The organism is Sphingobacterium sp. xlx-96 (genome assembly GCF_011007365.1).
Taxonomy (GTDB): Bacteria; Bacteroidota; Bacteroidia; order Sphingobacteriales; family Sphingobacteriaceae; genus Sphingobacterium; species Sphingobacterium luzhongxinii.
The window spans coordinates 1-80871 of record NZ_WFKM01000017.1; the positions used below are offsets into that span (position 1 = coordinate 1).

74 protein-coding genes, 1 tRNA gene and 1 pseudogene are annotated in these 80871 nt (G+C 39.5%); 41 read left to right on the forward strand and 35 right to left on the reverse strand.

What is annotated here, in order from left to right:
- On the forward strand, nt 1–234 hold a 234-nt coding region (locus G7B20_RS18870), incomplete at its 5' end, for a hypothetical protein (protein ID WP_164112979.1).
- A 30-nt stretch (nt 235–264) separates the two neighbouring features.
- Nucleotides 265–438 carry a hypothetical protein gene (locus tag G7B20_RS18875; RefSeq protein WP_164112980.1) on the forward strand — a complete coding sequence of 58 codons (174 nt, stop codon included), beginning with the start codon at nt 265–267 and terminating at the stop codon, nt 436–438.
- Nucleotides 439–1153: 715 nt separating this feature from the next.
- Here the strand turns inward: G7B20_RS18875 and G7B20_RS18880 are convergent.
- From G7B20_RS18880 to G7B20_RS18890, 3 genes are all read right to left on the reverse strand, one after another.
- A complete protein-coding gene (locus tag G7B20_RS18880; protein WP_164112981.1) occupies nt 1154–1804 on the reverse strand; it encodes a hypothetical protein in 651 nt (216 codons plus the stop codon).
- Between the two features lie 5 nt (nt 1805–1809).
- Nucleotides 1810–2517 carry a hypothetical protein gene (locus tag G7B20_RS18885; RefSeq protein WP_164112982.1) on the reverse strand — a complete coding sequence of 236 codons (708 nt, stop codon included), beginning with the start codon at nt 2515–2517 and terminating at the stop codon, nt 1810–1812.
- 113 nt (nt 2518–2630) lie between these two features.
- Nucleotides 2631–3473, reverse strand: coding sequence for an AraC family transcriptional regulator (locus G7B20_RS18890; protein ID WP_164112983.1), 843 nt, complete (start codon nt 3471–3473; stop codon nt 2631–2633).
- A 131-nt stretch (nt 3474–3604) separates the two neighbouring features.
- Here G7B20_RS18890 and map point away from each other — a divergent pair, with 131 nt between their 5' ends.
- The gene (gene map / locus G7B20_RS18895) at nt 3605–4369 is read left to right on the forward strand and encodes a type I methionyl aminopeptidase (RefSeq protein WP_164112984.1); all 765 of its coding nucleotides are present in this window, start codon (nt 3605–3607) and stop codon (nt 4367–4369) included.
- Between the two features lie 152 nt (nt 4370–4521).
- On the opposite strand, the gene G7B20_RS18900 is transcribed toward map, so the two are convergent.
- Nucleotides 4522–4947: a nuclear transport factor 2 family protein gene (locus tag G7B20_RS18900; RefSeq protein WP_164112985.1), complete on the reverse strand. Its 426-nt coding sequence runs from the start codon at nt 4945–4947 to the stop codon at nt 4522–4524.
- A 478-nt stretch (nt 4948–5425) separates the two neighbouring features.
- On the opposite strand from G7B20_RS18900, the gene G7B20_RS18905 reads away from it, so the two are divergent.
- Complete coding sequence (locus G7B20_RS18905) at nt 5426–5629, forward strand: hypothetical protein (protein ID WP_164112986.1); 204 nt, start codon at nt 5426–5428, stop codon at nt 5627–5629.
- A 96-nt stretch (nt 5630–5725) separates the two neighbouring features.
- Here G7B20_RS18905 and G7B20_RS18910 read toward each other — a convergent pair whose 3' ends face one another.
- Nucleotides 5726–7303, reverse strand: a complete 1578-nt coding sequence (locus tag G7B20_RS18910; RefSeq protein ID WP_164112987.1) for a RagB/SusD family nutrient uptake outer membrane protein — start codon at nt 7301–7303, stop codon at nt 5726–5728.
- 11 nt (nt 7304–7314) lie between these two features.
- A pseudogene (locus G7B20_RS18915) lies at nt 7315–10443 on the reverse strand (SusC/RagA family TonB-linked outer membrane protein).
- Between the two features lie 428 nt (nt 10444–10871).
- Here G7B20_RS18915 and G7B20_RS18920 point away from each other — a divergent pair.
- The 4 genes from G7B20_RS18920 (at nt 10872) to punC (ending at nt 15189) form a co-directional block, all read left to right on the forward strand.
- Complete coding sequence (locus tag G7B20_RS18920; protein ID WP_164112988.1) at nt 10872–11912, forward strand: linear amide C-N hydrolase; 1041 nt, start codon at nt 10872–10874, stop codon at nt 11910–11912.
- A 47-nt stretch (nt 11913–11959) separates the two neighbouring features.
- Nucleotides 11960–13108, forward strand: a complete 1149-nt coding sequence (locus G7B20_RS18925) for a PCMD domain-containing protein (protein ID WP_164112989.1) — start codon at nt 11960–11962, stop codon at nt 13106–13108.
- Nucleotides 13105–13878 carry a porin family protein gene (locus tag G7B20_RS18930; RefSeq protein ID WP_164112990.1) on the forward strand — a complete coding sequence of 258 codons (774 nt, stop codon included), beginning with the start codon at nt 13105–13107 and terminating at the stop codon, nt 13876–13878. Before G7B20_RS18925 ends, G7B20_RS18930 begins: the two co-directional genes overlap by 4 nt.
- Nucleotides 13879–14013: 135 nt before the next feature.
- Nucleotides 14014–15189 (forward strand): purine nucleoside transporter PunC, encoded by a 1176-nt coding sequence (gene punC, locus G7B20_RS18935; RefSeq protein ID WP_205600288.1) that lies wholly within the window; start codon nt 14014–14016, stop codon nt 15187–15189.
- Nucleotides 15190–15245: 56 nt separating this feature from the next.
- On the opposite strand, the gene G7B20_RS18940 is transcribed toward punC, so the two are convergent.
- The 5 genes from G7B20_RS18940 to G7B20_RS18960 all read right to left on the reverse strand — a co-directional run bounded on the left by G7B20_RS18940 (nt 15246) and on the right by G7B20_RS18960 (nt 21052).
- Nucleotides 15246–16046: a class I SAM-dependent methyltransferase gene (locus tag G7B20_RS18940; protein WP_164112991.1), complete on the reverse strand. Its 801-nt coding sequence runs from the start codon at nt 16044–16046 to the stop codon at nt 15246–15248.
- Between the two features lie 106 nt (nt 16047–16152).
- Nucleotides 16153–17187, reverse strand: coding sequence for a cytochrome-c peroxidase (locus G7B20_RS18945; RefSeq protein WP_164112992.1), 1035 nt, complete (start codon nt 17185–17187; stop codon nt 16153–16155).
- A gap of 63 nt (nt 17188–17250) precedes the next feature.
- Nucleotides 17251–18105, reverse strand: a complete 855-nt coding sequence (locus G7B20_RS18950) for an MbnP family protein (protein WP_164112993.1) — start codon at nt 18103–18105, stop codon at nt 17251–17253.
- A 26-nt stretch (nt 18106–18131) separates the two neighbouring features.
- Nucleotides 18132–20120: a TonB-dependent receptor gene (locus tag G7B20_RS18955; RefSeq protein ID WP_164112994.1), complete on the reverse strand. Its 1989-nt coding sequence runs from the start codon at nt 20118–20120 to the stop codon at nt 18132–18134.
- Nucleotides 20121–20125: 5 nt separating this feature from the next.
- On the reverse strand, nt 20126–21052 hold the full coding sequence (locus G7B20_RS18960) for a hypothetical protein (RefSeq protein WP_164112995.1): 927 nt from the start codon (nt 21050–21052) through the stop codon (nt 20126–20128).
- A gap of 744 nt (nt 21053–21796) precedes the next feature.
- On the opposite strand from G7B20_RS18960, the gene G7B20_RS18965 reads away from it, so the two are divergent.
- The 3 genes from G7B20_RS18965 to G7B20_RS18975 all read left to right on the forward strand — a co-directional run bounded on the left by G7B20_RS18965 (nt 21797) and on the right by G7B20_RS18975 (nt 23602).
- Complete coding sequence (locus G7B20_RS18965; RefSeq protein ID WP_205600287.1) at nt 21797–22279, forward strand: GNAT family N-acetyltransferase; 483 nt, start codon at nt 21797–21799, stop codon at nt 22277–22279.
- 304 nt (nt 22280–22583) lie between these two features.
- The gene (locus tag G7B20_RS18970) at nt 22584–23342 is read left to right on the forward strand and encodes an NYN domain-containing protein (protein WP_164112996.1); all 759 of its coding nucleotides are present in this window, start codon (nt 22584–22586) and stop codon (nt 23340–23342) included.
- A 32-nt stretch (nt 23343–23374) separates the two neighbouring features.
- Entirely contained in the window at nt 23375–23602 is a 228-nt protein-coding gene (locus G7B20_RS18975) for a VF530 family DNA-binding protein (protein WP_164112997.1), read from the forward strand.
- Nucleotides 23603–24027: 425 nt separating this feature from the next.
- Here the strand turns inward: G7B20_RS18975 and G7B20_RS18980 are convergent.
- Nucleotides 24028–24114, reverse strand: a tRNA-Ser gene (locus G7B20_RS18980).
- Nucleotides 24115–24223: 109 nt separating this feature from the next.
- On the reverse strand, nt 24224–26362 hold the full coding sequence (locus G7B20_RS18985) for an HD family phosphohydrolase (protein ID WP_370626399.1): 2139 nt from the start codon (nt 26360–26362) through the stop codon (nt 24224–24226).
- A gap of 174 nt (nt 26363–26536) precedes the next feature.
- Here G7B20_RS18985 and rpe point away from each other — a divergent pair, with 174 nt between their 5' ends.
- From rpe to G7B20_RS19010, 5 genes are all read left to right on the forward strand, one after another.
- Complete coding sequence (gene rpe / locus G7B20_RS18990; protein WP_164112998.1) at nt 26537–27217, forward strand: ribulose-phosphate 3-epimerase; 681 nt, start codon at nt 26537–26539, stop codon at nt 27215–27217.
- A 321-nt stretch (nt 27218–27538) separates the two neighbouring features.
- Complete coding sequence (locus G7B20_RS18995; protein ID WP_164112999.1) at nt 27539–30301, forward strand: bifunctional aconitate hydratase 2/2-methylisocitrate dehydratase; 2763 nt, start codon at nt 27539–27541, stop codon at nt 30299–30301.
- A 209-nt stretch (nt 30302–30510) separates the two neighbouring features.
- On the forward strand, nt 30511–32778 hold the full coding sequence (locus G7B20_RS19000) for an aconitate hydratase (RefSeq protein WP_164113000.1): 2268 nt from the start codon (nt 30511–30513) through the stop codon (nt 32776–32778).
- 137 nt (nt 32779–32915) lie between these two features.
- On the forward strand, nt 32916–33389 hold the full coding sequence (locus tag G7B20_RS19005; RefSeq protein WP_164113001.1) for a DinB family protein: 474 nt from the start codon (nt 32916–32918) through the stop codon (nt 33387–33389).
- A 110-nt stretch (nt 33390–33499) separates the two neighbouring features.
- Nucleotides 33500–34675 carry an MFS transporter gene (locus G7B20_RS19010; protein ID WP_164113002.1) on the forward strand — a complete coding sequence of 392 codons (1176 nt, stop codon included), beginning with the start codon at nt 33500–33502 and terminating at the stop codon, nt 34673–34675.
- A gap of 5 nt (nt 34676–34680) precedes the next feature.
- Here G7B20_RS19010 and G7B20_RS19015 read toward each other — a convergent pair whose 3' ends face one another.
- The 3 genes from G7B20_RS19015 to G7B20_RS19025 form a co-directional block, all read right to left on the reverse strand.
- Nucleotides 34681–35418 carry a class I SAM-dependent methyltransferase gene (locus G7B20_RS19015; RefSeq protein WP_164113003.1) on the reverse strand — a complete coding sequence of 246 codons (738 nt, stop codon included), beginning with the start codon at nt 35416–35418 and terminating at the stop codon, nt 34681–34683.
- 140 nt (nt 35419–35558) lie between these two features.
- Entirely contained in the window at nt 35559–36122 is a 564-nt protein-coding gene (locus G7B20_RS19020) for a GNAT family N-acetyltransferase (RefSeq protein ID WP_164113004.1), read from the reverse strand.
- 54 nt (nt 36123–36176) lie between these two features.
- Nucleotides 36177–37148, reverse strand: a complete 972-nt coding sequence (locus G7B20_RS19025; protein WP_164113005.1) for a helix-turn-helix transcriptional regulator — start codon at nt 37146–37148, stop codon at nt 36177–36179.
- 137 nt (nt 37149–37285) lie between these two features.
- Between G7B20_RS19025 and G7B20_RS19030 the strand changes: the two genes are divergently transcribed.
- Nucleotides 37286–37624, forward strand: a complete 339-nt coding sequence (locus G7B20_RS19030; RefSeq protein WP_164113006.1) for a Rieske (2Fe-2S) protein — start codon at nt 37286–37288, stop codon at nt 37622–37624.
- 52 nt (nt 37625–37676) lie between these two features.
- Here the strand turns inward: G7B20_RS19030 and ygiD are convergent, their stop codons facing one another.
- Both ygiD and G7B20_RS19040 read right to left on the reverse strand, forming a co-directional pair.
- Nucleotides 37677–38561 carry a 4,5-DOPA dioxygenase extradiol gene (gene ygiD, locus G7B20_RS19035; protein ID WP_164113007.1) on the reverse strand — a complete coding sequence of 295 codons (885 nt, stop codon included), beginning with the start codon at nt 38559–38561 and terminating at the stop codon, nt 37677–37679.
- A gap of 96 nt (nt 38562–38657) precedes the next feature.
- Nucleotides 38658–39488 (reverse strand): AraC family transcriptional regulator, encoded by an 831-nt coding sequence (locus G7B20_RS19040; protein ID WP_164113008.1) that lies wholly within the window; start codon nt 39486–39488, stop codon nt 38658–38660.
- Between the two features lie 116 nt (nt 39489–39604).
- On the opposite strand from G7B20_RS19040, the gene G7B20_RS19045 reads away from it, so the two are divergent.
- Nucleotides 39605–41515, forward strand: coding sequence for a class II glutamine amidotransferase (locus tag G7B20_RS19045; protein ID WP_164113009.1), 1911 nt, complete (start codon nt 39605–39607; stop codon nt 41513–41515).
- 302 nt (nt 41516–41817) lie between these two features.
- Here G7B20_RS19045 and G7B20_RS19050 read toward each other — a convergent pair whose 3' ends face one another.
- On the reverse strand, nt 41818–42195 hold the full coding sequence (locus G7B20_RS19050; RefSeq protein WP_164113010.1) for a YchJ family protein: 378 nt from the start codon (nt 42193–42195) through the stop codon (nt 41818–41820).
- An 11-nt stretch (nt 42196–42206) separates the two neighbouring features.
- Nucleotides 42207–43079, reverse strand: coding sequence for a cupin-like domain-containing protein (locus G7B20_RS19055; RefSeq protein ID WP_164113011.1), 873 nt, complete (start codon nt 43077–43079; stop codon nt 42207–42209).
- 120 nt (nt 43080–43199) lie between these two features.
- Here G7B20_RS19055 and G7B20_RS19060 point away from each other — a divergent pair, with 120 nt between their 5' ends.
- On the forward strand, nt 43200–43700 hold the full coding sequence (locus G7B20_RS19060) for a lipocalin-like domain-containing protein (protein WP_164113012.1): 501 nt from the start codon (nt 43200–43202) through the stop codon (nt 43698–43700).
- Between the two features lie 96 nt (nt 43701–43796).
- Here G7B20_RS19060 and G7B20_RS19065 read toward each other — a convergent pair whose 3' ends face one another.
- From G7B20_RS19065 to G7B20_RS19080, 4 genes are all read right to left on the reverse strand, one after another.
- Entirely contained in the window at nt 43797–44135 is a 339-nt protein-coding gene (locus tag G7B20_RS19065) for a DUF2853 family protein (protein ID WP_164113013.1), read from the reverse strand.
- Nucleotides 44136–44244: 109 nt separating this feature from the next.
- Entirely contained in the window at nt 44245–45426 is a 1182-nt protein-coding gene (nhaA, locus tag G7B20_RS19070) for a Na+/H+ antiporter NhaA (protein WP_164113014.1), read from the reverse strand.
- 33 nt (nt 45427–45459) lie between these two features.
- The gene (locus G7B20_RS19075; protein WP_164113015.1) at nt 45460–46764 is read right to left on the reverse strand and encodes an ABC transporter permease; all 1305 of its coding nucleotides are present in this window, start codon (nt 46762–46764) and stop codon (nt 45460–45462) included.
- Nucleotides 46757–47683 (reverse strand): ABC transporter ATP-binding protein, encoded by a 927-nt coding sequence (locus G7B20_RS19080; RefSeq protein ID WP_164113016.1) that lies wholly within the window; start codon nt 47681–47683, stop codon nt 46757–46759. Before G7B20_RS19080 ends, G7B20_RS19075 begins: the two co-directional genes overlap by 8 nt.
- 100 nt (nt 47684–47783) lie before the next feature.
- Here G7B20_RS19080 and yihA point away from each other — a divergent pair, with 100 nt between their 5' ends.
- The 8 genes from yihA (at nt 47784) to G7B20_RS19120 (ending at nt 56685) form a co-directional block, all read left to right on the forward strand.
- On the forward strand, nt 47784–48398 hold the full coding sequence (gene yihA / locus G7B20_RS19085; RefSeq protein ID WP_164113017.1) for a ribosome biogenesis GTP-binding protein YihA/YsxC: 615 nt from the start codon (nt 47784–47786) through the stop codon (nt 48396–48398).
- Between the two features lie 161 nt (nt 48399–48559).
- On the forward strand, nt 48560–49423 hold the full coding sequence (locus tag G7B20_RS19090) for a UbiA-like polyprenyltransferase (protein ID WP_164113018.1): 864 nt from the start codon (nt 48560–48562) through the stop codon (nt 49421–49423).
- 81 nt (nt 49424–49504) lie between these two features.
- Complete coding sequence (topA, locus tag G7B20_RS19095; protein WP_164113019.1) at nt 49505–51871, forward strand: type I DNA topoisomerase; 2367 nt, start codon at nt 49505–49507, stop codon at nt 51869–51871.
- A 3-nt stretch (nt 51872–51874) separates the two neighbouring features.
- Nucleotides 51875–52288, forward strand: a complete 414-nt coding sequence (locus G7B20_RS19100) for a hypothetical protein (RefSeq protein WP_164113020.1) — start codon at nt 51875–51877, stop codon at nt 52286–52288.
- Nucleotides 52289–52295: 7 nt separating this feature from the next.
- Nucleotides 52296–52976: a (d)CMP kinase gene (gene cmk / locus G7B20_RS19105; RefSeq protein ID WP_205600286.1), complete on the forward strand. Its 681-nt coding sequence runs from the start codon at nt 52296–52298 to the stop codon at nt 52974–52976.
- Between the two features lie 88 nt (nt 52977–53064).
- Entirely contained in the window at nt 53065–54627 is a 1563-nt protein-coding gene (locus tag G7B20_RS19110) for a calcineurin-like phosphoesterase C-terminal domain-containing protein (protein WP_164113021.1), read from the forward strand.
- A gap of 375 nt (nt 54628–55002) precedes the next feature.
- Nucleotides 55003–56217, forward strand: a complete 1215-nt coding sequence (locus G7B20_RS19115) for a winged helix-turn-helix domain-containing protein (protein WP_164113022.1) — start codon at nt 55003–55005, stop codon at nt 56215–56217.
- A 177-nt stretch (nt 56218–56394) separates the two neighbouring features.
- Nucleotides 56395–56685 carry a hypothetical protein gene (locus G7B20_RS19120; protein WP_164113023.1) on the forward strand — a complete coding sequence of 97 codons (291 nt, stop codon included), beginning with the start codon at nt 56395–56397 and terminating at the stop codon, nt 56683–56685.
- A 233-nt stretch (nt 56686–56918) separates the two neighbouring features.
- Here the strand turns inward: G7B20_RS19120 and G7B20_RS19125 are convergent, their stop codons facing one another.
- On the reverse strand, nt 56919–57554 hold the full coding sequence (locus G7B20_RS19125) for a hypothetical protein (protein ID WP_164113024.1): 636 nt from the start codon (nt 57552–57554) through the stop codon (nt 56919–56921).
- 387 nt (nt 57555–57941) lie between these two features.
- Between G7B20_RS19125 and G7B20_RS19640 the strand changes: the two genes are divergently transcribed.
- From G7B20_RS19640 to G7B20_RS19140, 4 genes are all read left to right on the forward strand, one after another.
- Entirely contained in the window at nt 57942–58175 is a 234-nt protein-coding gene (locus G7B20_RS19640; protein WP_262886574.1) for a GNAT family N-acetyltransferase, read from the forward strand.
- 7 nt (nt 58176–58182) lie between these two features.
- Complete coding sequence (locus G7B20_RS19645) at nt 58183–58362, forward strand: GNAT family N-acetyltransferase (protein WP_262886670.1); 180 nt, start codon at nt 58183–58185, stop codon at nt 58360–58362.
- 42 nt (nt 58363–58404) lie between these two features.
- The gene (locus G7B20_RS19135) at nt 58405–58905 is read left to right on the forward strand and encodes a GNAT family N-acetyltransferase (RefSeq protein WP_164113025.1); all 501 of its coding nucleotides are present in this window, start codon (nt 58405–58407) and stop codon (nt 58903–58905) included.
- A gap of 115 nt (nt 58906–59020) precedes the next feature.
- Nucleotides 59021–59509: a thioredoxin family protein gene (locus G7B20_RS19140; RefSeq protein WP_164113026.1), complete on the forward strand. Its 489-nt coding sequence runs from the start codon at nt 59021–59023 to the stop codon at nt 59507–59509.
- A 115-nt stretch (nt 59510–59624) separates the two neighbouring features.
- On the opposite strand, the gene G7B20_RS19145 is transcribed toward G7B20_RS19140, so the two are convergent.
- The 7 genes from G7B20_RS19145 to G7B20_RS19175 form a co-directional block, all read right to left on the reverse strand.
- Nucleotides 59625–60797, reverse strand: a complete 1173-nt coding sequence (locus tag G7B20_RS19145; RefSeq protein ID WP_164113027.1) for an NRAMP family divalent metal transporter — start codon at nt 60795–60797, stop codon at nt 59625–59627.
- Entirely contained in the window at nt 60794–61552 is a 759-nt protein-coding gene (locus tag G7B20_RS19150) for a LamB/YcsF family protein (protein ID WP_164113028.1), read from the reverse strand. The genes G7B20_RS19145 and G7B20_RS19150 overlap by 4 nt, the downstream gene beginning before the upstream one ends.
- A complete protein-coding gene (locus G7B20_RS19155) occupies nt 61542–62501 on the reverse strand; it encodes a biotin-dependent carboxyltransferase family protein (protein ID WP_164113029.1) in 960 nt (319 codons plus the stop codon). The genes G7B20_RS19150 and G7B20_RS19155 overlap by 11 nt, the downstream gene beginning before the upstream one ends.
- Nucleotides 62491–63177 (reverse strand): 5-oxoprolinase subunit PxpB, encoded by a 687-nt coding sequence (gene pxpB, locus G7B20_RS19160; protein ID WP_164113030.1) that lies wholly within the window; start codon nt 63175–63177, stop codon nt 62491–62493. The genes G7B20_RS19155 and pxpB overlap by 11 nt, the downstream gene beginning before the upstream one ends.
- A 103-nt stretch (nt 63178–63280) precedes the next feature.
- Nucleotides 63281–63532 carry a hypothetical protein gene (locus G7B20_RS19165; protein ID WP_164113031.1) on the reverse strand — a complete coding sequence of 84 codons (252 nt, stop codon included), beginning with the start codon at nt 63530–63532 and terminating at the stop codon, nt 63281–63283.
- Between the two features lie 136 nt (nt 63533–63668).
- Complete coding sequence (locus tag G7B20_RS19170; RefSeq protein WP_164113032.1) at nt 63669–64304, reverse strand: gluconate 2-dehydrogenase subunit 3 family protein; 636 nt, start codon at nt 64302–64304, stop codon at nt 63669–63671.
- Nucleotides 64305–64308: 4 nt separating this feature from the next.
- Nucleotides 64309–66045: a GMC oxidoreductase gene (locus G7B20_RS19175; protein WP_164113033.1), complete on the reverse strand. Its 1737-nt coding sequence runs from the start codon at nt 66043–66045 to the stop codon at nt 64309–64311.
- 203 nt (nt 66046–66248) lie between these two features.
- Here G7B20_RS19175 and G7B20_RS19180 point away from each other — a divergent pair, with 203 nt between their 5' ends.
- The 8 genes from G7B20_RS19180 to G7B20_RS19215 all read left to right on the forward strand — a co-directional run bounded on the left by G7B20_RS19180 (nt 66249) and on the right by G7B20_RS19215 (nt 77011).
- Nucleotides 66249–66725: a hypothetical protein gene (locus G7B20_RS19180; RefSeq protein ID WP_164113034.1), complete on the forward strand. Its 477-nt coding sequence runs from the start codon at nt 66249–66251 to the stop codon at nt 66723–66725.
- A gap of 264 nt (nt 66726–66989) precedes the next feature.
- Entirely contained in the window at nt 66990–67679 is a 690-nt protein-coding gene (locus tag G7B20_RS19185; protein WP_164113035.1) for a sensor histidine kinase, read from the forward strand.
- A gap of 8 nt (nt 67680–67687) precedes the next feature.
- Nucleotides 67688–68371 (forward strand): response regulator transcription factor, encoded by a 684-nt coding sequence (locus G7B20_RS19190; protein WP_164113036.1) that lies wholly within the window; start codon nt 67688–67690, stop codon nt 68369–68371.
- Between the two features lie 450 nt (nt 68372–68821).
- On the forward strand, nt 68822–71842 hold the full coding sequence (locus G7B20_RS19195) for a SusC/RagA family TonB-linked outer membrane protein (RefSeq protein ID WP_164113037.1): 3021 nt from the start codon (nt 68822–68824) through the stop codon (nt 71840–71842).
- Nucleotides 71843–71859: 17 nt separating this feature from the next.
- The gene (locus G7B20_RS19200) at nt 71860–73491 is read left to right on the forward strand and encodes a RagB/SusD family nutrient uptake outer membrane protein (RefSeq protein ID WP_164113038.1); all 1632 of its coding nucleotides are present in this window, start codon (nt 71860–71862) and stop codon (nt 73489–73491) included.
- 84 nt (nt 73492–73575) lie between these two features.
- The gene (locus tag G7B20_RS19205) at nt 73576–73965 is read left to right on the forward strand and encodes an IS66 family transposase (protein WP_240466038.1); all 390 of its coding nucleotides are present in this window, start codon (nt 73576–73578) and stop codon (nt 73963–73965) included.
- Nucleotides 73966–74468: 503 nt separating this feature from the next.
- Nucleotides 74469–75842 carry a TlpA family protein disulfide reductase gene (locus tag G7B20_RS19210; protein WP_164113039.1) on the forward strand — a complete coding sequence of 458 codons (1374 nt, stop codon included), beginning with the start codon at nt 74469–74471 and terminating at the stop codon, nt 75840–75842.
- A gap of 92 nt (nt 75843–75934) precedes the next feature.
- Entirely contained in the window at nt 75935–77011 is a 1077-nt protein-coding gene (locus G7B20_RS19215; RefSeq protein WP_164113040.1) for a peptide-N-glycosidase F-related protein, read from the forward strand.
- A gap of 535 nt (nt 77012–77546) precedes the next feature.
- Here the strand turns inward: G7B20_RS19215 and G7B20_RS19220 are convergent.
- From G7B20_RS19220 to G7B20_RS19230, 3 genes are all read right to left on the reverse strand, one after another.
- Complete coding sequence (locus G7B20_RS19220) at nt 77547–77813, reverse strand: IS110 family transposase (RefSeq protein WP_317164284.1); 267 nt, start codon at nt 77811–77813, stop codon at nt 77547–77549.
- A 400-nt stretch (nt 77814–78213) separates the two neighbouring features.
- A complete protein-coding gene (locus G7B20_RS19225; RefSeq protein WP_164113042.1) occupies nt 78214–79131 on the reverse strand; it encodes a hypothetical protein in 918 nt (305 codons plus the stop codon).
- Nucleotides 79132–79150: 19 nt separating this feature from the next.
- Nucleotides 79151–79669 (reverse strand): hypothetical protein, encoded by a 519-nt coding sequence (locus G7B20_RS19230; RefSeq protein ID WP_164113043.1) that lies wholly within the window; start codon nt 79667–79669, stop codon nt 79151–79153.
- A gap of 664 nt (nt 79670–80333) precedes the next feature.
- On the opposite strand from G7B20_RS19230, the gene G7B20_RS19235 reads away from it, so the two are divergent.
- Together G7B20_RS19235 and G7B20_RS19240 are read left to right on the forward strand one after the other, a co-directional pair.
- Nucleotides 80334–80564 (forward strand): hypothetical protein, encoded by a 231-nt coding sequence (locus G7B20_RS19235; RefSeq protein ID WP_164113044.1) that lies wholly within the window; start codon nt 80334–80336, stop codon nt 80562–80564.
- A gap of 37 nt (nt 80565–80601) precedes the next feature.
- Nucleotides 80602–80871, forward strand: a 270-nt coding sequence (locus tag G7B20_RS19240) for a hypothetical protein (protein WP_164113045.1), incomplete at its 3' end; no start/stop codon positions are given.

The window sequence follows — 80871 nt, forward strand, 5'->3', positions numbered from 1 at the left end:
GAGGGTGCGCGAACGAAGGTTGAACGAGGGATGATACCAGAACGACCTGCTGGAAGAGAGATCGGTTGCTTCGTTGTCGTTCCTCCGACCCGCACGGACATCAACCCCGCAGATGACCTATATGTCGTTCGATTGATCTCAAGAGGTTTTCGGGCGCGCTGTAGAGCTTTCAGGAACAAAGTGGAGTCTATGGTCGTCGGTAGTAAAATAATGTGGGAGAGGAGCTTAAAATAGCTTAAACAAAGAGCGTATGGCAGAGGGTCTATGGCAAGCGGGGCGGTCGCTCAGACGCAGCCGGGGTCGGTACTCCAAGGTGAGGTACGCTCGGCTGCCGATGGGTCGATCATCGAAGGGGCATCCGTATCCAACGGGATCAAGCATACGCGTACAGATAAAAATGGCAGGTTTAGCATCGCTGTAGATAAAACATATGGATGATTATTAATCAAGTATATAGGCTATAAAGAGCAAAGTGTTGCCTATGAGAATACATCTACAATACTAAATATCGCCCTGCACGCTGGTGAAAAACAGATCGAAGAAGTCGAGGTGGTCTCGACAGGCTATCAGAAGATACCCGAAGAACGATTTGTAGGCACCGCCTCCCAATTGGACAGTACCGCCTTTCACAATCAGGTCGGAAAGGGAATCACTGAAAGGCTAAAAGTGAATGTAACCGGTCCGTAGAGATCTCGAGCGCTATGTCTACCGAAATGATACACAGCAGTAGCATTACTTGGGCTTGAATGGGGGATCGGCTAATGCCAATTATGCACTGTCTTTTGGTTACAATCACAAGAAATCAAATATACAACATGCGGAAGCTGGGACAAAGCTTCGTATAATCCGTTAGGCATTATTTAATGCAATTTTGATTCTTTATAAAATATTTTGGTTAAAAAACACATATCAACACAATAATATAGAATACGATACGTTAATAAACCAGAGAATAATATTAAAAAGTAACGTCCTGCAATAGGGGGTTATATTATAAAATAAACGCTTGATTACAATATCCGAAAAGAAAAGTCGGACGACTGATTCGAAAAAAGAAACATAGACACGGAAAAAAAGGAAATTGTTAAAAAAGTTAGAAGGGGTTCGGATTTTTCTGAACCCCTTTGCCTTTTATGTCATTGAAAGAAGTCTCCTAAAATTGATAGGATAGACCGATAGAGCAGTTTTGCCAGATGTTTTCAAACACCCGGAATTCGGAATCTTTAGTGTCATTACCTTTTACTTTGGCCTGCTGATATTGGATCAGCTTGTTGAGTCGGAACTCGGCACCTAAGCCTTTATAGAAAGTATAACGACCGCCTGCATGTAAGCCCGTGGAGAATTTCTCATATTTAATGTCTTCAGGAACAATAGCCCCATCTGGCGGTATCGATTTGGCCGTTGTTCTTCCTTTGACACCGTCTACCTCTAGAAAAGCTGCAAATTTACCATTATCATATAAATACGACTGAACAAATAATGCAAATTGATTAGTTGTACTGCGCTGCTCATGTCTGAGCATATAATAGTAATCTGGTATATCAACGGCAACTGTGGTATAACTTTTATTGAATCCGTAATGATAACCAGCACCTATGGCCCACACCTTGTTCAATCTGTAGGATAGGCTCGGAATCAAATTGAAATCTCGATAGTTATCATTCGAATTATAAAAGGGGCCTGAGCCATAAGCGGATCTGCTTAGATTGGTATGCGCAGACAGGGTTACCTTTTTGTATTGGGCATAGCCGCAGTTCAAAAATAGAAGGGTGATAAACAGGGCAAATAAACGGTATTTTGTCATGGGAGCTATATTTTTAAAAGAATAGAAAGATATGTATTTGATAAAGGTGATTTAAAAAACTCGTATGTTGTCTTCTTTTCCAGTTCCGAGTTCCAGGAATCTTTTAAGCTATGATTGATACTTCCAACGGAGTGAAGAGATAGTTGAATAAGAAAGTTTTGAGAAATGCGATAGGAGCCTCCTATTCGTAGATCGGTATCCCAAGCACTGACTTCTCGCTCACTTGAAAGATAATTTTCATAATCTATTTCATAATCCCGTAAAGATGTGACGTATGTTGATGATAAATAACTTCGATTTTGATATTGTAAACTGGTAGCCAATTCTGCAAAGCCGTTCCATCGACTCACATCTATGGGTAATAAGTAATGACGATAAAAAATACCATAAGAGCCGATTTTTACCTTCTCCTGTGAGTAGGAATGACTAAAATAATCACTATTAACGAAGAATTCCGTTGCCTGTAATATAGTTCCTTTGCTATGTTGATAGCTCAATCCTAAATAGGAGTTTGAAGTTACTTGATAACCCAGTTGGATATTAAAATGTGCGTACTTGGAGTCCGACAAAGAGCTTGTTTTATTGCGATCGACATACGGAGCCATCTTTCGTTTACTGAATGTACCTCCTAGCTCTAGGAGTAATTTGGTGTCCTGTGCATAAACACTACTATAGATTGTCGCTATAGCAAGGAAAGCAAATATTCTTTTCATAAATTAGATTAATATCGGGCGAATATACTTTTTTAAATTATTAATTTATAATAAAACCATCTTGAAAAAGAAAGTGTCTTTTCCTTATTGACTAACTTAGTAACTGTAATTTACTAAGTCCAAGAATAGCGAGTCGGTGCTATACCTATATATTGCTTGAAATCCTTAAGAAAATGATTGTAGTCGTAATATCCTGCTGATAGGGCTACATCGGATAAATCTTTTGATTTGCTGGATTTATAGGCTTGATAGGTAAAAATAAATCGCTGTAGAGAGATGTATTTTTTTGGTGCTATTCCCAGGTATTTGACAAAGTTTCGGTGTAACCACTTTGCGTTTACGCCTACACCTAAATGTTGGAGTACATCTACAACATTGGTGTTTCCTCGTTGAGCTTGGATATATTCGGTAGCAATGCTTAACATCGGAGAGAGGTTATCTTCTGTACCTGGTAAAGATAGCCTGTCACGCAAAAAAGAAATTTTATCGGACAGTGTTTTCTTTTCATACATCTGGTCAAACATATGAAGCCATTTGTCATGTAGGACGTCCTCCAAACGACGTATCGGATTTGCCAGAAAGACGGATGGTGATACATTGAAAAACGAGTAAAAATAAGCAGGGGCGAAACGCAATACCAGAATGTACTCGAGTGCTGAAGCGATCTCCCAGTAAGTGTTTTTTATGACTCCACAACATAACCAAGCTGTTCCAATGGATATTTTCTTTCCATGTACGTTTAGACGTGCAGTGTCCAATTTGTTTGGGAGGAGGATCAGGGATGGGGTGCCATCGTTAAAAAGCGGTTGTTGCGGGGGTAGATCTTTACAAGAGAAAACATATGCTTTTATTCGGTGATCTATCGCTATTTGTTTACAAAACGGGTTCTGTCCCTCGGTGGAGATAGTTTCTAAAAGAAACGATGACTTGATATTCTGTAAAAAATTTATTGGCATATCAAGGTGCAATAATACGGAATAATGTATTATAAATTTTCTAATGTCCGATTTTTACTTTTAGAAGCCTATACTAGCCCCTACCTTTGTAAAGTAGAGAAGGGATCTCTAGGACAAACGGATAGGATGCGATGTTAATAACGAAAGAAGAAGATTTAATCGGAATGCAACAAGTGAGTGATGCTGTGGCATATACCTTAAAGAAAATGAAGAGCTACGCCAAAGTGGGGATGACGACCAAAGAGCTGGACGATTTTGGCGCAAATATTCTTGCTGGGTTTAGTGCTCAATCAGCCCCACGATTGACCTATGATTTTCCGGGGTGGACTTGTATAAGTATAGATAAAGAGTTTTGTCATGGGGTACCATCAGACCGGCGAATATTACAGGAGGGGGATCTAATAAATATTGATGTTTCTGCAGAACTCCGTGGTTTCTGGGCAGATAATGGGGCTTCGTTTATTCTGGGGAATGATATACATAAACATCAGCAGTTGGTCAATGCCTCTGTCGAAGTATTGCGAAAAGCCATCGGTATGATCAGAGGGGGAGTGAAGATCGCAGAAGTAGGACAGCTCATGGAGGTAGAAGCCAAGAAAAGAGGTTTTAGAGTCATCAAAAATCTAGGGGGACATGGTGTCGGAAGGAGCCTTCACGAAGAACCGGATGAACTGCTCAATTATAAGAATCGATTTGACCAGAGACGATTTAAAAAGAATACGGTGGTCGCGATAGAGACTTTCATTTCTACAGATTCTTCGTATGCCGTAGTAGGCGACGATGGGTGGACAATGGTAGGTGATAAAGGCGGGTACATGGCACAGCATGAACACACCATTGTCGTTACGGATGATAAGCCTATTATCTTAACGCAAAAGAATGGTGTTTGGGACTAAAGGTTAGGGCTATATCTGTTCGGTGCAAAAAAAGACCCGCACTCCTGCGGGTCTATGTTGAAACAAAAACCTTCAGTTTATTGAAGGTTCCTGAATACCTATTAAAATAAACTCGTTATGAAGACTTCCTCAGTTTGAGGATTCCTAAATGCCTATGGGTATGTCGTTACCACTTTGCTGACTTTCCATCCATCTACGGTCTGTATCATGGTGATGTAGTCTACACGCGTGAATTTTTCAAACTTCATAATAGCCTTTGCTACGGAAGTTGTACCTGCTTGATCCAATATTTCGTATGTAGTCTTACAGTTGTATTTTAAACCTTTGTTAGCTTTTAAGAAAGCAAGATATTCTGACCTACTGGATACGAGTTCGTTCGCTGCGTTGCGGTATTCGAAATCGGAAGTGAACAGATGCTTATTGAATTCGGTATTGCCTAGTGTGATGGCCTCTACGTAGGTAAGGGCGATTTTCTTAGCGTTGACATCTTTTAATGGGTTGGCAGTTTCTGCAGCAGAAGCATTAAAACCGAATAGTAAGGTGAATAGGGTTGCGATGGTTGCGATAATCTTTTTCATCTGAGTAATTTGTTTTTTAGTTGAAGATGAGAGCTCGAATAAATGATGCTTCAAATGGTTTAGCATTATTTATGTCTCGGTTCATGTTGTTGAGGTGTTGATTTTTTAATTGTTGTTTCTTTTATCTTTTATTCATAAGACGCTAATTCTTTTCCCAAGGTTGCGTCTGCTGTTTGTTTTAATTGTTGATTCAAAAGTAGGCTAGAAAGTGGAGGTAGGAAATGGGTTTTCGACCAAATGTTTTTACTTTTCGGTGAAATCGCTGATTGTTTCGGTGAAAATTGTAGATGGGGCCGTGTCTAAAGCTTTTTAATTGCCATAAGAATTGGTCTTTGCGAGGAGGGACGATGGAGCAATCTGCCGTTTGTAGAGAATTAGACGTACACGACATAGTTCCTCAGGTTCGCAATGACGACAACTCCTTGCTTTTTAGATACCCTCTTCTTAATTCATGGAGTAATACCTCTTTTAACTTTTTATGCAGGGCTTAGGTGAATTTATGCGCGGAATCTTGAAGGGAGAGTCGATCTATGCTATTTACTACTACTACTACTACTACTACTACTACTACTACTACTACTACTACTACAATTATTGGCTATTTATAGGTTGGATTAGCTGTATGTCAATACGCCCCTCCGAAGGACATAAAATATCGATTTTTCGTTGGTATGAGCCTTAGCTTTTGTAGACGAAAGAGCCGTGTGCTGTAGAAGCCACGGCTCTTTACTGTTTAAGTAGGTTTAGCTATTGTCTTAATGTGTACATCGGCATACCGCTAATAATTAGGGTTTTGTTTCAAACTACCTTTGCCAGCATCGATAACACTTTGAGGAATAGGCCATAGCTCATTTTTATTCGCCGTAAAAGTTCTGTTTTCTACAAAAAACCTATCTGTGAGATTGCTAAATGTTACTTGCCCTGTTGCTAAATCCACCGAACCTTTAGACAAACAACCGTAAACTGGACCATTCATCACTTCTTTTGCAATACCCCAGCGTATAATATCAAATCTTCTTCTTCCTTCTCCTGCCAGTTCAACTCGAAATTCACGCCGCACAAGCTCTCTCAATTTTTCTTGCGAAGCAAATAGTGTTCGGTTTATTTTCGGTAAACCGGCCCTCTCCCTAACCAAATCAATAGATTCGTAGACAGCATCATTAATTTGATTCAATTCGATTGCAGCTTCGGCATTTAACAGGAGTATTTCTGCGTATCGTTGTACGATGATATTGACTCCTACGTTCCAAACATTGGCGTAGGAGGAAGGATTTTTTAGGTATTTTCTGTAATTATAACCCGAATTCGAAGCATTATCAGCACTATTAGGGTGATCAGTCGTATTGCCCAATGGATTAAAATATTTGCCGTTGTATAGCGCTCCAGGATATACTATTGTTGCAGCTAGTCTCGGATCTCTGTTTGCATAGGGTTTCGCTGGATTATAAGATGCTGATGTTGTTATTGTCTCTCCATCTTTGGTCTCATAAGAATCTACTAAACTTTGCAAAGGGACAATTGAACTCCATCCTCCAATGGAATTCGGCAACATGATTCCTAGACTGGTATAACCAAACGTATTTTCAATATATTGAATGTCTGTAATGACTTCCGAATTACCTTCGTTTGCTATTTCGAATAAATCTTCATAATTATCAAATAGTTTGTAAGTTTTTAAATCGATAATCTCTTGGGTCGTTTTTAGTACTTCTGCGTGTTTCTTTTGAAATGCGTAAGCCCTAGCTAAAAGTCCTAAAGCAGAACCTTTGGTCATCCGTCCTTGGCCATTTTGTACTGCAGGTAGGTCTCTCGATGCACTTATTAACTCCTCTTCTATGAACTTAAAAACATCTGCCCGATCGTTAGCTGGAACAGCAGACTCTTCTATTGAGAGGGTTGTTGTAATTAATGGAACATTGCCGAATAAAATGGCCATATCAAGGTATCTGTAGGCTCTGATGGTTTTAACTTCGGCTTTTAATCTGTTCTTTAATTGTTCACCGATAGGTGCTTTGTCTATATTTTCTAGGATCCAGTTTGCTCTTCTAATGTGTGTATAGCTAAAACGTGATAGTGCATTTCCTGAATTGGTAGGGTTAAAGGTGCCATTTCCAATCTGTTGAAACCCTTCATGAGAAAAATCATTATTGGAATTGTCCGAAGCACAGTCCATGTAGAAAATCTGGCTTCCCGATTCCCAACCATTGTATAACCCTGTGACTGCAAAAAGTGTTTCTTTTTCTGTTGTCCAAAAATTAGCTTCTCCCAATCTATCCAAAGGATTTTGATCCAAAGATTCACAGGATGAAAAACCTAAGACACAAGCTAAGAGTATATATTTATATTTATGTAACATTGTCTTCTATTTTAAAAATTAATATTTAAACCAAAAATATTGGTCTTTACTTGCGGATAAAAATTACCTCTGGAATCTGCTGGTGTTTCGGGGTCAAAACCTTTAGCAAAGCCAGTAAATGTCAGCAAATTCTGTCCGCTATAGTATATTTTAGCTCCTTTTATTCCTATCCTGTTTGTGATCGCTTGGGGTATATTGTATCCAAGTGTTATATTTTTTAGTCTTACGTAACTAGCATTTTGAATCCAGAAGTCTGAAGGATTACTTTCCGCTTTATTCTGTGTCCAAGATGTCAATGCGCGAGGCATGGAGCCGTTGGGATTATTTGTGATGTGAAATCTATCTGAAAATATTTCAGTTGGTTTGTCCGCTCCTGAAATGTTTCCTAGAGCTTCTCCCCATAAATAACCCTGTACATCCGCAGCTCCCTGCCAAAACATATTCAGATCAAAATTTTTGTAAGAAAGGTTTGTTGTTAACCCAAAAATGTATTTTGGATCAGGTGAACCTAGATAGACTCGATCTTGACCGTCAATCTTACCATCTCCGTTTTGATCTTTGTAAATTAGATCACCAGCGCCGACAGTATTATTAACACCTTTTACATTCGAATTTTTATATTCTTCATCCGAGCGATAAATACCCATGTTCTCATATCCATAGAACGAACGAAGAGGTAGTCCTGCGTCACGTACGTAGAATGTGCTATGTGGCTCTGCTGCGTTTGACTTCCATTGTAGGATTTGATTGTCGATATAGGAGGCATTGGCGCTGAGGTCGAATTTAAGTTCGCCGATATTATTTGAATAGTTGACTTGGACTTCTACGCCTCTATTTCTTATTATTCCTGCGTTTTGAGTTGGAGCTGGAAGACCGAATTGGATAGGCACTACCAAAGCCGTATAAAGTTGTTCGGTACTTCTGTTAAAATAATCAACGACGAAGCTCCAATTGTTTTTTAAGTTCAGATCTAGACCAATATTTGAACTGATTGATCTTTCCCAAAGCAGAGCTGGGTTTGGAGCGACAGAAACAGTACCTCCGGAAGAAAGTTCATTGCCGAAGGGATAGTTAAATCCAGAGTTTATGGTGTATATGCCCGGATACCAGTCATCATTTGTTGGATACGCGTTTTCTCCGACTCCAGCAGTTGTCTGATTACCCAATACACCCCAACCTCCCCTTAGCTTCAATTCGGAGAAGATGTTTGCTAAGCTAGAGTTTTGAAAGAAGCTCTCTTGAGCAATTCTCCAACCTGCTGAAAAGGAAGGAAAAGTATTCCACTTGTTTTTGCCAACAAAGCGGGATGTACCATCTCGTCTTACATTTGCTTCAAACAGGTATTTGTTAGCAAATGCGTAATTGAATCTTCCAAACCAAGATCGAAGAATCAGTTTTTTTGCTCCACCTGTAGCGACTTGACCTGAAGCATCTCCTAATACCAACTCTTCATATTCCGTGCCTAAGAAATTTTGCCGATATGCACTGGTAAAATCTGCCCGCCTAGTCTCATCCATGAACCCGCCCAAAATATTAAAGTCGTGATCACCTATAGACTTGTCATAAGTAAGCAAAGATTGTAGCGTCAGTAATTCCTCCTGATTATTGTAAACGGTAAGATTATTTATTCCTTGCTTTTGACTAGGTAAACCCGTATTGTTGTCGTAGTATTGGATTTCTTTTACAAATTTTGAAGACATATTATCTCGGGGTTGGAAGCTGACCACTTATTTGAATTTTAGTCCGTCCATGATCTGGTACTCTCCAGACAAATTAATATTCGTATGCTTATAGATCATTCTGTCTGTAGATCCCATGTCGACCCAAGCAATCGGATTACCGTCACCATAGTATCCATAACGACCACTGGTATATTTATAGGGTATAAATGAGGGGATACGATTGACCTGTCTAAAAATCTGAGCCATGTCACCGGTATAGGGGTTGATCGGTTCGTTTATTCGTTGGTAATTATATGCTAACCCTAGATTGAGCGAGAGTTTTGAACTGACTTTAGTGCCTAGGTTTGTCCTAAAATTATATCGATCAGATTTTGCTATATCGATTACACCTTTTTGGCCCATAAATCCTAATGAAGCCATGTAGTTAATTCGATCGGTAGCGCCAGAAACTTGTAAGTTATGCGATTGTTGTAGCCCACTACCTGTATATAATAGCCCTAACCAGTCCGTGTCTGGATATTTATCTGGGTTTGTTTGGTTTTTAAAACCTTCTAAATCCGAGTCTGTAAAACGTAATGATAAGCCCTGATTTGCTAATGCTTCGTTCAGGATTACGGCATGGTCGTAAGACCGCATGTATTCAGGGAGACGGGTTGGATCTTGCCAACCTGCATAGCCAGAGTAGTTCAGCTGAGGCGCGCCAATTTTACCCTTTTTAGTTGTGATGAGAATAACACCATTGGCAGCTTTAGACCCATAGATAGCTGCGCTGGGGCCGTCCTTTAGTACAGAAATGTTTTCAATATCATTAGGGTTGATATTGTTCATGGAACTTTCTACACCATCGACCAATACTAATGGGTTTGCATTATTTGTCGTGCCCAATCCCCTGATGCGGATAGATCCACTATCTTTGCCCGGCTGGCCTGAGTTTTGTATAATGGTGACCCCAGCGAATTTACCCTGTAAAGCTGTAGATACATTCGTTACCGGCCTATCCTCTAGGTCTTTACTCCCTATGGCCTGTACAGCACCGGTAAGGTTTACCTTCTTTTGAGTGCCAAATCCGACAACGACAACTTCTTCTAGTGCTTCATTTAACGCAATCAATTGAACATTAATGACGTTTGAATCGACGACTTTCTCTAGAGGTTGGTATCCAATCAGTGAGAATATTAAGGTTTCTCCCTTAGTGGCCTTAATCGTGAACTCTCCGTTTGGACCGCTGGATGTCGCAATTTTTGGGTTTTCTTTTACAGTAACGGTAACCCCAATAAGTGGAGTTGAATTCGACTGAATCGTACCAGTGACAGCGTTCTGATTTTGAATTTCTGTTAAGCTATCGAATCGATCTATCTTATCTGCTAAGACATGACTTGGCAGAGCAAGAGCTAGCATGAGAGCAGAGCTGATTGGATAAAAGTTCGTAGCGAAAAAGGGTTTAGTTTTTTCTTTCATAGATTTAAAAAAAGTGTTTACTAGGTTTAGATCTTATTCCAATGGAATAATGCTCCCAAAGTAGGGTTATTTTAGTCTATTTAGAAGTTTGTTGGCAACGAAATCGATTGCGTGAAATAGTAACGTACGCTATTTGTTGAAAAAATGGTTATAGTATCGTTTTTTATGATGTAATTAATAGTGAAATACATTCATAAAAATATAATATAATGCGTTTGCTCTGTGGAATTAAAATGTTTATTTTAGCCGTTTGTTTAATATAAATACCCTAGTGTGCTGGTTGAGTTTGTGTTTAACTTATATGAAATATCTAGGGAACACAATATAGATTTCAATAATTGAAGCACATCTGTGATTGCTAATGTTGGAGTTAACCATTGAAAAGCAAACCAATCCGCCAGCTGGCGGATCATGAAATAATTATTTATATGAAAAAAGTATTTTCCTTATTATTAGCCGGTATCACTTTGTTGACGGCACCTGCATTGGCATGTACACGTGTTGTCTACAAAGGTCCTAATGGAAATATCATTACCGCACGTAGCATGGATTGGAAAGATGATATCGCGGCCAATTTATGGGTATTCCCACGTGGCATAGCGCGTAATGGCGAAGTGGGTACACAATCTATCAAATGGAAATCCAAATATGGATCTGTTATCGCTTCTGCTTGGGATATCGCAACGACAGATGGTTTGAATGAAAAAGGACTTGTAGCAAACGTGCTTTGGTTGGTCGAATCTAACTATCCGAAATTTGATCCGGTAGGTTCGAAGCAAGGGTTGACCATATCGGCTTGGGCACAGTACGCTTTGGATAATTATGCTACAGTACAGGAAGCTGTGATAGACCTAAGTAAGGAATCTTTTGTGGTCGTCAGTGATTATATTCCAGGTACACAAAAGTTTACTACACTGCATTTATCTCTTTCGGATGCAACGGGTGATAATGCGATCTTGGAATATATCAATGGTAAATTGATCATTCACCACAGCCCTAAATATACGGTAATGACGAATTCTCCTGTGTTCGAAGAACAGTTAGCACTGAATAAGTATTGGCAAGGTATACCGGGTACTGTAATGTTGCCAGGTACTAATCGGGCAGCAGACCGTTTTGTACGTGCATCTTACTACATCAATGCAATACCACAGACTGAAGATACGCGTATATCTGTAGCAAGTGTGTTCTCTGTAATACGTAATTGTTCAGTTCCATTTGGTATAAGTTCTGAAACAGAACCTAATATATCATCTACCCGTTGGAGATCCGTAGCTGATCAAAAGAATAAAGTATACTACTTCGAAACAGTACTTACTCCAAATACTTTTTGGGTCGATTTAAATAAGTTTAATCTGGCCGAGGGTGCTAAGACAATGATGCTTGATCTAAAGGCATTTTCGACATTTAATGGTTTATCAAATGCTAACTTTAAGGAAGCTAAACCATTTAAGTTTATGGGCATTTAACAGTTAACATTTCATTTATAAAATTTTAAAATTAGTAGATTCAAACGATGGGAAGTCGACGTTTACGTTCGGTTAGCTCCTTATTTTGCTTGTTTTTATGGGGTACAGTATTGATGTTCTCAAGCTGTATCAAGAAAGCTTTGCCAAATATTGAAGCCGATATATTATCTATAGTGCATAAAGAGGATGATTTTTTTGCGGATCCGGTTGTTACAAATGATGAGGTGAAGCTCTTTGTAGACGATCAAAAGATTAACGTAAAAGCCTATGCGTTCGCGTTTAAGCTGAGTCGGGGAGCCAGCAGTGTACCGGTTAGTGGTTCTATTCAGGACTTTACAGATCCCGTCATCTATACGGTGACTTCCGAAAATGGGGAGTTTAGTAAAAAGTATACGGTGACACTGACTAACGAGCGAGTGACTTTCATGCCGTTGGAATATGACTTTGAGGACTATAGTATTCACGATAGAAACAAGTATACTGAATTCTTTAGCTTACGCGATGAGCGTAAACTGGATACCTGGGATTCAGGTAATGCAGGATTTGTTTTCAGTATCTCACCGATCGTGAAGAAGCAAGCCGAACTGTATCCTATGCAATATAGCACAGTAGCACATGGTGGAAAGGTCGCTGTAAAATTGGAAACTAAATCTACCGGGAGCTTTGGTGCTGGGGCGAAAAAGCCAATTGCTGCAGGAAATATATTCATGGGGGAATTTGATTCAGGTAATGTGATGGGAGATCCGTTGCAATCTACGCATTTTGGACGTCCTATCGAAGCAGCTCCTGTTTCGTTCGCTGGTTTTTACCACTATACGCCGGGCAAGCAGGTGATCGATCATAATAGCAAGCCTATGCCTAATGTTAAGGATACCTGCTCTATAGTCGCGGTACTTTTTGATGCCGATGAACTAAAGGCCCGTACGAAGGTCGATTATCTGGATGGCACAAACTTATTGACAGATAAAAGTATCGTTGCGACAGCGTTGCTGTATGATGAGCTGGCTACAGTGTCTAAAGACTTTAAGTCTTTTAAAGTTGATTTTGACTATCGCAAAGTTCCCCAGTTGGATGGATTTGCAGGTGGTAAGTACCGTTTAGCAATTGTAATGAGCGCCAGTAAGAATGGTGATATATTTCAAGGTGCTATAGGTAGTGTATTATTAGTGGATGATATTAAGATTACGGTCAAATGATAAGATGTATTTTTTTGCTGTTAGTTACCGGTGTGACTAGTTTAGGGGCGTCTGCACAGGTAGCGATTGATCGGGTAATTATCCATTCAGGTGTACATATCGGTGGTGTGACGCCGGCATCCATTCCTCAAGAGATTCGTGAAGTAGAAAGTTATCATCCGGTGAATCCGATTTCGGTTGGTGTAGAGGTGCCTTTTTACAAGATAAATAATAAATTGACTATTTCTTCGGGATTGAATCTAGTAAATAAAGGGATGAAAACAAGGGCTTTCGCTGAAAATTTTAAAGCGATGATTGAGTTTGAGGATCAACCTATACCTAGCTTTATAGGTTATTTTACAGGATCTGTAGGTTCTTCCTTTAATAACTTATACCTGGAACTCCCAGTGTCTGCTCATTATGAGTTGAGTCCCAAATGGTCGCTGCTCGGTGGTTTTTCGGTCGCTCGTGCAGTATATCGTTCGTTTGAAGGTAGTGTACATAATGCTTACGTACGATTAGGAGATCCTACAACACCGAAGATAGAGATTTCGAGTGCTACATTTGATGTTTCTAAACTTGTGAATAAGACCGATATAGGTTTGCACGTGGGGGGAGTCTATGCGTTGAGTCCGGTATGGCAGATAAGGGCTGTGTTTAATTATGGTGTAAACAATGTTATCGATGCTCCTACGGATCATCTTCCGATCAAGCTACATAATACTTTTTTTACTATCGCGGCGGGGTATGTTCTACCATTTAAAAAAACTATAATGAGGACGGCAAAATAGAAAATCGCCATCTTGTTTTCAGGATGGCGATTTTTTTAGGATCAGCGGGACTCTATTTGGTAGTTTCTAAGTCAAGATCATCGAAAATGGATGTATGGGAGTCTGTATTATATTAACTTTGCGACTTGATCAAAAATGAAAGTATATATGGGGAATAAAAAGAGAAGTAATTTCTTTTTTCTGGTCTATCTGGCAGGATTGAGTGTCATTGGTTTTTTGGCGACAGATATGTACTTGCCAGCATTTGATAAAATGCGTATAGATCTTGACACGAGTAAAAATAATATAAGTGCGAGTCTTACGTTATTTCTTGCAGGATATGCGATAGCACAATTGCTGTGGGGACCCTTCGCTGATAAGATCGGTAAGCCGCGTTCTATTTTGGTGGGACTGGGGATATTTACAGTGGCTTCGCTTTCGATTTTCTTTACTTATGATGTCACGGTATTGCTGGTGTTGCGTTTGTTACAGGCGATAGGTGTCTGTGCGGCGGCAGTAAGTTGGCAGGCACTGGTGATCGAGCGTTATCCGGCGGATAAGACGAATAAGGTGTTTGCTACTATTATGCCACTTGTGGCTTTGTCTCCAGCATTGGCTCCACTGCTTGGCGTATTTCTATTGGACTATTTTGGCTGGAGATCTATATTTATCGTTTTGGCTATTATTGCTCTATTAATGATGTTCTATACACTTACTTTAAGGGAGGAAGCAGCAAGAGGTAACCAGGCTATACCGAAAAAAGGAGCGTCGTATATACAGTTGCTGCAATCTAAAACATATGTTGGTAATGTGATGATCTATGCAGTTTGTTCGGGAGCATTCTTTGCTTGGTTGACCGGTTCGCCATTTTTTTTAAAAGAACTAGGATATGATGAGGCGCAAATAGGTTTCAGCTTTGTGCCGCAGACGGTAGCGTTCATGCTGGGCGGATATGGTTACAGGGCGCTTTCGGATCGGATGCAAGGAAGACGTATTCTGCCTTTTTTGCTGGTTCTTTATTCGGTGGCGGTAATAGGTGTGTTGGCTATTACACTGATTACACCCCCCACATTGGTTATGCTCTTGATTCCGTTTTGCTTGATGGCCCTTGCAAATGGTGCTTGTTACCCAATTGTTGTGGCTCAGGCCATGAAGCTATTTCCGGGTAGTCTTGGTAAAGCTTCTGCATTGCAGAATGCGCTACAGTTAGGGACTTGTTTTTTAGCCAGTGGTATCGTGTCGTTGTTTTCAAATACTGCATTATTGACTACAGCATTGGTTATGGTAGGCACGATTCCTTTTGTAATCATTGGGTTTAGAATGTCAAAATAGCTGTATATTGCATACAGAACCCGAGATATTCCTCGGATCCTGTATGCTTCTCGGTGTTATATTTTCTCCGCAACCAGCGCATACACCATAGGTATTCTGTCTGCTAGATGCGCTATTCTATATTTCTTAGGTTCGAATTCAATAGTTTTATTGAAACAGTTGTAAGGAGAGTAATCAAACTCGTCAAAGGATTTGAGCTGGAGTCCGTTTTCCAATAAACTATTTAGAACTTCTCCAAGTCCATGGTTCCAACAGATGTAGTCTTGGCTGATAGGTGCTTCCTTATCGGCATATGTACCGGTTTCGGATTCGATAATAGCCCCTGAGTTGAAGTAGCTGTAGCCTATTCCTTCAAAATTATCATCAAACATCCATACTACGGGATGAAACTCTACAAAGACGAGTTTCCCTCCTGGTTTTAAGAATGTGGAAATCACCTGAGCCCATTTGTCCAGATCAGGAAGCCAGCCTATAACACCATAGCTGGTGTATACGATGTCGAATGTCTCGTGGAGATGGTTTGGGAGATCGTAGATATCACAACAGATAAATTGGGTGTCAGTGTGAAGTTTTTGTGCAATCTGACGGGCACTATCTATGGCCTTGTCGGAAAGATCGGCGCCGGTAACGGTGGCGCCCAATCGGCTCAGCGAGATACTGTCCTGACCGAAATGACATTGTAGATGGAGTATGGATTTGCCCCGTATGTCGCCAAGTAGCTTTAACTCGATGTCGTTGAGAGAGGTGTTTCCATTAAGGAAACCTTCCATGTTGTAAAAATCGGAATTTAAGTGTGTTTCTGTTCTGTTGTTCCAAGACTCGCGGTTTACCGCTAAATAGTTGTGTTCCGTGCTCATTTTACCCTTTTTTATGTTTCTAATTGTCGCCCAATGCGACAACAGCTGTACAATTTACACTTTATCGGGAAATAATATGTAACCAGAAGGAGAAAAAGAATATAGGCTATTGTTGATTATCAATAAATTGTTCGTCACTGAGGGTATGCAGAAAGGAGATAATAGCCGACTTTTCCTGGGAAGTCATTGGGATTCTGTTTTTGTTTTTCTTTAAAATAGGGTCGAGATTGTCACTGTCGAGTACGCCCTTGTCAAAATAGTCTAATACCGCTCGAAGGGTTTTAAATTGACCAAAACTGCCGTAAGGAGCTGTGTAGGCGATGTTACGTAGACTGGGGACACGAAAACTCATATAGTCGGCAGGTATGCCTGTTACCCGAGCGCGGCCCGCTTCATCGGTGTTGGGATTTAAGGGAAAACCTACATTTCGAAAGCTCTCATCTGTGAATAACTCTCCTTGGTGACAACTGGCACATTTGGTGTTAAACAATCGGTAACCCCAAGCTTCGCTTTCGCTAAACTGTTCGCCCAGGTTTTGTCGTATCCTGTCATACTTGCTATTGGCTGATATGAGCGAGTATTCGTATTGGGCGATACTTTTATAGATTCTTTCGGGGCTAATCTCTTGATCTCCAAATGTTTTATGGAATAGTATGGGGTAATCTTTGTCAGCCTGAAGCTTGCTCATTACCTCCATGATGGAGGAGTTCATCTCTTCATGGGTGATAATGGGTACTAAGGACTGTTTTTCCAGTTCGCGCTTGCTGCCATCCCAATTGTAGTGCTTGATAAAAGCTAGATTCTGTATAGCAGGGGTGTTACGCAGGCCTATTCGGTCATAAATCCCTATAGCCTGTGCATGATTGTCTGCAAAAGCTTTTGCCTGTTGGTGACAACTGCCACAGGATATGGTATTGTTGCTGCTTAGCTTTTTTTCATGAAAGAGCTTTTTGCCCAATTCTACACCGTATTTGGTAGGAGGATTTCGGTATACAGCCTCATTTAAAGCAGGAAAACCTTTAGGGGTAGCGAGCTGTATCTTTGGGTTGTCGATAATTGCTTTTTTATCTGAGTTTTCGCGACTACAGGCTACAGTTAGTACTAGTAGTGACGAAATGAGAATGCCAATTAACTTTTTCATGATTTGTAAAGTAAAAGGGGAGTGCACTATAGACGATAGGACGCTCCCGCTTGTAGGTGTGATTTATTTTTTTACACTGATGATAGAGAATATTCCTGATTGGTCTGAATCCCCGTTGCCACCGAGATTGTTTACAAATTCGACCATTCCATCGGCACTGTGAATGCTAGGTGTAGCATTTCCAGCACCTAATTTGATTGCTTTAGTTTTTCCGCTCAATAGTTTGTCAAAATCAGCACGGATGTTGATGATCGGTGATCCTTTGCCGACAAAAGCTGTTTCGGGTAGGGAGAGATTAATATCCCTATAGGCATTTACACCGGGTATGTAGGTTGAAGGATCTTCTTGTTTGCCATTCAAAGTACTGCCTGTGTGAATAGAAAGTGTTTTTTTGTCTGTATCATAGAATCCTTCGATTTTGGTGAAACGGTACCCCGTACCCCATTCCCACATCATCTCCGTATCGTTGGCGCCCGCTGCTGCATAAAACTGAGGAAAGCGTACTTGATCAAGGGTGTTTAATTCCGGTTTGACACCAAGTCCGAATTTTAGTCCTTTGTAATCTCCAGAAGGGATGTTGGACAGTACATATTCTAAGCTGGCTGCTTTGGAGTGATCGATCACCCTAGCGCCATTGTCCAGGTCATTTATGTTATACGGTACCTCTTGGTCATCGGTTTTGATTAATCTTATATTGCTGATGACATACTTTAATTCGGAAAACTGATGTGTTTGGTTTTCAGATGATATATTGACTGTAGCGGTGGAGGAGTTCTTGTCACCAAGTACAATAGCTTTCTCTTTAAATGTATTCTCAAAGCGCAAAGTTAGATTGTTCGAGGAAGGCTCATTCTTGTTGCACGAAATCAATGCTACCGAAATTAAAGATGCAAATAAGAGGTTTGTTAAATTTTTCATTGTCATTTGTTTTTTAATAGTTTTTTTTAAAAATTGATTTTTGCGGAGGTGAAGATATTTCTTCCCATCCGTGGGATATTGCCCCAGTCGGCATATGTACTGTAATACGCGTTTAAGAGATTTTCGGCGCCAACCTGTAATGTGATTTTGAGGTTTCGGATGGGTAGAATGTAATCGGCCGACATATTCCAAATGCAGTATGCCGGAGTTTTGTCCTCACCATATTCAGGGCTATAATCACGTTGTACGGCGTCTCCTTGAAGTGAGGTTTGTATTCCAAATCGTTTGTACATGTAATGTAGACTGCTCTGATAAGTCAATGGACGGATAAAAGGTAGATTGCCTCCCTGACCATCAGTGGCCCGGGCATAGGTCAGGTTTCCTTTCCAGTGCAGATGAGCTAGAATGTCATAGTGTCCGCTTATAGCTGCATTGAATATATTCGCTTGATCCAGAGCTGTATATCCTTTAACGCCTACCGACTGATAGTTCATGGGGCTTCCCATATTCAATATCTTACCGACGATATAATTCTGAATGTAGAAATAATTAACCTTGGCCTGTACGCCCATTCGGTCTGTTTTATATGCTATGCTGGCATTGGTCTCGTACGATATTTCGTTTTTCAGGTTGGGGTTGCCAATGTAATCGTATCGGTCAAAGCTGTTGTAAATATAGTAACCATAGGCTTCTGATATGGAAGGAGCCCGATGTCCATAACCGGTTCCGGCACTGATTTCGAACTGATTTATCTGGAGGTGATAGCTGGCATATAAACCTGGTAATATCCGCGTCTTTTGCGGTGGGGCACCAGGGTGAAAAATCCAGTTGAACTCGGCATATTTAGAGTAGTTGTAGTGGACACCCAAGGAGCCTCCGGCTACAACATGACTGCGTTCTGATAGATTCCAGGAATTATTGTTGGACACCCCGGCAAACCGTGTGGTCACCCAGGGCCAGCTGTAGGCAAACATGGTTCGCATGCTGCGGTCTTGCGGATACATTCGCATCTCTGCGATAGATAAGTTGTCATATACATTGAGTTGAACCTCCGATGTATAATTGTCTTTTTTAAGGGCTATCTTAGAAATTAGACCATAGGTGGTGCTCCAGCCCGGCATATCCATATGTACGAGATTCTCGGGGCGTGTGGTGTCATCCATATAATGTTCAATGGTATTGAAGTAAACTTTGCTATCCCAAAACTGTATTATACCCTCTTCAAACAACTGTTTGTAGGATGCGGAGGTAATGATGGCACGTGATAGCGAGAGGTCCATGGGGAGAGCCGGAAACCCTACGTCTTTGGCTTTGTCGTAGATGGCATCTATACGTATGGCCGAGCGGTCTCCTGTTTTGACTGCGAAGCCTAAAGAGCTGTTGAACTTATTAAACTGGGAGTGCTTTACTTCTTCATTATTACCATTATAATAGTTTTTTGCATTACGCAAGGAAATGCTGCCTTCTGCAGTAAACTTCTGACTCGAATAAGAAAGGTCCGCAAGATTGAAGAACTGCTTGTTGTTGAATTCGAATCCCGTCTGATAACTTCCACTTATCTTTTTATCGCCACCAAATGCAGTATTTTTACGCTGAAGGTCGATGCTGCCAGCAACGGTTGCTCCGTGTAGGTTTCCTTCCTGTCCAGATTTAATAGTTATGGTAGACAGGTTATTGGTCTCGACATAAGAGGTAATCGGATCCATTTTATCGGTACAGGCACCGAATATATGCATACCATCAATGGTAACGGAAGATCGTTCTGAGCTCATATTGTTGAGCATAGGTTCCCAGGCATAAGCTCCACGTTTGATAAAGCTGATATTCTGAGAGGAGGCAAGAAACTCGTCAACGGTGACGGCCAATTTGAGATCTGTTTTTACTTTCTTTTTGACAACGCCCATCACCTTAACCTCTTCGAGTAGCTTGCTGCTGTCTCGGTGTGCTGATATCTCTTGTGAACTGACTCTGGTTGTCATTATGATTCCCCAAAGAATAACATGTATCCACCTCATAGATTTTAGAATAAAATATCAATATGTAGTTCGCTTTTTTTGCCCTCGACTCCAGGCGTGAAATCACTCGGTACGGTAGTTCCTTTAATAACACTTCCATGTTGATTCAATAGAATGAAATTCAATGTCCAGTTACCTGTCATGGTATAATTGACCACGCCTTGGTATAATCCATCCTGTCGCTGTATGAGGTCTTGATTGTTGGGGGAGGAATGGTTTCCCATAGAAGGTCCGGGCATTCTTGGATCCAATTTCAGGGTGTGCCCTTTGACTTCAGTATAAGCATACTTTGCTGGATTGGGAAAGGGGGATGAAGGGAGTTGATTCGCTTCATTACGCTTATATATGCCTGCTATTAATTCATTTTCGGCTGCTTTGGGTTTGTGTGGTGCTACCAAAGCGATAACGTAGTCCTCTCCGTCAATTCCGGAAAATTCTGTTATGTTCAGGTTTTTGTTGTCTTGCTTTTCTACTTGCAGCCTTTGCTGTGCTTTTTGAGTTTGAAGTGCTACAGTAAAGTTGATGTAGAGATCCCAGGTGGCATTTGTGAGGGTTTGCTCTGTAAATACTATGTACCCTTCGAAATAACGGCCTTCGGGTTTGTAGATCAGCTGGTAGCGATGGGGACAGGAGCTAGGTTCTTGTTGACTACGGCTCAGGATGGGGAGCAGCGTCACAGCGGAAACCTCCGCTTTATTGTTTGTGGTGCGGTCTGTTACCTTGACTCTGATCGCATTATATCCCTTGTATAAGGTGCCATTTAGAGCTTCGAGATGTAAGTTATAATTTCCGCTTTGGATTGTAGTGACTTCTTCAAAATCGCCGCGTCCGGGAACAATAGTATCTATTTCTGCTTGATAGTCTGTTTTTTCTTTCGTACATGATGTCAGGGCAAAGCAAAGCACTGTTAGAAAAAGTGTAATTTTTTCCATTAGATAATTTTTTATAGTAATGCTGCGACTACGTCGAATAATTAGACGCTAGCGACAGTTGTTAAAAGTTAGTTGTGGGAATAGGGGCATAGTATTCTTACATGGACATTTTTGTGGCCAAGTTATTCCTCGTTAATCTGTCTTCTCGTCTAAGACAAATTAATGCAGGATGAAACCTTCAAAATGATTGATAAAAAGTAAGTATGCAATCTACTCTATAAAGAAATAATACTAAGCGAGTGGAGGGTGGAATACCGAAGTGCGGAAAGTAAATGCGTAATTAGTCAAATAAGGAGAAAATAAGCTTATTGTCTTTTCCTCAGTTTGGGGCTGTGATTGGAAAATAGTGTAATCTTTATGTATGTAGAATGCACTATATTCATAAACTACAAGGTTCTTTTTTGTTTCTTGCTTTTCTTTTTCTCTTATTTTTTTCATCAACTCACATTGTCCATTACAATGAAGTTGTGGTCTATCTTTGTTAATACATTTGGCCAGATATTCTGGTAGGTGTATCTGATACTCCATAGCCATGATACTACGATAGAAAGACTGCAGTGTCAGCGTGGCTAATAAAATGTATGTGCAAAAAAGTTTCAAAATATTTAGCTCTTTATTATGCTAATTGATTTTCAAAATTACAGAAAGAATTTTATAAATCGAAGAAACTATAGGAACTTTAATATAATAATCTTTTATTTATAATCGGTTTACATAAATTTGATTTTCAACATAATTAATTTAATGATGTTCAAGCAATCTTTGAATTCTATGTATCATTTGGAATTGTTGTCCCCAGGTAATAAGCTTCCTTATAGTTTACTTTTATTGGCTGATGAGACGCGCTATGCTATCGAAAAATATGTGTTTGATAGTGATGTATATGTACTGAAAGACGAGCGGCGTGAAGTCGCTGTTTTTTGCCTATACCTTGTAGATAATGAGATTATCGAAATAAAGAATATTGCTGTATGCCGTGAACTGCAAGGCAAAGGATTAGGATCGCTATTGATAGAGAAGATAATCGAAATTGCACAAGCTAGAGGTTGTAGGCGAGTTATCGTTGGTACAGCGGACTGTGGAGTGGATCAGATTCGATTCTACGAGCGTAATAGTTTTGTTAAGTATGCTGTGAGAAAGGATTTTTTTATCCATAATTATGAGGAACCTATTGTTGAAAATGGCATCCAACTGCGGGATATGATCATGTTGGAGCGTGGTTTGTAGAAAGATAATTAACCTTATATATTTGGTGTCTTCAATATAGTCTATGTAGGTCTACTTGGAGATCATTCGTCTTGACCCTTTTGTTTTCTTTGTAGACTAGTGTTTTATTCGATCAGGAGATGGCTATCGCTGAAGCTTATTATTGTTTTATAACCCGTGAATAATTTTAGTAACCTGCTAATAGTTGAAATTAGCAGGTAGCTGCAATGTGGTTTTTTCTACTTAGAATGTGGGAATGATATGCCTTTTTCAGAAGTTATTGTTAAATTAGTATATTTATACTACGTAATTTAACTTTTTATATATGCAAGATCATAAGCTCGCCGTTTTGATAGACGCTGACAATGTTCCTTATGCGGATGTGAAGGAAATGCTGGAAGAGATATCAAAGAGCGGTACACCTACTGTGAAGCGAATTTACGGCGATTGGACTAAACCACATCTTTCGGGCTGGAAAAATGTTCTGCTGGATAATGCGATCATTCCTATACAACAATATAGTTATACAACTGGTAAGAATTCCTCAGATAGTGCATTGATTATAGATGCTATGGATATTTTATATTCGGAGAAGGTGGATGGCTTTTGTATCGTATCCAGCGATAGTGACTTTACCCGACTGGCGACACGACTCCGGGAAGCGGGTATGTTGGTAATTGGTCTGGGAGAACGGAAAACTCCGCAGCCGTTTATATCCGCTTGTAATAAATTCATCTATATCGAGATCTTAAAGCCTGTTGAAAAAGAAGCAGATGTTAAGACCACCGTTAAATCTGTGGCCAAGGAACTGTCTAAACCAACTCAAAAGGCTATTGATAAGGTGGATAAGAAAACGGTAACGCTGATCGTTAATAGTGTGGACGATCTTGCTGATGAGACAGGATGGACTTTCTTGGGGTCGCTGGGAAGTTTTATTTCCAAAAAGAAGCCTGACTTTGACCCGCGTAACTATGGCTTCAACAAGCTTTATGATCTGATTAAATATATAAATAGATTTGAGATTGATGAAAGGGACTCAGGTGGGCACAAACATGTCAAACACATCTACCTACGATTAAAGTGAGTTAAAATTGAAGAGATTATTATCTTTACCAAATGCAAGAACAAGCAAATAATCCGCTACATGGAAAAAGACTCGACACGATCATTAATGATTTGGTCGAATATTACGGGTGGGAAGAATTGGGACGTCGAATTTCTATTCGATGCTTTAATGAAAATCCGAGTGTCAAATCCTCGCTGACTTTTCTCCGCAAGACGCCTTGGGCGAGGGAAAAAGTGGAAGAGCTCTATTTGAGAATGCTTAAAAAAAATAACCTTTAATTATTTTTTTCTTAACTCAAAAACTTATCATTATTATCGTAACACCTATATAATATGCTATCTTATGAGAAAAAGAGTGTGTTGTAATCCAGTTGAATGCTTGTTGTATAAATAATAGTTAAAAATAAATTAAAATAAGTCAAAACAATTTCTGGTATATTCGTGTTGTCTGTATTGGAAGCTGCCAGTTTGAAAAAGGAATTATGAAAATAATCGAACTGAGCTATATTTAAATTTTTATACTATTCTAAAACTTAACTTGGGGAGGTATGAAAGCCACTGTCGATGTGATAGTGGCTTTCTTTGGGTCTAACCCTGTGGGTTATGATGCCTATGTTCTAAAAGTAAGAAAATGTAGTGCTGTATGACGTTGTGTGTGGAAATAAAAAAAAGTCCAACTTTCGTTGGACTTTTTTTAGTCTTAGCGGAGAGAGTGGGATTCGAACCCACGGTACCGTTTCCAGTACGACAGTTTAGCAAACTGTTCCTTTCGGCCACTCAGGCATCTCTCCCTGTTTCGACAGTGCAAACATAAGGCAAAAAAATCATTTAACAAATTTTAAATGCTGTTTTTTTGATAATTTTTCGGACGTTGAAATTAACCTGTTGAGATTCATTTATTTATTGTAAAACATCTTTTTTCTTGCTCAGATCGTAGTCTATGCGTACATGATAAATACTCATCAACATACTCTTAAAGATGTGCGCTACATCGCTAATGTCTTTCATGGTGATGTTTGCATTTTCAAATTGTTTTTGCATTAATTTGTGCTCTATAATTTTGTCCACTAGATTACTTATAGAGTCTTTGGTGGGTTCTTTTAGTGCTCGTGCGGCAGCTTCTACAGAATCTGCCATCATAAGAACAGCAGTTTCTTTGGAGAATGGGACAGGACCAGGGTAATGGAAGATAGTTTCGTCTACAAGCTTTTCGGGATTATCCCTAATAAATTCATTGTAGAAATAATCTACCCGTGTGGTGCCGTGATGACTCTTAATGAAATCTATAACAACTTCTGGCAATAGATTGCGCTTTGCGATTTCAATACCTTTAATTACGTGAGAAATAATAATCTGTGCACTTTGTTCGGACGTCAGTTCCTTATGTGGGTTGACACCGTTTTTTTGATTTTCTATAAAATAAAGCGGATTTATCATTTTTCCGATATCATGGTACAAAGCCCCTGCTCGGATTAATAGTGGATTCCCACCTATTTTGTAAACAGCGGCTTCGGCTAGATTAGCAACCTGAAGGGAATGTTGGAAAGTGCCCGGAGCCTTTAATGAAAGTTCGCGTAAGAGCTTTGAATTACTATTGGTTAATTCCATCAATGTTAAATCAGAAACTATACCAAACAACTTTTCAAAGGCGTATATAAGCGGGTAGGCCAAAAGCGTAAGACCCACGCTAACGATAAAAGGGGTTATATCGTTCCAGTAGATATTTGTCACTGACCCGTTTCGGGTAAGTACTAATCCCATATAACCGATGATGTAGGTCGCTAAAATCAGGATACTGGAAATTAGAAACTGCTCCCGCTTGACCATAGTTCGGATACTATAGATAGCAACCAAGCCCGACATGAATTGTAAAAAGACAAAATCATAGCTATTGGGTACAAATAAGGCTGCTATCAAAACCATCAACAAGTGGATATTGAGCGCAACGCGTGTGTCGAACAAGATTCTGAAGATAATGGGGACACCACAATAGGGGATAAAATATAAACTTGATATTTTGATCTCTATAGACCAAGATAAGACCCCTAGCATCGCGAGAATAACGATGAAGATAATGACTAAAAGTCTGTTGCTTTCATAGATTTGACGTCTGAAGAAATATAGAAAAACCATGAGAAGTGTCATCGCTAATCCTACCAATAAAAACTGACCTAATGCAACATAATTTCTATTTCCTGTGATTTTAGCTTCATCTTCAAACACAGTACGAAGTGACTCAAGTTTTTGGTACGTATCGTTGTTAACAATTTTATCCCTTTCAGCAATAAGTTCGCCTTTTTGAACCATCCCTCTTGTACTAGAAATATTACTTAATGCGGTCTGTTCGACTTTGTCGGTTAGAGATTCATTATAGATCAGGTTTACGGTAATATAATTCTTGAGTACATCGATAAACCATTTTTTTCTGGTGATCTCTTTGTCTCTGTCTAAGCTTAATTTAAGAAATTCGTAAGCTGTTTCTATAGTGAAACAATCTATCGTGTTTTTCTGCGAGGCTACATTGTTGTTGAGTAATGTGAAATTATAATTAGCATCAGTCTCATTAAGTTTTTCGGCATCAGTGCCTTTGGTTTGATAACGGTTGTTTAGTGAAAGTACACCTCTGTTGTAAATTGTCGTCAGTAACTCTACACCTTTCTTTTTGTAATATTCTATCTTTAAGGATGGGATGGTGTCCATCTGGCTACTTTGCCATTTTTCAGCCAGATCTGTGGTAAATTGATCAATTTGTTCTTTGTTTATTGAGGTGTTTAGGTTGTATATAGGTTGTACAGTCTTTAATATCTGTTGCTTATCTTTGTCGAGTTCTTCTTTTGTCTTTAATACTGCAAAATTATAAGGAGAGATAAGATTGTCGTGATTCCAAGCTTTTCCTTTTTGAAACTCATACTCGAATCGAGGTTGTTTGGGTAGGAAAAGGCATATTAATAATACAGTAACGATGACCATACCATATTTGAGGAATACAGAATTGCTATGTATTTTGGAATCGATGTAGTTTATCTTGAGTTTTGCCACTATATTGCCTGTTTATGTTTATAACACTTATACAAAAGTAACTATTATTCGGCATTTTTGGGAAAGAGCTTTGTTTAGGTACCCTCCAAACGTATAGGCTAAAAGTCTTAAGGTATCCATTCGTTAATCCGAAGCATTTTCTTTAGGTTTGTATTAGGTTTAATGATTGAAAAGATGTCATATAACAAACACTTGATAGCACCGTCAATACTGGCGGCTGATTTTGCAAATCTCAGTTCTGAGATTAAAATGGTAAACGATAGTGAGGCAGATTGGCTTCATATCGATATTATGGATGGCAATTTTGTCCCTAATATTTCATTCGGTTTTCCAGTGCTGCAGGCTATTGCCAAACATGCGACCAAGCCGCTAGACGTGCACTTGATGATTGTTGATCCCGATCGCTATCTGAAAGTCTGTAAAGATAGTGGAGCCGATATGATTACGGTGCATTATGAAGCATGTCCGCATTTACATCGTACATTGGCTGCAATCAGGGAGTTAGGTTGTAGGGCAGGAGTAGCGCTGAATCCGCATACACCAGTTCAGCTGTTAAAAGATGTAATACAAGATATCGACTTGGTATGTATAATGTCTGTAAATCCCGGGTTCGGTGGACAGAAGTTTATCCAAAATACCTACAGTAAAATCAAGGAGCTAAGACATTTGGCAGCTGGACGTAATGATAGACTTATTATTGAGGTTGATGGGGGAGTCACTTTAGATAATGCCGCGGAACTAGTCAAAGTCGGGGCAGATGCGTTGGTTGCAGGATCTTTCGTTTTCAACGCTTTGAACCCTATTAATACGATTAAAGAACTAAAGATGATTCAATATCCACCGCAAATGGTATAGGTAAACCTCGTATTTTAAACAAGTATATACAGCAATTCCCCCAAGAGGTATCGCTTTTTCGTGAAAGTCCAGGTCCTTAGCGGTTAACATGAAAGCTTTCGATAGTGATGGTATTTATTGTATACAGCCAAACTTTATACCGAACAAAACAACTGTTTGGACTTATTCTAAATTACGTAATTGGTTGCCTAAATTGTATTTGAAGCTTGATTTTTCTTATTTTTGCGACGAAAAAAATAAAGATTATTGCTGAATAGTTAATAAAAAGCGGTAGGATTTAAAATTTTATTTAACCGCTATAAAGACATAGAAAAACTAAAAATGAGTATTTACAACGATTACATACTAGAAACTGAGGAAAGAAAAAATATTGGATTGCATCCGAAACCAATTGATAGTGCGGAATTAACGAGTGAGGTTATTGCACAGATCAAAGATTTAAATCACGCGGATAGAGCGGAATCGTTAAGATTATTCATATACAATACATTACCGGGCACAACTCCTGCGGCTGGCGTAAAAGCGAAATTTTTAAAAGAGATTATTTTAGGAGAAGCTACAATTCCTGAGATCACAGGTGTTTATGCTTTTGAATTGTTGTCTCATATGAAGGGAGGACCGTCTATTGAGGTTCTTTTAGATTTAGCTTTAGGAACCGACGAAGCAATTGCAAGGCAGGCTGCTGCTGTTCTTAAAACACAAGTTTTCCTTTACGATGCAGATACAGCACGTTTAAAAAGAGCGTATGATGGTGGCAGCACTATTGCGAAGGAAATTTTAGAAAGTTATGCGAAAGCTGAGTTCTTTACCGAATTACCTGCGGTTGCCGAGCAAATAAAAGTGGTGACGTATATAGCTGCTGAAGGAGATATTTCTACGGATCTATTGTCCCCAGGTAATCAGGCGCACTCACGCTCGGATCGTGAGTTACACGGTAAGTGTATGATCACACCGGAAGCACAGCAAGAGATTCGCGCTTTACAGGCTCAGCACCCGGATGCCAGTGTGATGTTGATTGCTGAAAAAGGTACTATGGGCGTCGGTTCTTCGCGTATGTCGGGTGTTAATAATGTGGCTTTATGGACAGGAAAACAGGCATCGCCTTACATTCCTTTTGTAAACATAGCACCTATCGTTGGTGGAACAAATGGTATTTCTCCAATTTTCTTGACGACAGTTGATGTAACTGGTGGTATCGGGATTGATTTAAAAAATTGGAAGAAGAAAGTTGATGCCAACGGAGATGTTGTTCGTAATGAGAATGGAGATCCCGTTTTAGAAGAAGTGTACTCCGTTGCAACAGGAACGGTTTTAACGATCAACACCAAAACAAAGAAGTTATATAATGGGGAAGAAGAGCTAATTGATATCTCAAGATCTCTAACACCTCAAAAAATGGAGTTTATCAAAGCAGGCGGCTCTTACGCTATTGTGTTTGGTAAAAAAATCCAAACATTTGCTGCCCAGGCTTTAGGTATCACAGCTCCAGTTGTTTTTGCCCCTTCCAAAGAGATCTCTAATGATGGTTATGGTCTGACAGCTGTTGAAAAAATATTCAATAAAAATGCGGTAGGTTCTACTCCCGGAAAAATATTGCATGCTGGTTCCGATGTTCGTGTCAAGGTAAACATCGTAGGGTCTCAGGATACGACGGGCCTAATGACAGCTCAAGAGTTGGAAGCTATGGCCGCAACAGTTATTGCCCCTACCGTTGATGGTGCATACCAGTCAGGATGTCACACGGCTTCTGTTTGGGACAAAAAGGCACAAGCAAATATTCCTAAGTTAATGAAATTTATGAATGACTTTGGAGTGATTACGGCACGTGATCCAAAAGGACTATATCATTCAATGACGGATGTTATTCATAAGGTGTTAAATGATATCACGGTTGACGAATGGGCGATTATTATTGGGGGTGACTCACACACACGTATGTCAAAAGGTGTTGCTTTCGGTGCCGATTCAGGTACAGTAGCCTTGGCTTTGGCAACAGGCGAAGCGTCTATGCCGATCCCTGAGTCAGTAAAAGTAACTTTCAGGGGGACTATGAAAGAACATATGGATTTCCGTGATGTAGTTCATGCGACGCAAGCCCAGATGCTGAAGCAGTTTGATGGAGAGAACGTATTCCAAGGTCGTATTATTGAAGTTCATATCGGAACATTGTTGGCGGATCAGGCGTTTACATTTACAGATTGGACTGCTGAGATGAAAGCAAAGGCATCGATATGTATTTCTCAAGATGAGACCTTGATCCAATCCCTAGAAATAGCGAAGTCTCGTATCCAAATCATGATTGATAAAGGTATGGACAATAAAAATCAAGTTTTACAAGGTTTAATTGACAAAGCAAACAAGCGTATCGAAGAAATTAGAACCGGTACAAAACCTGCTTTGACACCAGATGATAATGCGAAATATTATGCCGAAGTTGTTATTGACTTAGATATTATCGAAGAGCCAATGATTGCAGATCCAGACGTAAATAATGCTGATGTTTCTAAGCGCTATACGCACGATACCATTCGTGATTTGACTTTCTATGGAGGGGACAAAAAGGTCGATTTAGGATTTGTAGGATCTTGCATGGTACACAAGGATGACTTAAAAATCGTTTCTCAAATGCTACGTAATGTAGAAAAGCAGCAAGGAGAGGTTAAATTTAATGCGCCATTGGTTGTCGCCGCTCCTACTTACAATATTATCGATGAGTTGAAGGAAGAGGGGGACTGGGAGTATTTACAAAAGTATTCTGGTTTTGAGTTTAGTGATGCTTTGCCAAAATCTACTGCACGTACCGAATACGAGAACATCATGTATTTAGAGCGTCCGGGATGTAACTTATGTATGGGCAATCAAGAAAAAGCTGCCAAGGGAGATACGGTGATGGCCACATCAACTCGTTTATTTCAAGGGCGTGTTGTAGAAGATAGAGATGGTAAAAAAGGAGAGTCTTTGTTAGCTTCTACCCCAGTTGTTGTATTGTCAGCGATTTTAGGACGTATTCCAAACATTGAAGAGTACAAGGCAGCTGTCGAAGGAATTAATTTGACAAAATTTACTCCGATAGCAATTAAATAGTCTGGTTGTTATTTTAAATATACACCGAGCGTATAAAATTTGAAAACGAGGTTACCCTAAAGGGTGACCTCGTTTTTTTATAGGCTATTTGGAGTCATTTAGTTAGAATCATTTTAAATAGACGAAGTGACAATATTTTGAAAATCAATTCTAAAAATAATTAGTAAATTGTAATAAAATAGCAACAAATAAGAACGAAATAATATATTATGGCTTTTGATATTGAAATGATTAAAAAAGTTTATTCACAGTATGATGAGCGTATTAAAGCTGCTCGTCAGATCGTTAATAAACCCTTGACACTTTCTGAAAAAATCTTATACACGCACCTTTGGGATGGAAATGCAACTGAAGCTTACGAACGTGGTAAATCCTATGTCGATTTTGCACCAGATCGTGTAGCGATGCAGGATGCTACAGCTCAGATGGCTTTATTGCAGTTTATGCAAGCAGGAAGAGCGAGAGTGGCTGTTCCTTCTACAGTACACTGTGACCACTTGATTCAAGCCAAGGAAGGTGCTGATAAAGATTTAGCTCGAGCTAAGAATGAAAGTTCGGAGGTGTTCAACTTCTTGAGTTCTGTTTCTAACAAGTATGGGATCGGCTTTTGGAAACCTGGCGCAGGGATTATTCACCAAGTTGTTTTAGAAAACTATGCTTTTCCGGGCGGAATGATGATCGGTACCGATTCTCATACTGTAAATGCCGGCGGTTTGGGGATGGTGGCTATAGGTGTAGGTGGAGCAGACGCGTGCGACGTTATGGCAGGCTTACCATGGGAGTTAAAATTTCCTAAGTTAATAGGTGTAAAATTAACGGGTAAATTATCCGGCTGGGCTGCATCTAAAGATGTGATTCTAAAAGTAGCTGGTATTTTGACTGTAAAAGGTGGCACCGGTGCAATTGTGGAATATTTTGGTGAAGGTGCTGAATCTTTGTCTTGTTCGGGTAAAGGTACGATCTGTAATATGGGAGCTGAAATAGGCGCTACTACTTCTACATTTGGTTACGACGCTGCTATGGAGCGTTATTTACGAGCTACCGATCGTGCAGATGTGGCTGATGCTGCTAATGCAATTAAAGATCATCTAACCGCGGATCCTGAAGTTTATGCTAATCCGGAGCTTTATTTTGATCAATTGATTGAAATAAACCTTTCTGAACTCGAACCTTCTTTAAATGGTCCATTTACACCGGATTTATATACTCCAGCTTCTCGTATGCGCGAGGAAGCCCAGAAAAATGGTTGGCCTACAAAAGTAGAATGGGGATTGATCGGCTCATGTACAAACTCGTCTTACGAAGATTTAGCACGTGCGGCTTCTATCGCTCGGCAGGCAATTGATAAAGGGTTGGTTACTAAGGCGGAATTTGGTATCAACCCAGGATCTGAGCAAGTACGCTATACCGCAGATCGTGATGGGTTATTGAAAACCTTTGAAGATCTAAATGCAACGATTTTTACCAATGCATGTGGACCATGTATCGGTATGTGGGATCGTGCAGGTGCGGATAAGCAAGAGAAAAATACGATTGTTCACTCTTTCAATCGTAACTTTGCAAAACGTGCAGATGGCAACCCGAATACTTATGCTTTTGTAACATCTCCTGAAATGGTAGCAGCTATTGCTATTTCTGGTGATTTAGGGTTTAATCCGGTGACAGATACATTAACAAACAAGAATGGCGAACAGGTAAAACTAGACCCACCTACCGGTGATGAATTACCAACGAAGGGATTTGACGTAGAGGATCCAGGATATCAAGCTCCTGCTGCAGATGGATCATCTGTAGTAGTAGATGTATCTCCAACTTCCGATCGTCTCCAGTTGTTGGAGCCTTTTGCGCCGTGGGAAGGTACTGATCTAAAGGGGTTGAAATTATTGATCAAGGCTAAAGGAAAGTGCACAACAGACCATATATCGATGGCTGGCCCATGGTTGAAATACCGCGGTCACTTGGATAATATTTCAAATAATCTTTTGATTGGTGCTGTCAACTATTTTAATGAAAAGACGGATAATGTAAAGAATCAGTTGACAGGTGAGTATGGCGCAGTACCTGCTACCCAGAGAGCATATAAGGCTGCTGGGGTTGGCTCTATAGTTGTAGGCGATGAAAATTATGGTGAAGGTTCTTCCCGTGAGCATGCTGCAATGGAGCCTCGTCACTTGGGAGTTCGCGCAGTATTGGTCAAGTCCTTTGCTCGTATCCACGAGACTAACCTGAAGAAACAGGGAATGTTAGGTTTGACTTTTGCCAATAAAGATGATTACGATAAAATCCAAGAAAACGATACAATCGATATTATCGGATTGACTGAGTTTGCTCCAAACAAACCTTTGATGCTGGTGCTGCATCATAAAGATGGCTCAGAAGATCGTATTTCTGTAAATCATACATACAATGATCAACAAATCGAGTGGTTTAAAGCGGGAGGTGCTTTAAATATTATTCGTAAAAACCAGGTCAAGTAGTAACTATCGTCAACGAAAAAGGTCATACTTCGTAAAGTATGACCTTTTTTTTGGAAAGAAGCGTTTCACTTTTTACTACTGACAGCCCCTTGTCACGGACATCTATAATTTTGACTATAATTAAAATATAAAGATATATGAACACACAAGGTATTATTTCAAAGGAGGAGCTTTTAAAAAGCTGGCAGGGGCATCGTTCGTTGGCTAGACGAGTTATCGAGAAGTTTCCAGAAAAAGAATTGTTTGCGTTTTCGATCGGCGGAATGCGTCCCTTTGCGGATATGGTAAAGGAAATGTTGTCTATTGCTGTTCCGGGGTTGGGAAGCATAGTTTCGAATAAAATTGAGAAGTACGATCATAATCTACCATTAACTACCAAACAAGAGTTACTGGAACGATGGGATGCGGATACACCAAAAATAGAAGCACTGTTCAATCAGATTCCTGTAGACCGGTTTAAGGAGAACTTTAAAATTTTTGGGGAATATGAGTTTCCAATAATCGAAAATATTCAATACTTTATTGACAACGAGATTCATCACCGTGCGCAAGGCTATGTATATCTACGCGCACTAGGAATCGAACCTCCTTTTTTCTGGGAAAGATATTAAAGCGTGCCTGGAATAAGAAATAAGCGATCTCTGTAAAAGATGGTCGCTTTTCTATTTTATGTCCACAATTCATAGATGATTTTGTAAGTTCGCATACGGAAAATACTAACATGACGCAAACGGTAACGTTAAAAAATGCCACACTCTGGTTAATGACCATTGCATCCGGCTTAGTCGTAGCAAACATCTATTACAATCAACCTTTATTGATCTTAATTGCGGAAGATTTTAAGGTCGCAGAGATGGCTGTGAGTAAGATCCCGGTGATGACTCAGATAGGGTATGCTTGTGGACTATTGTTCATTGTTCCCCTGGGAGACAAGGTGTGGCGTCGAAAGCTGGTGCTGATAGATCTTTTAGCGGTTATAGCATGCTTAATCTGGATTTATTTTTCTAAGGATCTGTGGATGCTATATGTGGCCAATTTTATTCTTGGGATTGCTTCTGTAGTCCCTCAGCTTTTTGTGCCCATGGCGGCCGAGTTTTCATCTTTGGAAAAACGTTCTTCAAATATAGGTATGGTCATGTCTGGATTGCTGTTAGGCATATTACTCTCTCGTATGTTTAGTGGTATTGTTGGAGATCTCTGGGGATGGCGGATGATGTACCTGATAGCTGTAGGCTTGATGATACTTACATGGACGGGGATATATAAGCTGTTGCCTAATCCAACGCCTAATTTTAAAGGTAGTTATGCCTCGTTGCTTCGTTCTGTACTTGACATGGCTAGGAAATACCCTTTATTGCGCTTAGCTTCGTTTCGGGGAGCGATGGCCTTTGCTGGTATGTCAGCGGTCTTTACAAGTTTGGTGTTCCATTTGGAAGGCCCCCCTTTTTATGTAGGAGCGACTGTCGTTGGAAGTTTTGGACTTGTTGGCGCTGTGGGAGCATTAGCAGCCGCTTTCGTGGGAAAGGTTACAAGGAAATGGTTCAATTTTAAAATCATAACTGTAGCATTGGGGATTTTACTAAGCAGTTGGCTATTTACTTTTGGTGCTGGTCATACGTATTGGGGTTTGGTAGTCGGTATCATTTTGCTGGATCTGGGTCTACAGGCCTCGCATATTATGAATCAAACTGACTTTTTCGCATTAAACGCGAAGGCTACCAATAGATTGAATACCGTGTATATGGTTTCCTATTTTATTGGAGGATCGCTAGGTACGCTGACAGCTGCTTGGGCTTGGCAATATGGACAGTGGACCGGGGTTTGTATTGTAGGTTTTACCTTTAATATCATGGCCTTGCTAGCGCATATATTGTTTGCGAAAAAAGTAAACTTCTAGGTGTACTACTTGATTCTTCCTGCCTTGAAGATAATCGGAAAGTTGACTTTCCTGAATTCAACAGACCCCCAAGCATTACGAAGATCTATCTCGATTTGAGCTACAGGATTACTGCCATGGGCCTTTTCATAATGCTGTACCGCTGACCAAGTATTAAGATAGCCAATGAGATTTTCTATCTTCCAGAGTTTGATATTTGTAACTTCTGGTGTCTCCAGTTCACGATAGGGGAAAGGAATACTTTGGTAGCGTTCTTGAATGTACCTTCTTTCAGAATCCCAATATTGACCAATAACATTGTTGTAGAAAGACTGGACTATAGTATCGATTTCGGGAGTTATATGATTTAATTCATATCCTATTAACGCAATAATGCTATTAGGCTTGGCCACTCGCTTTACTTCATTATTGAATTTTTCTATGTCGAACCAATGTACAGCCTGTGCTACAGTAATTAAATCAAAACTATCATCAGCAAACTGCGTGTGTTCTGCTTTTTGAATAGAGTAGTGGATGTTGTCCGCTTGGTAGGCATGCTTTAGCTGCTGCGCACTTATATCAGTAGCCTCTACCAATGCGAAGTCTTTAGCAAGCTCACGAGCCACCTGACCATTGCCTGTAGCACAATCCCAAGCTCTTTCTTTTTCCCTCAAAAGCGGGTATAGAAAATCATAGATTGTTTGCGGATAGTCAGGCCTAAACTTCGCGTATTTGTCTGATATGGTAGAAAAGTTATCTTTCATGATACGATATCTTTTCTATAAATTTAGGGAAAATAATTTGGAAATTTAAGGAATTAAATTTGGTTGTATTCGAGTACACCTGCGATAAGGAAGCTATCTTGGTCGTTAGCGTGAGCCGGATGAAACAATAGCTGGCGCTTTTATCGCTGCCATTCTCTTTTTAATATCGAAAAGATGTTGAGATCGAAATATTGTTGTTCATGGCGCTCTACCTGTCTTAAAATACCTTCATGTACAAAGCCTAGACGTAACGGAATAGCTGTACTTTTTGTGTTGGTTGTTGCTGTCAAGATTTCTACACGCTGAAAATTCAGTTCGTTGAATCCAATATTTAATAAAGTGACACAGGATGTTGTGATAATTCCTTGTCCTTGAGAGTTTTCGGTGAGCCAATAACCTATTGAGGCGTTGTTGTTCATCTTGTCAATCTGATGCAGGCCGATACGTCCTACTAATGTATTATTCTTAAATATGTTATAGCTTAGCTCACTACCTTGTTCACAATTTTCTTGAGATTTTTGAAGATATGTTATGCTATCAGATACGTCGTTTACATGTTTTACCCAGGGGAGAAATTGACCTAGATAAGACTTGTTGCTTTGTATCGCATGGTACAGGGCATCGGCTTGATCTGGAGAACTACTTTTTAAGGTTACATCTTCTGAGAGTTTAATTTCAGGGATCCTAGAGGTCTTGTATGCCATTGTTTTGTTTCTTATTTATCACATTTTGTAATTAAAAACGTGTTTTGTCAAAGTTTATGCTTCAATACGGGTAAGTCCGTTTTTAAGTATCGTTTTGACAGCTTCTTTGAGTACGGTGGGTTGTACAATCAAAGCGTCATCCGCATACATCATAAACCATCTGGCAAAGTAATCAAGAGGGCCTTTATACTCAAAAAACAGATCCTTGTATGGAGTTGATCGATCCTCTTCGTGCGTAAACCCGAAGTACGATTTTTGCCAATCCAGATGAGGAGCCGTGTCTTTACCCACACGTATATGTATAGAGATTGGTGTAATATTGTTCTTACGGTTGGCCATTAACTCGGCCAGACTGATATGTTCTCGTGTAAAACTAGCCGTTAAAAGCTCGATAGTAAAGATGCGATCGGCTCTAAACTGCCTATAGTCATTTCTTTTTAAGCAATAAGCCCCTACATACCAGAAGTTGTTTTCATGAAATAAACCAATAGGTTCAATCGTTCTAGCTTCAGGCTGTTTATCAATGGCACCCTGATAGGATAGGGCTACCTGTCGTTTGTGGGCGATACTCTCAAAAAATGTCTGTAAAGCGTGGGGGACCGACTGGTTGAATGTATTGTAGCTAGACTTACTCATAATGATCTGATTCTCGATCATAGCAATGGAGTCCCTTTCATTGTGCTTTAGAACAGATCTTATTTTATACATGGCTGATTTATAATCAGACATAAGTTTTTTATCCATAAATTTTTCCATCAGCTTTTCAGCTCCTATAAAACTAATAGCCTCCTCTTTAGAAAATACGATAGGGGGCAATCGGTAACCCTCCACTATCGAATATCCACTCCCAGCTTCTCCTATGATTGGTACTCCTGCCTGCTCTAGGCTTTTTATGTCTCGATAGATAGTCCGCAGGCTAACTTCAAAACGATCAGCAAGTTCTTTGGCTTTTACCACTCTTTTGGATTGCAATTGAATAAGAATCTCTACTATCCGATCAAATCTTTTTTTTAAATCAACAGACACGCTTTCCTTTTTTTAGTTAAACTTAGAAAAAAGCTTTGTATTATTGGAGGTCAGATCTAAAAAAAGAATAAAATCTTCTACTTGATTAGGTAGATTGTTTATTCTCGTTTTGTGGATCCAATTATTAGATTTACAGTATGGCTTGGGTTGAAGTTCCAGAAAAGTATATGATAGCGGACGGAAATATCCGACAGGTGTCTGTTACTGGATTAACATTTTGTCTAGTTTTTCATGGAGGCAGCTGGGTGGCATTTTCCAAAAAATGTCCGCATGCAGGTGCTCCTCTCGAGCAGGGCTGGTGTTCGGATGGTTTTGTAGTATGTGGCTATCACAGGCAACAGTTTGACCTTAAAACAGGTAAAGGATTGATTGGTCAGGGGAATTATATCACCATTTATCCACTACAAGAACGAGAAAACAAATGGTATATAGAAGTGAAGGAAAGCTTTTTGAAACGGCTTTTTTTGGGGAGCTAAAACAAAAGTTATTTGTTCTAACTCTCCAAAAAAAGACGGATCATAGCGTACTCTAACCTATCTTAAGAGAAGTCATTGTTAGCGATCCAGCTATTGCTTGATCGTTAAAAATATGTATATCCTCATGTTTTTCCTGAAGACCTAGACCATAGAGCAGGGGCATATAGTGTTCGGGGGTGGGGATTGCTAATTGAAATTCCTTCCCCTGTTTGTCGTAATCGATCAAAGCCTGGTGATTACGATCAATAATAAATTTTTTCATCATATCGTCAGCCTGCTTGGCCCAATCAAATGCATACCCCACCGTATGAATATGTGACCAGGATACTTTAGATAGATTATGGACATTGTTTCCACTTCCTACTATCAGTACTCCTTTGTGTCTGAGTACGGATAACTCTCTGGCCAACGCATAATGAAACGAGGGAGGCTGGGTGTAGTCTATACTCATTTGGATAACAGGAACATCTGCTTTGGGGTAAAGGTGTTTTATAACGGACCATGAACCATGATCTAATCCCCATTTATCATCTAGATGCACATCTGTAGATTGAATGATGTCTTTCGTTAGTTTAGCAAGTTCTGGTGAACCTGGAGCCGGGTACTGGACATCGAAAAGCTCCTGAGGGAAGCCTCCAAAGTCGTGAATGGTCACCGGGTTTTCCATAGCGGTGACATATGTACCACGTGTTTCCCAGTGCGCGGAAATAACCAAAATAGCACGAGGACGCTCAATCGCTTTGCTGATTTGTTTGAACCCCTGAACAAATTCATTGTCCTCGATAGCATTCATCGGGCTTCCATGACCGAGAAAGAGAACGGGCATTTTACTGCTGTTGTCGAGACTGTCAACAAAACTATTAAGTGAGCTGAGTTTTAAGGCTGCTCCTGTTAGTGGTAAGATTGAGGCTGCAGTCAAAAATTGCTTTCTATTCATATCTTCCATTTCTCTTTATATTTAAATAACTATGTTACAAAAGTGCTTAATATATATAGGTCGGTGGTATAAGAATTTGGCGAAAAAGTATAGATATTAATCCATATGCTTTCTCATATCCTGTCTAAACTCGCTTGGTGTAAGTCCTGATTTTTTCTTAAAGACACTGGTAAAGTATGCTTTGTCGGTATATCCCAGTTCGAACCCTATTTCTGCAATGTTTTTTTCGGTGGTAAACAGTAAGTTTTTTGCTTCAGTTAGCTTTCGGGTTTCGATGATTTCGGAAACGGTCTGCTGTAGAATACGCTGTGTTATGGTATTTAGCGCTCGTGGAGTCATAAAAAGTTTTTCTGCATAAAAATTTACCCCTTCGGAACGTCTAAAGTTATCTTCTAGAATAGCGAGAAAGCTTTGGAAGGTAAGATTTTGGTTATTCAATTTCGATAGTTGACCTTCAGTACTTTTCTTCCGCTCGACATCAATCATGATAAAGAGGGAAGAAAGAAGATTACGGATAACACAAAGTTCAGGACTTGCCTGTTTCATTTCATCGTTCATCAAATCACAGATCTTGTCTAGACGATCTAAATATGAGTCTTGTCTTAATTGAAAATTGGCTTGATCATGGTAAGAATTGTATAGATGGAAGGTGATTTCCGGGATGAATTCACTTTTGAAGCGTATAACCCAGAAATCGCACTGTCCATTTTGAAGATCTGGCTGGACGCGATGGATTTTACCTTTTGTAACAAAGGAGATAAAAGGAGCATCCCATTCCTGCACTTCATAGTCTATAAAATGCGTTAGTTTTCCTTTTAACCCAATAATTAGTTCCTCAAAATCGTGCTTGTGAGGAACATTTATACTCCCTTTAATGTTTTCGGCTTCCTCGGTATCCACCTTGTAAATCTTGAATAACTCTTCCATAATCTAAAGATAGATTAAAGAAATAGGGTCACCTAAAAGTTTTTTACTTAAAAAAAATGCAGGGGCGCTTTAGTAAGAAATGTAATTTTTGTACCTTTGCATCATCAATTCAAGCTATGAGTGACGCTATAAAACACGAGTGCGGTATTGCACTTGTCAGACTATTAAAACCCCTCTCATATTATCAGGAAAAATATGGAACTCCTTACTACGGGATTAACAAAATGTATCTTCTTATGGAGAAGCAACATAACCGTGGACAGGATGGGGCTGGTATTGCAACAATTAAATTTGATGTAAAGCCAGGTAATCGATACATCAGCCGGTATAGGGCTATGGGTTCCACTGCTGTTGCGGACATTTTTGAGTACGTTCAGAAAAAATTCGCAGCTGTAAATAAAGCTTATCCGAAGGAGTCTAAAGATACGCAGTGGCTTAAAGACAATGTTAGTTTTACCGGTGAAGTGTTATTAGGGCATTTGCGCTATGGTACCCACGGTAAAAACAGTATTGAAAGCTGTCACCCTTTTTTACGTCAAAATAATTGGATGACCAGAAACCTAGTAGTGGCTGGAAATTTTAATATGACTAACGTGGATGAGCTTCTTCAGCAGCTTTATGATTTGGGTCAACATCCAAAGGAACAGGCAGACACGGTTACCGTGTTGGAAAAAATTGGTCACTTTTTGGATGACGAAAACCAAGAACTGTTCGATCAGTTTAAAAAGGAGGGATACTCCAATATTGAGATTTCTGCACAAATCGCAAAGAATCTCGATGTTGCTAAGATTTTAACACGTTCAGCCAAAACTTGGGATGGAGGCTATACGATTGCCGGTATTATAGGGCATGGCGATGCATTTGTAATGCGTGATCCAGCTGGAATTCGTCCTGCATTCTTTTATCAAGATGACGAAGTTTTAGTAGTAGCTTCTGAGCGTCCTGTTATTCAGACTGCTTTTAATGTTCCTTTAGAAGCGGTTCAGGAAATTAAGCCCGGTCATGCTTTAATTGCAAAGAAGGACGGAACAATTTCTCAAGAGATGTTTAGACAGCCCGTTGAGCAAAAATCTTGTTCTTTTGAACGTATCTATTTCTCTAGGGGGTCTGATGCTGATATTTACCAAGAGCGGAAATCTTTGGGGAAACTATTATGCGGGCAAGTATTGAAGTCCATTGATAATGACATCAAGAATACTGTTTTCTCATTTATTCCTAATACAGCTGAGGTATCGTACTACGGCATGATGGAAGGTATGAGTAAATATGTAAGAGATTATCAAAAAGATGTTTTACTGAATAGAGACGAAAAGATCTCCGATCAGGAACTGGATGAGATCTTAAGCATACATCCGCGCTTCGAAAAGCTGAATGTAAAGGATGCTAAACTCCGTACATTTATTACACAAGATGCTGACCGCCAGGATATGGTGCAGCATGTGTACGATACTACCTATGGCATTGTTAGAGATCATGAAGATACCATTGTAGCCATAGATGATTCTATTGTCAGAGGGACTACATTGAAGCAATCGATATTAACTATATTGGATCGTTTGCATCCTAAGAAAATCGTCATTGTTTCGTCTGCACCTCAGATACGTTATCCAGACTGTTATGGAATCGACATGTCAAGGATGGGCGAGTTTGTTGCTTTTGAAGCCGCAATTAACCTATTGAAGCGTAACGGAATGTCACATGTCATAGACGAAGTATATCAAAGATGTTTGGCATCTGTTGCTAAGCCTAAAGACGAGATTGAGAACTACGTGAAAGCAATATATGAGCCGTTTACAGACGAAGAGATTTCGGAAGAGATCGCTAGAATAGTAAGACCTCATGATCTAAATGCAGAGCTTGTCGTTATTTTCCAAACTCTTGACAACCTACACCTGGCATGTCCAAATCATAAAGGTGATTGGTATTTTTCAGGTGATTATCCAACGCCAGGAGGAAATAAAGTCGTTAATAAGGCGTTTATGAACTGGGTGGAAGGAAAGAATGTGAGAGCATATTTCAGCAGTTAGTATCAACTACTATATGATATAGATAAAGGCTAATCCAATGGATTAGCCTTTTTTGCTATATAAATGAATTACTGAATGAGGCTTAATGATATACTTAAACATGGTTTAAGTATCTTGATGGCTATATTAGTCTTCTAGAATAGCCAAGTCATCTCCATCGTACAACCACTCTGCTGTATCGAAGATTGACTCTAAATTTGTGATTTCTAAATCTTTAATCATAACACTTTGTTTTATTTAATACAAATGTACTAGGGATTTATTAGTTATGTGTTAGTGTTGTATTAATTTTATGTTAACCCTTATTGTATTAACTTACCGTCTACGTAATACCATGCTCCTTGAAGTTGTTTGAAATTTGACTTCTCGTGATGTATATGTTGTACCGGGCTTCTTAAGTCTTTGTATCGAGCTTTAAACTCGACTGTGAGCGCTGTAGATTTAACGATTTCCAGTCCTAGCCAGGTATTTTCCGAAGCCCACTTTTTAATATCTTGTTTGTTTTGAAATCGTCGTGTCGATGGATGGAAACTATTGTATAAGAAGTCAATGTTTCCAACGGCAAATGCACTGTATCGCGCGCGCATCAACATCTCTGCTGATTTAGGTATTACTATTCCATTGTGTATCCGCTCGCAGCAGTGCTCAAATATCAATGTGCTTCCACAGGGACATTCCATTGTTCGTATTGTTATTTGTTTAGATATTCTGTTAATACCATTTGACTTTTTTCGTAAGCCCGTCTTTGTTTACGTTCTACCCATTTTTCTTTTAGAATTTTACGCATTAACTTGTCGGTATATCGGATTATAAACACCTCATTCAACATCTTAAACAATCGTCGAGCACTGCTTGGAAATGAACGCAAAGTAATGGAGAATCCTGCTTCCAGATAGCGATTGAAATGCCAGTAGCCGCTTGGCATAAACAAGGCATCTCCATGTTCCATAAAGATCTCATGGCCCTGAGCGTACTTTAAAGCTGGAAATTTTTCAAAATCGGGATTTTCAAAGTCAATATTATAAACGGTGTGTACGGATAACGGTACTTTGTATAAAAATGGAGATTGATCGGGAGCGAATAGAAGTACCCTTTTCTTTCCTTCAAACTGAAAATGGAGCAAATCTCCCAAATCTACATCATAGTGCATGAGTACTCGCGCTTCGCTTCCACCAAAAAATAGTGTAGGAATACGTTTAAAATATTTGAACCCTAGATCGGGATAGGTAAAGTTTTTTAGAAGTTCAGGGAGATGATCGGTGATGATATAGAAAAAAATCCTAAGATCCGATGGTTGGTTTTTGATAAGCGTAATGTAATCTTTAAAACGCATATGGGTAACAGGTTCGTCTGTCGCTTTATTTGGGTCGGCAGGTTTGTTGTCGTATAGCCCAACTTCTTGCTCCCCAACTTTGTCATATATGTAATTTAAGTTCCATTTATCAAAATCCTTCCATTTTTGTGCAAATCCCTTTATGAGTACTGGTCTTTGGGGTTGGAAATACTTTGTTAAAAACTCCTCTTTGGATATATCTTGAACTGTATCTACTTCGGATAGAATCATATGCTTTAATGCTTAAGCATAAAAGTAATAAATATTTAATTTTTTTATGACATAAATACAACTTAGTGGGCAAACTATTCCTTGGCTTTCTTCGTTGTTGTATAAAACAACCTCAATAAAATGACATCAATTAAAAATGAAATAATAGGAACGTGGGAATTACTGTCCTATATCGAAGTTCCAGTAGATGGCGTAGACTCTTTTTTCCCTTTCGGAAAATCTCCAAAAGGGCTACTGTTATATAGTCCCGATGGCTATATGGCCGTACAGATTTCAGGGTCTGATGCAATAAAGTACATTTCGGAGGATAGGATGCAAGCCTCGTTCGACGAATTGGATCGACGTGTGCGGGGATATATCGCATTTAGTGGGAGGTATACGGTCGACAATAGAAATGCACATGTAGTATATGATATTACAAATTCCCTTTTTCCGAATTGGGAGGATAGCCAACAGATTCGAAAATTGGATTTCGAGGGAGATGTCCTTTTCCAAAAATCCTTAGAACCTATATGTTCCGGTGGGCAGATTGTTCATGCTTATATGACCTGGAAACGAATAGGGAGGGCTGTTGATTTTGCTGAATTTGGTGAAGATGCTGTAACTAATTTCCTGAGTTAAGCTAGATCGGAGTAGAAAAGACATGTACTGAAGAAAAACCTTTAGCACATGTCTTTTTTTTGTTGATGATCCACCGGCTGGCAGATCAGGGTAGTTTTATTTATAGATAGATTCCTTTTTGAATTTTTTGACCAATAGTGCATATACGATTGCTCTATATTTATTTTTGTTGGATTTTCCTACCGCTTCGATAACCTCTTCGATAGCGGCATCCAGTTTAGCATCATCTTTTAATCCCAACTTTTTGATCAAGAAATTATTTTTTAAACGATCCAATTCCGCCTTATCCGATGCAGCGATAGTTTCTGCGTCTGCCTTATAGATAGATGGTCCTAGCCCTTTGGCCACAGACGCGATGAGGTCTGCATCAATATCAAGATTTAGTTTTTTTGCTTCGGCAACGTATGCTGCTACTTTTTCATCTAATTTACTCATTGTTGTTTCTGTTTATTTAATACGAATGATTAATAGTACTTTAAATTTAATCAATATTATTTTATAAAAACAAGACAGGGATGAATATAATTTCGAACGTAGATGAATTTTACGATAGTCTCTTCATTTTTCTGTTTAGCATCGCGAGGTAACTATAGCCAAGTATACCCGCTGCGCAAGAAGTCAATAATACAGCCAATTTAGCCTCTTCGATATGTAGCATATCGTTAAAGGAAAGCATGGCGACAAATATGGACATGGTAAATCCGATACCTCCAAGAATTCCGACTCCAAACATGTGTTTCCAGCCTGCATGTTCTGGCAGAGTGGATATCCCTAGCTTTACACACACCCAACATGTAAAGAGTATACCGACTGACTTTCCGACCAACAGGCCCAAGATAATACCCATTCCCATGGGGGATGCCAACCCATGGATCATTTCAGCATGTAGTACGATAGCGGTATTGGCAAATGCGAATAGCGGTATAATAATAAAATTTACCGGTTTTGACAGTAAATGCTCGAGATATTCCAGAGGCGATTCTTTGTCATCCGGTGTGGTCGGGATAGTCATCGCGGTCAAAACTCCTGCTATAGTAGCATGAATCCCTGAATGATGGATAAAGTACCACATAAATATACCTGGCACGATATAAAATAATAGATTGCGAATGCCGATTTTATTGAAAACCAATTGCAATATAACAAGTCCGATAGCCAATAATAGATAAGTATAATGAAGAGTCCCTGAGTAAAATAGTGCAATAACCAATATAGCTAATAAATCATCGACGATAGCCAGTGCTGCTAGAAATATTTTCAGACTGGCGGGAACTTTATTTCCCAGTAATGAAATTACAGCAAGGGCAAACGCAATGTCTGTAGCCATAGGTATGCCCCAACCATGCACAGTGGGTTGATCATGGTTAAACAAGGTGTACAAAGCAGCGGGCAAAAGAGCCCCACCGATAGCAGCAAAGATTGGCAATGCAGCTTTCTTGGGGGATGCAAGTTCGCCTTCAACCAATTCCCGCTTTATTTCTAAACCAACCAGTAAAAAGAAAAAGGCCATTAGGCCGTCGTCAATCCATTGCTTGATAGAATACTTTAAATGAATTGTGTCGCTCTCATAACCTATAGTGGTTGATAGTAGGTTGGTAAGAGATTCTCCGTAAGAGGAATTGGCAATAACTAAGGCAAGTATGACACATATAAACAGGAGAATACCACCGCCTGAACTAGATTCGAAAAAATTTCTAAATGATCGGAGGTTAATGAGTTTAGACATCTTATACTGAAATTTGATTTTCGACAAAGATAATTAACTTTTGTATCTAAACCATTTCACTATTTCTTTATAACTGGCCTTCTTTCCATACATTAATATGCCGATACGATAGATACGTGCTGCGATCCAGGTCGTCAAAACGAACCCACCCACCAAAAGTAACGCCGAAATGACAATCTGCCAAGTCGGTACACCAAACGGAATGCGTACCAGCATAGCAATTGGAGATGTGAAAGGGATGAAGCTCAGCCATGTGGCTACCGTACCGTGCGGATCGTTCATCAGGACTCCGAAGGATAGTGCATAGGTAAGGAGTAAAGGCATGGTTATAGGCATGGTAAATTGGGAGGCTTCTGTCTCACTATCTACCGCAGAGCCTACGGCAGCAAACAGTGCGCTGTATATTAAATAGCCTCCTAAAAAAAATATAAAGAAGCAAATAATAATTTCAGGAAAATTGATGGATTGCACCACAGCCCAAGTCTCTGGAGATAGCATGGCTCCGTCAGATTCTACCATCTTATTCCCAACAACCTGATTACTTAATTCGGTTTTTGACACAAAGAAAGTAGAGGCAACGCCGGCTAACATAAATGACAACAATATCCATAATACAAACTGTGTGAGCCCGACAAGACCTATACCAATGATCTTGCCCATCATTAACTGAAATGGCTTTACAGATGAGATAATGACTTCAATAATTCTACTGCTTTTTTCTTCGATGATACCTCGCATAACCTGTGATCCATAAAGAAATAGGGATATGTACACGAGTATGGAGAGCGCAAGAGCTATACCCATAGCGACTTCTGTATTACTATTTTTTGCCTGTCCATCTTCTGTGATTTCTTTAGCAGTAATACTGACACTTGTATTAATCTTGTTCAAGCTATCTATATTGATGCCCAATTTTTGATACTTATAATCCCGGACAATGTCACTCAAATTGGCGCGGATATCGTTTTGGATGCCTACATTGGGCTTGCTGGGCGCCATGAAATCAACTTTAAGATTACTTATGAAATCTTTTGGTATTACCAGAATACTGGTGTTGTTATCGGCATCTTTTATTGCAGATAATTGAGTCTGCAAATCTTTATTACTATGGATATAGGTTATATTATTGGATGATTTGAGTTTGCCTGCAATACTTCCTTCTTGGTCTACGATATATACAGTAGCATGATTTTCTTCAAAGCTCTTTTTGGTAAGAAAAATGATCCCTACATACATTCCGATAAAAAACAGAGGTACTAAGAAGGTCGTAAGTAAAAAGGAACGCTTTCTAACGCGTGTCAGGTATTCTCTTTGTATAATTAGAACAATCTTATGCATGGTTTAGTGGGGTTTGGGAGACTTTCTCAATGAATATATCGTGGATAGAAGGAATGATTTCCTTAACCTGTATTATTTGGATGCTATCCAACAGATAGCGTATACCGTCATTTAATGTGACACCATCAATTAGTTTTACTTTCAATTGAACCTCATCGTGTTGTACAGTCTGCGAGATGATATCGAATAATTCTGTTTGTTGCAGTTTGTGTTCAGGTATATCAGGTAGTTTATAATCAATTAAATAGGTGCTGTTGTTGTATTGTTTCTTAATTTCTTTGACAGCGCCATCTAGTATTTTTTTCGATTTGTGGATTAACGCGATGTTGTCGCAAAGCTCTTCAACAGTTTCCATACGGTGCGTAGAGTAAATTATTGTAGCTCCAGCTTTGTTCAGTTCGAGAATTTCATCTTGGATGATTTGCGCATTGACTGGATCAAAACCTGAAAAAGGTTCATCAAGGATAATGAGTTTTGGTTGGTGCAATACGGTGGCGACAAATTGAACTTTTTGCTGCATACCTTTACTCAGATCTTCTATTCGCTTGTCCCACCAGCTTCCGATGTCTAATTTTTCAAACCAATAGTTTAATCGTTGTCTGGCCTCTAAGCGACTGAGTCCTTTGAGTTGTGCCAGATAAACCATTTGTTCACCTACTTTCATTTTCTTATACAAGCCACGTTCTTCAGGAAGATAGCCGATTTGGGCAATATGTTCACTGGACAGTGGGCTTCCATCGAATAATATTTCACCCGAGTCTGGAGCAGTAATTTGATTTATAATGCGTATTAATGAGGTTTTTCCGGCACCATTAGGGCCCAATAGTCCAAATATTTTTCCTTCGGGTATATAGAGTGAAACATCATCCAAAGCCCGATGATTTGCATATTGTTTTACAATATTCTTAATTTCTAACATATAGGTTTTTATGAGAGACTAAAATAGTAAAATTATCAGAGGTTTTTGAATCAACTTAAAAGCCTTTTTAATTTTTGTTAAATTAATTCTACCTTTGTCTATGCTTATCAAATCCGCTGAATTTGTATGTAGTAATACACAAGTCGACAAATTACCTGATCCTACATTACCAGAATATGCGTTTATTGGACGTTCTAATGTTGGTAAATCTTCGTTGATCAATGCTTTGACGAATAAGAAAGGACTGGCAAAGACATCCCAAAGACCCGGAAAGACACAACTTATAAATCATTTTATAATTAATGATACTTGGTATCTGGTGGATTTACCTGGCTATGGATATGCGCAGACTTCTAAAAAGAATAGAGCCGATTGGGAAAAATTTATTAGAAAGTATTTGTTGAGTAGGGAAAGCCTACAATGTATTTTCGTTCTGATCGATAGTCGTCTAGAACCTCAAAAAATAGATTTGGACTTTTGTTGTTGGCTTGGAGAGAGAGGCCTACCTTTTATGTTGATCTTTACTAAAGCAGATAAACAGTCAATAGTAAAGTCTGATCAAAACATGGCCAAGTTTAAGCGGGCACTTCTCAAATGGTTTGAAGAGGTTCCTACGAGGTTTTTGACATCTGCTGAAGATAAGATGGGGCTGGAGCCAATTTTAGAAAAGATTGATGCGATAAATCAAGAATTTACGGTACCTCCTGTTTCCTAGTTATGAAATATCCATGTAGTACCGGCTACACAAACACGAATGACCGCGAAGCAGCATGCACAGCATTTCGCAACTAAAACGTGCATAATATAGTTTGGATATTCCCTATGACAGATAAAAATCAAACCGAGTTTGCGAGCTCATGAAATAATTATACACATATGAAAAAATATATGTCGTTGGTGCTTTTTGCGCATAGCATCTTTGCACTTCCTTTTGCAGTTATTGGTTTTTTTTTAGCGGTATCGACTACAGTATATAATTTTGAGTGGAAGCTGTTCTTTCTGATGCTGTTATGTATGGTTACAGCACGTAATGCTGCCATGGCATTCAATAGATATTTAGATAGAGATGTAGATGCGCTCAACCCGAGAACAGCTGTACGTGATATTCCGGCCGGCAAAATCAGTCCCTCTGCAGCTTTAACATTCACAGTTGTTAATTGTATAGTTTTTGTAGTTGCTACCTACTTTATTAATCCGATGTGTTTGTTATTATCGCCGATTGCGTTGTTTGTCGTTTTGTTCTATTCTTATATGAAACGCATCTCGCCGCTTTGTCATTTTGTTTTAGGGTTAGGTTTGGGACTTGCTCCCGTGGGCGCTTATCTTGCCGTAACAGGCCAGTTTGATTTAGTACCTATATGGTATGGTTTAGCAGTGCTAACCTGGGTCAGTGGGTTTGATATTATTTATGCATTACAAGATGAGGATTTTGACCGTAAGCACAAGTTGCAATCCATACCGGCCAATTTTGGGGCAAAGAATGCGTTAAGAATCTCCGAAATATTACACCTGTTATCATTTGTTTTCGTGCTACTTCCTGCGTTATTTATCCAAGTAGGGATTCTTTATTACATTGGAGTGGCATTTTATGGCGCATTGTTGGTTTATCAGCATCGAATAGTGAGTCCTACCGATTTGTCGCGGGTGGACAGAGCATTTATGACGACAAATGGGATTGCTTCTGTTGTTTTTGCTTGTTTTTATCTCTTGGATGTTTTGTCAGGGCATTGGATGATATAACGAAGTTTTACAATATTATTGGTAAAAATAATTGTCATTCCATTTTGAAATAGTAATATTTGCAGAAATCTTATAAAGTTAATGGCTAAAAATTTATTGATAGTAGAGTCGCCAGCAAAGGCTAAAACGATAGAAGGATATTTAGGAAGTGATTTTCTGGTAAAGTCTAGTTACGGACATATCCGTGATTTGGTGAAGACGGATGACGCTATCGATACCGATAATAAGTTTGAACAAAAATATGAAGTTCCTGCCGATAAAAAGGCTGTTGTCAGCGAGTTGAAGAAATTAGCAAAGACTGCAGAAACAGTATGGTTAGCGTCCGATGAGGACCGCGAGGGAGAGGCCATTTCATGGCATTTGTTCGAAACATTAGGGCTCAAGGAAGATGCGACCAAGCGTATCGTATTTCATGAAATTACAAAACCAGCCATATTAAGCGCTATTGAAAACCCACGAAAAATAGACTATAACCTAGTATATGCCCAACAAGCACGTAGGGTACTTGATAGACTTGTGGGGTTTGAATTGTCTCCTGTGCTTTGGAGAAAGGTAAAACCATCACTTTCTGCTGGACGTGTACAGTCAGTGGCTGTACGTGTTATTGTAGAGCGTGAACGCGAAATAAATAAATTTAATGCGGAAGCAGCTTTTAAAATTGTCGCTATTTTTTATACAGGCAAGGGGAAGGAGTTTTTCAAAGCCGAGCTACCACAACGTTTTGATAAAAAAGAAGATGCGAAGTTGTTTTTAAATGACTGCATGAAAGCTGATTTTTCGATTGCATCATTAGAGAAAAAGCCTGCCCGAAGAAATCCAGCTGCACCTTTTACAACTTCGACGTTGCAACAGGAGGCTAGCCGTAAGTTAGGTTTTTCAGTTGCTAGGACTATGCAGGTCGCGCAGCGGCTGTATGAAGCTGGACGGATCACTTATATGCGTACCGATTCGGTTAATTTATCAGATACCGCAATTCAAGCGGCCGAAAATGAGATTGTAAATGCTTATGGGGAGAAGTACCACAAGCTAAGGAAATATAAAACAAAAGCCGCAGGAGCACAGGAAGCACACGAAGCTATACGGCCGACTTACTTTTCAGAACACTCTATCGACGGGGATGCTTCCGAGCGACGTTTATACGAGTTGATCTGGAAGCGCGCTATTGCTTCGCAAATGAGTGAAGCAGAGTTTGAAAAGACTGTGGCCAAGATTGATATTTCTACACGGAAAGAGGAATTGACCGCAACCGGTGAAATCATGCGATTCGACGGCTTCTTGAAGGTGTATATGGAGTCTACGGACGAGGAAAATGATGTGGTTGCGGATGGGGATGCGGACAATGCATTGTTACCACCTTTAGAGCAGGGGCAAGTGTTAACGCTCAACGAGATGACGGCCACTGAACGATTCTCTCGTCCTCCTGCCCGTTATACAGAGGCTTCTTTGGTAAAGAAATTGGAGGAGTTGGGGATCGGAAGACCTTCTACATATGCACCGACTATTTCTACTATTCAAAATCGTGGTTACGTAATTAAGGAGGATCGTGATGGTAAGCCGCGTGATTACAACGTACTTCGATTGGTCGGAACTGAGATTAGTGAAGTATTAAAGACCGAAATGACAGGAGTAGAGCGTAATAAGCTTTTTCCTACAGACATAGGTGTATTAGTTAACGACTTTTTAGTAGAACATTTTAAAGGTATTGTGGACTTTAACTTTACGGCTCGTGTTGAGAAAGAATTCGATGAGATCGCTCAGGGCAGTAAGGAGTGGACCGATATGCTAGAAGCGTTTTATCGTCCTTTTCATCATGAGGTAGAGGATACGTTGGAAAATGCAGAAAGAGCGACCAACGAGCGGGAGCTCGGTACTGATCCAGAAACAGGAAAGCCTGTTAGTGTACGTGTAGGCCGTTTCGGACCATTGGTTCAGATCGGAACAGCCGATGACGAGGAAAAGCCACGCTTTGCATCTTTACGCAAGGGACAGATGATCGAAACGATAACTTTTGAAGAAGCAATGGAGTTATTTAAGCTTCCTAAAAAGGTGGGTCAATTTGAAGAAAAGGAAATGACGGTCGCTATAGGACGTTTTGGACCTTACATCAAGCATGAGTCTGCATTTTACTCCTTACCCAAAGGAGTAGATCCTTTAGACGTGACCGAAGAGCAGGCTATAGCAATTATTAAAGAGAAAAGACAGAAAGATATTGAAAAAGTAATACGCGTCTTTGACGAAAATCCAAAAGCCCAGATTGAAAATGGACGATGGGGCCCATTTATTCGATTGGAAAAACAGAATATCAAAATTCCTAAAGGGACAGACGTATCAGCAATCACTTATGAGGATGTTTTAAAATGGGCAGCAGAAGACCCTAAAGCTGGTAAAACTGTAAAAAAAATAACAAAGAAACCTGCAACGAAGAAAGCCGCAACAAAAAAGAAGTAGCAGATGAAGAAAGATTTGCCGATTAATATTGTAGAAGACATTTCTATAGCCGTTGTACTCGAAAGCGATTCTCCTACCCAAAAATCATGGAATGTGTATTTGGTGAATGAGAAGGAACTACCGTTAAGAAATGTCTTTGTGACTTCTAAGGGCTATGGTCTGAAAGATGAAAGAGAAGTAAAGACAACCACTTTACGTCATTTTATTGGAGATGTAGCTGCAAATAGTTCAATTCGTATAGAAGCGATAGATCAGCAGGTTTTTGGCCTGACCAATGAATATTGGCTAAGTTATTATATTGATGATACTATCTATGATAAAAAATATATTTTTTTACCTGAAAGCATAGTTGACGAAAATCTATCCAAGGTTCCTTTGGTTAATAAGCCAGGAGTTTTAATAGGAGGAAATTCGTAATCACATTATGGCAAGAAAAAATTTTATTATAGCGATAGATGGCTTCTCCTCATGTGGCAAGAGCACTATTGCAAAAGCTTTAGCAAAAAAACTGAATTTTGTTTTCGTGGATAGCGGAGCCATGTACAGAGCAGTGACTTTATATTTCTTACGTAACACGATTGATTATACTGATCACGACGCCGTTGTGAGTGCTTTAGAAGATATTCATATTGACTTTGTACCTAATACCGACAAAGTGCAGATTTTTCTTAATAATGAAGATGTTTCCGAAGATATCCGGAAGATGGAGATATCGGACAATGTCAGTGAGGTGAGTGCGATAAAAGAGGTACGTCAGGCGATGGTGTCTCAACAGCAGAAACTGGGGCAGAAGCGTAATATTGTGATGGACGGGCGTGATATCGGTACTACTGTATTCCCAGACGCAGATCTCAAGATCTTTATGACAGCCGATCCAAACGTGCGGGCAGAGAGACGCTATGCCGAATTGACAGCGAAAGGAGAACAGGTAACTATGGAAGAGGTAAAAGCTAACTTAGCTCATAGAGACCATATCGACAGCACACGTACCGAGAGCCCCTTAAGACAAGCCGAAGATGCTGTGGTATTAGATAATTCCGACTTGAATCAGAGCCAACAATTGGAGTTTGTGGTCGACTTGTATACCAAGCTAAGCAATAGATAGCCCGCGTTGTTTGTTTTTAACATTTACTTAATAGTATCTTAAATTGCAATTCGTTTCTTAAGCGTATTTTTGAGAAACGAATTATTATATGAACATTAAGTATTTATTAGCTGGAGTATTGCTTTGTACAGGAATCGTGCAGGCGCAAGAAGTGGTAAAAGGAACCGTCTTTGTTGATGCCAATAAAAATGGCAAACGCGAAAAGAGTGAAGTCGGAGTGGGAGGTGTTAGCGTTAGTAACGGTAGAGATGTTGTACAGACCGATAGCAAAGGTAATTATAGCCTTCCGGTAAAAAATGATAACATAATCTTTGTGATCAAACCCAAAGATTACGTCTTTCCTCAAGATAAGCAGCATCGTCCCCTTTTTTACTATATACATAAACCTTTTGGATCTCCAAAGTTAAAACACACAACAGCTGAAGCCACAGGTCAGCTACCTAAGTCTTTGAACTTTCCGGTGTATGCACAGCAAGAGCCTACAGATTTCAAAGCATTGGTCTTTGGTGACCCACAGGCATATACCAATGAGGAACTTGAATTTTTCAAAAAAGGTATCGTCGATGATATAGCAAACAAAGAGCGATTTTTGTTTGGAGTCAGTTTAGGCGATCTTGTTGGAGATGATTTAACGCTTCACGAGCCTTATAAAGAGACAATTGCAGGTATGGGATTACCATGGTACAATGTAATGGGCAATCACGATATGAATTATGATGTAGTCGCAGATTCATTATCAGATGAAAGTTTCGAGTTGAACTTTGGTCCCAATAACTATTCGTTTAATTACGGCAATGCGCACTTTATTATTTTAGATAATATCATCTATCCCAATCCGCGTAGTGGAAAAGGCTATCTTGGAGGTTTTCGCAAAGATCAACTCGACTTTGTAGAGAATGATTTAAGGTATGTACCAAAAGAAAAGCTTATTGTTTTAGCTTTTCATATTCCGTTAGTTCACAAAAACTCGGACGTATTTCGTAATGAAGATAGACAACGTCTTTTTGATCTCTTAAAGGACTTCCCTAATACCGTTTCCCTTTCCGCACATACACATTATCAACAACAGAACTTTTATGGGAAATCTGAAGGTTGGCATCAGACGAAGCCACACCATGAGTATAACGTGGGTACTACATCAGGCGATTGGTACTCCGGGCAGATGAACCATCAAGGGGTACCGGCATCTACCATGCGAGATGGTACACCTAAAGGGTATGCGATTATGAATATTAGCGATAACTCTTATGCTTTTGATTATAAAGTAGCTGGTCATAATAGCGAATATCAGATTAATCTAATAGCTCCAAGTGCCGTTAAAAGTAAACATGCAAGACGATATAAAGTATATGCAAACTTTTTTATGGGACGCACGGAAGATGTAGTGGAGTATAGTCTGGATGGTAAAGATTGGAAAGCAATGAATCGTGTGGAGACGACAGATCCAAGTTACCAATATGATGTCTTGAAATTTGATAACGCAACAGCGCTTATTGAAGGACGTAGACCTTCCGATGCTGTAAATTCAACACATCTTTGGGAAATGAAATTACCCAATTTGAAAGCCGGCACACATACTGTTGAAGTTCGGGTTACCGATATGTATGGAGTAGAGCACCGAGCGGTCAAAAAGATCGAAGTTTTGAATTAATAACAAACGGATTACTTGAGATTATAAGCCGTATTTCGTTAAGAAATACGGCTTTCTTCTATTCCAGCCGCTTCATTAAAGTTGACTTTTTGCAACTTTCAGCATTTTCTCCGCTTTCAGTTTTATCTCTTTGGGCAAAGCTCTAAAATTTGTATCCTCTACTTCACGGTATTCTTCGTTTTGGAGTAGTAATTTATTTTTTACCCCTTCTATTTTATTTTTAAGTCAGGGCGTAAAAGAAGCATTGAGGACTCTTGTCATAGGGTTGTCGTAGGCATATTGTACTTTTGTGATAGAAAATGATAAAAGAAGACACTATAGCGGTAAAAACTAGTTTTTAGGTAAAAAGTCAGTTTTAATAATTCACAAAGAACATTGACAATACAGGAGTTACAACGGATTACGTTATCCAGTCAGGGATTACTGTCCAAATCACCATTCGGAACAGGGAAAAATGCCGTGCTCAGTACATTGGAACAGCTTGGTTATTTACAGATTGATACTTTATCGATTGTTGAAAGAGCACATCACCACGTACTCTGGACAAGAGTTCCGGACTACGCTACCATCTATTTGGATGAACTGGTGAAAGAACGTAAAGTATTTGAATATTGGTTTCATGCCGCATCTTATCTTCCTATAAAGGACTTCCGATTTGTATTACCCCAGATGTCAAAGGTCAGACACAACGAGTCTCATTATTACAATGCAGACTCTAGAGTGATGAAGTATGTTATAGATACTATTCGTTCTGAAGGGCCGAAAAAAACAAGAGACTTTAAAAGCGTAGCCATAAAGGGAGGAAGTTGGTGGGAATGGAAACCAGCTAAAGTTGCTTTAGAGCGTCTTTTCTTACAGGGCGATTTGCTGATTTCAGAACGTAATGGCATGCAAAAGACATACGATATCCCTGAGAGAGTGTTACCTCATGATATTGATTTGACCGTACCTACTCCCGTCGAGTTTGCCTCGTATTTAGTAAATACATACTTGAAGGCCTATGGATGGACGACTGTCAGACAAATAACTCATCTTAAAGCAGGCGAAGCGATAAGAAAAAATGTAAGAGAAATTTTAAATACTATGCTTGAAGATCGAGTAATAGAAAAAATCAATATTGAAGGTTTCCCTTCTATTTTTGTATTAAATGATTTAATGGAGAAGCGAGCATGTAAGAATTTTTTGGAAATTAAGCTGTTATCCCCCTTCGATAATTCTATTATACACCGTGACCGGGTTAAGCAATTTTTCGATTTTGATTATCGTATCGAATGTTATACACCAAAGGAGAAAAGACAGTACGGGTATTTTTGCCTACCGATCCTATTTAGCTGCACATTTTTAGGTAGAGTAGATTGCAAAGCGCACCGAAAAGAAAGGAAGCTTGAAATTATACACCTTCATATTGAAAATTCGCAAATAGATTTTGAATTATGGGGTAAGTCTTTTGCCGAACGGATGAAACAATTTGCAGTCTTCAATGGCTGTACATTCGTGACGTTATCAAAGGTAAGTCCTGAAAATATGACGAGCGCTGTAAAGCATTTAGTACAGATAAACAACGATAGATCTGGACTCTCGCATCGATAGCTGAAGCCAAGTTTCTCGACTATCTCACCATGAAGAATTCCTTGTTGATCGTTGTGACAATAACAAGTGCGTTCATGCAGGGTAGTTAATATACAGACGGTTAGAAAAAAAAATATTTTGATACTAATCATTTATTCAGTTACTTTGTGAATCAAAGTACTTTTAATTACGTTGGACATGACCATAATAAACAACAGAGTAAAAATGGGTGCAGTTGGAATAGCAGCCATTTTGTCGATTCCCTTGATCGCTATGCAATTTTCATCCGAAGTCAAGTGGACGTTTTCAGATTTCATAATAGCGGCTTTTTTATTGACGGTGACAGGTCTGTTTTGCGAGTTGCTGATTCGGCTTGTCAGCAAAAGGTATTTGCGGTACGGGTTAATTTTTCTTGCAATACTGATACTTGCAGTTGTTTGGGCAGAGTTGGCTGTGGGTGTTTTTGGGAGTCCTTTTGCAGGAAGCTAGTGCATGATGGCAAGAGCTTCCTGCATGTATTGATAGGCGAGAAGAAGGGGGACGATATGCTTCATGAACTTGTCATGTAAACCATACGTCGGTACGACCGGGTTGATAGTTTTATAGAAGAACAATTGAGCCAGTTTTCGAAACCAAAGTTGAAAGCACTTTTAGCTTGTATCCCTCAGATAGCTAAATTGTGGGATGCATGATAGCCTTCTCTCTTGTCAAATGGAGATTTTTTAATTAGTTGATAGTACGTTGTCTTTTTTCAATTGATCGATGATTGCTTTCTTATATCCTTTTAAAAAACTATCCAATGAGCTAGGATTGTATGTTTCAGATTGTGTAGACCAGATTAGCTTATTCGTTCTCACGTCATATAGATTGGCTTCGAGGTAGTAGGTCTTATCTGTAGTATAGTATCCGTCATTATAGTTGCCATACCAAAAGTCATAATAACCTCCAAATGTGCCGTAGTATCCAAATCTGGTTACAGGATAGATACTGGTATTGGGCACATATCGACTTTCTGAAGTTTGGTCCAATAAGGCAATAGTCAAGATGGCGTCACTATTTGTTTCCGCAATTCTTCTCAGCGCCAGATCTGATTTCTTTGTTCCCGTTTTATTAAAATCTGGAGGAAACACTTCGATGCTTTTTACGGTATTTGTTCCAAGCATCTGTATTGCGTTCGCTATTTCGTCCTCTACCTTCTGACGTGCCGGTACGTTTTCAGTCAACGCTGCGACAAAAACCTTTTTGTACTTTGTGTCGCCTACAGCGGGAGCCTTCCAAGCCCCGGTGATGATACTTGAAGAGGCACATTGGCAAAATAGAAGCAATGTGATGCAAGCCTGATAAAATAATGTTTTCATAATACAATTTTTAATTTAATGATTTGTTTTTATCATGTACCCAATATCAAATCAATTGGATTTCAATAGTATAAACAGATATTATGATCAGTTGTTTTTGATATTTGATTACTCCATTTGATCAGAGAATCTTGTACGATTGTGATAGAACGGAAAAAAGGAGCATTTATTTGGATAGAGAGTCTTTAGGACTCTTGATGCCATGAAACAGAAAATTGCAGAATGATCAATAAAGAGAATAAATGTATTCGTAAGTTTGATTTAGCATCATTTTGGAAATGAAGTGCTGGCTGCCTCTCGGTCCAATCGAAAAATCAAAGTGGATCGACTCAGTATACACGGTTTGAAATCATATAAAGTCAATACAAATGCAATACATAAGAGAACATGGTAAAATATTTAGAAGAGGGTTTTTCTGCTGAAAAGCTGACTGAAGAATTGAACGATGAAGACTCAGGGTTTTATTTTGCCGTCGAAGATGAAAACGTTATTGGTTATTTGAAACTAAATTTTGGAACTTCACAAACAGAATTGAAAGACAGTAGTAGTAGCTTAGAAATAGAACGTATTTACGTGCTTCAAAACTACCACGGTAAGAAAGTAGGACAGATTCCTGTATGATAAAGCAATAGATGTCGCTAAAGAAAAGAGGGTCAGCTATGTCTGGCTGGGTGTTTCGGAGGAAAATTCACGAGCCATCCGATTCTATCAAAGAAATGGATTTGTAGAGTTTGATAAGCATATTTTCGTAATAGCCGAAGACGAGCAGACTGATATAATGATAAAAAAAGAGATGATTACTTTATAAAGTATTACTAAAGACCAGGACAAACGATTTAAAATAAATATTATGAGGCTAACATATAGAGATGCCAACAAAGCAGATCTAAACGAGATCGTAGATATCTATAATTCGACCATCGCTTCAAGGATGGTTACTGCAGATACGGTCCCGGTTTCTGTTGATAGTAGATTAGGGTGGTTCGATCGGCATAATCCGGAGAAAAGACCACTATGGGTTATAGAAGACGATTCTACAAAAATAATCGGTTGGGTGAGTTTTCAGTCATTTTATGGGAGACCAGCTTATGATGCAACCGTGGAAATCAGTATTTATATACACGAATCACAAAGAGGACAAGGTTTAGGAAAAGACATTCTTCAACACTCTTTAGAAAAAGCGCAAAATTTTGGTGTGAAGACTGTGCTTGGTTTTATTTTTGCGCACAATGAGCCCAGTATTAAATTGTTTAAGTATCTAGGTTTTGAAGAATGGGCTACACTTCCTGATATCGCTTTACTTGACGGCGTGGAGCATAGCCTCAAAATTTTAGGGAAGCGAATAGCCTGAGCCAATACCGGAGAATACTATCCGAATATGGGACACAATCCCCGCTTACTTCCGATTATCAGAATTTTTCATTAATATTGGAAACAAGCTTACTTACAGCACTAAAATTTCAGTTATGCGCCTTATTACATTTTCATTTTTGCTCTTTTGTGTCTTCATCACAAAGGGCCAGCAAGCCACAGTCTATAACCCCAATGCCAATGCCGAAGCTGAGATAGCCACTGCACTTAAACAGGCTAAAACCGAAAACAAACACGTGTTTCTGCAAATCGGAGGTAACTGGTGTAGCTGGTGCCTGTTGTTTAATAAATACACCCATGAAAATGATACCGTCAAAACAGCCTTCGACAAAAACTACGTAGTTGTCCATGTTAACTACAGCAAAGAACAAAAAAACGAGAAGTTGTTGTCTTCATTAGGTTACCCTCAACGTTTCGGATTTCCTGTATTTGTTATTCTCGATGCCAAAGGTAACCGTCTGCATACCCAAAACACGGCACACCTAGAACAGGGGCACGGGTATGATACGAAGAGGGTAGTAGGCTTCTTAGAAAACTGGTCGCCCAAGGCATTGGATCCGGCGAGTTATGCTGAGAAAAAATAAGATGTATCAAATCTGTAATAATAGGAAAGGTTGTGGGATAAATATCACAACCTTTCTCATTTCCTGATGGAATGGCCAATGACATGGCCTACCGAAACAAAATGCGAAAAGAAGCTTAAAGCACATCTATTAGCACCCGGATACTCATATAAGCCATCAAAACCACTATTATTGCTCCCACTAGCGTCAATAATGGAGGCTGCTTATACGAGCCGACAATTGTTGGTTTATAAGCTGCAATCAGCATTACCGACAGCGAAATAGGCAATATAATTCCGTTGATTGCTCCAGCCATAATCAGGAGATTAACTGGTTTGCCCAGCACGATAAATAGCATCGTCGAAATCAGAATGAATCCGATGATAACCCAATTTTCATTTTTAGCGATCTTCGTGCTAAATGATTTGATGAAAGAAACGGAGGTGTATGCCGATCCGATGATAGATGTCACCGCCGCGGCAAACATAACGAGACCGAACAATCGGTAACCAAAGTTTCCGGCAGCAAGCTGAAATACAGAAGCCGTCGGATTGCTATCGTCAATCGATAAGCCTTGTTGTATAATACCCAATGACGCCAAAAATAGACAGATACGCACTAGCGATGCTGCCGATATCCCCATTACTGCACTTCTGCTAACCTCGGGCAAAGCCTCCTTTCCCTTGATGTCCGCATCGACCAAACGGTGTCCGCCGGCAAAGGTGATGTACCCACCTACCGTGCCCCCTATCAATGTAATGATAGCGATAAAGTCGATCTTGAGCGGTAGCACCGTTCTTAAGGCTGCTTCAACTACCGGTGGACTTGCTATGATTGCAATGTAAACAATAGCCAAGATCATAATACCCGCCATAACCTGGGTAAAGCGATCCATGGCCTTTCCGATCTGTCTGTTTAAAAATACAGCAATAGCGATAAAAGCAGATAATATAGCTCCGGTGGTCACAGGGATACCGAACAACGCTTCGAGCCCCAGTCCAGCTCCGGCTACATTGCCAATATTAAAAGCCAGACCGCCCAGAATAATTAGCAATGAAAGAAAGACACCTAGACCAGGCAACAACTTATTGGCAATATCCTGAGCACGCATCTCGGATACTGCAATAATGCGCCAGATATTTAATTGCACACCGATATCTATGAGGATGGATATCAATATCACGAAGCCGAAACTGGCGCCCAACGATTTGGTAAAAACAGTTGTCTGTGTCAAAAAGCCTGGACCTATTGCCGATGTAGCCATCAATAGTGCTGCACCAATGAGCGCTGACGTATTTTTTTTGGTCATCTGATTTCTATATCCTCAGCTATTAATTGTTCATTTATCTTTCTAGCAAATAGAATTGCTTCCGCATTGTCCCCGTGCAGACATATGGTATCCACCTGTATATCCACCTCAAGCCCTTGCATTGATATTACTTTCCCCTCCTTGATCATTCGGATCACCTGCTGGGCAGCTCGTCTGTAGTCATGGATTAGCGCATCTGCATCTTGTCTAGGTGTTAGGCTACCATCGTGCTGGTAGGTACGATCAGCAAATACTTCGCTGTATACAGTCAGCCCTTTTCCCCTTCCTGCGGTGATCGACTCACTCCCCGATAGGCCGAATAGAATCAATCCGGGATCTATATCAAATACCGCCTGTGCGATGGCATCGGCAAGGTCGCGCTTCCGTGCAGCCATATTGTAGAGTGCCCCGTGCGGTTTGACATGCTGGAGTTTCAGTCCTTTTGTCTTGGCACACGCTGCAAGAGCGCCTATCTGGTACACCATCAGTTCATAAACCTCGCGCGGTGTGACCTGTATTTCCCTTCTGCCAAAACCCAGTAGGTCCTGAAATCCAGGATGAGCACCTATCCGTATAGGATAGGCCGCCGCCAGTTGTAAGGTCCGCATCATGGTCGAAGGATCGCCCGCATGAAAACCACAGGCTATATTTACCGACGACACATAAGGTAGTATAGCTTTATCATCACCCATTGCCCAAGGGCCAAAACTCTCACCCATATCGCAGTTGAGGTCTACTGTGTATTTATTCGTCATACTTGAACGCTATTGCACGGTTTAATTGCTGTAAGTTTTTGAAGCGGAGACGTAATAATTCTTGCGCCTCATCAATTGTAATAAATTTAAAATCAATCTGATCCATTGGTGCCATCTGCGCTAGCAAAGGCAGGTCTATAGTCGCCACCTGAGCGATCACGGGGTATCCTCCCGTGGTAGGATGATCGGCCATCAGTACGATGGCATTTCCCTGAGGTGGTACCTGAATGGTACCAAACGTGACTGCCGAGGACAACATCTCCGTTTTTTCTTTGAGACGTAGTGGATTAGATTCCAAGCGATATCCCATACGATCAGAAGCACGGTTTAAAGTAAAAGTACCGGACAGGAAGTCTAGATGCGCAGACGTATCAAAGCGCTCAAATTGTGGGCCCGCCGTGACCCGGATCGTCCGGATGGCAAGATCACCGTATAGAGAAGGATTCATCTGCCAGTTAAACTCAGTTTTTGCCCCCACATAAGGGCTACGAAATCCGATATGATCGTGTTTCTTTAATGCTCGGCCCTCATATCCGCCTATTCCGGCTTTGATATACGTGGAGCGGCTTTCTAATACCTCAGGAATGTCCAGTCCTCCATAAAAACAGATATAACTGCGACATCCCGAAACAGTTTTTCCAAAAGAAAGCGCTCCTCCTTGCGGTACAAAAACCGGCTTCCACATCGCTATAGGTGTTCCATCTATGGTAGGAGATAGGTCGCCTCCAGTTATACAAATCAATTGGTCTTTCTCAAAATAGAGCGTAGGCCCCAGATTCGTACACTCTATCGCAGCCTCTCCCTCTTTGTTGGCTAGGATGGCGTTTCCCAGCTGCAATGCCCAGGTATCCATAGCACCGCATACCGCTATCCCATATCGTTGGTACCCGTATCGACCGAGATCTTGTATACTCGTCAGTAGCCCCGCTTTGAACACCCTAATACCCATAATTGTCCTGTATTAAATGCTCAAAATCTTCTTTATCGACAGTCACAAACCGTAGCCGATCACCAGCTTCCAAGTAGGATGGTTTATCCCGATGCACATCAAACAGTCGTAGTGGTGTATGACCTATGATCTGCCAACCTCCTGGTGTTTGCATAGGATAGATACCGGTCTGTTGTCCCGCAATACCCACCGCTCCGGCATGGATCTTCAGTCGGGGCACTTCTTTGCGTGGTGTCGCGATACTGCTATCCATACCACCCAAATACGGAAAACCGGGTACGAACCCGATCATGTATACCAGATACTCATTCTTACTATGTATACGGATTACTTCTTCCACGCTCAGCCCATTATACTGTGCCACGTATGCCAGATCAGGACCATTGTAATAAACCGGGATTTCCTTTACCATAATGGATTGGGGCTGCTGTTCCGGTATATTTTTTAACACGTCGGAGAGCGATTTGATTAGCTCCTCATATCGAATCGTCAGCGGATCGTAGTAGATGGTTATTGTCGTATAGGCGGGCACATACTCCACGATACCAGACTTAGTCCAGTTCGCAAGACAAGCTACTACTTTTCTTATCTGTATGTTCACTTCTTCCGAAATATGGTCACCAAAAGACAAGACGACAGATCGATCGCCTAGAGGATAATATCTTATGGTGTCCATAATTTGCATGTTATAACTACACAAAGATTACAATTATCCTGCTATAATCAAATCTTAAGGTCAAATATGACGCACTGGTCTTTAATAAATTGTTGATCAATCTTTAAATAAAGATTAATGATAACGATGCCAGGTTACATATCTCAAATTGAATTAAATATTCTGTCTCTTTTAGAGGGTATCCATCTTCAGACTGGAATGCCCTATCGGTAACGACAAATTCGTACGCTTTATCTTTCTGGATATTCAATTCAAGCCATAGCGTCTTTCTGTCTTCGCTAAAACCTATGATCTTTTCGAGAGGAAAGTACGCTCTACCTTTTTCGGAAAACTTTATCGAGGTGCCATCTTTCATTGGTTTGGAAAAGACAATACCTATCTTTTTTGTTATAGAGGCTATTACCTTATCCTCCCCAATAGGCGTTACACATTCGACGGTGGGACATTCCCATTTGGATTTAATAACCTTTGGAAATCACATAAGCTTCTATTTACCCCTCATTCGTACTAAATCCATGCTCTTTCAATACGTCTTCCGGCACACCAGTCCAAACTCCCGGTTTGTTGCCCACATAACCTAAATCATCAATTCCAATCTTCGAGGTATAAAATCCTGATGCGGTTAAATTCCGTAGAGTCTTAAAAAAATTAACACCTTGCTCCACTTCAGGATTGTTTTTCGAAGGAAAAGCGATCTCATCCAAGAGGGCTACCTGCTGGTTTTCTTTACAGTTCTTAAATGCCTGCCCAAATTTTTTTTGGCAACGGATATCTATCCATTTTAGCCCGCCTCGCATCGGCGTTTTATATTCTGGCATATCTTTAACCATAAACTCTATAAAATCGGGCACGCCAGCTTCCGAAGCACTCCCTGAAAAGTCGTCCTTTGGAATAATATAGTCTGCCAGTATTGCAATGGTAGCCATCTCATGTTCAGAAAAAAACTGCTCTTCGTATAAGTTTAAATTTCTTTCATGTTCAAAGTCTTGAATACCGGGCAACTTATCGTTAAGATTTTTTGTTGCATTCGAACTATTGCTTTGTTTTTCTTGGCTACAAGATTTTGTAAGAATTCCAGTTCCTGCTGCTAGAAAACCAAGTGCTTTTAGTGAATCTCTTCTATTCATAGCATTAGCTGTTTAATTTTTTATTTTCTTCAAGTATGTATTCTGCCGTACGCATAGAGAGGGCTAGGATAGTCCATGTTAGGTTTTTGTCTCCCTGTTGTACAAAAGGTCCTGCATCTACCACGTATAGATTTTTGCAGTCATGTGCCTGTCCCCATTTGTTTAACACAGATTTTTTTGGATCATTTCCCATACGTGTCGTACCGCCTTCATGTATGATTTTCCCTGGAGCTTCTAGACCATAGAGTGTATCTGCGCCATGTATTTTAGATGTTATAACTGCACCCATTTCGTGCATAATAGATTGGAAAGTTTCTTGCATGTGCTTCGCTTGGAGAATTTCCTCATTTGCCCATTTATAATTGAAACGCAATATTGGAATACCGAATTTATCCACCTTATTAGGGTCTATTTCGCAGTAGTTGTCTATTCTTTCTATCGCTGTACCGCGACCGGCCATACCCACATTTGAACCATAAAAACGTCTATATTGTTCTTTCAATCCACTGCCATATCCCATTTCTCCCATTGGTTTTCCGTCTTTACTAGGGATTTTATCTCCCAACTCAGCTGTTCCACCAAAAATTCCGTAGGACGGCATCCGCATTCCTCCTCCATATTCAATATGATACCCTCTGGGGAAATCTAGTTTTTTGTTGTCTAACCACCAGGGTGAGTATATGTGTACGCTACCAACACCATCCTCATTGTACCTTTTTCTATCTAGGAGTTGAGGAAGAAAACCACTAAGACCGGCTCCTGTCGAGTCGTGTAGATATCTCCCCACCAAGCCTGAGCTATTTCCAATACCGTTAGGGTGCGCCGTTGATTTAGAATTCAGCATTAAACGTGCACTTTCACACGCACTAGCTCCTAATATTATCTTTTTACCTTTTACAGTATACTCTTGCAGGTCTTTAGTATCCACATAAGAAACACCGATAGCTTGCCCTTCGTCATTTGTCAGTACTTCCCGTACCATGGCATTATCAATAACCTTGAGATTCCCAGTTTTCATCGCTGGAATAACCAAGCACGATGAAGACGAAAAGTCGCCATATACCTTACATGCCCGGCCACATTGCCCGCAATAGAAACATGTGCCTCGGTCTTTCGCTCCGGGCAAAGGCTCTGTCAGTACAGAACCGCGGCCTGCAATTACTGGGACTCCAGCTTTTGCACCTCCTTTACGGATGTAGAGCTCATTCAAGCGTGGTTTAGGTGGTTTTAAGAAAATCCCATCAGGTTCATTATGTATACCTTCTACAGTACCGTAAATACCTATCATACGGTCTATGCGATCGTAATAAGGCTTCACTTCATCGTAGGTAATCGGCCATGCGTCAGTGAGGTCATCCTTTGGTTGAAAGTCATCGGGGCCCATTCGTAACGAAATTCTGCCCCAGTGGTTAGTTCTTCCACCTAACATCCGGGCTCGAAACCATTCAAATTCTGTCCCATTTGTTTTGCTGTAAGGCTCGCCATCTATTTGCCAACCACCATATGCGGCATCAAAATCACCAAACGGCCTAGTTGTGCTAGCCCCTCTTCTCGGTGATTCCCATGGCCAGCGGAGCTGTAAAGCGTCTATCGCTGGGTCGTAAAAAGGCCCTGCCTCGAGCATAAGTACCTTTAAGCCAGCATGGGCAAGTATATATCCTGCCATACCACCTCCAGCCCCCGAACCTACAACTATTGCATCATAGTTTTCATTTGATTCAATAATTTGAAATGTTTTCATAAAACCGTTTATATTAATCAATATTTAGCATTTTCATCATTACGAACTTTATTAAAAGCTTTCTTTATGCAAAATGAGAAAAAAACTAAAGAACTGATTCCTCCGGATTGTTAACGACTTGTTAATAGTGCTGCTTTTGTAACACGTTATTGGTAAATATTATGCGATTTATTTAGGTTTGAGAAATACTAACTAATTATTTCATGCTAAAGAAGACGAAAGAGCGCTTGTTGTCCAGTACTATGTTAAAAGTTACGGCAAGCCTCTGTTTTATTATTTTATTAGGACTGCATTATAAGCTTATTTCAGACGCATACGAGACCAAAAATACCGAGCTATTTCGCGTTGAGAAAGAGCGGATAAAGGCTGCGTATGAAAAAGCCATCATTAATGATAAGCTATTTCCAGGAGGGCAACATATCATTGATAGCATCCTGTCGGTAGAAATGCTAAAAGAACTGGAAATGCTACATCAAGCAAACAGTTCAAAACTTTATACTATCAGTAATGATCTCTATCGAGACATTCTAGTAGCTTTGAAAAAAGATAATAACATCGATTCCCTCCTGTACAATATTTACCTTGAGCAAGGTTTAGATGCCGATACTATTGACCACACATTAGTGATACACACCTTTTTGATCACTTTTGATGGCAAAGAGTATCTACCTTTTGGGTAAAAACCCGATCAAGCTTTTCAACCAACCTTACTTTCGGGCAAATGGGATATTGTTCATCCTTCCAGCCTAGTATCCACTATTACCGTTTCCGATCCGATTCCTTATACCTACAGGTTTGGTTTTGCATTGTATATTCAACAAGATCACGCTATTTGGCATACCCTCATTGGGATTTTACCGCTATTATTTCTTTCAGGTATCAGTATTCTACTCCTGTTATTTGTATACTTTGTAACATTCAACAATTGGATAAAGCAAAAAAAAATGAACGAAATAATCAGTGATTTTGTCAATAGCATAACCCATGAATATAAAACCCCGATATCGACCATTAAAGTCTGTGTTAAGAACCTTCAACGTGAAGCAGTAGATAAACTGCGTATGGACACCATAATATCGGGCTTGTCTATTATCGAGAGGCAATCAGATCGTTTAAACAACCTCATGGATAAGGTTATCTACGCGAGCATGTTTGATCCAGTATGCATTGAGAAGACAGAGCAGCCCATAGTTCAAGATCTTGAGACTGTATTAAATGATCTTCGGTTAAAATTCCAACTGAACGAGAAGATCATTATTCACTCGCATTTAGAGGCAAAAGACCTTTACATCAAATACAACTTGTTTCTTTTTACAACTGTTTTAATTAATTTGGTTCAAAATGCGGTCAAGTTTAATGATTCTGACTTTATTCAAGTAATAGTGGAACTAAAAGAAATAGATGATAGATTGTCGTTATCTGTATCCGATAATGGTATAGGTATTTCAGAAGAAGATCAAAAGCGGGTATTTGATCGTTTTTATCAAGGTAAAACATCTAGAAATCGGGGTGGTATAGGCTTAGGTCTTTATTATGTAAGACGGTTGGTTGTTACACATAATTGGACAATTGAGGTTAGATCCAAACTGAATACAGGTACTACTTTTAAAATTACAATCCCAAAGTATAAATAAAGTACATTATGAAAAACAAGATTCTTTTGATAGAAGACGATTTAGACCTCGGCGAGCAGACTACCTATTACTTGCGATCATCCGGGTTTGATATCACCTGGAGCAAAAACGCTACAGAAGCTTTGTCCTCATTACAATTGAATACTTTTAACCTTCTTTTGGTAGATATTCAGATGCCCGATATGGATGGTTTTGAGTTGCTACGAAAGGTACTGTTAATCTATCCTCAACAGCGATTTATATTTTTAACAGCTCGAGATAATAAAGAAAGTAAGATCCGAGGATTAAAGCTTGGCGGAGAAGATTACGTTACAAAACCATTCGATATTGAAGAGCTTTCCTGGCGTATTCATAATATTATAAACCGTCAACAGGTGCGTCAAACTTCTGATTTGATTATTGGAGATATTCGATTGCTCCAAGATCAAATGATGTTATCATTTCCCAACAAACACCAGGTCAGCCTAACAGAGCGAGAGTTTGAGGTTTGGAAATATTTTGCCTTAAATACAAATCGTGTTTTGAGGAGAGAAGACATCTTGTTGGCTGTTTGGGGCGAGAACGACTACTTTCTTGGCCGAAGCTTAGATGTTTTTGTTTCTCGAATACGCAAGTTATTGTCTTACTCTCGTAATGTACAGCTAGAAACCGTTTATAAAGTCGGGTTCATTTTTAGGGCACCAAGCACCTAATTTCTATCTATTAACAAGTTGTTAACAAGCGAATAACATTTGATTAACAAGTTCATTTGACAATGAGCCGTATCTTCAAATTGCTAATTATTTGAAGTACTTCAGCTCATTATTAATGTATATAATAACTAACTGAAGTTTAGCTTTTCTCGCATCACGGATCCAAATATGGTTGTTTTAGATGTAATCTTTTGCAACAAATTATTTGGGATAAAGGAGAAGGTGTCTTGAGCTTCTGAAGCTGTATTTCCTTTTATTTGATTCAAAGCAGCGAGGAGCAGAATTTGGTAGTTAGTATGTGTTCAAGTGGTTTTTTTAACCCGATTTGAAGTGCATTTATAGTTTATAATATAGACTTACTAAATAATAAAACCATCGTAGGAGTTGTTATTTTGATTAACAATTATTTTTAACAAACTAAACTTATGTACAAGCACTAACCGATTACTTATGAGAAAATTTATCAATTTTAAAACCAAGAGAAATTCCTGGCTATTACTACCATTCGCTCTATTCAGCACCGATGTCAGTCCGATTTATGCACTGACGACCCCCAAATTTTCAGCCAGTGGATTTTCTGTGGCACAAAGTGTTCAGTCTGTTTCGGGGGTTGTTCATGATGGAGAGACAGGAGAACCTCTTATTGGAGTCACAGTTTCTTTAAAAGGAGGCAAAGTTGCTACACAGACCGATTCAAATGGGCGTTTTCAAATACAAGCCGCAGTCGGGGAGATTTTAATAGTTTCTTACATGGGCTATACCGCTCGTGAGATTACAGTTTCTGGCTCCGCTCTAACTATCACATTAACTGCCGATAGCTCAACACTGGACGAAGTAGTGGTGGTTGGTTATGGTTCACAGAGAAAGAGCGAGATTACTTCAGCTGTTGCTTCCATAAAAGAGAAAGACTTTAATCAAGGAGGCATGCGGAGCCCGATGGATCTAGTGCAGGGCAAAGTCGCGGGATTGAACATTACACGTACACAAGGTAGCAATCCCAATTCTGGCTCCAGTATCCAATTACGTGGCATGGCCTCTATGAAGGGAGGAAATTCGCCTTTGATTGTTATCGATGGTATACCTGGAGGTAACTTGGATTTAGTTAAACAGGGCGATATCGAGTCTATTGACGTGCTTAAAGATGGTTCGGCAGCAGCAATCTATGGAACTAGGGGCAATGGTGGTGTTATCTTAATAACTACCAAAAGAGGAAAAGCAGGAACATCTTTTTTTGATTATCAAACCTACGGGCAAATAGAGTCTGTCGCTAGAAGGCCGTCTATGCTTTCAGCAGATCGATTTAGAGCATTAGTTGTTGAGGGGCAGAATCGTCCCTCGCTAGATATCGGACACAGTACAGATCTTTATAACGAGCTGATTAACAAAGATAATTTTTCTCATTTTCATAATTTTAGTGCGAGTGGCGGTAGTGATAAATCTACCTATAGAGCTTCTTTAAACTATCAAGATGCCAAAGGCATTGCCAAGCAAAACGAAAGAGAGCAGTTTGGTGGCCGTCTGAGTTTTACACAAACAGGTTTAAATGAGCGACTTACTTTCGCTACCAATATAGCGGCTAATTTTAACAAAGCGGATCTATTGGGTGGTAAGACCGAGTATTTTGAACAAGCTATACAGCGTAATCCTACCGCGCCGATATATAACGAGGATGGATCTTTTTACGAAACACAGGGATACAACAACTTCAATCCGCTAAGCCGTTTGGCGAATAGAATTGAAGAACGTAACCAGCAGACATTTTCGGGCGATGCCCGCTTAAAGTTACAGATTATAGCGTCTTTAAGCGTTTCTGCTTTTGGTTCTTATGTACGCGACAGTTGGAACGATAGACAGTTTCGATCCATTAAAGACTGGGATCAGCGGCCTAACTCTCCTTATTTGGGTACAGCCTATGCATACAAGAGGAACGAAATGAATGACAGTAAAACATTTGAGATTACTGCGGATTACAAAAAGAAGTTTGCAGATAAACACGAGGTTACGGGGTTATTAGGCTATAGTTATCAATATTCTACCTTAGAGTGGTTTGAGATGTCCAACAGTGGTTTTACCACAGATGCTTTTCTCGACTGGAATATAGGCGCTGGTACAGCTATATCTAACGACAAACTTCCGCGACCTGGATTGGGATCCTTCAAAGAGGATAATAAATTAATATCATTTTTCGGACGTGTTAATTATACATACGATTCTCGTTACTTTTTAACGGCTATACTACGTCGCGAAGGATCTTCTCGTTTTGGCGATAATAATAAATGGGGGAATTTTCCCGCTGTTTCCGCCGGTTGGAATATCAGTAATGAAGAGTTTTTTTCCAATAGGGATATCGTGAATGATCTTAAGATACGAATTGGTTATGGTGTTACCGGTAACCAAGGATTTCCTAACTATAAGTCTTTGATTTTATTATCTACTGGAGGTGTATATCCTCAAAATGGAAATTACTATCAAACTTATGGCCCCTCGTCGAACCCTAATCTTAATTTAAAATGGGAACAAAAAGCCGAGTTAAATATTGGTCTTGATTTCGGTCTATTGGATAATCGTATCACGGGTAGTGTTGATGTGTATAATAGGAAAACTAAAGACTTGTTAAACGAATACACAGCGCAACAGCCGGCTTTTGTGAAAAACTTAATCTGGTACAACGTTGGCGAAGTATCCAATAAGGGTATCGAGCTACAGCTTTCAGCAACTGCAATGCAGAGAAATGACTTTCAGTGGGATATCAATTTTACTGGAAACTACCAAAAAAACAATCTAACTAAAATGTCTAATGACCGTTTTAAGAGTAGTTGGATGACTTTTGGCGGGCTTCCTTCTCCGGGCAACTTAGGTGATGCTATTCGTTTGGAAGAGGGCGGAGAGATCGGATCATTCTACGGTAAACGTTTTGCTGGTTTTACCGACGAAGGGAAGTGGTTGTTTTATAAAGCCGACGGCTCTACAGGAAGAGCATCAGAAATCAATGAAAATGATCTGGCCTATATCGGTAATGGTGTACCTAAATTTCAGGCATCCTTATCCAATCGGTTTTCCTATAAAGGTTTTGACTTAACCGTATTTTTCAGAGGTAAGTTTAAATACGACATTTTGAACACTGCCGATATGTTTTTTGGTAATCAGAAGTGGCTACCGAATAACGTATTTGAGAGTGCTTTTGATAGAAATAAAAAAATTAATGATGATCCTCAATATTCCGATTATTACTTAGAGAATGGATCGTTCTTGAAACTGGATAACATCACTTTTGGTTACAATTTCAAGATGCAAAATAATTATGTGAGAAATCTCTACCTATATGCCTCTGCACGAAATTTAGCTACTATTACAAGCTACAAAGGATTGGATCCCGAGTTGCAGGATACCGGGTTTGATGCTGGTATTGATACCCGTACCTTTTACCCAAGAACACAGTCATGGACTATAGGTTTAAATGTTGGTTTCTAAATAAAAAAGATAGACAAATGAAAAGATCTAATAGATTAATAGTAGGACTTATATCATCAGCTTTAATAGGAGGGACGTTCCTCAGCTGTACAGATTTACAGGAGAAAGTATATAGCGAAATAAAAGCGGATAACTTTTATAGTAATAAATTAGAGGTTATGCAGGCGGCGCTTCGCCCGTACACGCACATGCAGTCGTGGTTAGCTCCTACAGGTGGTAGTGGGTATTATTACCACTCCGAGTTATCCGCTGATCAGTTGGCTTGGCCGCAGAAAGGGAAGCATGGCTACGATTCTGGCGATCATATTCGTATGCACTGCCATACTTGGACAAGTAATGAGTCTCGTATTCGTAATGCCTGGAGGGGAATGTGGGAAGGGGTAGGCTACGTCAATAATGCGATTAATGATATACAAGGTCTTAATTTGCCTAAAATAGGTATGACAGAAAACGAAGGGCTTACTATCTTAGCACAACTAAAGGTCCTTCGTGCCTTTCATTACTTGAAAATCATGGATATGTGGGGTAATGTGCCTATCGCTACTAAAGTCGGCGATCCGATCAACCCCGAGACAAAGTCGCGCGCCGAAGTTTTCAAGTTTATAGAGAGCGAAATCAACAATAATATTGATCAGTTGCCTCTGACAAGTCGAGAAACTATAGGTCAGGTTTCTAAAGCATCGGCTTATGCCATGTTGGCAGAGTTGTATTTGAATGCCGAGAAATGGACCGGTACAGCAAGGTGGGACGATTGTATTGCCGCCTGCAATAAAATTATCTTGGGCGAAGGAGGCGGGATTGATGGCATTCCTCAGCTTAGCGCAGATATTAACTCCGTTTTTTCCAACGCGAACGATTTTCATAAAGAATCTCTGTTCCAGTTTCAATTTAGTAGAAGGGGAGGGTTGAATTTTGGTTGGGGCGGATTCTTTATGGGATATGACAACATGAAGGATGTCTTGAAAGTAGCTTATGGCGGATGGAATGCTTTCGTCGTAATTCCAAGTGCTTTCGACGCATATGCAGCGAATGATCTTCGTAAAAAACAGTGGTTTTTGTTTGGCCCTCAATATAAATACGGCACCACTATACCTATTCTAGGCACAGAAGAGTGGGACGGCAAACCCTTCGCTTATGTTAATACGATCAGGAGAGAAAGCGAGGGAGACTTAACCTCACAAGGATCAATGACACAAGGGGAGGAAAATTCTGGAGCTCGTTTCCATAAATACAAATCAGGAACTTTGGATGAACCTAATTATTTGGAAAATGATTATATCCTGTATCGCTTGACGGAAATTTATTTTAATAAAGCAGAGGCTCTCATGCGTAAAAATGGAGATGTCGCTACGAGTGAAGCTGTGAATTTAATTAACGAATCTCGTAAACGCGCTTTTGATCAAACAGATTGGCCAACCGAAAAATACACTGTCACCACCTTGACTTTGAAAGAGCTTTTGGCAGAAAGAGGAAGAGAGTTTATTTTCGAAGGCAAAAGACGAACGGATCTAATTCGTTTTGGAGAATTTATCAACGGCACTTGGTGGGATCATAAAGCAACCAAAGATGTGAATCGGGAACTATTTGCGATCCCCATTAATCAGATTGACAATAATCCTAATCTGAAACAAAATCCCGGATACGAGTAGTCGTTTAAAAAACGTACTTTGAACTCGGTTGGGATATAACATCTTATCAAAACGAGCAAGAGGATCCATTCGACATATTGTCGGATGGATCCTCTTGCTCATGGTTATGCAGTGTATGAAAAATACGGTAAAAAGAAAGAGGTGACACACCTTGCTTGCTGGGCACATGTGCGCAATGAGTTTGAAAAAGCACTGGATAATGATAAGCAAAGAGCTGAAAAGGCATTATTCATGATTCAAAAACTTTACGCTATAGAAAGTCGCGTCAAAGAAGGTGAGCTTGACGCCAAACAGATCAAAGAAATCCGTCTGACCGAATCACTGCCTGTTATCAACGAACTGGGAAAATGGATCTTTGAAGAGATAAAAAACACACTCCCTAAAAGTCAGATTGGTCAAGCAACATTCTGTGCATCAGCTGTTAGGGACTTCGCTGTCTCTTACCAACGCCTGTTGGGCCATGGCTCGGTTTAATATTCTGCCTCTGTCTTGAGATATTTCATTTATTGTTTTTTTTGGTAAGACGTTTTCCTTTGAAACATCCCCGAAAGAAAAAAATGCTGTATTAAAGTTTATGTTTATTTATATGGTAGAGGAGATGGGGTTCAAAACCAAATTAATCACATTGAAAGACATTATATTATTTCAATTACTTTTAGTTTTCGCCCTACCACTTGTCATCCGTATTTTTAAAAGAAAGGATATCATGTTTCCAGTTGCTATACGCCTGAAGAACGAGATCGGTCAATAATATAAAATAAAGAACATTCCAAGATTTATGCTTTTTGATAAAGAAGGCCGAATTATAAAAGCTTATAATCCATATGCTTCTGATCGATAGTTGAAAACTATGCTTGAGGCGGTATTAGCAAAATAATACCGAAGTTATTTTCTATATTAAAAATCTTCGACCTATATTTAATTACTATCAATATAAAATTCATTATACCTTGTCACAGGGTAAAAAACTTATTCAAATGAAAAAAATAATTTTATCAGCTGCCTTGCTCGTTGGATTTACAGCAACCGTTGCTCAAGTAAGTGAAATACGCGGAACCGTAAAAGCAGAACACGCAAGTATAAAAGACAATATCTCTTTGATGAAAATAGAAGATGGAGAGCCAAAAGTAATTGCGACAAGCAATCTATCTAAAAATGGTTTCTTTGGCTTTTTATTTATTCCTGAATCTGAAGGCTTTTATGTTCTAGGATCTCCAGATATCTCAAAAGGACAGTTTCCTGTTTATCTTAAGCCAGCTGATAAAGCAGAACTGACAATTGATGGTGTACACGCCGAATTTACTGGCGAAAATACCCCTGAAAATATAGTTCTGGACAAATGGTTGACTTTTACAAAAAAAATAAAAAGAATGTCAGTTCACCCTATGACTATTTTATCTAAATCAGATTTGAGCAGCTACAAAGATTTTTTTCCTGAACTGACTGCAATCGCTTCACAAACTGATGAATTTAGGAAAGGGATAAGAACAAATAACCTCTATTTTAATGAATTGATGAAAGAGGTTACTACTTATGATATTGATTTTTATGCACTGAGTTTCCTGCGGTTGCCATCCACTCCATGGGCACCCACTCCTAAAAAAGAGGATTACCCTGCTTATTATGGTTCTATTGTAAGCAAAAATAAATTTCCAAATGATAAATTATTTAGTGTCCATTATGGTAAAAGTTACTTAAAAGAGTATGTTGATTTTGCTTCAGACAATAATTTGGATATGGCTGGAAAGCTCGGGCTGTTGGCCACTGATCGTCAAAAAGCTGAATATATATTGTATACTCAAATACCGAAAATAAAAACATATGATCATTATACGGACATGATGAATAATTATGGGCAGTACTTTAAAACAGAAAGTCAAAAAAGGCGAGCTGAAAATTCAGGAGCCCGGTTTTACGAGAAAAAGCCCGGAGGGATAGCTTCTGATTTCGAATATCCAGATGTCCATGGGAAGATGGTGTCGTTAAGTGGCCAAAAAGGAAAAGTAGTCCTGGTAGATGTATGGGCAACATGGTGTGGTCCATGTAAGAAGGAAATACCTGCTCTAAAAAAAATAGAAGAGGAAATGGAGGGAAAGGATGTCGTAATTATCAGTATATCTGTAGACGAACTGAAGGATAAAGAAAAATGGTCCAAAATGGTCAACGATGCAGACTTAGGTGGAGTTCAGCTTTTTGCCGGAGCAAAGTCTAAGATATCGGATGATTATAAGATTACCAGTATCCCTCGTTTTATGGTCTTTGATAAAGAAGGTAAAATAGTGAGTGTGGATGCGCCTAGACCCTCAAATCCAGCATTGAAACAAATGCTTGAAAAAGAACTGGCCAAGTAGAAATTAACATATTCAGGAATTATAATATATTTGCGTCGTTGAGCGATAATTTACCTCAACGACGTTATTATAATAAAATAGACCAAACAAATATGAAGTACCTAATGGCAGCTGTGATATTTTTGACTATAAGTGGTTTTAGTCAAAAAGCAGCTGAAATAGAAAAAGATAATATATCAATTTTTAAAGATGCCTTATTCTTTGATGGATATGCCAATTTAGTAGATTATCAAGTTCCTCCTGAGATTATTCGGACCAATACAACATATGTCAGAAAACTGACTGCTCCTGAACTGAAAAGAATAAATGGCACTTTAGAAATGCAGGTCCTCCTAAAACCTGCTTGTGACAATTATGATCGTATCGCCAATGTGTCTTTAGCACTAGTTGAAAAGGGACAGACTTATAGTAAAGATGCTATTCATATTGAAATAGGCCGTTTTATCACACCATTCATGGATAAAAATAAGAGCCCAAATGAGGTTCCTTATATTTGGAATGTCGATCATATTGCTCAAATATTGTTGGATAAAAAAATGAATGCACAGTATGATTTTTATATCGGGTTAAGCATGTTTGGTGTTTCATCAGCGGCACAAAAAGAGGTGAAAGGTTGTGAAGGTAGAAAGGATGTGTTTATTGGTAACTTATCATTTATTATAAATAAGAAAAATGTCAAGAAAAAGAAGCTTACTGAAATGAAGAGTATTGTTTATGATTACAAATTGAACAACTATAAAAATACGGATACCTTAGGCAAAACGGTGAAAGAGATTACACTGGTATTAGACGCTAATATTGAGAATGCAAAAATTTATCTCATTACATCGAATCACGGTGCTAACAGAGGAGGGGAGGAATATACCCGGCGCATCCACAATGTTTACTTGGATGGTAAGCTGGTGCTGAACTACATTCCCGGAGAGCCAAGTTGTGAGCCATATCGGGTTTATAATACGCAAGGAAATGGTATTTATGGACGTAAGCCGCGTACCGATAAGGAGTGGCAATCTTTCTCAAACTGGTGTCCAGGTGCTCTGATACCTACTCGAGTGATCGAATTGGGGAGACTCAAAAAAGGGAGTCATGTCTTTAAAATAGAAGTACCAGACGCACAATTCTTAGAAAACAAAGGTTATATTCCCGTATCTGCATTTATACAAGGTTAATTTGAAACTATTGTAATAATAGAAAGGAGGCTATATGGGAGAGCAAAACGTGAAATAGTTAAGGGGCCGTCTCTTTTGAGACAGCCCCTTTTTTGTTTATTAATGTTTTTCTTCTTGATTTAATCATTTGAACAGATCTTTTAATTTACCTTCTATAAAAATGATATTTACAATTTTGCAACTCTGCAATTTTAACTCTTTGTTTTGTATCCCCTCCTGTGTGTAGATACGCTAGGTGGAAAATAACTCAATTATTTAAAAGAATAAAAATTAAAGTTGTTTTAAATGGAATTTAAGCAATTAAAACGATCAATTTAGATCTTCACTAGATCGTAAGTTGGCTATTATTCGTAAAATTCGGACAGCCCATTATGCACAGAAGTACCAAGATGTGGCTATTTGTTATGCATTGCCAAGTCAAGTTCTTTAGGAGATACATACGCTGTTAATGCAACGCGAAAAGCTCGTTGTTTTCAAGGCTTCCTTAAAGGGGCAAGAAAAACTTTTCTAGTTATTGGCAAGAGGTCTTATACGTTTATAGCTTTACATTTTTGGTTTGACTTCCTGAAACTAAAATCACTTCAAATCCTGAATTTTGTAGAGCACTAAAAAGTGTTTGCCAGTAGCTACCGGTACTTTCCATTGCTACAGTACTAATTTCATGACTGCTGAGATATTCAATCATATCATCATTATCTTTGGCGTAGACCCCATAGGATCTTACATTCTCAACATTTTGATCCACAGCAACAACGTGCATACGGGACCCGACATCAATACCTGCTGCCTTAGTATTTACAATCTATAATGAAATTGTGTTCTTTTCCATAGTTTAATAATTTAGAAACTAAGGGATACATTCTTTAATTCAAAAATCATTAAGATTAGATCTATGCATCCGAATCAGATTTCAGGAAGGACTCAATTTAGTACCCGTTAAACTTCCGGTTTCTTCAAAGTTTCAATACTAATTTAAGAACTACTTACTTAAGTTGTCTCCGCTATTCGATTGCTAAAGCGAAATATTGTGATTTCAGGACGAGATACTTTATAGATTTAACCCATAAACAAACCTCGCATTATCATCCTTTTTCTTGTTGATATCTTTGGCAGTCCTTTCGTGCTGTTGCGGTATTTTAATGCGTTGGCGAGTAATAGGGGACGGATAGGTTGTTCGATTTCTGCTTTGCAGTTGCTGAATATCAATTACTTATCCAATAAATAAATTCATCGGTGTCCACTATGTTCCAAGAGTGCGGGTTCCTTTCTCCAGTCTGTTTTCTCATACCATCTATCTTACTGAGCACAAGTTCAATGTTGACATCAGAATGGGTTCGATTTAAAAAGTTTACGTAGACGGATTGGTCCAATAAGTTTAAATCCAGCAGGTCTCTCTTACGGCTTTCGATCTGCCATTCAATGGCAGGTTCGTTGTAGATTTTTACTTTGACTCCTTTTATAGCAGGGGGAGCGATAGACCCACTGTTGTTGATATTAACTAACGATAGTGAGGCGAGTTTTTCGTTATCTAGTTGGCCAATTTCCTTTGCGAGCACTTCTTTCAAAAAAGTCTGACCATATTTAGCTTCCGATGCCAGCAGCCTATTGAGGTCCAGCGGTGGATCTATAGCAAAGATATGGCTAATATTCAGCTCTTTCATTGGACTGTCATTAGCTGAGCACGCTTTGAGAGCCCTTGTGCCACCTATTGAAAACCCGCCTAAAATTACAGGTATATCCTGTGGTAAGTTTGACGTATGAATGTACTGTTTAATTAAGCCGCTTAATTGAAGGACAGACTTCGAAGACAGATCAAAGCGATCTCCTTTTTGAGAAAGCACAGGGATAATCACAGCATAGTTTAAGTCATGAAGGAGTTGGGCTAGGTTTGACTCAAAGAAAATAGATAAAGGATGGTCATACAATCCTGGCATTAAGACAGCAACAGCCTTTGCCTCATTTGGTCGAGGAGCATTAACTGTATAGTTGAAGTTCTCTATGAGTGTCGAGTCGCTTTTTGTTAGATTTTGAGGAAGTTGCGCTAGACAACTGAAGAATCCTACAGTGAATAATATAGTCAGTAGAAGTACTGTGTTAAATGGGCTATATTTCTTTTTCATAAAATTATAAAAAAATAAATTACTTCGCTTTATAGATATTTACCTCATTTCCGTTAACTATTTCGGTGCCTGAAAAAGCTATATATTTATTATTCCTAACCATTGAACTAGAGATATACGAACTGGAATATTTCCAGCCAAATGATTCGAAAAGCTTTTTGATTTTGTCGACAATCATACCCTTTGAACAAAACTCTTCGTTAGTTAATAAATAATGAATTATAGCATAAGTAATACTTGGACGCTTTTCTAACAGGCTATAGTAAGAAACATTATCTTTATGAATATCCTTAAGCGTATTGCGAGAATTATCCTCAATCTGGATATCCGGAATGTTTAATTCCGTTAATGATTTTTTAAAAAATAAACTTGCTATATTAATTGCTTCAACATTAAATAGGGCTTCATCGTTTCTAATTCTAGCTAATGTTCTTGTTGATTTCTCAATGAGGTTTGCAAAGTCTTTATCATCGATACCATTAGCATCAATTAATTTAAGTATGTTTTTAGTGATTACCTCTCTGTTTATACTCGACATAAGTCAAATATGAAATCTTACCAGATTACAAAAAGCGACATTTAATTCTTTTTTTGTAATTAGATTACTTGTCTTTGATTTATATAGAAGACAACGTTTGTTTTCTAAAGAACTTAGGTGTTTAAACTAAGAGTCTTGCCGTCACAATATTCTCACGCCACGACGCAAGGCAGCAGATTAAACACCCATGTCTATACTTTTATGCTATATTTGCATAGATGGTAGATGTGGGCGCTGCTGTAATTCCGTGTCGTGTAAGGCGTGAGAAACTTTATTGTGACGACGGTTTGTAGCCCCACATGTATCAAAGAGCTACCCACGCAAGACTCGTTAACCAATAGCGAGTATGAGCTTAAAAAAAAGAACAAAAAACATTATTTCGGCCCCGGAGTAGCTTCGGATGCTTAGTCATTATTGATGACTTTTCTAGTTCTTGCGATGTGCATTATAAACCGATTATTTTACTTGAATTTAAATTAAGCACATTCTTGATATTCAGTTAACTATTTTGTTGAACGGTGTGGCCTGATCAAGGATTAGGTATGGTTGGTTATTGATAGGATAAGCTCTCAGTCCCGCCTTCATTAGGTTACACTAATGAACTCGAAAACCTCGTGTAGCGAGTTCTTCAAGTCCATTGAAAAACAATTTAAAACCTTGAAAAATGAAACATTTTTTTAGGGGTGGGGAAGGACTGTCCTGTGGACAGAGTGACAAAGATCTTTCTAGTCGCCCGATAGAACAAAACAATAGATTATCTACGATGAGCCCTTCGGGGTTGCTTATTCGCGAAGCTCATCGCAATGACGAGCGGGAGGTAGGGCGCAGTGTCGGTAGAACGGGCTCAAGACGAACGATTTCGTTCTGCCCAAGGCCTGCCTTTGTCCGGCCTTGATTCTTTCAAAACACGGTCGATCCCCGATGGATCCCCGATGAATCCCCGGTCACCATCGGGGCGCGATCGGAGAACGATCGGAAGTTCATCGGGGAAAAGTGGTATTTGCCCAGGTTCTGGCAGGTACCCAGTAGGAACTTTGTTTACTTATTTATCAGCTTTTGCTCGTTATTTCGTTGCCTCCGAGGCAAAGGATAGGCAAACAATAGACAAAGAACAGGCCAAGCGCCAACAAAACCCAGAGAAAGAGCCGCAGATAGGTAATGCTTTTGCAGGCGGCAACGAGGTGTCCGACAGGAGAGAGGTA

Excerpts from the sequence above, each read along its gene's own strand:
- G7B20_RS18875 (WP_164112980.1), top strand. The coding sequence starts at position 265 with ATGGCAAGCGGGGCGGTCGCTCAGACGCAGCCGGGGTCGGTACTCCAA.
- G7B20_RS18880 (WP_164112981.1), bottom strand. The coding sequence starts at position 1,804 with ATGACAAAATACCGTTTATTTGCCCTGTTTATCACCCTTCTATTTTTG.
- G7B20_RS18885 (WP_164112982.1), bottom strand. The coding sequence starts at position 2,517 with ATGAAAAGAATATTTGCTTTCCTTGCTATAGCGACAATCTATAGTAGT.
- G7B20_RS18890 (WP_164112983.1), bottom strand. The coding sequence starts at position 3,473 with ATGCCAATAAATTTTTTACAGAATATCAAGTCATCGTTTCTTTTAGAA.
- map (WP_164112984.1), top strand. The coding sequence starts at position 3,605 with ATGTTAATAACGAAAGAAGAAGATTTAATCGGAATGCAACAAGTGAGT.
- G7B20_RS18900 (WP_164112985.1), bottom strand. The coding sequence starts at position 4,947 with ATGAAAAAGATTATCGCAACCATCGCAACCCTATTCACCTTACTATTC.
- G7B20_RS18905 (WP_164112986.1), top strand. The coding sequence starts at position 5,426 with ATGCAGGGCTTAGGTGAATTTATGCGCGGAATCTTGAAGGGAGAGTCG.
- G7B20_RS18910 (WP_164112987.1), bottom strand. The coding sequence starts at position 7,303 with ATGTTACATAAATATAAATATATACTCTTAGCTTGTGTCTTAGGTTTT.
- G7B20_RS18920 (WP_164112988.1), top strand. The coding sequence starts at position 10,872 with ATGAAAAAAGTATTTTCCTTATTATTAGCCGGTATCACTTTGTTGACG.
- G7B20_RS18925 (WP_164112989.1), top strand. The coding sequence starts at position 11,960 with ATGGGAAGTCGACGTTTACGTTCGGTTAGCTCCTTATTTTGCTTGTTT.
- G7B20_RS18930 (WP_164112990.1), top strand. The coding sequence starts at position 13,105 with ATGATAAGATGTATTTTTTTGCTGTTAGTTACCGGTGTGACTAGTTTA.
- punC (WP_205600288.1), top strand. The coding sequence starts at position 14,014 with ATGAAAGTATATATGGGGAATAAAAAGAGAAGTAATTTCTTTTTTCTG.
- G7B20_RS18940 (WP_164112991.1), bottom strand. The coding sequence starts at position 16,046 with ATGAGCACGGAACACAACTATTTAGCGGTAAACCGCGAGTCTTGGAAC.
- G7B20_RS18945 (WP_164112992.1), bottom strand. The coding sequence starts at position 17,187 with ATGAAAAAGTTAATTGGCATTCTCATTTCGTCACTACTAGTACTAACT.
- G7B20_RS18950 (WP_164112993.1), bottom strand. The coding sequence starts at position 18,105 with ATGAAAAATTTAACAAACCTCTTATTTGCATCTTTAATTTCGGTAGCA.
- G7B20_RS18955 (WP_164112994.1), bottom strand. The coding sequence starts at position 20,120 with ATGAGGTGGATACATGTTATTCTTTGGGGAATCATAATGACAACCAGA.
- G7B20_RS18960 (WP_164112995.1), bottom strand. The coding sequence starts at position 21,052 with ATGGAAAAAATTACACTTTTTCTAACAGTGCTTTGCTTTGCCCTGACA.
- G7B20_RS18965 (WP_205600287.1), top strand. The coding sequence starts at position 21,797 with ATGATGTTCAAGCAATCTTTGAATTCTATGTATCATTTGGAATTGTTG.
- G7B20_RS18970 (WP_164112996.1), top strand. The coding sequence starts at position 22,584 with ATGCAAGATCATAAGCTCGCCGTTTTGATAGACGCTGACAATGTTCCT.
- G7B20_RS18975 (WP_164112997.1), top strand. The coding sequence starts at position 23,375 with ATGCAAGAACAAGCAAATAATCCGCTACATGGAAAAAGACTCGACACG.
- rpe (WP_164112998.1), top strand. The coding sequence starts at position 26,537 with ATGTCATATAACAAACACTTGATAGCACCGTCAATACTGGCGGCTGAT.
- G7B20_RS18995 (WP_164112999.1), top strand. The coding sequence starts at position 27,539 with ATGAGTATTTACAACGATTACATACTAGAAACTGAGGAAAGAAAAAAT.
- G7B20_RS19000 (WP_164113000.1), top strand. The coding sequence starts at position 30,511 with ATGGCTTTTGATATTGAAATGATTAAAAAAGTTTATTCACAGTATGAT.
- G7B20_RS19005 (WP_164113001.1), top strand. The coding sequence starts at position 32,916 with ATGAACACACAAGGTATTATTTCAAAGGAGGAGCTTTTAAAAAGCTGG.
- G7B20_RS19010 (WP_164113002.1), top strand. The coding sequence starts at position 33,500 with ATGACGCAAACGGTAACGTTAAAAAATGCCACACTCTGGTTAATGACC.
- G7B20_RS19015 (WP_164113003.1), bottom strand. The coding sequence starts at position 35,418 with ATGAAAGATAACTTTTCTACCATATCAGACAAATACGCGAAGTTTAGG.
- G7B20_RS19020 (WP_164113004.1), bottom strand. The coding sequence starts at position 36,122 with ATGGCATACAAGACCTCTAGGATCCCTGAAATTAAACTCTCAGAAGAT.
- G7B20_RS19030 (WP_164113006.1), top strand. The coding sequence starts at position 37,286 with ATGGCTTGGGTTGAAGTTCCAGAAAAGTATATGATAGCGGACGGAAAT.
- ygiD (WP_164113007.1), bottom strand. The coding sequence starts at position 38,561 with ATGAATAGAAAGCAATTTTTGACTGCAGCCTCAATCTTACCACTAACA.
- G7B20_RS19040 (WP_164113008.1), bottom strand. The coding sequence starts at position 39,488 with ATGGAAGAGTTATTCAAGATTTACAAGGTGGATACCGAGGAAGCCGAA.
- G7B20_RS19045 (WP_164113009.1), top strand. The coding sequence starts at position 39,605 with ATGAGTGACGCTATAAAACACGAGTGCGGTATTGCACTTGTCAGACTA.
- G7B20_RS19050 (WP_164113010.1), bottom strand. The coding sequence starts at position 42,195 with ATGGAATGTCCCTGTGGAAGCACATTGATATTTGAGCACTGCTGCGAG.
- G7B20_RS19055 (WP_164113011.1), bottom strand. The coding sequence starts at position 43,079 with ATGATTCTATCCGAAGTAGATACAGTTCAAGATATATCCAAAGAGGAG.
- G7B20_RS19060 (WP_164113012.1), top strand. The coding sequence starts at position 43,200 with ATGACATCAATTAAAAATGAAATAATAGGAACGTGGGAATTACTGTCC.
- G7B20_RS19065 (WP_164113013.1), bottom strand. The coding sequence starts at position 44,135 with ATGAGTAAATTAGATGAAAAAGTAGCAGCATACGTTGCCGAAGCAAAA.
- nhaA (WP_164113014.1), bottom strand. The coding sequence starts at position 45,426 with ATGTCTAAACTCATTAACCTCCGATCATTTAGAAATTTTTTCGAATCT.
- G7B20_RS19075 (WP_164113015.1), bottom strand. The coding sequence starts at position 46,764 with ATGCATAAGATTGTTCTAATTATACAAAGAGAATACCTGACACGCGTT.
- G7B20_RS19080 (WP_164113016.1), bottom strand. The coding sequence starts at position 47,683 with ATGTTAGAAATTAAGAATATTGTAAAACAATATGCAAATCATCGGGCT.
- yihA (WP_164113017.1), top strand. The coding sequence starts at position 47,784 with ATGCTTATCAAATCCGCTGAATTTGTATGTAGTAATACACAAGTCGAC.
- G7B20_RS19090 (WP_164113018.1), top strand. The coding sequence starts at position 48,560 with ATGAAAAAATATATGTCGTTGGTGCTTTTTGCGCATAGCATCTTTGCA.
- topA (WP_164113019.1), top strand. The coding sequence starts at position 49,505 with ATGGCTAAAAATTTATTGATAGTAGAGTCGCCAGCAAAGGCTAAAACG.
- G7B20_RS19100 (WP_164113020.1), top strand. The coding sequence starts at position 51,875 with ATGAAGAAAGATTTGCCGATTAATATTGTAGAAGACATTTCTATAGCC.
- cmk (WP_205600286.1), top strand. The coding sequence starts at position 52,296 with ATGGCAAGAAAAAATTTTATTATAGCGATAGATGGCTTCTCCTCATGT.
- G7B20_RS19110 (WP_164113021.1), top strand. The coding sequence starts at position 53,065 with ATGAACATTAAGTATTTATTAGCTGGAGTATTGCTTTGTACAGGAATC.
- G7B20_RS19120 (WP_164113023.1), top strand. The coding sequence starts at position 56,395 with ATGACCATAATAAACAACAGAGTAAAAATGGGTGCAGTTGGAATAGCA.
- G7B20_RS19125 (WP_164113024.1), bottom strand. The coding sequence starts at position 57,554 with ATGAAAACATTATTTTATCAGGCTTGCATCACATTGCTTCTATTTTGC.
- G7B20_RS19640 (WP_262886574.1), top strand. The coding sequence starts at position 57,942 with ATGGTAAAATATTTAGAAGAGGGTTTTTCTGCTGAAAAGCTGACTGAA.
- G7B20_RS19135 (WP_164113025.1), top strand. The coding sequence starts at position 58,405 with ATGAGGCTAACATATAGAGATGCCAACAAAGCAGATCTAAACGAGATC.
- G7B20_RS19140 (WP_164113026.1), top strand. The coding sequence starts at position 59,021 with ATGCGCCTTATTACATTTTCATTTTTGCTCTTTTGTGTCTTCATCACA.
- G7B20_RS19145 (WP_164113027.1), bottom strand. The coding sequence starts at position 60,797 with ATGACCAAAAAAAATACGTCAGCGCTCATTGGTGCAGCACTATTGATG.
- G7B20_RS19150 (WP_164113028.1), bottom strand. The coding sequence starts at position 61,552 with ATGACGAATAAATACACAGTAGACCTCAACTGCGATATGGGTGAGAGT.
- G7B20_RS19155 (WP_164113029.1), bottom strand. The coding sequence starts at position 62,501 with ATGGGTATTAGGGTGTTCAAAGCGGGGCTACTGACGAGTATACAAGAT.
- pxpB (WP_164113030.1), bottom strand. The coding sequence starts at position 63,177 with ATGGACACCATAAGATATTATCCTCTAGGCGATCGATCTGTCGTCTTG.
- G7B20_RS19165 (WP_164113031.1), bottom strand. The coding sequence starts at position 63,532 with ATGAAAGATGGCACCTCGATAAAGTTTTCCGAAAAAGGTAGAGCGTAC.
- G7B20_RS19170 (WP_164113032.1), bottom strand. The coding sequence starts at position 64,304 with ATGAATAGAAGAGATTCACTAAAAGCACTTGGTTTTCTAGCAGCAGGA.
- G7B20_RS19175 (WP_164113033.1), bottom strand. The coding sequence starts at position 66,045 with ATGAAAACATTTCAAATTATTGAATCAAATGAAAACTATGATGCAATA.
- G7B20_RS19180 (WP_164113034.1), top strand. The coding sequence starts at position 66,249 with ATGCTAAAGAAGACGAAAGAGCGCTTGTTGTCCAGTACTATGTTAAAA.
- G7B20_RS19185 (WP_164113035.1), top strand. The coding sequence starts at position 66,990 with ATGAACGAAATAATCAGTGATTTTGTCAATAGCATAACCCATGAATAT.
- G7B20_RS19190 (WP_164113036.1), top strand. The coding sequence starts at position 67,688 with ATGAAAAACAAGATTCTTTTGATAGAAGACGATTTAGACCTCGGCGAG.
- G7B20_RS19195 (WP_164113037.1), top strand. The coding sequence starts at position 68,822 with ATGAGAAAATTTATCAATTTTAAAACCAAGAGAAATTCCTGGCTATTA.
- G7B20_RS19200 (WP_164113038.1), top strand. The coding sequence starts at position 71,860 with ATGAAAAGATCTAATAGATTAATAGTAGGACTTATATCATCAGCTTTA.
- G7B20_RS19205 (WP_240466038.1), top strand. The coding sequence starts at position 73,576 with ATGGATCCTCTTGCTCATGGTTATGCAGTGTATGAAAAATACGGTAAA.
- G7B20_RS19210 (WP_164113039.1), top strand. The coding sequence starts at position 74,469 with ATGAAAAAAATAATTTTATCAGCTGCCTTGCTCGTTGGATTTACAGCA.
- G7B20_RS19215 (WP_164113040.1), top strand. The coding sequence starts at position 75,935 with ATGAAGTACCTAATGGCAGCTGTGATATTTTTGACTATAAGTGGTTTT.
- G7B20_RS19225 (WP_164113042.1), bottom strand. The coding sequence starts at position 79,131 with ATGAAAAAGAAATATAGCCCATTTAACACAGTACTTCTACTGACTATA.
- G7B20_RS19230 (WP_164113043.1), bottom strand. The coding sequence starts at position 79,669 with ATGTCGAGTATAAACAGAGAGGTAATCACTAAAAACATACTTAAATTA.
- G7B20_RS19235 (WP_164113044.1), top strand. The coding sequence starts at position 80,334 with ATGAAACATTTTTTTAGGGGTGGGGAAGGACTGTCCTGTGGACAGAGT.